The 109,729-nt window shown below is 73.0% G+C and carries 111 protein-coding genes, 1 pseudogene and 1 riboswitch (1 of these 113 cut by a window edge); of the genes and pseudogenes, 62 read left to right on the top strand and 50 right to left on the bottom strand.

The genetic code is table 11. The features are described from left to right. The 4 genes in view from melA to ACWEPL_RS26260 are tightly spaced (each overlapping or abutting the next) and all read left to right on the top strand, a layout consistent with a single transcriptional unit that may run on beyond the window. Positions 1 to 694, top strand: the 3' portion of a protein-coding gene (gene melA / locus ACWEPL_RS26275) for an alpha-galactosidase (RefSeq protein ID WP_452437729.1). 596 nt of this gene lie to the left of the window's left edge; only the last 694 of its 1,290 coding nucleotides appear in the window; the start codon falls outside the window, past its left edge; the stop codon is at positions 692 to 694. Then, positions 691 to 1,977: an ABC transporter substrate-binding protein gene (locus ACWEPL_RS26270; protein ID WP_452437728.1), complete on the top strand. Its 1,287-nt coding sequence runs from the start codon at positions 691 to 693 to the stop codon at positions 1,975 to 1,977. The genes melA and ACWEPL_RS26270 overlap by 4 nt, the downstream gene beginning before the upstream one ends. Then, positions 1,974 to 2,900: a carbohydrate ABC transporter permease gene (locus ACWEPL_RS26265; protein ID WP_452437727.1), complete on the top strand. Its 927-nt coding sequence runs from the start codon at positions 1,974 to 1,976 to the stop codon at positions 2,898 to 2,900. The genes ACWEPL_RS26270 and ACWEPL_RS26265 overlap by 4 nt, the downstream gene beginning before the upstream one ends. After that, entirely contained in the window at positions 2,897 to 3,706 is an 810-nt protein-coding gene (locus ACWEPL_RS26260) for a carbohydrate ABC transporter permease (RefSeq protein WP_452437726.1), read from the top strand. Before ACWEPL_RS26265 ends, ACWEPL_RS26260 begins: the two co-directional genes overlap by 4 nt. Positions 3,707 to 3,769: 63 nt before the next feature. On the opposite strand, the gene ACWEPL_RS26255 is transcribed toward ACWEPL_RS26260, so the two are convergent. The 3 genes from ACWEPL_RS26255 to ACWEPL_RS26245 are packed head-to-tail and all read right to left on the bottom strand — an operon-like array spanning position 3,770 to position 5,811. Then, complete coding sequence (locus ACWEPL_RS26255) at positions 3,770 to 4,555, bottom strand: IclR family transcriptional regulator (RefSeq protein ID WP_363971492.1); 786 nt, start codon at positions 4,553 to 4,555, stop codon at positions 3,770 to 3,772. A gap of 33 nt (positions 4,556 to 4,588) precedes the next feature. Further along, on the bottom strand, positions 4,589 to 5,398 hold the full coding sequence (locus tag ACWEPL_RS26250; RefSeq protein WP_452437725.1) for an NAD-dependent epimerase/dehydratase family protein: 810 nt from the start codon (positions 5,396 to 5,398) through the stop codon (positions 4,589 to 4,591). A 5-nt stretch (positions 5,399 to 5,403) separates the two neighbouring features. Further along, positions 5,404 to 5,811, bottom strand: coding sequence for a MerR family transcriptional regulator (locus ACWEPL_RS26245; protein ID WP_364262351.1), 408 nt, complete (start codon positions 5,809 to 5,811; stop codon positions 5,404 to 5,406). 27 nt (positions 5,812 to 5,838) lie between these two features. On the opposite strand from ACWEPL_RS26245, the gene ACWEPL_RS26240 reads away from it, so the two are divergent. Then, positions 5,839 to 6,585: an MBL fold metallo-hydrolase gene (locus tag ACWEPL_RS26240; RefSeq protein WP_363971486.1), complete on the top strand. Its 747-nt coding sequence runs from the start codon at positions 5,839 to 5,841 to the stop codon at positions 6,583 to 6,585. A gap of 58 nt (positions 6,586 to 6,643) precedes the next feature. On the opposite strand, the gene ACWEPL_RS26235 is transcribed toward ACWEPL_RS26240, so the two are convergent. Genes ACWEPL_RS26235 through ACWEPL_RS26225 form a run of 3 tightly spaced genes read right to left on the bottom strand, consistent with a single transcriptional unit; the run spans position 6,644 to position 8,106 of the window. Then, the gene (locus ACWEPL_RS26235) at positions 6,644 to 7,357 is read right to left on the bottom strand and encodes a phosphatase PAP2 family protein (RefSeq protein WP_452437724.1); all 714 of its coding nucleotides are present in this window, start codon (positions 7,355 to 7,357) and stop codon (positions 6,644 to 6,646) included. Between the two features lie 35 nt (positions 7,358 to 7,392). After that, positions 7,393 to 7,635 (bottom strand): hypothetical protein, encoded by a 243-nt coding sequence (locus ACWEPL_RS26230; protein WP_452437723.1) that lies wholly within the window; start codon positions 7,633 to 7,635, stop codon positions 7,393 to 7,395. Positions 7,636 to 7,641: 6 nt separating this feature from the next. After that, complete coding sequence (locus tag ACWEPL_RS26225; RefSeq protein ID WP_452437722.1) at positions 7,642 to 8,106, bottom strand: hypothetical protein; 465 nt, start codon at positions 8,104 to 8,106, stop codon at positions 7,642 to 7,644. Positions 8,107 to 8,313: 207 nt separating this feature from the next. Between ACWEPL_RS26225 and ACWEPL_RS26220 the strand changes: the two genes are divergently transcribed. Genes ACWEPL_RS26220 through ACWEPL_RS26210 form a run of 3 tightly spaced genes read left to right on the top strand, consistent with a single transcriptional unit; the run spans position 8,314 to position 12,812 of the window. Continuing rightward, positions 8,314 to 9,084 carry an IclR family transcriptional regulator gene (locus ACWEPL_RS26220; RefSeq protein WP_452437721.1) on the top strand — a complete coding sequence of 257 codons (771 nt, stop codon included), beginning with the start codon at positions 8,314 to 8,316 and terminating at the stop codon, positions 9,082 to 9,084. Positions 9,085 to 9,139: 55 nt separating this feature from the next. Then, entirely contained in the window at positions 9,140 to 9,979 is an 840-nt protein-coding gene (locus ACWEPL_RS26215) for a fumarylacetoacetate hydrolase family protein (protein ID WP_452437736.1), read from the top strand. A 22-nt stretch (positions 9,980 to 10,001) separates the two neighbouring features. Continuing rightward, a complete protein-coding gene (locus ACWEPL_RS26210) occupies positions 10,002 to 12,812 on the top strand; it encodes an FAD-binding and (Fe-S)-binding domain-containing protein (protein WP_452437720.1) in 2,811 nt (936 codons plus the stop codon). Here the strand turns inward: ACWEPL_RS26210 and ACWEPL_RS26205 are convergent. From ACWEPL_RS26205 to ACWEPL_RS26190, 4 genes are all read right to left on the bottom strand, one after another. Beyond that, positions 12,802 to 15,369, bottom strand: a complete 2,568-nt coding sequence (locus tag ACWEPL_RS26205; RefSeq protein ID WP_452437719.1) for a M14 family zinc carboxypeptidase — start codon at positions 15,367 to 15,369, stop codon at positions 12,802 to 12,804. The genes ACWEPL_RS26210 and ACWEPL_RS26205 overlap by 11 nt on opposite strands. A 23-nt stretch (positions 15,370 to 15,392) precedes the next feature. Then, complete coding sequence (locus ACWEPL_RS26200) at positions 15,393 to 17,405, bottom strand: M14 family metallopeptidase (RefSeq protein WP_452437718.1); 2,013 nt, start codon at positions 17,403 to 17,405, stop codon at positions 15,393 to 15,395. A gap of 118 nt (positions 17,406 to 17,523) precedes the next feature. Continuing rightward, positions 17,524 to 18,324, bottom strand: a complete 801-nt coding sequence (locus ACWEPL_RS26195; RefSeq protein WP_350727347.1) for an IclR family transcriptional regulator domain-containing protein — start codon at positions 18,322 to 18,324, stop codon at positions 17,524 to 17,526. A gap of 70 nt (positions 18,325 to 18,394) precedes the next feature. After that, the gene (locus ACWEPL_RS26190) at positions 18,395 to 19,837 is read right to left on the bottom strand and encodes an amidohydrolase family protein (RefSeq protein WP_363971469.1); all 1,443 of its coding nucleotides are present in this window, start codon (positions 19,835 to 19,837) and stop codon (positions 18,395 to 18,397) included. A gap of 160 nt (positions 19,838 to 19,997) precedes the next feature. Here ACWEPL_RS26190 and ACWEPL_RS26185 point away from each other — a divergent pair, with 160 nt between their 5' ends. Genes ACWEPL_RS26185 through ACWEPL_RS26165 form a run of 5 tightly spaced genes read left to right on the top strand, consistent with a single transcriptional unit; the run spans position 19,998 to position 24,249 of the window. Next, positions 19,998 to 21,176: a CaiB/BaiF CoA transferase family protein gene (locus ACWEPL_RS26185; protein ID WP_452437717.1), complete on the top strand. Its 1,179-nt coding sequence runs from the start codon at positions 19,998 to 20,000 to the stop codon at positions 21,174 to 21,176. Next, positions 21,173 to 22,060 carry a citryl-CoA lyase gene (locus ACWEPL_RS26180; protein ID WP_452437716.1) on the top strand — a complete coding sequence of 296 codons (888 nt, stop codon included), beginning with the start codon at positions 21,173 to 21,175 and terminating at the stop codon, positions 22,058 to 22,060. The genes ACWEPL_RS26185 and ACWEPL_RS26180 overlap by 4 nt, the downstream gene beginning before the upstream one ends. Further along, positions 22,053 to 22,916: a DODA-type extradiol aromatic ring-opening family dioxygenase gene (locus tag ACWEPL_RS26175; protein ID WP_363971463.1), complete on the top strand. Its 864-nt coding sequence runs from the start codon at positions 22,053 to 22,055 to the stop codon at positions 22,914 to 22,916. The genes ACWEPL_RS26180 and ACWEPL_RS26175 overlap by 8 nt, the downstream gene beginning before the upstream one ends. Beyond that, positions 22,913 to 23,272 (top strand): hypothetical protein, encoded by a 360-nt coding sequence (locus ACWEPL_RS26170; protein ID WP_387569378.1) that lies wholly within the window; start codon positions 22,913 to 22,915, stop codon positions 23,270 to 23,272. Before ACWEPL_RS26175 ends, ACWEPL_RS26170 begins: the two co-directional genes overlap by 4 nt. Next, complete coding sequence (locus ACWEPL_RS26165) at positions 23,272 to 24,249, top strand: zinc-binding dehydrogenase (protein WP_452437715.1); 978 nt, start codon at positions 23,272 to 23,274, stop codon at positions 24,247 to 24,249. The genes ACWEPL_RS26170 and ACWEPL_RS26165 overlap by 1 nt, the downstream gene beginning before the upstream one ends. Before the next feature lie 12 nt (positions 24,250 to 24,261). Here ACWEPL_RS26165 and ACWEPL_RS26160 read toward each other — a convergent pair whose 3' ends face one another. Together ACWEPL_RS26160 and fusA are read right to left on the bottom strand one after the other, a co-directional pair. After that, positions 24,262 to 25,668 (bottom strand): FGGY-family carbohydrate kinase, encoded by a 1,407-nt coding sequence (locus ACWEPL_RS26160; protein WP_452437714.1) that lies wholly within the window; start codon positions 25,666 to 25,668, stop codon positions 24,262 to 24,264. Between the two features lie 72 nt (positions 25,669 to 25,740). After that, complete coding sequence (gene fusA / locus ACWEPL_RS26155) at positions 25,741 to 27,795, bottom strand: elongation factor G (RefSeq protein ID WP_452437713.1); 2,055 nt, start codon at positions 27,793 to 27,795, stop codon at positions 25,741 to 25,743. Positions 27,796 to 28,170: 375 nt separating this feature from the next. Here fusA and ACWEPL_RS26150 point away from each other — a divergent pair, with 375 nt between their 5' ends. The 4 genes from ACWEPL_RS26150 to ACWEPL_RS26135 all read left to right on the top strand — a co-directional run bounded on the left by ACWEPL_RS26150 (position 28,171) and on the right by ACWEPL_RS26135 (position 31,005). Beyond that, positions 28,171 to 28,887 carry a GNAT family N-acetyltransferase gene (locus ACWEPL_RS26150; RefSeq protein ID WP_350727356.1) on the top strand — a complete coding sequence of 239 codons (717 nt, stop codon included), beginning with the start codon at positions 28,171 to 28,173 and terminating at the stop codon, positions 28,885 to 28,887. Next, on the top strand, positions 28,884 to 29,804 hold the full coding sequence (locus ACWEPL_RS26145; RefSeq protein WP_452437712.1) for a lysophospholipid acyltransferase family protein: 921 nt from the start codon (positions 28,884 to 28,886) through the stop codon (positions 29,802 to 29,804). The genes ACWEPL_RS26150 and ACWEPL_RS26145 overlap by 4 nt, the downstream gene beginning before the upstream one ends. Positions 29,805 to 30,046: 242 nt before the next feature. Further along, positions 30,047 to 30,637 (top strand): SRPBCC domain-containing protein, encoded by a 591-nt coding sequence (locus ACWEPL_RS26140; RefSeq protein ID WP_452437711.1) that lies wholly within the window; start codon positions 30,047 to 30,049, stop codon positions 30,635 to 30,637. Next, positions 30,634 to 31,005, top strand: a complete 372-nt coding sequence (locus tag ACWEPL_RS26135) for a hypothetical protein (protein ID WP_452437710.1) — start codon at positions 30,634 to 30,636, stop codon at positions 31,003 to 31,005. Before ACWEPL_RS26140 ends, ACWEPL_RS26135 begins: the two co-directional genes overlap by 4 nt. On the opposite strand, the gene ACWEPL_RS26130 is transcribed toward ACWEPL_RS26135, so the two are convergent. From ACWEPL_RS26130 to ACWEPL_RS26120, 3 genes are all read right to left on the bottom strand, one after another. Next, complete coding sequence (locus ACWEPL_RS26130; RefSeq protein ID WP_452437709.1) at positions 30,956 to 31,357, bottom strand: hypothetical protein; 402 nt, start codon at positions 31,355 to 31,357, stop codon at positions 30,956 to 30,958. The two genes, ACWEPL_RS26135 and ACWEPL_RS26130, sit on opposite strands and share 50 nt — an antisense overlap. A gap of 101 nt (positions 31,358 to 31,458) precedes the next feature. Continuing rightward, a complete protein-coding gene (locus ACWEPL_RS26125) occupies positions 31,459 to 32,304 on the bottom strand; it encodes a hypothetical protein (RefSeq protein ID WP_452437708.1) in 846 nt (281 codons plus the stop codon). Positions 32,305 to 32,307: 3 nt separating this feature from the next. Beyond that, the gene (locus ACWEPL_RS26120; protein ID WP_452437707.1) at positions 32,308 to 33,234 is read right to left on the bottom strand and encodes a hypothetical protein; all 927 of its coding nucleotides are present in this window, start codon (positions 33,232 to 33,234) and stop codon (positions 32,308 to 32,310) included. Positions 33,235 to 33,317: 83 nt separating this feature from the next. On the opposite strand from ACWEPL_RS26120, the gene ACWEPL_RS26115 reads away from it, so the two are divergent. Then, on the top strand, positions 33,318 to 34,541 hold the full coding sequence (locus tag ACWEPL_RS26115) for a hypothetical protein (protein ID WP_452437706.1): 1,224 nt from the start codon (positions 33,318 to 33,320) through the stop codon (positions 34,539 to 34,541). Here the strand turns inward: ACWEPL_RS26115 and ACWEPL_RS26110 are convergent. After that, the gene (locus ACWEPL_RS26110; protein WP_452437705.1) at positions 34,522 to 35,271 is read right to left on the bottom strand and encodes an AMP-binding enzyme; all 750 of its coding nucleotides are present in this window, start codon (positions 35,269 to 35,271) and stop codon (positions 34,522 to 34,524) included. The genes ACWEPL_RS26115 and ACWEPL_RS26110 overlap by 20 nt on opposite strands. 94 nt (positions 35,272 to 35,365) lie before the next feature. Between ACWEPL_RS26110 and ACWEPL_RS26105 the strand changes: the two genes are divergently transcribed. The 3 genes from ACWEPL_RS26105 to ACWEPL_RS26095 all read left to right on the top strand — a co-directional run bounded on the left by ACWEPL_RS26105 (position 35,366) and on the right by ACWEPL_RS26095 (position 38,348). Then, a complete protein-coding gene (locus ACWEPL_RS26105; protein WP_363971437.1) occupies positions 35,366 to 35,908 on the top strand; it encodes a DUF3592 domain-containing protein in 543 nt (180 codons plus the stop codon). Positions 35,909 to 36,003: 95 nt separating this feature from the next. Next, positions 36,004 to 36,795 (top strand): DUF1206 domain-containing protein, encoded by a 792-nt coding sequence (locus ACWEPL_RS26100; protein WP_363971435.1) that lies wholly within the window; start codon positions 36,004 to 36,006, stop codon positions 36,793 to 36,795. Beyond that, positions 36,792 to 38,348 (top strand): phospholipase D family protein, encoded by a 1,557-nt coding sequence (locus tag ACWEPL_RS26095; protein ID WP_452437704.1) that lies wholly within the window; start codon positions 36,792 to 36,794, stop codon positions 38,346 to 38,348. The genes ACWEPL_RS26100 and ACWEPL_RS26095 overlap by 4 nt, the downstream gene beginning before the upstream one ends. Here ACWEPL_RS26095 and ACWEPL_RS26090 read toward each other — a convergent pair. Together ACWEPL_RS26090 and ACWEPL_RS26085 are read right to left on the bottom strand one after the other, a co-directional pair. Continuing rightward, a complete protein-coding gene (locus tag ACWEPL_RS26090; RefSeq protein WP_363971431.1) occupies positions 38,325 to 38,975 on the bottom strand; it encodes a phosphatase PAP2 family protein in 651 nt (216 codons plus the stop codon). The genes ACWEPL_RS26095 and ACWEPL_RS26090 overlap by 24 nt on opposite strands. Continuing rightward, positions 38,972 to 39,703: a phosphatase PAP2 family protein gene (locus ACWEPL_RS26085; RefSeq protein ID WP_452437703.1), complete on the bottom strand. Its 732-nt coding sequence runs from the start codon at positions 39,701 to 39,703 to the stop codon at positions 38,972 to 38,974. Before ACWEPL_RS26085 ends, ACWEPL_RS26090 begins: the two co-directional genes overlap by 4 nt. A 74-nt stretch (positions 39,704 to 39,777) precedes the next feature. On the opposite strand from ACWEPL_RS26085, the gene ACWEPL_RS26080 reads away from it, so the two are divergent. Together ACWEPL_RS26080 and ACWEPL_RS26075 are read left to right on the top strand one after the other, a co-directional pair. Then, complete coding sequence (locus ACWEPL_RS26080) at positions 39,778 to 40,662, top strand: diacylglycerol/lipid kinase family protein (RefSeq protein WP_452437702.1); 885 nt, start codon at positions 39,778 to 39,780, stop codon at positions 40,660 to 40,662. A 76-nt stretch (positions 40,663 to 40,738) separates the two neighbouring features. Next, positions 40,739 to 42,460, top strand: coding sequence for an FAD/NAD(P)-binding protein (locus ACWEPL_RS26075; RefSeq protein WP_452437701.1), 1,722 nt, complete (start codon positions 40,739 to 40,741; stop codon positions 42,458 to 42,460). A gap of 18 nt (positions 42,461 to 42,478) precedes the next feature. On the opposite strand, the gene ACWEPL_RS26070 is transcribed toward ACWEPL_RS26075, so the two are convergent. Continuing rightward, the gene (locus ACWEPL_RS26070; protein WP_363971423.1) at positions 42,479 to 43,387 is read right to left on the bottom strand and encodes a LysR family transcriptional regulator; all 909 of its coding nucleotides are present in this window, start codon (positions 43,385 to 43,387) and stop codon (positions 42,479 to 42,481) included. Positions 43,388 to 43,493: 106 nt separating this feature from the next. Here ACWEPL_RS26070 and ACWEPL_RS26065 point away from each other — a divergent pair, with 106 nt between their 5' ends. After that, the gene (locus tag ACWEPL_RS26065; RefSeq protein ID WP_452437700.1) at positions 43,494 to 44,378 is read left to right on the top strand and encodes an NAD(P)H-binding protein; all 885 of its coding nucleotides are present in this window, start codon (positions 43,494 to 43,496) and stop codon (positions 44,376 to 44,378) included. 9 nt (positions 44,379 to 44,387) lie between these two features. Here ACWEPL_RS26065 and lexA read toward each other — a convergent pair whose 3' ends face one another. Together lexA and ACWEPL_RS26055 are read right to left on the bottom strand one after the other, a co-directional pair. Next, a complete protein-coding gene (gene lexA, locus ACWEPL_RS26060) occupies positions 44,388 to 44,996 on the bottom strand; it encodes a transcriptional repressor LexA (RefSeq protein WP_452437735.1) in 609 nt (202 codons plus the stop codon). A gap of 77 nt (positions 44,997 to 45,073) precedes the next feature. Continuing rightward, positions 45,074 to 46,039, bottom strand: coding sequence for an NADP-dependent oxidoreductase (locus ACWEPL_RS26055; protein ID WP_452437699.1), 966 nt, complete (start codon positions 46,037 to 46,039; stop codon positions 45,074 to 45,076). Positions 46,040 to 46,134: 95 nt separating this feature from the next. Between ACWEPL_RS26055 and ACWEPL_RS26050 the strand changes: the two genes are divergently transcribed. Continuing rightward, complete coding sequence (locus ACWEPL_RS26050) at positions 46,135 to 46,734, top strand: TetR/AcrR family transcriptional regulator (RefSeq protein ID WP_452437698.1); 600 nt, start codon at positions 46,135 to 46,137, stop codon at positions 46,732 to 46,734. A 10-nt stretch (positions 46,735 to 46,744) separates the two neighbouring features. Here ACWEPL_RS26050 and ACWEPL_RS26045 read toward each other — a convergent pair whose 3' ends face one another. After that, on the bottom strand, positions 46,745 to 48,046 hold the full coding sequence (locus tag ACWEPL_RS26045; protein WP_452437697.1) for an FAD-binding oxidoreductase: 1,302 nt from the start codon (positions 48,044 to 48,046) through the stop codon (positions 46,745 to 46,747). Positions 48,047 to 48,282: 236 nt separating this feature from the next. After that, positions 48,283 to 48,765 carry a metallophosphoesterase family protein gene (locus ACWEPL_RS26040; protein WP_363971412.1) on the bottom strand — a complete coding sequence of 161 codons (483 nt, stop codon included), beginning with the start codon at positions 48,763 to 48,765 and terminating at the stop codon, positions 48,283 to 48,285. Between the two features lie 57 nt (positions 48,766 to 48,822). Here ACWEPL_RS26040 and ACWEPL_RS26035 point away from each other — a divergent pair, with 57 nt between their 5' ends. Together ACWEPL_RS26035 and ACWEPL_RS26030 are read left to right on the top strand one after the other, a co-directional pair. Further along, positions 48,823 to 49,641: a nucleotidyltransferase domain-containing protein gene (locus tag ACWEPL_RS26035; protein ID WP_452437696.1), complete on the top strand. Its 819-nt coding sequence runs from the start codon at positions 48,823 to 48,825 to the stop codon at positions 49,639 to 49,641. A gap of 41 nt (positions 49,642 to 49,682) precedes the next feature. Continuing rightward, positions 49,683 to 50,501: an LLM class flavin-dependent oxidoreductase gene (locus ACWEPL_RS26030; protein WP_452437695.1), complete on the top strand. Its 819-nt coding sequence runs from the start codon at positions 49,683 to 49,685 to the stop codon at positions 50,499 to 50,501. A 22-nt stretch (positions 50,502 to 50,523) separates the two neighbouring features. Here the strand turns inward: ACWEPL_RS26030 and ACWEPL_RS26025 are convergent, their stop codons facing one another. Genes ACWEPL_RS26025 through ACWEPL_RS26015 form a run of 3 tightly spaced genes read right to left on the bottom strand, consistent with a single transcriptional unit; the run spans position 50,524 to position 52,143 of the window. After that, on the bottom strand, positions 50,524 to 50,892 hold the full coding sequence (locus ACWEPL_RS26025) for a DUF4180 domain-containing protein (protein ID WP_452437694.1): 369 nt from the start codon (positions 50,890 to 50,892) through the stop codon (positions 50,524 to 50,526). Further along, positions 50,885 to 51,745: an alpha/beta fold hydrolase gene (locus ACWEPL_RS26020; RefSeq protein WP_452437693.1), complete on the bottom strand. Its 861-nt coding sequence runs from the start codon at positions 51,743 to 51,745 to the stop codon at positions 50,885 to 50,887. The genes ACWEPL_RS26025 and ACWEPL_RS26020 overlap by 8 nt, the downstream gene beginning before the upstream one ends. A 5-nt stretch (positions 51,746 to 51,750) precedes the next feature. After that, positions 51,751 to 52,143, bottom strand: coding sequence for a helix-turn-helix domain-containing protein (locus tag ACWEPL_RS26015; protein WP_452437692.1), 393 nt, complete (start codon positions 52,141 to 52,143; stop codon positions 51,751 to 51,753). A gap of 105 nt (positions 52,144 to 52,248) precedes the next feature. Here ACWEPL_RS26015 and ACWEPL_RS26010 point away from each other — a divergent pair, with 105 nt between their 5' ends. The 4 genes from ACWEPL_RS26010 to ACWEPL_RS25995 are packed head-to-tail and all read left to right on the top strand — an operon-like array spanning position 52,249 to position 56,238. After that, positions 52,249 to 53,793 carry a phenylacetate--CoA ligase family protein gene (locus tag ACWEPL_RS26010; protein ID WP_452437691.1) on the top strand — a complete coding sequence of 515 codons (1,545 nt, stop codon included), beginning with the start codon at positions 52,249 to 52,251 and terminating at the stop codon, positions 53,791 to 53,793. Continuing rightward, positions 53,790 to 54,248 carry a DUF4188 domain-containing protein gene (locus tag ACWEPL_RS26005; protein ID WP_363971398.1) on the top strand — a complete coding sequence of 153 codons (459 nt, stop codon included), beginning with the start codon at positions 53,790 to 53,792 and terminating at the stop codon, positions 54,246 to 54,248. The genes ACWEPL_RS26010 and ACWEPL_RS26005 overlap by 4 nt, the downstream gene beginning before the upstream one ends. Next, positions 54,245 to 55,321: a hypothetical protein gene (locus ACWEPL_RS26000; protein ID WP_355200344.1), complete on the top strand. Its 1,077-nt coding sequence runs from the start codon at positions 54,245 to 54,247 to the stop codon at positions 55,319 to 55,321. Before ACWEPL_RS26005 ends, ACWEPL_RS26000 begins: the two co-directional genes overlap by 4 nt. Further along, complete coding sequence (locus tag ACWEPL_RS25995) at positions 55,318 to 56,238, top strand: hypothetical protein (protein ID WP_452437690.1); 921 nt, start codon at positions 55,318 to 55,320, stop codon at positions 56,236 to 56,238. Before ACWEPL_RS26000 ends, ACWEPL_RS25995 begins: the two co-directional genes overlap by 4 nt. Before the next feature lie 212 nt (positions 56,239 to 56,450). Here the strand turns inward: ACWEPL_RS25995 and ACWEPL_RS25990 are convergent, their stop codons facing one another. The 3 genes from ACWEPL_RS25990 to ACWEPL_RS25980 form a co-directional block, all read right to left on the bottom strand. Continuing rightward, a complete protein-coding gene (locus ACWEPL_RS25990; protein ID WP_452437689.1) occupies positions 56,451 to 57,284 on the bottom strand; it encodes an aminoglycoside phosphotransferase family protein in 834 nt (277 codons plus the stop codon). A gap of 194 nt (positions 57,285 to 57,478) precedes the next feature. Continuing rightward, positions 57,479 to 57,808, bottom strand: coding sequence for a hypothetical protein (locus tag ACWEPL_RS25985; RefSeq protein WP_452437688.1), 330 nt, complete (start codon positions 57,806 to 57,808; stop codon positions 57,479 to 57,481). A 154-nt stretch (positions 57,809 to 57,962) separates the two neighbouring features. Then, positions 57,963 to 58,328, bottom strand: coding sequence for a MerR family transcriptional regulator (locus tag ACWEPL_RS25980; protein ID WP_363971388.1), 366 nt, complete (start codon positions 58,326 to 58,328; stop codon positions 57,963 to 57,965). 55 nt (positions 58,329 to 58,383) lie between these two features. On the opposite strand from ACWEPL_RS25980, the gene ACWEPL_RS25975 reads away from it, so the two are divergent. Next, entirely contained in the window at positions 58,384 to 59,574 is a 1,191-nt protein-coding gene (locus ACWEPL_RS25975) for an MFS transporter (protein WP_452437687.1), read from the top strand. On the opposite strand, the gene ACWEPL_RS25970 is transcribed toward ACWEPL_RS25975, so the two are convergent. Further along, positions 59,571 to 61,067, bottom strand: a complete 1,497-nt coding sequence (locus ACWEPL_RS25970; RefSeq protein ID WP_452437686.1) for an LLM class flavin-dependent oxidoreductase — start codon at positions 61,065 to 61,067, stop codon at positions 59,571 to 59,573. The two genes, ACWEPL_RS25975 and ACWEPL_RS25970, sit on opposite strands and share 4 nt — an antisense overlap. A 114-nt stretch (positions 61,068 to 61,181) precedes the next feature. On the opposite strand from ACWEPL_RS25970, the gene ACWEPL_RS25965 reads away from it, so the two are divergent. Further along, complete coding sequence (locus ACWEPL_RS25965) at positions 61,182 to 61,646, top strand: MarR family winged helix-turn-helix transcriptional regulator (RefSeq protein ID WP_363971382.1); 465 nt, start codon at positions 61,182 to 61,184, stop codon at positions 61,644 to 61,646. A gap of 449 nt (positions 61,647 to 62,095) precedes the next feature. Here the strand turns inward: ACWEPL_RS25965 and ACWEPL_RS25960 are convergent, their stop codons facing one another. Next, the gene (locus tag ACWEPL_RS25960) at positions 62,096 to 62,959 is read right to left on the bottom strand and encodes an alpha/beta fold hydrolase (RefSeq protein ID WP_452437685.1); all 864 of its coding nucleotides are present in this window, start codon (positions 62,957 to 62,959) and stop codon (positions 62,096 to 62,098) included. Positions 62,960 to 63,147: 188 nt separating this feature from the next. On the opposite strand from ACWEPL_RS25960, the gene ACWEPL_RS25955 reads away from it, so the two are divergent. The 6 genes and pseudogenes from ACWEPL_RS25955 to ACWEPL_RS25930 all read left to right on the top strand — a co-directional run bounded on the left by ACWEPL_RS25955 (position 63,148) and on the right by ACWEPL_RS25930 (position 67,680). Next, complete coding sequence (locus ACWEPL_RS25955; protein ID WP_452437684.1) at positions 63,148 to 64,146, top strand: small ribosomal subunit Rsm22 family protein; 999 nt, start codon at positions 63,148 to 63,150, stop codon at positions 64,144 to 64,146. A gap of 40 nt (positions 64,147 to 64,186) precedes the next feature. Continuing rightward, on the top strand, positions 64,187 to 64,963 hold the full coding sequence (gene uppS, locus ACWEPL_RS25950; protein WP_350727398.1) for a polyprenyl diphosphate synthase: 777 nt from the start codon (positions 64,187 to 64,189) through the stop codon (positions 64,961 to 64,963). A gap of 1 nt (position 64,964) precedes the next feature. Continuing rightward, positions 64,965 to 65,717, top strand: a complete 753-nt coding sequence (locus tag ACWEPL_RS25945) for a GNAT family N-acetyltransferase (protein ID WP_397366457.1) — start codon at positions 64,965 to 64,967, stop codon at positions 65,715 to 65,717. 45 nt (positions 65,718 to 65,762) lie between these two features. Then, positions 65,763 to 66,758 (top strand): pentapeptide repeat-containing protein, encoded by a 996-nt coding sequence (locus ACWEPL_RS25940; protein ID WP_452437683.1) that lies wholly within the window; start codon positions 65,763 to 65,765, stop codon positions 66,756 to 66,758. Positions 66,759 to 66,808: 50 nt separating this feature from the next. Next, positions 66,809 to 66,931 (top strand): annotated as a pseudogene (locus ACWEPL_RS25935) (hypothetical protein); the annotation flags it as partial. Positions 66,932 to 66,963: 32 nt separating this feature from the next. Then, positions 66,964 to 67,680, top strand: a complete 717-nt coding sequence (locus ACWEPL_RS25930) for an isochorismatase family protein (RefSeq protein ID WP_452437682.1) — start codon at positions 66,964 to 66,966, stop codon at positions 67,678 to 67,680. A gap of 174 nt (positions 67,681 to 67,854) precedes the next feature. Here ACWEPL_RS25930 and ACWEPL_RS25925 read toward each other — a convergent pair whose 3' ends face one another. After that, the gene (locus ACWEPL_RS25925) at positions 67,855 to 68,433 is read right to left on the bottom strand and encodes a dihydrofolate reductase family protein (protein ID WP_452437681.1); all 579 of its coding nucleotides are present in this window, start codon (positions 68,431 to 68,433) and stop codon (positions 67,855 to 67,857) included. A 518-nt stretch (positions 68,434 to 68,951) separates the two neighbouring features. On the opposite strand from ACWEPL_RS25925, the gene ACWEPL_RS25920 reads away from it, so the two are divergent. The 3 genes from ACWEPL_RS25920 (at position 68,952) to ACWEPL_RS25910 (ending at position 71,963) form a co-directional block, all read left to right on the top strand. Then, positions 68,952 to 69,215 carry a hypothetical protein gene (locus tag ACWEPL_RS25920; RefSeq protein WP_452437680.1) on the top strand — a complete coding sequence of 88 codons (264 nt, stop codon included), beginning with the start codon at positions 68,952 to 68,954 and terminating at the stop codon, positions 69,213 to 69,215. Positions 69,216 to 69,251: 36 nt separating this feature from the next. After that, a complete protein-coding gene (locus ACWEPL_RS25915; RefSeq protein ID WP_452437679.1) occupies positions 69,252 to 70,754 on the top strand; it encodes a cytochrome P450 in 1,503 nt (500 codons plus the stop codon). A 120-nt stretch (positions 70,755 to 70,874) separates the two neighbouring features. After that, entirely contained in the window at positions 70,875 to 71,963 is a 1,089-nt protein-coding gene (locus tag ACWEPL_RS25910) for a terpene synthase family protein (RefSeq protein WP_452437678.1), read from the top strand. Between the two features lie 139 nt (positions 71,964 to 72,102). Here the strand turns inward: ACWEPL_RS25910 and ACWEPL_RS25905 are convergent, their stop codons facing one another. Both ACWEPL_RS25905 and ACWEPL_RS25900 read right to left on the bottom strand, forming a co-directional pair. Continuing rightward, complete coding sequence (locus ACWEPL_RS25905) at positions 72,103 to 72,639, bottom strand: GNAT family N-acetyltransferase (protein ID WP_452437677.1); 537 nt, start codon at positions 72,637 to 72,639, stop codon at positions 72,103 to 72,105. A 106-nt stretch (positions 72,640 to 72,745) separates the two neighbouring features. Further along, the gene (locus ACWEPL_RS25900; RefSeq protein WP_452437676.1) at positions 72,746 to 73,249 is read right to left on the bottom strand and encodes a MarR family winged helix-turn-helix transcriptional regulator; all 504 of its coding nucleotides are present in this window, start codon (positions 73,247 to 73,249) and stop codon (positions 72,746 to 72,748) included. Positions 73,250 to 73,326: 77 nt separating this feature from the next. Here ACWEPL_RS25900 and ACWEPL_RS25895 point away from each other — a divergent pair, with 77 nt between their 5' ends. Both ACWEPL_RS25895 and ACWEPL_RS25890 read left to right on the top strand, forming a co-directional pair. Further along, positions 73,327 to 74,226, top strand: coding sequence for an EamA family transporter (locus ACWEPL_RS25895; protein ID WP_452437675.1), 900 nt, complete (start codon positions 73,327 to 73,329; stop codon positions 74,224 to 74,226). 1 nt (position 74,227) lies between these two features. Next, entirely contained in the window at positions 74,228 to 74,866 is a 639-nt protein-coding gene (locus tag ACWEPL_RS25890) for an NAD(P)-dependent oxidoreductase (protein WP_452437674.1), read from the top strand. A gap of 9 nt (positions 74,867 to 74,875) precedes the next feature. Here the strand turns inward: ACWEPL_RS25890 and ACWEPL_RS25885 are convergent, their stop codons facing one another. Beyond that, positions 74,876 to 76,039 (bottom strand): cytochrome P450 family protein, encoded by a 1,164-nt coding sequence (locus ACWEPL_RS25885; RefSeq protein WP_452437673.1) that lies wholly within the window; start codon positions 76,037 to 76,039, stop codon positions 74,876 to 74,878. A gap of 139 nt (positions 76,040 to 76,178) precedes the next feature. Between ACWEPL_RS25885 and ACWEPL_RS25880 the strand changes: the two genes are divergently transcribed. Both ACWEPL_RS25880 and ACWEPL_RS25875 read left to right on the top strand, forming a co-directional pair. Continuing rightward, complete coding sequence (locus tag ACWEPL_RS25880; protein WP_350727413.1) at positions 76,179 to 76,661, top strand: GbsR/MarR family transcriptional regulator; 483 nt, start codon at positions 76,179 to 76,181, stop codon at positions 76,659 to 76,661. A 121-nt stretch (positions 76,662 to 76,782) separates the two neighbouring features. Continuing rightward, entirely contained in the window at positions 76,783 to 77,976 is a 1,194-nt protein-coding gene (locus tag ACWEPL_RS25875; RefSeq protein WP_452437672.1) for a cytochrome P450, read from the top strand. A gap of 42 nt (positions 77,977 to 78,018) precedes the next feature. On the opposite strand, the gene ACWEPL_RS25870 is transcribed toward ACWEPL_RS25875, so the two are convergent. The 6 genes from ACWEPL_RS25870 to ACWEPL_RS25845 all read right to left on the bottom strand — a co-directional run bounded on the left by ACWEPL_RS25870 (position 78,019) and on the right by ACWEPL_RS25845 (position 82,805). Then, on the bottom strand, positions 78,019 to 78,753 hold the full coding sequence (locus ACWEPL_RS25870) for a dienelactone hydrolase family protein (RefSeq protein WP_363971353.1): 735 nt from the start codon (positions 78,751 to 78,753) through the stop codon (positions 78,019 to 78,021). A gap of 46 nt (positions 78,754 to 78,799) precedes the next feature. Next, the gene (locus tag ACWEPL_RS25865; protein ID WP_452437671.1) at positions 78,800 to 79,504 is read right to left on the bottom strand and encodes a hypothetical protein; all 705 of its coding nucleotides are present in this window, start codon (positions 79,502 to 79,504) and stop codon (positions 78,800 to 78,802) included. Continuing rightward, positions 79,501 to 80,289, bottom strand: coding sequence for an ABC transporter permease (locus ACWEPL_RS25860; protein WP_452437670.1), 789 nt, complete (start codon positions 80,287 to 80,289; stop codon positions 79,501 to 79,503). The genes ACWEPL_RS25865 and ACWEPL_RS25860 overlap by 4 nt, the downstream gene beginning before the upstream one ends. Then, positions 80,286 to 80,999, bottom strand: a complete 714-nt coding sequence (locus ACWEPL_RS25855; protein ID WP_449970778.1) for an ABC transporter ATP-binding protein — start codon at positions 80,997 to 80,999, stop codon at positions 80,286 to 80,288. The genes ACWEPL_RS25860 and ACWEPL_RS25855 overlap by 4 nt, the downstream gene beginning before the upstream one ends. A 76-nt stretch (positions 81,000 to 81,075) precedes the next feature. Continuing rightward, positions 81,076 to 81,735, bottom strand: a complete 660-nt coding sequence (locus ACWEPL_RS25850) for a response regulator (protein WP_452437669.1) — start codon at positions 81,733 to 81,735, stop codon at positions 81,076 to 81,078. Beyond that, positions 81,732 to 82,805 (bottom strand): sensor histidine kinase, encoded by a 1,074-nt coding sequence (locus tag ACWEPL_RS25845; protein ID WP_452437668.1) that lies wholly within the window; start codon positions 82,803 to 82,805, stop codon positions 81,732 to 81,734. The genes ACWEPL_RS25850 and ACWEPL_RS25845 overlap by 4 nt, the downstream gene beginning before the upstream one ends. Positions 82,806 to 83,011: 206 nt before the next feature. Between ACWEPL_RS25845 and ACWEPL_RS25840 the strand changes: the two genes are divergently transcribed. The 6 genes from ACWEPL_RS25840 to ACWEPL_RS25815 are packed head-to-tail and all read left to right on the top strand — an operon-like array spanning position 83,012 to position 88,682. After that, a complete protein-coding gene (locus ACWEPL_RS25840; protein ID WP_192784851.1) occupies positions 83,012 to 83,200 on the top strand; it encodes a CbtB domain-containing protein in 189 nt (62 codons plus the stop codon). An 8-nt stretch (positions 83,201 to 83,208) separates the two neighbouring features. Beyond that, entirely contained in the window at positions 83,209 to 83,940 is a 732-nt protein-coding gene (locus ACWEPL_RS25835; RefSeq protein ID WP_350727422.1) for a CbtA family protein, read from the top strand. Further along, on the top strand, positions 83,886 to 84,593 hold the full coding sequence (locus ACWEPL_RS25830; protein ID WP_452437667.1) for a histidine phosphatase family protein: 708 nt from the start codon (positions 83,886 to 83,888) through the stop codon (positions 84,591 to 84,593). The genes ACWEPL_RS25835 and ACWEPL_RS25830 overlap by 55 nt, the downstream gene beginning before the upstream one ends. Further along, a complete protein-coding gene (locus tag ACWEPL_RS25825; protein WP_452437666.1) occupies positions 84,590 to 86,755 on the top strand; it encodes a VWA domain-containing protein in 2,166 nt (721 codons plus the stop codon). Before ACWEPL_RS25830 ends, ACWEPL_RS25825 begins: the two co-directional genes overlap by 4 nt. Positions 86,756 to 86,757: 2 nt before the next feature. After that, positions 86,758 to 87,360, top strand: a complete 603-nt coding sequence (gene cobO, locus ACWEPL_RS25820; protein ID WP_363971336.1) for a cob(I)yrinic acid a,c-diamide adenosyltransferase — start codon at positions 86,758 to 86,760, stop codon at positions 87,358 to 87,360. Further along, positions 87,354 to 88,682 (top strand): cobyrinate a,c-diamide synthase, encoded by a 1,329-nt coding sequence (locus tag ACWEPL_RS25815; protein WP_452437665.1) that lies wholly within the window; start codon positions 87,354 to 87,356, stop codon positions 88,680 to 88,682. Before cobO ends, ACWEPL_RS25815 begins: the two co-directional genes overlap by 7 nt. Here the strand turns inward: ACWEPL_RS25815 and cobN are convergent. Beyond that, positions 88,637 to 92,245, bottom strand: coding sequence for a cobaltochelatase subunit CobN (gene cobN, locus ACWEPL_RS25810; protein ID WP_452437664.1), 3,609 nt, complete (start codon positions 92,243 to 92,245; stop codon positions 88,637 to 88,639). The genes ACWEPL_RS25815 and cobN overlap by 46 nt on opposite strands. 37 nt (positions 92,246 to 92,282) lie before the next feature. Then, a riboswitch (cobalamin riboswitch) is annotated at positions 92,283 to 92,478 on the bottom strand. 17 nt (positions 92,479 to 92,495) lie between these two features. On the opposite strand from cobN, the gene ACWEPL_RS25805 reads away from it, so the two are divergent. From ACWEPL_RS25805 to cobJ, 3 genes are read left to right on the top strand one after another with little or no spacing between them, the layout of a single operon-like run. Continuing rightward, a complete protein-coding gene (locus ACWEPL_RS25805; RefSeq protein WP_452437663.1) occupies positions 92,496 to 93,932 on the top strand; it encodes a precorrin-3B synthase in 1,437 nt (478 codons plus the stop codon). Continuing rightward, on the top strand, positions 93,929 to 94,549 hold the full coding sequence (locus ACWEPL_RS25800; protein ID WP_452437662.1) for a precorrin-8X methylmutase: 621 nt from the start codon (positions 93,929 to 93,931) through the stop codon (positions 94,547 to 94,549). Before ACWEPL_RS25805 ends, ACWEPL_RS25800 begins: the two co-directional genes overlap by 4 nt. 5 nt (positions 94,550 to 94,554) lie before the next feature. After that, on the top strand, positions 94,555 to 96,033 hold the full coding sequence (gene cobJ, locus ACWEPL_RS25795; protein WP_452437661.1) for a precorrin-3B C(17)-methyltransferase: 1,479 nt from the start codon (positions 94,555 to 94,557) through the stop codon (positions 96,031 to 96,033). Here the strand turns inward: cobJ and ACWEPL_RS25790 are convergent. The 4 genes from ACWEPL_RS25790 to ACWEPL_RS25775 are packed head-to-tail and all read right to left on the bottom strand — an operon-like array spanning position 96,024 to position 99,224. Continuing rightward, positions 96,024 to 96,890, bottom strand: a complete 867-nt coding sequence (locus tag ACWEPL_RS25790) for a cobalt-precorrin-6A reductase (protein WP_452437660.1) — start codon at positions 96,888 to 96,890, stop codon at positions 96,024 to 96,026. The genes cobJ and ACWEPL_RS25790 overlap by 10 nt on opposite strands. Further along, positions 96,875 to 97,630, bottom strand: coding sequence for a precorrin-4 C(11)-methyltransferase (gene cobM / locus ACWEPL_RS25785; protein ID WP_363971323.1), 756 nt, complete (start codon positions 97,628 to 97,630; stop codon positions 96,875 to 96,877). Before cobM ends, ACWEPL_RS25790 begins: the two co-directional genes overlap by 16 nt. Beyond that, positions 97,627 to 98,841 carry a precorrin-6y C5,15-methyltransferase (decarboxylating) subunit CbiE gene (cbiE, locus tag ACWEPL_RS25780; RefSeq protein WP_452437659.1) on the bottom strand — a complete coding sequence of 405 codons (1,215 nt, stop codon included), beginning with the start codon at positions 98,839 to 98,841 and terminating at the stop codon, positions 97,627 to 97,629. Before cbiE ends, cobM begins: the two co-directional genes overlap by 4 nt. After that, on the bottom strand, positions 98,838 to 99,224 hold the full coding sequence (locus tag ACWEPL_RS25775) for a pyridoxamine 5'-phosphate oxidase family protein (protein ID WP_363971319.1): 387 nt from the start codon (positions 99,222 to 99,224) through the stop codon (positions 98,838 to 98,840). Before ACWEPL_RS25775 ends, cbiE begins: the two co-directional genes overlap by 4 nt. A 62-nt stretch (positions 99,225 to 99,286) precedes the next feature. Here ACWEPL_RS25775 and cobF point away from each other — a divergent pair, with 62 nt between their 5' ends. The 4 genes from cobF (at position 99,287) to ACWEPL_RS25755 (ending at position 102,413) form a co-directional block, all read left to right on the top strand. Beyond that, positions 99,287 to 100,036, top strand: coding sequence for a precorrin-6A synthase (deacetylating) (gene cobF, locus ACWEPL_RS25770; RefSeq protein WP_452437658.1), 750 nt, complete (start codon positions 99,287 to 99,289; stop codon positions 100,034 to 100,036). A 273-nt stretch (positions 100,037 to 100,309) separates the two neighbouring features. Next, positions 100,310 to 100,738: a Fur family transcriptional regulator gene (locus ACWEPL_RS25765; protein ID WP_452437657.1), complete on the top strand. Its 429-nt coding sequence runs from the start codon at positions 100,310 to 100,312 to the stop codon at positions 100,736 to 100,738. A gap of 53 nt (positions 100,739 to 100,791) precedes the next feature. Further along, the gene (locus ACWEPL_RS25760) at positions 100,792 to 101,394 is read left to right on the top strand and encodes a superoxide dismutase (protein WP_355200306.1); all 603 of its coding nucleotides are present in this window, start codon (positions 100,792 to 100,794) and stop codon (positions 101,392 to 101,394) included. Between the two features lie 152 nt (positions 101,395 to 101,546). Continuing rightward, positions 101,547 to 102,413 carry an SMP-30/gluconolactonase/LRE family protein gene (locus ACWEPL_RS25755; protein WP_452437656.1) on the top strand — a complete coding sequence of 289 codons (867 nt, stop codon included), beginning with the start codon at positions 101,547 to 101,549 and terminating at the stop codon, positions 102,411 to 102,413. A gap of 21 nt (positions 102,414 to 102,434) precedes the next feature. Here the strand turns inward: ACWEPL_RS25755 and ACWEPL_RS25750 are convergent, their stop codons facing one another. After that, the gene (locus tag ACWEPL_RS25750; RefSeq protein ID WP_452437655.1) at positions 102,435 to 103,496 is read right to left on the bottom strand and encodes a helix-turn-helix transcriptional regulator; all 1,062 of its coding nucleotides are present in this window, start codon (positions 103,494 to 103,496) and stop codon (positions 102,435 to 102,437) included. 320 nt (positions 103,497 to 103,816) lie between these two features. On the opposite strand from ACWEPL_RS25750, the gene ACWEPL_RS25745 reads away from it, so the two are divergent. Together ACWEPL_RS25745 and ACWEPL_RS25740 are read left to right on the top strand one after the other, a co-directional pair. Next, positions 103,817 to 105,175, top strand: a complete 1,359-nt coding sequence (locus tag ACWEPL_RS25745) for a hypothetical protein (RefSeq protein WP_452437654.1) — start codon at positions 103,817 to 103,819, stop codon at positions 105,173 to 105,175. A gap of 443 nt (positions 105,176 to 105,618) precedes the next feature. Further along, a complete protein-coding gene (locus ACWEPL_RS25740) occupies positions 105,619 to 106,188 on the top strand; it encodes a hypothetical protein (protein ID WP_452437653.1) in 570 nt (189 codons plus the stop codon). Positions 106,189 to 106,242: 54 nt separating this feature from the next. On the opposite strand, the gene ACWEPL_RS25735 is transcribed toward ACWEPL_RS25740, so the two are convergent. The 3 genes from ACWEPL_RS25735 to ACWEPL_RS25725 all read right to left on the bottom strand — a co-directional run bounded on the left by ACWEPL_RS25735 (position 106,243) and on the right by ACWEPL_RS25725 (position 108,899). Then, entirely contained in the window at positions 106,243 to 107,355 is a 1,113-nt protein-coding gene (locus ACWEPL_RS25735; protein ID WP_363971303.1) for a hypothetical protein, read from the bottom strand. A 134-nt stretch (positions 107,356 to 107,489) separates the two neighbouring features. Beyond that, entirely contained in the window at positions 107,490 to 107,957 is a 468-nt protein-coding gene (locus ACWEPL_RS25730) for a hypothetical protein (RefSeq protein WP_363971301.1), read from the bottom strand. Positions 107,958 to 108,002: 45 nt separating this feature from the next. Then, positions 108,003 to 108,899, bottom strand: coding sequence for a LysR family transcriptional regulator (locus tag ACWEPL_RS25725; protein WP_350727444.1), 897 nt, complete (start codon positions 108,897 to 108,899; stop codon positions 108,003 to 108,005). Between the two features lie 70 nt (positions 108,900 to 108,969). On the opposite strand from ACWEPL_RS25725, the gene ACWEPL_RS25720 reads away from it, so the two are divergent. Continuing rightward, on the top strand, positions 108,970 to 109,729 hold a 760-nt coding region (locus ACWEPL_RS25720; protein ID WP_452437652.1), incomplete at its 3' end, for a YeiH family protein.

The following is a 109,729-nucleotide window of genomic DNA, read 5'->3' as shown; positions in this document are numbered from 1 at the left end:
CCAGGCGTTCGTGCTGAAGTTCGAGCACAAGGGCAGGAACCTGTATCCGGTGCTGGACGAGGTCATCGCCCGTGACCCGGAGCTGCGCCGTACCGTGCGGGTGGAGATGTACCGCCGATTCGGTCACTTCCCCACCGAGAGCAGCGAGCACGGCTCGGAGTACCTGCCCTGGTTCCTGCACCACGACGACCAGGTGGAGCACTTCCGCATCCCCGTCGAGATCTACCTGCGGTGGTCGGCGGAGAACCTCGGCACGTACGAGGAGACCAGGCGGCGGCTGGCCGCCGGGGAGGGTGTCGAGATCGCCCCCGCCGGGGAGCTGGCCTCGGACGTCATCCACTCCATCGAGACCGGCACCCCCAGGGTCGTGCACGGCAACGTGCGCAACGGCGGCCTGATCTCCAACCTGCCCGACGACGCCTGCGTCGAGGTGCCGTGCCTGGTGGACCGGGCCGGGATGCGTCCCACCCGCATCGGCGCGCTGCCGCCCCAGCTCGCCGCGCTGAACCGGACGTTCCTCAACGTCGGCGAGCTGACCGTCCGCGCGGCGCTGGAGGGCCGCCGCGACCACGTCTACCACGCCGTCATGCTCGACCCGAACGCCTCGGCCACGCTGACGCTCCAGCAGATCCACGACCTCGTGGACGACATGATCGCCGCCCACGGCGACCTGCTCCCCGAGGGCGTCCGATGAGGCGCGCGCCCGTCGCCGCCGTGCTCCTCGCCCTGGCGGTCACCGGCTGCTCGGGCGGCGGCCAGGAGCAGGCGGCCGGCGGCCCCGTGGAGATCACGATCTGGCACGGCCAGGAGGACAACTCGGCCAAGTCGATCGAGAAGCTGGTCGCGCGGTTCAACCAGAGCCACCCCGACGTCAAGGTGAAGACCGAGTCCGGCGGGGCCACCGCCGACGGGATGCTGCCCAAGCTCACCGCCGCGCTGGCCTCCGACGCCTATCCCGACATCGCCTACCTGTACGGCTCCTGGGCCCCCAACATCGCCAGGAACCCCAAGACGGCCGACCTCACCCAGGTCGTCAAGGACCCGGCGATCAACTGGCAGGACTTCTGGGCCAGTGAGCGGGAGTCCGTCACCGTCAACGGCAAGGTCATCGCCTTCCCCGCCGTGGTCGACAACATGGTGGTCCTCTACAACAGGAAACTGCTGGCCAAGGCCGGCGTCGAAGCGCCGGGGCCGGACTGGACCTGGGACGACTTCCGGGCCAAGGCCAAGCAGGTCACCAGCGCCAAGGACGGCGTCTTCGGCGCCACCTGGCCGATCAGCGGCGGCGAGGAGGCGGTCTGGGGCCTGTGGCCGATGCTCTGGCAGGCCGGCGGGGACATCCTCACGCCCGACCACAAGAAGGCCGCCTTCAACTCCGCCGCCGGCCGGCAGGCGCTCGGCAGGCTGCGTGACATGGCCGTGGTCGACAAGTCGGTCTATCTCGACTCCAGTCCGGCGGAGAAGGGGCAGAAGCTGTTCGAGTCGGGGCGGCTCGGCATGTTCATGACCGGTCCGTGGGTGCTGCCTGACCTGCAGGCGGCCAAGGTCGACTACGGCGTCGCGCAGCTGCCCGGCACCGACGGCAACCACGAGACGATCTCGGGGCCGGACAACTGGGTGGTGTTCGAGCACGACGAGCGCCGGGTCAAGGCCGCGGCCACGTTCCTGGCCTGGCTGACGGCGGCCGAGCAGCAGCTGGAGTGGATGGGCGACACCGGCTCGCTGCCGATCCGCGAGTCGATCACCAAGCTGCCCGGCTATAAGGACTATGTCGCGAAATATCCGGGCATTGAGGTGATCTCGGCGAACCTGGCCAACGCCAAACGGGTCCGGCCGCCCACCACCCGATACCCCCGGGTCTCCGCCTTCGTGGCCGAGGCCATCGCCCAGGCGCTGCTCGGCAAGAGCGACGCCAAGACCGCCCTGGACCAGGCGGCCGGCAAGGCGGACGCCGCGCTGGCCGTACCGGGATCATGAGCAGCACCGCGCTCAGCGCCGCCCGCACCGGGCACCGGCAGCCCCGCGACCGGCGCAGGCTCGGCGACAGCGTCGCCGGCTGGTCGTTCGCGGGGCCCGCGTCGCTGGTCATCCTCGGCTTCTCGCTCGTGCCCATGGCCTGGGCGCTGGCGTTGTCGTTCACCGACTCCGACCTGATGACACCGGGCACGAACGTGGGGCTCGCCAACTACCGGGCGCTGCTCGACGACCCCGTGTTCCTCCAGGCGGTGGCCAACACCGGGCTGCTGCTGGTGCTCTACATCCCGGCCTCCCTGGTCACCGGGCTGGTCGTGGCCGTGCTGCTGAACCGGAAGGTCCGCGGGATCGGGTTCTACCGGACCTGTTTCCTGGTGCCGTACATCGTCTCGGCCACCGCCACCGGGCTGCTCATGGGTTACATCTTCGACCGCGACTTCGGGTTGATGAACGGCCTGCTCGTCAAGGTCGGGCTGCCGGTGCAGGGGCTGCTGAGCGACCCGTCGCAGGCCATGCCGGTGCTCACGCTGATCTTCTTCTGGACGCGGTTCGGATTCGCCGTGGTCATCTACCTGGCGGCCATCCAGGAGATCAGCAAGGAGGTGCTGGAGGCCGCCGCGATCGACGGAGCGGGGTCGTGGACCACCTTCAGGCACGTCATCGTCCCGTCGGTACGGCCGATGACGATCTTCCTGACGGTGTGGGGCATGATCGACGCGCTGCAGTTCTTCGACCTGGTCATGACCACCACCAAGGGCGGCCCGGCCAACGCGACCGTGACCATCGTCTACTACGTCTGGCAGCTCGCCTTCACCTTCAACACCGCCGGGTACGGCGCGGCCGTGGCGTACGTGCTGTTCGCCGGCACCCTGGTGCTGATCGTCACGGGCCTGCTGATCGCGCGGCGGAGGGGAGCGACCGGATGAGATGGCCCAGCAAGTGGCACCTGGTGCTGGTGCCGATGTCGGCGGTGGTCGTGCTGCCGTTCGTGTGGCTGCTGCTCAGCTCCGTCATGACCCAGGCCGAGCTCAACCGGTTCCCGCCGGCGATCTGGCCCGAGGCTGTGGACCTGGGCGGCTACCGCACGGTCGTCGAGCGCTCGAACTTCCCGCGCTGGTTCCTCAACAGCGTGATCGTCTCGGGCGCCATCGTGGCGGCCCAGCTCGTGCTGTGCAGCATGGCCGGGTACGCCTTCGCCAGGATCAGGTTCGCCGGCTCCAAGACGGTGCTGATCCTGGTCATCGCGACCGCGCTGATCCCGTTCCAGCTCACGGTCATCCCGACGTTCCTGATCTTCAGCGAGGCCGGGCTGACCGACACGCTCGGCGCGCTGACCGTGCCGTCGCTGGCCTCCGCCGTGGGCATCTACCTGATGACCTCGTTCTTCCAGTCGTTCCCCAAGGAGCTGGAGGAGGCCGCGCGGATCGACGGCTGCTCGCGCTTCGGCGTGTTCTTCCGGGTCGTGCTGCCGGTGGCCAGGCCGGCGATGGCGGCGCTGGCCGTGATCACGTTCATCACGGCCTGGAACGACCTGTTCTGGCCGCTGGTGGCGATCAACTCCGAGGCCAACTACACGGTGCAGGCGGGGCTGACGACCTTCCAGGGCCAGCACCGGGCCGACTGGCCGGCCATCATGGCGGGCACGGTGCTGACCACGCTGCCGGTGCTGGCCGTGTTCCTGTTCGGCCAGCGCCGTTTCGTCCAGGCGCTGACCGGCGCGGTCAAGGGCTGAGGCCGCGGCATGGGCCGGCGGGGAGCCCGGTGAAGGCTGTCGGGACCGCCGCGCCCGCGCGCGTCAGGCCTGCTCGGCGACCGCCTGCCGCAGCTTCTCGCCGATCTCCTCCATCCTGGCCGGCGACATCCGGTCCTTGAGCGCCGTCACGCTCACCGCCGCGACCGGCGCGGTCCTGCCCAGGAAGACGGGGACCGCCACGCAGCGCACGCCCGGCTCGTTCTCCTCCAGGTCGAGCGCGTAGCCGCGCGTGCGCACCTGGTCCAGGTGGGTGGCCAGCTTGGCGGGGTTGGTCATGGTGTTACGGGTCCTGGTGGCCAGCGGGCCGTACCGGGCGGCCCACGCCTTGACGGCCTCGTCCGTCGGGTACGTCCAGGCCAGCAGCGCCTTGCCGACGCCCGTGCAGTGGGCGGCGTTGCGGCCGCCCACCACGGACGTCATCGTGATCGTCCGCACCGCCTCCACCTTGTCCAGGTAGACGACCTCGCCGCCGTCCAGCATGGCCATGTGCACCGTCTCGGCGAACTCGTCGCTCAGCCGCAGGAGCAGCGGCCGCACCAGGCTGCGCAGGTCCATCGTCTCGTAGAACCTGAAGGCCGTGGCCAGCATCTCCGTGCCGAGGAAGTACGGCCCGCCGGGCTCCGGCTGCGCGGCGAACCTCCGGTGCTTCAGGGCCCCCAGCAGCCGGTGCAACGAGCTCTTGGGCAGGCCGAGCCTGGTGGCGAGCTCGTCGAGCGTAACGCCTCTGCTGTGTTTGCCGATCTCCTGCAAGATCAGCAGCGCGCGATCGACGCTTCCCACCGGGGACTGCCCGTCCGCCACTACCTTCGCCTCCCTGTTCCGCTTCATGGAAGGCTATCGCGTATCGCGGAACCGCTCCAGTCAGCGGGTGTCGCCGGGCGGGGTCGCCCATCCGCCGTACTCGTAGCGCGTGTACCGGCCTCCCTGATGGGGCTCGGTGTAGGCGCCCAGCTCGGCCGCGAAGTCCTCCGCGTCGTCCATCGGCCGGTATCCGAGGGCGCTCGCCGCCGCGTTCTGCGTCCACCACGACCGCGTGTTGCGCGAGACGCCGTAGACGACCACGTGTCCCGAGCCGGGCGGCGCGGTCAGGCAGGCGCCGTAGAGCCGCGCCGCGTCGTCGTGGCTCAGCCAGGTGTGCAGGTGGCGCGGTTCGGTGGGCCGCTCCTCGAAGGAGCCGACGCGTACGGAGATCACGTCGAGGCCGAAGCGGTCGGCGTACAGGCTGCCCAGCGCCTCCCCGAACGCCTTGGCCGCGCCGTACAGGCCGTCGGGCCGCACCGCCTCCTCCCCGTCGAGGGTCGCCCCCGCCGGGTGGAAGCCGGTGATGCGGTTGGAGCTGGTGTTGACGACGAGCCGGACGCCCTCCCTGCGGCACGCCTCGAAGACGTTGTAGACACCCTCCAGATTGGGGCCCTTGATCGCGTCGAAGCCGGCCTCGTCGGAGACGCCCCCGAGGTGGATCACCGCCTCGGTGCCCCGCACGGCCGCCCGCACCTGGTCGAGGTCCAGGAGGTCGGCCGGCGCGAACTCCTCGTGCGCGGCGAGCGGGCCGACGTCGCGGAGGTCGGACAGGCGCACCCGCGCGATCTTCGGCAGCAGGGTGCGCCGCAGCACCTGGCCGATGTTTCCGGCGGCTCCGGTCACGAGGACGTGCTCGGGGAGTCTGGTCATGTTGATCACTTATCCATGGTTTCCGGGATGCGGGTGGCGATCTGCTCGCGGGCGTGCTCGCACTCGGCGAAGCTGTGCGGGCAGGCGAGGGCGTGCTCGACGAGCTCCTTGGCGGCCCGGGCCCGCGAGATGCGCCGTTCCAGCTCCTGAACGTGGTGGCGCAGCAGATCACGGTGGTCCATCGGATCGGCGGCGGACAGCAGCACGCGCAACTCGCCCAGCGTGAAGCCGGCCTCCTTGCCCATCAGGATCAGCGCCACCCGCTCGAGATCGCGCCGCCCGTAGGCACGCTGACCACCCGCGCGCCGCGCGGGTGCCAGCAGGCCCATGCTCTCCCAATGGCGCAGGACATGCGTGTCCAGGCCGAACCGCTCCGCCAGCTCTCCGATGGCCATCCCCTCGCTTGACTTCATGTGTACATTAACCGGCACGGTTGCGGCATGATCAAGCCGACCGTTGCGATGACGCGGGTGGTCAACTCCTGCGTCCTGCTCGAACTCGACGGCCACGCCGTCCTCACCGACCCCTGGTTCACCGAACGGTGGTGGCTGCGCCGTGGCGAGCCGCTGGGCCTGCGCGTTCGCGACCTTCCCCCGCTCACCGCCGTCGTGGTCACCAACCTGGCCACCAACCACTGGGACCTGCGCGCGCTGCGCCGCTTCCCGGCCAAGGACACCACACCGCTGTACGTGCCCACGCGCGGCATGGCCCGCCGGGCCCGAGCCCTCGGATTCCGGCGGGCGGAGCGCCTGACGTGGGGGCGGACACTCGACCTCGCGCCCGGCCTGTCCATGACGGTCGTGCCGTCCGGGCGGACCCTCGTATGGCCCAACAACGCCTACGTCTTCACCACGGCGGGCGGCCGGGTCGTCTTCTTCGGAGGGGAGGCGGGGGAGGTCGCGCCGCTGGAGCGACACCGGGCCGATCTGGCCCTGCTGCCCGTGAACGGGCTGCGCCCCCTGTTCGGGCCCCGCCTGGTGATGGGGCCCGAACAGGCCGTCGCGGGGGCGTCCGCGCTCGGCGCCGAGGTCCTGGTCCCCGTGCACGACGCCCATGGCCACGACCCGCTGTCGCGGCTGTTCCGCACCGGCGGCACCGCCTCCGACGCCGTGGCACTGGCGGGTCCGGAGCTGCGCGTGGTGGACCTGCCGACAGGCAAACGGTGGGAACTCGGCACGAGTGCCTGATCCGTCCGGTGCTCCCGGGACGGGTGCGGCCGCACGCGGCGGCGCATCTGGGCGCCGGCTACCGGCTGGAGTTCGTGTCCGACGCCGGGGAGGCGGCGTCGCCACCGCCCTGCTCCGCCACCGCGGGGCGGGCCGGCCGGCGTCTCCACGGCGGATCGAGCAGACCCAGCCGGCGCGCGTTCAACGCCACGTGGATCGCGGCGGGGGCCACGACGATCGAGCCCAGCGTGTCGGTGGCGTAATGCGCTCCCAGGTAGACCCGCGCCAGCATCTGGACGGCCACGAGCACGAAGCCCGCCGCCAGCACCGGCCGGTGGAAGCGGGTGTGCCTGACCAGGGTCGCGACGGCGATCACGATCGACAGGGTCAGGCACACGTGGCCGCTGGGGAAGCTGCCGGAGCCGAGGCCGTACACCAGGGAGTCGGAGACCGGGGGCCGGGAACGGGCGACGACGGTCTTGAGCACCCAGCTGACGCCCCACCCGGCGGCGATCATCACCAGCACGCGCCCGGCGGCCCGCGGCCGGCCCGAGACGGCCACCCCCACGACGAGGGCGGCGGCGAGGAGCGGGCCCATGACCGTGCCGAAGCCCACGTTCAGGACCTGCGCCACCGCGGTCGGCCACGGGCTCCGGAGCGACTGGACCCCGTCGCTCACGGCGGCGTCCACGGCGGTCCACGCGGGCGTACGGGCGGCGAAGCCCATCACCGTGCCGAGAACGAGGAGCGCCACGGAGACCGGTACCGGGAACCCCGCTCTGTTCGACCTCATGGTGGAACGATAAAGAGGGCCGGATAAGGCCGAGTTCAGCGTCCGACGCGGGCGCGCGCGGTCCGCAGGACGAGCAGCCCGCCGATCCCCGGGACGAACGCGAGCAGGCGGGCGGCGGGCCGGACCGTCCAGGTGGCCGCGATCACGGCGAGGTAGGCGGTGCCGTGCAGCGGGCCGCAGAACGTCGTGATCACCTTGGCGTGTACGGTGAACAGGTTGCCGAGCAGGAGCACGAGGGAGGCGGCCTCGACGGCGGCCGCGATCCGGAGCAGGCGCATGGCGGGTCAGTCCCCCGCGCCGGGCCGTACGATCATCAGGACCACGACGACCGCCCAGGCCAGGTTGTAGAAGCCGGCCAGCATGGACATCACGCGCAGCGGCCGTTCGTCGCCGGGCTCGCTGAGCGCGGCGCGCTGGCGCGGGTAGATCTGCGTGGCCAGCAGGGCGCCCGCGACGGCCGTGAGGATCATGGAGACGGTGATCCAGATCTCGCCCATCCGGCCCTGCACGCTCGCCAGGATGGTCCCGGCCAAGGGGACGATGAGCCCGAAGGCGGCGTAGCCCCCGGTGATGCGGTGCAGCGCGACCGCGACACTCCGGTTGCGCTCGCCCGGATCCGGCGGCGGCTCGCCCTGCCCGCCGGTCGCGACCGGCACGTAGCGGGGGAACAGGCTCGTCGCCACGGCCGAGCCTCCCACGAACACGATGCCGGCCAGGACGTGCACCGACAGCAGGACATGCTCCAGCATTCCTCAACCTCCAACCTTCAGGGTGACTGAAGCCTAGCGCAAGCTTCAGCCGCCCTGAAGGTTGGGAGCTCTGGGTGTGGCGCCTGGCGGGGCAATGCGATTCGGGTGCGGCGCCTCGTCGTGGCGATGGGCAAACCGGCTGAGGTGAAGGGCCCGGGGAGGGGGGCCAACTTTCACTTTTCGGAACGATAGTCTAACGTTCGGAACATGTCCGAGATGGCTGCCGAGTCCAAGCTCGTCGGATCCGACCGCGTGCTCGCGGTCCTCGCCGAGCTGGCTCGCCACCCCGACGGTATCGGCTTGGAGGAGATGGCCCGAGCGGTGGCCAGCCCCAAGCCGACGGTCCACCGTGCCCTGGCGTCGCTGCGCCGCGCCGGATTCGCGGCGCAGCACGGCCACGGGCGGTACGTGCTCGGCGACGAGTTCCTGCGGATGGCCTTCGCCCACCACGAGGCCCGGCCGGACCACGTGCGGGTCACGCCGATCCTGCGGGCCCTGTGCGACCGCTACGGCGAGACCGTGCACTACGCGGTGCTGGAGGGGACCTCGGTCGTCTACCGCTCCAAGCTCGACCCGTCCGACGGGGCCGTCCGGCTGACCTCCGTCGTCGGGGGCCGGAACCCGGCACACTGCACCGCCGTCGGCAAGGCGCTGCTCGCCGACGGCCTGCGCACCGAGGACGCGGTGCGCGAGTGGGTGGGGGAGCGGCGGCTGGAGCTGCCGACCGCGCGCTCGATCGGCACGGTGGAGCAGCTGCACGCCGAGCTGGTGCGCATCCGCGAGCTGGGCTACGCCGTCGACGACCAGGAGAACGAGCCGGGCGTCAACTGCGTGGCGGTCCTGGCCTACCTGACCTCGCCCACCGTTCCCAGCGGCGCCGTCAGCGTCAGCGGGCTGGCCTACCGGACGCCGCTGAAGTCGCTCGTCGACGACCTGGCCGCCATCCGCCGCATCGTCGCCGGGCGGGAGATCTCGTGAACGTCACCGCCGCCCGTACCCTTCCGAGCCGAACACGGAGAAAGCGTTGTACCTGATGCGCATCGGCGCGCCCGGCGCCGAGAAGCCCGTCGTCCGCGTGGACGAGTCCCACTACATCGACGTCTCGGACGTCACGCCCGATTTCGACGAGCGTTTCTTCGCCGCGGGCGGCATCGCGTTGCTGGCCGACCGGGTCGCCGGGGGCGAGGTGCGGGCGTTCGCGGGTGAGCGGGTCGGCGCGCCGATCGCCCGGCCGCACCAGATCCTTTGTATCGGCCTGAACTACAGCGACCACGCCGCCGAGACCGGCCAGGCGGTGCCGGATGAGCCGATCCTGTTCACCAAGTCGCCCAACACCCTGATCGGCCCGTACGACGAGGTGCGCATCCCGCGCGGCTCCACCAAGCCCGACTGGGAGGTCGAGCTCGGCATCGTGATCGGCAGGCGCACCTCCTACCTGGACTCGGTCGAGGAGGCCGCCGCCGCCATCGCGGGGTACTGCGTGGTCAACGACGTCAGCGAGCGCGCCTTCCAGATGGAGCGCGGCGGCCAGTGGTCCAAGGGCAAGTCCGCCGAGACCTTCAACCCGGCCGGCCCGTGGCTGGTCACCCCGGACGAGATCCCCGACGTCAAGAACCTGGGCATGTGGCTCGACGTCAACGGCGTACGCCGGCAGACCGGCACCACCAAGACGATGATCTTCGACCCGTACGTCATCGTGCACCACCTGAGCCAGTTCATGGTGCTGGAGCCCGGCGACCTGATCAACACCGGCACCCCGCCCGGCGTCGGCATGGGCCACAACCCGCCCATCTGGCTCCAGCCCGGCGACGTCATCGAGCTGGGCATCGAGAGGCTCGGCAGCCAGCGCCAACAGGTCCTGGGCCCGCGCTAAGGACAGAGCGGTAAGGACAGATATGAGCGTCACCCATTCCGAGAAGCGGCGGCTGACCGCCCCGGACCCCGCCGTCCTGGCGGCGGTCGAGGCCGCCGTGCCCGGGATCACCCGTACGCGGGCCACCGACCGGCTCGGCATGGCCCATGACGCCTCCCACTACCTGCTCACCCCGCAGGCGGTCCTAGTTCCGGAGAGCGCCGAGCAGGTGGCGGCGCTCATGCGGACCGGGCTGCCGCTGACGTTCCGCTCCGGCGGCACCAGCCTGAGCGGGCAGGGCGTGAGCGAGCACCTGCTGGTCGACACCCGGCGGCACTTCCGCGGCATCGAGGTGCTCGACGGCGGCGACCGGGTCCGCGTGCAGCCGGGCGCCGTGCTGCGCCAGGTCAACGCCCGGCTGGCCGCCCACGGCCGCAAGCTCGGCCCGGACCCGGCCAGCGAGTCGGCCTGCACGATCGGCGGCGTCGTCGCCAACAACTCCAGCGGCATGACCTGCGGCACCCACGCCAACACGTACCAGACGCTGGAGTCGCTGGTCCTCGTGCTGCCCAGCGGCACCGTCGTCGACACCGCCGCCCCCGACGCCGACGCGCGGCTGCGCGCGCTGGAGCCCGAGCTGGCGCAGGGCCTGGAACGGCTGCGCGACCGGGTCCGCGGCAATCCCGAGTCGGTGCGGCGCGTCACCGCCCAGTTCTCCCTGAAGAACACCATGGGGTACGGGCTCAACAGCTTCCTCGACCACGACACGCCCGCGCAGATCCTCGCCCACCTCGCGATCGGCAGCGAAGGGACCCTGGGCTTCGTCGCGCAGGCGGTCCTGCGCACGGTCCCGGCGCACCGCCTGGCCGCGACCGGCCTGCTCGTCTTCCCCACGCTGCGCCGGGCGATGGCGGCGATGCCGCAGCTCGTCACCGCCGGCCCCGCCGCCGTCGAGCTGCTGGACGCCGAGTCCCTGCGGGTGGCCCAGCGGGACCCCAGGGCCGACGACGTCCTGCGCACGCTGACCGTACGGGACCACGCCGCGCTCCTGGTCGAGTGGCAGGAGTCGGACCCCGAACCGCTCGCCGAGCACGAGCGCACGGCCGAGCGGCTGTTCGCCACGCTCGACCTGGCCGCCCCGGCGCGGCTGAGCAGGGACGCGGGCGGCCGGGCCGCTCTGTGGCACATCCGCAAGGGCCTGTACGCCTCCGTCGCCGGCGCCCGCCCCAGCGGCACCACCGCGCTCCTGGAGGACGTCGCCGTCCCGGTGCCCGTCCTGGCCGACCTCTGCGACGACCTGGCCGGCCTGTTCGCCAAGCACAGGTACGAGCGCAGCGTGATCTTCGGCCACGCCAAGGACGGCAACCTGCACTTCATGCTCAACGAGCGCTTCGACACCGACCTGGAGCGCTATGCCGACTTCACCGAGGACATGGTCGCCGCCGTCCTCGACCGGGGCGGCACGCTCAAGGCCGAGCACGGCACCGGCCGCGTCATGGCCCCCTTCGTCCGCCGCCAGTACGGTGACGAGCTGTTCGAGGTGATGCGCGAGGTCAAGCGCCTGTGCGACCCCGCGGGCACGCTCAACCCCGGCGTCGTCCTCACCGACGACCCGCATGCCCACCTGCGCGACCTCAAGAACGTCGTCACCGTCGAGCCCGAGGTCGACCGGTGCGTGGAGTGCGGCTACTGCGAGCCCGTCTGCCCCAGCCGCGACCTCACCACCACGCCGCGCCAGCGCATCGTGCTCCGGCGGGAGCTGGCCGCCGCACAGGAGGCGGGCGACCACGCGCTGGCGAAACGGCTGGAGGAGGAGTACGGCTACGACGCCGTGGACACCTGCGCCGTGGACGGCATGTGCGCCACCGCCTGCCCCGTCCTCATCAACACCGGCGACCTGACCAAACGCCTGCGCGAAGAGCGCCACGGCCGCGCCGCCCGCGCGGGCTGGAAGTCCGCCGCCAAGCACTGGAACGGCGTCACCCGGGCCATGAACCTGGCCCTCGACGCCGCCGCCGCGACACCGGCCCCGCTCGCCGAGGGCGCGAGCAAGGCCGCCCGCGCCGTGGCGGGCCAGGACGCCGTCCCGCAGTGGAGCCGCGACCTGCCCCGGGGCGGGACGCCCCGCCGCCCGGCCCCGGCCGAGGACGCCGACGCCGTCTTCGTCCCGTCCTGCCTGAACACCCTGTTCGCCCCGGCCGAGGGCGGCCCCGGCGCGATGGCCGCCCTGCTCAGCCTGGCCGAGCGGGCGGGCGTGCGGCTGCGCGTGCCCGATGGGATCGGCAGCCTGTGCTGCGGCACGCCCTGGTCGTCCAAGGGCCTCGCGGACGGCTACGAGGTGATGCGCCACCGGGTCCGGGACGCGCTGGCGGCGGCCACGGACGGCGGCCGGATCCCGGTCGTCAGCGACGCCGCCTCCTGCACCGAGGGCTTCGAACGCCTCACCGCCGCGGCCTCGCCCGCCATCCGGGTGCTCGACGCGGTCGCCTTCACCGCCGAGCAGCTCCTGCCGCGCCTGCCCGCCGCCCGCCGGCTGCCCTCACTGGCCCTGCACCCGACCTGCTCCTCGACCCGGCTCGGCCTCGACGCCGCCATCACCCGCGTCGCCGAGACCGTCGCCGAACGGGTCGTCGTGCCGGACGGCTGGCAGTGCTGCGCCTTCGCCGGCGACCGCGGCCTGCTCCACCCCGAGCTGACCGCCTCCGCCACCCGGGCGGAGGCCGCCGCCGTGGCGCGGGAGGACTTCGCCGCCCACGCCTCGGTCAACCGCACGTGCGAGCTCGGCCTGACCCGCGCCACCGGCAAGCCGTACCACCACCTCCTGGAGCTCCTGGACCGGGTCACTACCCCTTGACGGCCGCGCCGGTGACCGAGGAGGCCCAGTACAGGGCCTTGGCCACCTGCGGGAACAGCCCCTTGGGGTGGTTGCGGAACATCGGCTCCGTGCCGAACAGCACCACGGCCGCGCCCCGCTCGTCCCTGCCGCTCACCACGGCCGCCTGGCCCCTGGCGGCGTCCTGACCGCCGGTGCCGTCGGCGTCGGGCCGCCAGTGGCCGGAGACCAGCGGGCCCTCGGCCGCGTACGACTGCTCGATCGTGACCTCCGGCCCGAGGCCGGTGAACCAGCGCGGCGAGTACACGAACGAGTGGTCCGGCGATCCGCCGCCCACCTGCCCGCTCGTGGAGAGCACGCGTACGACGCCGTTGGCGTCGCCGCGGCCCGCGACGGCGGTCGCGGTGAGCAGCCCGGCGGCGGCGTTGAAGGCCGCTCCGGTGCCGCCACGGGTGATCACGCCGCCGGTGGTCAGGAACGCGTCGAGCGCCGTCCTGGCCGCCGGGTTGAGCGCGGTGTAGCTCAGCCCGCTGGAGACGAACAGCACGTCGGTCCCGCTCCAGTCGTAGCCCGCGTTGAGGGCCGCCGTGGAGACGGGGGTGACGGCGAAGCCCAGCTCGCGCAGCGTGAACAGCTCGTCGGCCGAGGCGGCGGCGGCGATCCTGACCTGCGAGAGCGGCGCGCCGGACGCCGTCCCTGCGGGAGTGAAGGCGACGCCGTAGCGCTCGGAGACCGCGCGGGCGGCCTGTCGCGCCGAGGCGGGCACGATGGCCGCGCCGTCCGCCCAGGTCACCGCCGTGCCCTGGGCCAGGAGGTCGTTCAGGGCGAGGACGTCCTTGGGGTCGGTCACCTTGAGCGCGAGCGCCCCGGGCGTGCGCGGCACGGACCCGGTCGGCGCGGCGGCATTGACCGGGTCGGCCTGCACCCGCAGGGACGTGACGCCGTCCACGCCGGCGCCCCAGAGCAGGCCGTGGCTCCAGCCGGAGATGTCGTACATGGCGTCCACCCTGGGCGAGATGTCCGCTCCCGCCTCCAGCATGACGTTGGCCAGCCCGCGCTTCGGCTGGCGCATGTCCACCACGTACGAGCCGGCCGGATACGTCCTGCCGTCCGCCCGGAACGCGTGCCTGGCCCGTTCGACCCGCACGTCGTTCGCGATCAGGTGGTCCACCAGGCGCGCGGCGGCCGCCTCCGAGCGCCGGCCGGTGATGACGTACGCCCGGGGGAAGGTGGTGGTGTAGACGTCCTCCGGCCCGAACCCGGGCACGATGCCGAGCGGGACCGTCTTCGACGGCTCCCCGGCCGCGCCGCGCCGGAACACCTCGATCTGGTCGGCGATCAGCCGGTCGTGCCGGTCGCGCACGAAGGCGTAGGTGGACCGGATGGCGGCGGCGGCCACGTCGGTGTTGATCGCGGAGCGGCGGCGCAGCTCCTCGACCGGCAGCTGGGTGTAGTCGGAGCCGTTGACCCGCAGCGGGATCTCGACGGTGTGCGCGGCCACCGCGCCGTGGAAGGGCGCGTACTGCGGGGTGAAGATCGGCGGCCAGTCGTCCCAGCCCTCCGCGGAGTCGCGGAACGGGATCTGCGCCGGGTACACGCCGTCCTTGTCGACGGTGTAGCCCAGCCCGTTCACGGCGGCCTCCATGCCGAGGCCGTTGGCGTAGGTGTTCTGGATGAACAGGTCGTACTCGTAGTTGGCGCCGTGCGGCGGCGTGGTCGGCTCGATGAGCGTGCCGTTGACGTAGCCGTGCAGGTCGATCATGGTGACCGGCTGGGCGTCGATCATGATCTGGCGCATCGCCCGCACCTCGGGCTGGGAGGCGGTGACGAAGTCGCGGTTCAGGTCGAAGCCGGCGCCGTTCTGGCGTACGCCGGTGACGCGGCCGTCGGGGTTGGCGGTGATGTTGAAGTACAGGCGGGTGCGCGCCAGCAGGTCGGCGACCTTGGGATCCTTGCTGGTGGCGAGCTCCTCGATGACGCGCAGGGCGGCGTCGGTGCCCTCCCACTCGTTGCCGTGGATGTTGGCGTTGACGAACACCGGCGCCTTGTACCTCTTGACCAGCTTCCGGTCGCGGGCGGCGGCGGCCGGGTCGTTCTCGATGCGGTCGCGGATGCGCTCCTGCTCGCGCGTCTCGGCGGCGCTCTCCGGCGCGGTGACGGTCACCAGGTAGAGGTCACGGCCCCCGTACGAGCGGCCGATGACCTGCGCGCTGACCCGGTCGCCGCGCTGCTGCAGGTCGTTCAGCCGGGGCGCGATGCCGTGGTGGGGCACCAGGCCCAGCTTGATCGAGGCGTCGGCCGGGTTCTCGGGGGGCAGCGGCAGCCGGGTCCGGCGAGGGTAGCCCCGGTCGTGCGACAGGATGCCGGGCTGCTCGGCCTGCTCGGACTGTGCGGCCGCGCGCGCCTCGGCCCGCTCGGGCACGACGGCGGCGACCTCGTTCCGCTCCGGGCCGTTGCCGAAGTCGCGCACGGCCGGGGTAGGCGGCGCGACCGGGTCGGCCGACACCGCGTGCGGGACGAGCGGGATCACGAGGAGCCCAGTGAGCAGAGCCGGGAGCAGGGCAGGGGGCAGGCGCAAGGGAGTCCTCCAGAGGGTGCGGATCAGGGTTCCCGGTAGTCGGCGGCGACCCCCACCAGGGAGATCAGCCCGGACGCGAACTCCAGCGCCTCCGCGTGCCCCTCCGCGAACGGCGGCTGGAAGCCCACGGCCTGCCACGTCCGCGTGCCGGGGTCCCACAGGTCGGCGCCCACCTCGAAGTCCCACCCGTAGACGCCGTGGTCGTACCAGAGCTCGTCGGCGGAGTTGCCGGCCGCTGAGTAGAGCACGTCCGTCACGGGCCCGGTCTGCTGGGGCCAGATGACGGTGCCGCGCTCGGCGGCGATGGCCTGCTCGATCGTGCGGGCCGAGCGCAGGAAGTACGCCTCCTGCTGCGCCGTGGGTCTGGGCAGGGTGACGCGGCCGTCGAGCCGGTACGCGCCGGGCGGCCACATGAAGTAGCCGCCGTAGCTGTGCACGTTCATGGCGAACCTGATGTTGCGGTGCTTCTCGGCCAGCCACATGACGTTGCGGCTCTCGGGCTCGGAGTGCTCGGCGGGGCCCGCGTATGTGCCGCTCTGGCAGTTGGCCGAGGCGCCGAAGTACCCGTCGGACAGCGAGCCGACGGCGTAGTTGCGGTTGACGTCCACACCCCAGGTGTTGCGCAGCGCCGGGTCGGACTGCTGTGCCGGGCAGTGGTTCGTCATGTTCTTCCGCTGGCCGTTGAAGTCGTAGAAGCTGTAGTTGGCGCCGTCCGGGTTGACGGTCGGCACGATGAAGACGTCGGTGCGCTCCAGCAGCCTGCGGGTGGCCTTGTCGCGGGCGTAGTTGCGCAGCATCCGCTCGGCCGCCTCGACCACGACGAGCGGCGCCACCCACTCGCGGGCGTGCTCCTGGGCGTAGGCCAGCACTCCGGTGCGGCTGCCGTCGCGGTGCGCGCCGATCCGCAGGGCCAGCACCCGGGCGGGCGCGCGGGAGACGCTCGCGGGCGCGTTGAGGAAGTCGCTGAGCTGGGTGAGCGGCGCGGTTGCCATGACGCCGTCGCCCGCGTTGCCGCGGTAGGTCGTGGCCTTGACGCCGGTGCCGCCAGTGGAGTTCGGCGCGGTGGCGTTGATCGCGGCGGTGACCTGGGCGGCGGTGCTGGTGGGCGCGCCTGAGCCGTCGGTGGCCAGGCTGACGGTGATGAGCTTGCCGTTCACGGTGACCTGCAGCGGGCGGCCGGGCGCGCCGGGGTTCACCAGCTCGGCGGCCAGGTCGTTGCCGCCTTCGGAGCCGTACGCGTCCGAGGTGATCACGACGGCGGCGGCGGGCGGCGTGCCGATCAGCGCCTGGGCGTGCCGCCGGTAGCCGTTGGTCGGGTACGGCAGCGTGATCAGCTCGGTGAGCTTGGGGTAGCGCTGGTGCAGCGCCTTGATCCGCTCGTTGAGCTGCGCGGGCGGCATGTACTGGGTGACGAAGTCCTTCTGGTAGCCGGGGCCGGCGCGGTCCGGCTGGTCGCCGTCGGGCCACTCCTTGACCCTCGCCTCGGCCGTGCCGCCGCCGGCGGAGGTCACGGTGACCCACTGCGGCCGGGCGTCGGCGGGCATCGGGGTGCTGAACTGGTGGCCCAGGTACGCGCCCGCGTCCACGTACGCGACCATCGGCGCCTGCCCGGTCGAGCCGCCCTTGCCCTTCCACGTCACGGTGAGCGTGGCCGCCTCGCCCGCGCTGCTGGACGCCTCCACCGACAGGAAGTAGCCGTCGCGGGACTTCATCCAGACGGCCCGTTCGATGACGAGCTGGTCCTGGGCGGTGGTGGCCCTGGCCTTCGCCTGGGGCGGCGTGCCCGGCGCCAGGGTCGCGCCGAGCGCGGCGTAGGAGGTGAGCTGGCTGGGCGTGGCCACCGCGTCCACCTGGACGCTGCCGTCCGCCTGCGGGCGCACCCGCTCGGTGAGGTCGGCTCCCGAGGCCACCAGCCGCTCCATCGCGGCGCGGTCGGGCACGGAGAGCGTGACCAGCGAGGCCGGCTCCGGGTCACCCGGCCCGGCGACCGCCGGGACGGATGGCTCCGCGGCCACGAACGTCGTGAGAACGATCAACAGAACGACTGCGGACGCCCGTAAACCACGCATCGGCCCCTCCTGGATCACCCGTATGGGGCACATTCAAGGCGGAGTTGCCCCAACCGGCAAGACCCAGGCGGCGCGGGGATGGATCTCAGGAGGCCGTGACGTGCGGGACCGCCTGGTAGAGCGCCCAGTCGGCGCTGATCGCGCCGGCCGTCGTCAGCAGCAGCGGCAGGTATTCCTCGGTCAGCTTCTCCATGGACGTCTCGGCGGCGTGGGCGTTGACGTTGACGGCCGCGATGACGTTGCCGAGCCCGTCCCTGAGTGGCGCCGCCACCGACCGGATCCCCAGCGCGAGCTGCTCGTCCGTGGCGGCCCACCCCTTGGCGCGGACCGCGCGCAGCGCCGCCTCGCGCTCCTTGGCGTCCGGGCGCCAGCGCGGCTCGATGCCCGAGCGGCCCGGCTCGGCCAGCACCCGCTCCACCTCGGCCGGCGGCAGCGCGGCCAGCAGCACCTTGCCCAGCGACGTCTGGAGCGCGGGGAAGCGGGTGCCGATCTGCACCTGGAGCGACACGATCTTCGGCACCGCGACCCGGGCGACGTAGACGATGTCGGAGCCGTCGAGCTGGGCGATCGAGGACGACTCGTTGGTCTGGGTGACGAGCCGCTCCAGGTGCGGCCTGGCCACCTCCCACAGCCCCATCGAGCGGACGTAGGTGACGCCCAGCTCCAGCACCCTCGGCGTGAGCGCGAACCCGCCCTGCTCCGACCTGGCGTACCCCAGCTCCTGGAGGGTGAGCAGGATGCGGCGGGCCGTCGGCCGGGCCAGGCCGGCGGCCGTCGCCACCTCCGTCAGGGACATGACCGGGCGCCCCGGCTGGAATGCCCGGATGACATCGAGGCCGCGGGCCAGCGCCTCGATGAAGTCAGGTCCGGTGTCACCACGTGCCATCTACGCCCTCGCCTCGCTCGGAATCCGTTCGATCCGACTCTAGACGGTCGCCCGTCCGCAGAGCGGCCGATCAGAGGCGGTGCGTGGCATCACTGCGGTAGTCGGTGTACGTGTACGGGTTGTCGAGGACCTTCGCCGAGGGGATGTCCGGGTTCATGCCCTTCTCCCAGGCCTCGTCGCCCATCGTCGAGCGCAGGTGCTCGACCGTGCGCTCGACCTGCGCACGGGCCCCGGCGAGGTCGACGCCGAGCAGGCGGTGCTCGTGCTTGACCACGCGCCCGTTGACCATCACGGTGTGCACGTCGCCGCGCTGGGCCTGGAACGCGACGTGCCCGAACGGGTTGAGGATCGGGAACGACACCGGCGAGTGCTCGTTCTTGACGAGCACGAGGTCGGCCTTCTTACCGGGCTCGATGACGCCCAGGTCGTCGCGGCCCAGCGCCCGGGCGCCGCCCCGGGTCGCCCACTCCACGACCTGGTCGGCGCGCAGGCCGCAGTGCGTGACCGTCTCGCCCTTGGCGTGCGCCTCCAGGTGCTCGCGCGAGCGGTCGGCGCCGAGCGTGGTGCGCATGGCCGAGAACAGGTCGCCGCTCCACCACACGCTGGTGTCCATGGACAGCGACACCGGGATGCCGTGGGCGCGGACGGCCCAGGTGGGCGGGTAACCCTGGCCGGCGCTCTGCTCGCTCTCCGTGGAGACCGAGATCGAGCCGCCGGTGGCCGCGATGCGGTGGTAGGAGTCGGCCGACAGCGAGGCGGCGTGCACGTAGATCGTCTCCGGCGTCATGAAGCCGTGCTCGTGCATCAGGCGGATGCCGTCGTCGCTGGTGGCGCCCCACACACCGGCGTGCGTGGTGACGGCGGCGCCGAGCTCGCGGGCGACCTCGAACGCGGGCCTCTCCGGGAAGGAGGGGTCGCCGAGCACGTCGAAGGCGATCTGGAAGCCGAGCATGCCGCCGCCGGAGACACGCCGGCGCACGAAGTCGCGGAACTCGGGCGCGGCCGTCCACTCGGCGGGCGGCTGCTGGATGTTGCCGTAGGCGAGCACGTACCGGCCGGGCACGGACTCCAGCGCGTCGGCCGCGGCGTCGGCGTGGTCGACGGTCCGCAGGCCGTGCGACCAGTCCACGACGGTGGTGACGCCGGCGTCCAGCGCCTCGATCGCGGCCAGGGTGTTGCCCGCGTGGATGTCCTCGGGCCGGAACAGCTTGCCGTGCTCCAGGTAGAACCAGACGAAGTACTGGGTGAGCGTCCAGTCGGCGCCGTAGCCGCGCAGCGCCGTCTGCCACATGTGCCGGTGGGTGTCGATCATGCCCGGCATGACCAGGCCGCCGGACGCGTCGATCACGACCGCGTCCTCGGGCGCCTCCAGCTCGGGGCCGACGGCGGCGATCCTGTCCCCGGTCACGAGGACGTCCGTACGGGGCAGAACCCGCCTGCTCCCACTGGGTGACATGGGCAGCACGGTGCCGCCGCGCAGCACCACGGGCCGTCCGGCCTCGAACTCGTTCATGGCACACGCTCCTTGCGAACGATTGTCCGCTATACGGTCACAGCCACTGTGATGAGCGCTCACCTACGTGTCAAGACGGTTGACGCGGGCTCGCGTCGGTGATGAGATCGGGCTCAGCGGACACATGTCCGTTGAACGGACGCGGGAAGGGGAGTCCATCGTGCCTGAGGGGCCGCTGTCCGGCCTGCTGGTGGCCGACTTCTCCAGGGTCCTGGCGGGGCCGTACGCCACGATGCTCCTGGCCGACCTGGGGGCCGACGTCGTCAAGGTCGAGTCTCCCGGCGGGGACGACACCCGGTCGTGGACGCCGCCCGCGCGGGGCGAGGTGTCCACGTACTACCTCGGGGTCAACCGGGGGAAGCGGTCGGTCGCCCTCGACCTGCGCGACCCGGCCGACGCGGAGGCGGCCAGGGAGCTGGCCCGGCGCGCGGACGTGCTGGTGGAGAACTTCCGGCCGGGCGGGCTCGCCAAGTACGGGCTGGACTTCCCGGCCGTGCGGGCCCTGAACCCCGGCGTCGTGTACGCCTCCATCAGCGGGTTCGGTGCCGGGGCGGGCGCGCGGGTGCCGGGGTACGACCTGATGGTGCAGGCCATGTCGGGGCTGATGAGCCTGACCGGCGATCCCGGCGGGCCGCCGTACCGGGCCGGGATCTCGGTGTTCGACGTGATGGCGGGCAACCACGCCGTCATCGGCATCCTCGCCGCGCTGCGGCACCGGGAGGCCACCGGGCAGGGGCAGCACGTCGAGGTCAACCTGCTGTCGTCGGCGCTGACGGGGCTGGTCAACCAGAGCTCGGCGTACGTGGCCGGGGGTGTGGTGCCGTACCGGATGGGCAACGCGCATCCGAGCGTGTTCCCGTACGAGCCGTTGCCGACGGCGGACCACGAGCTGATCGTCGCGGCCGCCAACGACGGGCAGTTCCGCAAGCTGTGCGAGGTGCTGGGCATCCCCGAGGTGGCCGACGACCCGCGCTTCGCCCGCAACGCCGACCGGACCGCGCGGCGGGAGGAGCTGAGGCCGATCCTCGTGGAGCGGCTCGTGACCCGGCGGGCGGAGGAGTGGTTCGACCTGCTGGTGGAGGCGGGGGTGCCGAGCGGGCCGATCAACACGATCGACGGCGGGTTCGCGGTGGCCGAGCGGCTCGGGCTCGAACCGGTGGTCGTGGTGGGGGAGGGAGAGCGGGCCGTGCCGACGACGCGGCATCCGATCCGGTTCTCGGAGACGCCCGCGGGCTACCGGCTGCCGCCGCCGGAGCTCGACGAGCACGGCACGGAGCTGCGCAAGTGGCTCACCCCCACCGAGCCGGCCTCGGGATCCTCCGAAGAGGCGCGGTCGTGAGCGGCGGCGACGGGGTCGGCACCGGCGGGAACGCGGAGGAGGCGGTCGTCGGGATCGGCGGTCGTGGCGGGGAGCCGAAGGAGTATCCGACCGCGCTCGGGGCGTCCTCGCTGAAGACGATCACCCTGCTCGGCCATGACCTGGCCGCCGACGTCATGGGCGAGGTGGGCTTCGGGGAGCTGGCGTTCTGGCTGGCCACGCAGCGCCGCCCGGCCCGCGGCGAGGTGCGCGTGTTCGAGGCCGTGCTGGCCGCGCTGGCCGACCACGGGTTCACGCCCACCGCGATCGTGACGCGGCTGACGTACCTGTCGGCGCCCGACTCCGTCCAGGGAGCGCTGGCGGCCGGGCTGCTCGGCGGCGGCTCCCGCTTCCTCGGCGTCACCGAGGACTGCGGCCGCTTCCTCAACGACGTGCTGCGGGACCAGGACCCCCTCCCGGCCGACGACGCAGGCTGGGACGCTCTGGCGCTGGAGACCGTACGGGCCCGGCGCGAGGCGGGCGGGCGCATTCCCGGCCTCGGCCACCACGTGCACAAGGACGGCGACCCGCGCACGGCCCGGCTGTTCGAGATCGCGGCCGAGGAGGGCCTGTTCGGGCCGCACCTGTCGCTCTTCGCCGCCGTCGGCCGCGTGCACCCCCAGATCCTGGGCCGGACGCTGCCGCTCAACGGGGCGGGCGCGTGCGGCGCGGCGCTGGCCGACCTGGGGCTGCCGCTGGAGCTGCTGCGCGGCTTCGCGCTGCTGGCCAGGACGGCCGGGCTGATCGGGCAGCTCGCCGAGGAGCTGCGCCGTCCCGTGGCCAACGACATCTTCCTCTCGGTGGACCTCAACAACCGTCCCGTCCCGCCCGAGCCGTATGCCGCCAACGGAGGTACGCATGGCTGAACTCGTCGCGGTCATCGCATCCACCCACCACCCCTTCTACTACCGCGCCAGCACCTCCACCGGCGAGGACCGCCCGCCGTTCGCCGACGAGTGGGTGCGCAAGGTGGAGGCGTTCAGGGAGACCCTCACGAAGGCGCGGCCCGACGTGCTGGTGATGGTCGGCTCCGACCACTTCCACCAGCTGTGGCTGGACAACATGCCGCAGTTCCTGGTCGGCAAGGCGCCCTTCTACGACGCGAACTTCTACAACGAGGAACGCGAGTTCGGGTTGCCGCGGATGGTGCTGAAGGGCCAGGAGGACCTGTCGGCGTACATCCTGCGCGAGGGCCTGGACGCCGGCTTCGACCTCGCCTTCAGCAACGAGCTGCGCATCGACCACTCGATCACGTGCCCGATCATCACCCTGCGCCCCGAGGCCGACCTGCCGATCGTGCCCGTCTACACCAACATCTTCGCCCCGCCGCTGCCGCGTCCCCAGCGGTTCGTGCAGCTCGGGCGGACGATCAGGCAGCTCGTGGAGTCCTGGCCGGCGGACCGGCGGGTGGCGGTCATCGGCACCGGGCACCTGTCGCTGGAGCTCGGCGGGCCGCGCCAGTTCGGGCCGCACGGGCCCGACCCGGAGTTCGACCGCAAGGCCGTCGAGTGGATCTCCACCGGGGACATCGAGGGCTGCCTGTCGGAGGTCACCCTGGACAGCCTCCACCAGCCGGGGAACGCCACGCACGGGTTCATGGACTTCATGCTGATGATGGGGGTGGCGGGGGAGGGCCGCAAGGCCGACTACGTGGACACGTACGACCTGTTCCACACGATGGAGGCGTACTTCACCTGGTATCCGAGTGGGGGTTCTTCGTGAGCAAGTACCTGCTGAACAAGTTCCTCTTCACCGTCGACCGCGACCCCGAGCTGGTCGAGCGTTACCGCGAGGAGCCGCGCGCCACCGTCGAGTGGTGGGAGTCCGAGTACGCCAACCGCATCCTCGGCTGCCACACCGGCGAGTCCTCCACCTGGTTGCGCCTCGACGACGCCGAGCGCGAGGCGCTGGCCGCGCACGACTACCCGAAGCTGTTCGAGCTGGGGGCGCACCCGTTCCTCACGCTGACCCTGTTCATCGCGATGTTCGAGCGCGACCACCCGCCGCTGGGCTTCCAGACGGAGTACGCGCGGCGGCTGGCGGGTTTTCGGCTTCCGTACCCGGACATCGCGACCTGATGACCGGCGAGCACGGCCGGATGCGCGCGGCCCGGGTCGAGACGTGCGGCCGGCCTCCCGTGGTCGGCGACGTCCCCGTGCCGGTGGCCGGGCCGGGGGAGAGCCTGGTGCGCGTACGTGCCGCCCCGGTCACGCCGCTGGACCTGCTGTGCGCGGGCGGCGCCTCCTACTTCGGCACGCCCGCCGTCCCCTACGTGCCCGGCGTCCAGGGCGTGGGGGCCGTCGGGGAGACGGCCGTGTGGTTCCCGACCTCGGCGGGGATGGCGCCCGGCGACGGGAGCATGGCCGGGCTGGCGGTGGTGCGTTCGGAGGACCTGGTGGAGCTGCCCGCCGGCGCCGACGCGTACGCCGTCGCCGCGCTCGGACTGTCGGCCGTGGCCGCCCACATGGCCCTGACCTGGCGCGGCGAGCTCGCGGCGGGGGAGCAGGTGGTGGTGCTGGGCGCCGGGGGCGTGGTGGGCCAGGCGGCCGTCCAGCTCGCCCGCCTCGCCGGAGCGCGCCGGGTCGTCGCGGCCGCCCGCTCTCCCGAGGGCCGGGAACGGGCGAAGCGGGCGGGCGCGGACGCGGTGGTGGAGCTCGGCACTCAGGACGTGGCCGGCCTCGCCGCCCGCCTCTCGGCCGCCTGCGACGGGCCGGTGGACCTGGTGCTCGACCCGCTCTTCGGCGCCCCGGCCGCCGCGGCGGCCCGCACCCTCCGGCCGGGCGGCCGGCTCGTCAACCTCGGCGGCTCGGCCTCCGAGACGTGCCCGCTCGACTCCTCCACCCTGCGCGGCCGGTCGCTGCGGGTGCTCGGCTACACCAACAACGAGCTGACCCGGGAGCAACGCGCCCAGGCCATCACGCTGATCGCGGAACACGCGGCGCGGGGGCGGCTGTCGGTGGCCCACGAGGTGGTGCCGCTGGAGGAGGCGGGAGCGGCCTGGCGGCGCCAGGCGGCGGGCGCGGCCGGCGGCCGGATCGTCCTGCGCGTCACCTGAGGCGCCGGTCCGTCATCGGGGTGTGCGGGCCGAGGCCAGGAAGCGCTCGTAGAGGGGGACGTAGGCGGCGGCGAGCTCGGGTTCGGGCGGCAGGCGATCGCGGGGGAGCACGGGTACGTCGTCGAGCGACCCGCCCGCCTGCCCGGCGATGAGCGCCGCTCCCGCGCAGACCGCGTCATCGGATCGCACCACCTCGACCGGGACAGGCGAGACCGCGGCCTTGACCCGCATCCACAGCGGGATCCTGACCTGCCCGCCGAGGACCACGAGGCGCTCGGGGGCGGTGCCGGTGACGGCGGCGAGCTCGTCGAGCATCCAGCGGGCGTGCAGGCAGGTGCCCTCGACGGCCGCCGCCAGCAGGTCGCCCGGGGTGTGCTCGGGCCCGAGCCCCGACACCGTCACGCGCCGGGCCGGGTCGGGCGCGGGCGCGACGCGGCCCCGCAGGTACGGCTCCACCACGATCCCCGTCGGCAACCGCACCCCACTCAGCAGCCCGGGCAGCGCCGCGTACCCGCTCTCGCCGTTCCCCGTGAGGGAGAGCAGCCAGTCGAGCATGGCCCCGCTGGTGGGCAGGCCGCCGACCACCACCTTGCGGGCCCCGTCCAGCGACGGGTCGGTCGTGATGCCGAGGGCCAGTCCCGTACGCGCGTCCGGGCGGGAGTCCGACAGCACCATCACCGCCTCCGCCGTGCCGAGGGAGTCGGCCACGTCGCCGGGCCGCCGCACCCCCGCCGCCCACGACCCCACCGCGTGGTCGTGGCCCGCGATCACCACGGGGACCCCGGCCGTCACCCCGCTCACCTCCGCGGTCAGCGGCCCGACCGGCTCCACGGACCCGGCCGGAGCCGGCAGCTGCCCGCCGCGCAGCCCGGCCCGCGCGAGCAGCTCCGGGTCGTAGTCTCCGGCCTCCAGGTCGTAGGCCAGGGTGCGGGCGGCCAGCGTCCCGTGCGTCCGCAGGCGCCCCGTGAGCGCGTACGCCACGGCGTCCGGCACGTGCGCCCACCACCGCATCGACTCCAGCACCTCGGGCGAGTGGGCACGCAGCCACAGCCACTTGGCCAGCGGCGATTTGGGGTCGGCGCGGCGGCCGGTCAGCGCGTACAACCGCACGGCGTCCCGGGCCAGCTCGGCGGCCTCGTGCGCGGCCCGGGGGTCGTTCCACCACAGCAGCGGGGTGAGCGGCCGCCCCGCGCGGTCGAGGGGCACGCCGGTCTCGGCCATGCCCGTGACCCCGATCGCCTCCGGCCCCCGCCCGGCCCGCGCGGCGCACTCGCCGAGCGCCCCCGTCACCGCGGCGACGAGGGCGGGCAACTCGCGCGGGGTCGGCTGCCGCACGGCCGCGACGCAGCCGCCCCCTTCGTCGAAGAAGCCCACCTTGACATGCGTGGTCCCCACGTCGACCCCGGCCAGCACCCTCATGGTCACACTATGGCCGATCCGATCGCCCTGCCCGGCGCGTGGCCCCGCCCCGCGTTGGGGCGGGGCCACCTCTTACCTGGCGGGGGCGTAACCGGCGGGCCGGGTGGTGAACGTGCCACGGCCCTGCGTACGGCTGCGCAGCCGGGTCGCGTACCCGAACACCTCGGCCAGCGGCACCACGGCGCTGATCACCACGGTCCCGGCCCGTGCCGACGAGCCCGAGATCCGGCCGCGCCTGGCGGCCAGGTCGCCGAGCACGGCGCCGGCCGCGTCGTCGGGCACGGTGACCGTGACCTCCACCACCGGCTCCAGCAGCTCCATGGCGCTCGCCCGCAGCGCCTCGCGCAGCGCGAGCCGCCCGGCCGTGCGGAACGCCAGGTCCGAGGAGTCCTTCGGATGGGTGGCCCCGTCGGTCAGCGTGACCCGCAGGCCGGTCACCGGGTGGCCGCCGAGCGGGCCGTCGGCCAGGGCGTCCCGGCAACCGGCCTCCACCGCGCGCACGTACTCGCGCGGCACCCGGCCGCCGACGACGGTCGAGGCGAACGCGAAACCGCCTCCGTCCAAGGCACCGTCCAAGGCGCCGTCCAGCGGCTCCACGTCCAGCACGACGTGGGCGAACTGCCCGGCGCCGCCGTCCTGCTTGACATGCCGGTACAGCAGCCCGGACACGCCGCGCACGACCGTCTCCCGGTGGGCCACCTGCGGCCGGCCCACGGCGACGTCCAGGACATGCTCGCGCCGGAGCTTGTCCACCGCGACCTCCAGGTGCAGCTCGCCCATCCCGGACAGCAGCGTCTGCCCGGTCTCGGCGTCCGTACGGACCGCCAGCGACGGATCCTCCTCGGCCATCCGCGCCAGCCCGGAGACCAGCCGCTCGGCGTCGGTGCTCCTGCGGGCCTCGACCGCCACGGACACCACCGGCTCGGCCGTGCTCGGCGGTTCGAGCACCAGCGGCGCGCCGGGCGCGCACAGCGTGGTCCCGAGGCGGGCCGACTTGAGGCCGACGACCGCGACGATGTCCCCGGCCGCCGCCAGGTCCACCTCGGTGTGCCGGTCGGCCTGCACGCGCAGGATGCGGCTGACGCGCTCGGTGCGCCCCGCGCCGGTGGCCGGCCCAGTGACCTGTACCGTGTCCCCCTTCCGCATCGTTCCCGAGTAGATCCGCACGTAGGTCAGCCGCCCGGTGGCGGTGGCGTTCACCTTGAACGCCAGCGCCGCCAGCGGCGCCTCCGGGTCGGCGGCCCGTTCCGCGCCGTCCTCGCCGCGCACCGGCGGCACGTCCAGCGGCGACGGCAGGTACGCCACCACGGCGTCGAGCAGCGGCTCGATCCCGCGGTCGCGGTAGGCCGACCCGCAGAGCACCACCAGGCCCGCGCCGCTGCGCGTGAGGTCGCGCAGCGCGCCGGCCAGCGTCTCGTCGGAGATCGACGGCCGCACGCAGAACTCCTCCAGCGCGCCGGCGTGCAGCTCGGCCACCGACTCCTCGAGCAGCCGGCGTCGCCGCCGCGCCTCCGCCAGCAGGTCCTCCGGCACCGGCCCGGCGGAGCAGCCCCCGCCCGCCCACACCAGCGAACGCATCCGCACCAGGTCGACGACCCCGGTGAACCGGCCCTCCTGCCCGATCGGCAGCTGGACCACCAGCGGGGCCTTGTGCAGCCGGCGGCGGATCGACTCGACGGCCGTGTCCAGGTCGGCGCCGGCCCGGTCGAGCTTGTTGACGAACGCGATGCGCGGCACGCCGTACCGGTCGGCCAGCCGCCACACAGACTCGCTCTGCGGCTCGACGCCCGCGACGGCGTCGAACACCGCGATCGCCCCGTCCAGCACCCGCAGCGAGCGCTCCACCTCGTCGGAGAAGTCGACGTGGCCGGGGGTGTCGATCAGGTTGACGCGGTGCCCGTCCCAGGCGAAGCTCACCGCGGCGGCGAAGATCGTGATGCCGCGGTCGCGCTCCAGGGGGTCGAAGTCGGTGACGGTCGTGCCGTCGTGCACCTCACCGCGCTTGTACGTGGCGCCGCCCAGGAACAGCATGCGCTCGGTGACGGTGGTCTTGCCGGCATCGACGTGGGCGAGGATGCCGAGGTTGCGGACGATGGCAAGGGAATTGTCAGGTATTCGGGGACGCACGGCCCAAGACCCTTTCGGGAGGATTCTTCAGCGGGACAGCGCGATTCCCCTGACGAAAGGCCAGGAGGCGGGTGTCGTCAGGGCGTCGTCCAGTGGCGGCCGCGCAGCCGGCACCGGGACGACGGAGACACCAGGATCACCTCGTAGCGCGACGGGGGAATGACGGCAGCGGTGCTGTTGCGCACGGCCGTACTCCTCTCCCTCGTCGATGATCAGTGGCGAGTGTAGTGAACCGGCGGCGGGTGGAGAAAGCGATCTATCGCGTGCGTGCGAGGTTCACCACGCGGTCGCCTCGCTGACCCCGATGTGCGGCTCAGCCGTCATTTCCGCATGTCGACATAGGCGTGAGACGCTTTCAGGGAAGGACCCGCGCCCATGACGATCTCTCTTGACACCGGTCGCTACACGATCGGCATGGCCACCGGCCCCGCCGACGTCCAGGCCGCGCAGCGGCTGCGGCACGAGGTCTTCGCCGAGGAGATGGGGGCGCGGCTCGACAGCCCGGTCTCCGGCCTCGACGTGGACAGGTTCGACGCGTACTGCGACCACCTCCTCGTGCGCGACGGCCGCGAGGTCGTCGGCACCTACCGGCTGCTTCCACCGGGGCGCACGGAGCGGCTCTACTCCGACGGCGAGTTCGACCTGGCCAACCTCGCGCCCATCAGGAAGGGGCTGGTCGAGGCGGGTCGCACGTGCGTGCACCCCGACCACCGCGGCGGCGCGGTCGTCGCGCTGATGTGGGCGGGCATCGCGCGCTACATGGTCTCCGGCGGTCACCAGTGGCTGGCGGGCTGCTGCTCGGTGCCGCTCGACGACGGGGGCGCGGTGGCCGCCGCCGTGGTGGAGCGGGTGCCGCTCGGGCCGGAGGAGTACCGGGTCACGCCGCGCGTGCCGTGGCGTCCCCGGGGCGCGGTGCGCTCCGACCGGTTCGTGCCGCCCGCCCTCCTGCGCGGCTACCTGCGGCTGGGGTCGTGGGTGTGCGGGGCGCCCGCGCACGACCGGGACTTCGGCACCGCCGACTTCTTCGTCCTGCTCTCGATGGCCAACGTGAACACCCGCTACCTGCGCCACTTCCTGGGAGAGCCGCTGTGAACACGGCCGTCGACATCCTGGCCCCGGCCCCCGCTTCGGCCCCCGCTTCGGCACCGGCTCCGGCGGCCGCCCCCGGCCCCTGGCACCCGTTCGCCCCGTGCACCGCGCAGGCCTGCCTCGCGCCCGCCGCCCGCGCGAGCAGGCCCTTCCTCCTGGTCGCCCGCCTGTGCGCCGCGCTCCTCGTGGTGCTCGCCGGGGTGCCGGTGTCCCTCGTGGGGCGGGTACGGACGGCGTGGCGGGCGAAGCTGACCATGGCCTGGGCGCGGCTGCTCCTGCGCGCGCTCGGGATCCGGCTCGAGGTCACCGGCGCCCTGGCCGTCTCGGACGGGGGAGCCCTGGTCGTGGCCAACCACGTGTCCTGGCTCGACCCGCTGGTCGTCGCGGCCACGCTGCCGTCCAGGCCGCTGGCCAAGCGCGAGATCGGCGAGTGGCCGGTCATCCGCACGCTGGCGAGGGGCTCGGGGGCGCTGTTCATCGACAGGGAACGGCTCTCCGCGCTGCCCGCGGCCGTCGCGGCCGTCGCGGACGCGCTCAGGGAAGGCGACACCGTCGTCGCCTTCCCTGAGGGCACCACGTGGTGCGGGCGGGGGATGGGCCGGTTCCGGCCCGCGGTGTTCCAGGCGGCCGTCGACACGGGCGCCGCGGTCCGCCCGGCCACGCTGCGCTACCGCGAAGGAACGGCGACCTCGACCCGCGCCTGTTACGTCGGTGACGACTCGCTGCTCGCCTCCATGGTCCGGGTGGCCGGGACCCGCGACCTGGTCGTCGAGGTGACGCTGTCCGCCCCCGTACCGCCCGTGCGGCCGGAAGGCAGGCGGTCCGAGGCCCGCGCGGCACTGGCCAGGATGGCCGAGGCCCTCGTCCGCACCGGGGTTGAGGATCTTGTCCACGCCGCTGCCACCAGGCATCAGCGCTGAGCGGGACCTCGTACGGGCCGAGCTCGGGAGACGAGGCTCAGAGGGCAGGCAGGGGCACGCCGGCGCTGATCGAGCTGGGGATCATCGACGAGTAGCCCTCCTCGTCGGGGGACCGGTGGCTCCGTGCTCTTTCCGCGGTGGATCCGTACCTCCTCCGTGGGGATCAGGGGGTCCCCACGGATGTCCCGGCCGGTCGCGGCAGGCCAGAGTCGCAGGCAGCGAACCGACGACGAGAGGCTCCCATGATCAGGCACGCCACCTTCGTGGCCGAGCACGTGTACGCCGTCCCGCCGGTCGAGGTCTTCTCCGCCTGGGCCGACCCGGCCGTCAAGGCCCGCTGGGCCGGCGGTCCCCCCGGCTGGAACCCGCGCCTCGACCTGGACTTCCGCGTCGACGGAGTGGAGCGGTACCACGGCACCCGGGCCGGCGGTCCCGCGCACACGGTCCAGGCCCGCTACCTCGACATCGTGCCGAGCAAACGCATCGTCTACAGCTACGACGTGCTGCTCGACCAGGTACGCGTCCTGGTCTCGCTGGCCACGATCGAGTTCGCCCGGCACGGGCCGGGCACCAGGCTCGTCCACACCGAGCAGGCCGCCTTCCTCACCGAGGACGACACCTCCCAGCTCGAGCAGCACATGCGCGAGGCGCTGAAGTCGCTGGAGGCGGAGCTGGGCGGGCAGGCACCATCGGCCACCGGGCGGGACGCCGCCAAGCCGCCGGCGCCACCGGTCGCCCGGCAGGACGCCGCCAGCCTGCTTGGCGGGCCGGCGCCATCGGCCGCCCGGCGGGACGCCGCCGGGCCCCTCCCCGGCGGGGAGCGGCGGCCGTGATCGCCGGCACCCGCGCGGCGGCGCGGACGCCGATCGTCACCGGGGCGCTGCCGGCGCGGATGGCCACCGTGGTGGCCTCGTCGATCGGGTTCCTCCTGCCGTTCGCCGTCGTCCCCGAGTACGCCGAGCGGTCGGCGGGCGCCACCGTCGCCGGCGCCGCGAACGCCGCGCTGCCGGTGACCACCGTGGCCGTCGAACTTGCCGCACCGGCCCTGGTGGGCCTGGTCAGCGGGGTCAGCGCGCTCCTGGCGCTGCCCGCCGGCACGTGGCTCGCGCAGGTCGCGGGCCGGGACGTGCTGGTCCTGGTGCTCGTTCTCGTCAGGCGGGGACCGGACGGCTGGCCCGCTGGAGCGACGGCTCCGTGGTGAGGGCCGCCTCGGTGCTCCGGCAACCCACGCAGTAGCGATAGAGGTCCACCCGGGTGAGCGTGCCGGCCGGGTTGTACCGCCGTTTGCAGTAGGCGCGCCAGATACCTGTCGCCTCGAGTCTGGCGCCCGCCTCCTGGCACTTGGCGCACGCGTTGGGGTTGTTGTGCGAGGAGTCGAAGTACCAGTCGGCCGACAGCGAGCCGTCTCCGCAGGTGACCGCGAGCGCCACGCCCGATGACGCCTGGTCGGCGCGCGCCGTCCCGCCCGCGAGCAGCGCGATGGCCGTGCTCAGCATTGCCGCCGTGCTCAGGACGATGGTCGGCTTCTTCGATCGCGATCCGGTCTGTGCCATGTCCGCCTCCTCAGGTTTCCCGCACTGATTCTCGGCACGGGGAACATGGCCGACCAGGGCAGCGGCAGGGCATTCAACGGACTTTCTGCCGGGCCGGCGGCTCAGCTCCGGGGAACGATCTTGAGGGACTTCACCAGCGTGTCGACGTCCGGCCACAGGCGCCGGTGCGTGTCGGGAATGGTGATCCACAGGATCGCGGGCCGGGGGCGTCCCGTGTCGACCGCGATGACGACCGACAGCTCCTGCCTGGCCTTGCGGCCGTCCGGGCTCGGCGGCATCCGGATCATCCGGGCGAGCAGCCAGCCACGCCGTACCGGCTGCGAGGCGATGTCACGGCCCGTCGTCCCGGAGGGGAAGGCGCTGCCCTGCTTGTAGTCCAGCATCGCCCGGGTGGCGTCGTAGAGGCTGTCGCCGGCGTCGAGGTCGGACCACAGGTGCTGGGAGTCGATGTCGGCCCACCACTCGCGATCGCCGTCCGTTCCGTAGGTCTCGGTCAGCAGCGTCTGGCGGATGTTGTAGCGGCCGTCCTGGATGGGGCCGTCGCCGATCGGGCGGCTCGGCCGCCACGGGGAGCCCAGCTCGGCGAACGACAGGCCGGTCTTGGGGTCGGTCACCCTGCCGATGACGGGCGAGCCCTGGCCCGGCCGGCGGGGGAGCTTGACGACGCTCCCCTCGGGGATCCGCGTGACCGCGAGCCCGCTCGGCGAAGGGGTGGCCGTCGCGAGGGTGGGGGTGGGCGCCGGCTCGGCGGACGCGGGACTCGGCGGAACGGCCGTCACGCTCGGGGGAGGGCTCGGCGTCGAACGGGGCTCCCGGGCGGATCCGCCGCCGACGGCCATGGGGAGGCCGATGACGAGCTCGGCGAGGAGGACCGCGGAGCCGAGGAGCGGGACCCACCTCGGGAACGGCGCCAGGAGCCGCTTCATGCGGTCGGAGGTGCGCGGCATGGGTCAGCCCTCCCGGGGGATCAGGGTGAGGCCGGCGAGCCGGGCCTGCTCGACGCTCTCGCGCAGGGACGCCTCGAGGCGCTCGGCGCGCTCGGCCAGCTCGCCGACCTCGCCGGCCGCCAGGTCGTCGCGTACGGTCCTGGAGAGCAGCTCGCGGTAGGCGTCGCCGTCATCCGCCAGGTCCCGCAGGGTCCGCCACTCCGCGTAGACCTCCTCGGCCTCCTCGGTACGCCGCGCGTACTCCTCCAGGGAGGAGATCCGCCGGGCCAGCGCGCGGGTCGCCACGTCGAGCGCCTCCTCCTGGGATTCGAGCATGGCGGAGATGCGCTCGGTGACACGTCCCGACCGCGCGCCCGCCTGCTCGCGCCGCAGCCGGGTCAGCTCGGTCAGCGTCTCGGCGATCTCCCACTCCTGGCGGGGCAGGATCACCCGGTTGGCGATGCCGTCGAGCAGGCCGTCCCGATCGAGCCTGGACCGCAGGACCGTCGCGGTGGCGGCCACCGTCCGCTCCAGCAGCGCGGCGTCCAGCGGCTCCAGCATCGTGGTGGTCACGTACCTGCCGCGGTGGCGGCGGCCGTACCCCGCCACCGGCGACTCGCCCGCCAGCGCCAGGAGCGCGAGGAAGGCCAATGCCTGCACGGCCGATCCGGCGAGGAAGAAGGTCGTGAAGCCGTACCGGATCCAGACGCCGAGCATGGCCCCCTGCAGCAGCAGCCCGGTGAGGAGCACGATCCGGCCACGGTGGGCCAGGCCGACGACGAGGGGGAGGAAACCCCACAGCGCCGACTGAGGCAGGACGGCCAGGACGTCACCGAGCGTCCGCCCGCCCCAGGCGGGCCGCTCGGGAGCAGGCGGCAGGAGCTCCGGCCGGGTGGCCATCAGCCGGCGGTGCCCCTCAGGGAGGCCGGGGTCGAGGACGATCGCGCTCACGAACCGTGACTATCCCCACAAGCCGTTTCCGCGCGCTTGCGGGTCACTTGCACGTCGGGTGATGCATGGGATTTCCTGACCGGATGAGTGCCGAGCCGTCGTGGGTGAAGGCCTGGACGCGTGGGCTGCCCGCCGTTCATGTCGGCAACGCCGCCGAGTTCAACGCCGCCTTCGGCGGGATGCCGGCCGGGCCTGACCACTACTCGTGCCTGGCGGCCTTCGCCAGTCCGCGGCCCGCCCTCGTCGTGCTGCCGCTGCCCGTGCCGGAGTGGTGGGTCCGGCACCTGGCCGAGACGCTGGGCTGGGGAGGGGTGCGGGTACGCGGCGGGATCGCGGCGGACGGGCAGGTGTCGGCGGCTCTGGCGGGCCTGCCCGAGCTCGTCCCGCCCGGGATGGCGGTGCTGTCCTGGGGCCGTACGCCCGCGTTCGACCGGATCCGGCCCGCTCCCGCCGGGGTGCTGGAGTGCGTCCGCCGCTTCGAGTCCAAACGCGGCTCCCACGAGCTCTTCCGCGAGCTGGCTCCAGGCCATCGCGGGATCCGGATCGCGGCACAGCGCCGGATCGCCGCACGCCGGGAGCTGCGAGGGGCGGCCATGCCGTACGTGCTCAAAACCGAGTACGGAGTGGGCGGCACGGGCACCCAGGTCGTGACGACGTCCCCGCCGCCCCGCAGGGTGCGCGGCCTGCTGCTGGAGGAGTACATCGCGGGCGTCGCCAACCCCACGTTCGACGCCGTCGTCGCCGCCGACGGGCGGGTGCACCCGGTCGGTACGGGCGCGATGGCGATCGACGGCACCCGCTACCAGGGCGTCACCGTCGGACCCGGCACGCTGCCCGCCGAGCAGGCGCGGACCGCGGCCGCGTTCGGCGCCGACGTGGGCGCGGCACTGGCCCGCCACGGCTACCGCGGCTGGTACGACGTGGACTTCGTGGCCGACCGGGCGGGCCTGCTGGCGCCCACCGAGATCAATCTGCGGCTCACCGGACCCTGCGCGGCGTTCACCATTCAGACGGCGCTGGACGGCCTGCACGGCGCCGGGCACCTGGTGCGCACCCTGGACTGCCTGCCGCTGGGCGCCCGGCTGCCGTCGACCGCGCTGCGCGAGCACGTCACGCGGCTGGCCGCGCACTGCCGGGAGCTCGGCGCGATCCTCCTGGTCACCATCCCGACCGCCGCGTTCGACCCCTTTCCCTACCTGGGGATCGCGCTCGCCGCCCGGACGATCCGGGAGCTCGACGCGGCGGAGCGGGCCGTGCGGGCCGCCAACGAGGCGCTCGGCGCCATGTTCAGCGCCGTCCGTTGGTGACGAAGGCGACGAGCACCGCCGCGGCGATCATCAGGGTGACGTTGAACCCGTAGACCAGGGCGGCCTGCTGCGGCCAGTCGGTCTTGGCGGCCAGGCGGTAGAAGTTGTCCTGCGGCCACCACGCCAGCAGCAGCCAGGCGAGCGCCAGCCAGGCCGCCGTGGTCAGCGGTGCGGAGCGGCCCCGTCGGGCCAGCGCCGAGCGGCCCCGCAGCAGGACCATCACGCCCAGCCCGAACGAGGCGCACTCGAAAAGGTAGAGCCCGAAGAACAGTGCCGCCCACGGCAGCGGCACACCGGACAGGTCGGTGGAATAGGGCCAGAAGACGTTGGTGGTCGAAAAAGCCAGGAAGCCGAACAGGAGCGTGCCCCCGACCACCATCGACCCGCTCCCGGCCGTCGCACCGCCGCCCTTGCCGCCCGCGGGCCGCTGCCCCTCCACCACCGGCAGGGGCAGCGCCGCGACGTCGATCTCGCCCTCAGGCGTGCGCGGCAACGCGGGTACCACCGCGACCACCTCGGGCAGTCGCCGCCTCGGCACCAGCTCCGTCAGGAACTCGGTGACCCGTTCCCGGTCCTTCTCGTCGGCCACGACGTAGGCGATCAGCTGCTCGCCCTCGACCACGACACACTCGGTCACCGCCGGATGCCCGCGTAAGCGCTGTTCGAGCTCGCCTTCGGTCAAAGCCGCCCCCGTCAGTCCCGCCGCCAGGCCACTCGGCCCGTCGATCAACCGTACTCCGCGCCGCCCCCACCGAGATCTCTTGCCGGGAACCTGTGGCCCGCCCGGACGTTCTAAAGTGCAGGCCGACCCAAGGAGATCCGCGGTGGAAAATCTGTTCCAGTACTTCCCGCTGCTGTTCGTGGCGGTGGGCGTAGTGATCGTTCTGGGCTCGATCAAGGGGACCGTCGACAGCAGGCAGTTCGTCCGGCGGGCGCAGCGGGTGCCGGGCGTGGTCAGCGACGTCCGGACCACGTTCACGGGGCAAGGGGAGCACCTGAGGGCGAGGCAGCGGCCGGTCCTGACCTTCACGACCCTGGAGGGGCAGGAGATCACCACCGAAGCGGCGACCACCTCCGGCCTCGGCGTCGGCAACGAGACCGAGGTGCTCTACGACCCGCAGAACCCGACCAGGGCCGTGCCCGCGGCCGACCCCGGCGGAGGCTACGGCGGGATCATCGTCGGATGCGTCGCCGTCGTCATCGGCCTGGCCTTCTTCGCGGCCTTCTCCAGCTTCTCCGCCTCCTCCGGCCCCGGCTTCGGAGAGAGCGAGCGACTGGGCGACCGGCAGACCCAGTGCGAGATGCAGCAGGCCGATGGCTCCTACGAGCCCATCGACTGCCCGGCCGATCTCGACCTCGGCGAGTGATCCCGACGCTCAAATCCGCCGGTCGCGCCGGGTGAAGGTCTAGGACGCGCGATTCAGGGCAGTTCGCCGGTTTTGACGAGCTCTTGGGAGAAGTCATGACCGAAGCCGAAGCCAAGGCGAGACAGGCGGCCGACAGCCCTGCCATGGACAAGCTGGCGCGGGTCGGGCTGGTCTGCCGCGGCGTGCTGTACGGCCTGATCGGGGTACTGGCGGTGCAGATCGCGTTCGGGGACGGCGGGCGGGAGGCCGACAAGAGCGGGGCGATCAGCACGGTCGCGTCGCTGCCGTTCGGGGCCGTGATCTTGTGGATCATGGTCGTGGGGTTCGCCGCCCTGGCACTGTGGCAGGCGTCGGAGGCGATCTTCGGCGCCCATCAGCTCAAGGACCGGGTGGAGCCGGCCGGCCGGGTCGCGGTCTACGTGTTCGTGTGCTCCGCGCTGCTGACCATGGTGCTGACGCACAAGACCGCCTCCGACGACCAGCGGACCCAGGACCTCACGGGAAAGCTGCTCGAGTTGCCCGCGGGGCAGGTCCTCGTGGGCGCGATCGGGCTCGGTCTCGTCGCGCTCGGCGTCTATTGGCTGCGGTTCGGCGTCAAGAAGGAGTTCCGCAAGGAGCTCAGGCCGATGCCGAGGCGGGCCGGCGCGGTGATGGACCGGCTCGGGCTCGCCGGCTACCTCGCGCGCGGGCTGATCGCCGGGCTGGCCGGCGTCTTCGTGATCCAGGCGGCCGTCACCTTCGACCCGGACAAGGCCGGGGGCATCGACGCCACGCTCAGGGCGTTCGCCGACACTCCGGCCGGGCCCTGGCTGCTGGCGGTGGTGGCCCTCGGGCTGCTGCTGTTCGCCGGATACTGCTTCGGAGAGGCCCGCTGGCGGCGTACATGAGGCTGGACGACTGGTTCCTCACCGGCCCCGAACGCGGGAACGACGCGACCAAGCTCGCGCCCTGGACGGAGGGCAACCTGGTGCGCCCGCTCGTCCACGGCGCCACCTACTTCGCCGAGCTCGCCGCGCGGCTGTCCGGCCTCGGCGAGGACGACCTGCTGCTGTTCTCCGACTGGCGCGGCGACCCCGACGAGCGGCTCACGCCGGACGGCCCCGAGGTGGCGGCCGCGATGGCGCGGGCGGCCGAGAGGGGAGCCCTGGTCCGAGGGCTGATCTGGCGCTCGCACCTGGACTTCCTGCGCTTCAGCTCCGCCGAGAACCGGCACCTCGGCGAGGACATCGAGGCGGCCGGCGGGCAGGCGCTGCTCGACACCCGGGTGCGGCGTGGGGGCTCGCACCACCAGAAGTTCGTCGTCCTGCGCCATGACCGGGGACCGGGCCGGGACGTGGCGTTCGTCGGCGGCATCGACCTGTGCCACAGCCGCCGCGACGACGCCGAGCACCTGGGCGACCCGCAGGCGGCGCCGATGCCGGGCGCGTACGGCGATCGCCCGCCGTGGCACGACGTCCAGGTGGCGATCAGCGGCCCGGCGGTGGCCGAGGTGGAGAAGGTCTTCTGCGAGCGCTGGGAGGACCCGGCGCCGGAGACCCGACAGCCGTTCAGGCGGCTGCGTGACCGCATGACCCGGATGGCCGACGTGCCGCCGCTGCCGGCGGCCGGCCCCGCGCCGCCGGCGGCCGGGACGCATGCCGTGCAGCTCCTGAGGACCTATCCCCACCTGCGCCACGCCTATCCGTTCGCGCCGGAGGGGGAGCGCAGCGTGGCCAGGGCGTACCGCAAGGTTCTGACGCGGGCGAGCTCGCTGGTCTACCTGGAGGACCAGTACCTGTGGTCCACGGAGGTGATCGAGCCGTTCGCCGAGGCGCTGGAGCGGGAGCCCGGCCTGCGCATGATCATCGTGGTGCCCCGCCATCCTGACCAGGACGGCTGGCTGGCCGGCCCTGCCAGCCTGATCGGCAGGTCGGAAGCGCTGGCCCGGCTGATGCGCGCGGGCGACGGCCGGGTCGCGATCTACGATCTGGAGAACCACCGGGGCACGCCGGTGTACGTGCACGCCAAGGTCTGCGTGGTCGACGACGTGTGGGCGAGCGTCGGCTCCGACAACGTGAACCTGCGCTCGTGGACGTTCGACTCCGAGCTGAGCTGCGCGGTCCTCGACGCGCAGCCCGACCCGCGTCCGCCCTCGGGAGCCCGCAGGTTCGCCAGGGAGCTGCGGCTCACGCTCGCCGCCGAGCACCTGGACCGCGACCCCGGCGACCTGGAGGATCTGCTCGACCCGGAAAGCGCGTACGAGGCGTTCGCCGAGTCCGCCGCGCGGCTCGAGGCCTGGCACCGGGACGGCTGCCGGGGTCCCCGCCCGCCGGGCCGGCTGCGCCCGCATCCGCGGCCCGGGCTCGACCGCGTCCGCCGGGCGCTGGCCATGCCGCTGTACCGGATCGTCGTGGACCCCGACGGGCGGCCCTCGCGTTTACGCAGGTCGAACGAGTTCTGAGCGCCGCCGCCTCCGTGCGTGCAGGATCGCCCGGGCGGCCATGACGACGCAGCCCACGCCGAGCAGCGCGCCGCAGACCACGTCGGTGAGGAAGTGCATGCCGCGGTACAGGCGCGACAGGCCGACGGCGAGCGGAGCGGCGATTCCGAGCACCCAGATCAGCACCTGGAGCGCTCTGTTGCGGACGTGCGTGGTCAGGACGAGCGCCATCCCGCAGTAGAACGCGACGGCGGCGCTGACGTGCCCCGACGGGAAGCTGGAGGTGGGCGGGGCCGGGTCGATGTGCCGCACGGGCGGCCGGTGCCGGCCGACGGCCTCGGTGGTGGCCAGGAAGATGAGGGACTGGCTCCAGACGGCCGCGACGATGAAGATCGATTCGCGCCAGCGCCGGTAGACCAGTCTGAAGACGATCGCGGCGATCACGGTGAGCGCCACGATGTACGGGGTGTCCGACAGGCTGCTGCCGAAGTCGGTGAGCGTGTTCCACAGCGAGGTGCGGCCGGCGGCCAGGCTCCGGCTCACCGACGCCTCACCGGTGGGCCAGGCGAGGATCGCCCTGCCCACGCCGTACGTCACCGCGGCCATCAGGACCATCGGCAGCACGATCGATAACGCGTAGCGCTTCACTTCTTCTCATCGCCCGCTTTCACGAACTCGGGTTCCACTCCCTCGACCGGCGGCGAGACGGGCCTGCGTCCCTGCTCGCGCCGCCACGTCTCGAACGCCGCCGCCGTCGCGGCGATCACGGCCACGCCCAGCACGATCCCGGCGACCACATCGCTCACCCAGTGCACGCCGAGCGCGATCCTCGTGTAGCCGACGGACAACACCAGGAAGCAGGCGACGGCCCACGCCACCACCCGTCCCCACCGAGGCAGCATGGGCAGGACGAGCAGGACGAGCACTCCCGCGCCGAGCGTCACGTTCACCGCGTGGCCCGAGGGGAAGGAGTCGCCCGGCGCCAGTGCGACGGGGTCCGGAAGGTGTGGCCTGGCCCGGGCCACGACGATCTTGAGTGCCAGGCCGAGCAGCCCGCCCACGGTGATGGTGGTGACCGCCCAGACGGCCAGCCTCGGCGCGCCCTTGTAGAGCAGCCAGACGGCGTACGCGATGACCGCGACGCGCCACGGCCACGGCCCGAACAGATCCGTCCACACGATGAGGAACCTCGTCACCTCGGGATGGGTGAGCGCATACGCGTGCAGATATCGCGCGGCTCCCGCGTCCAGTCCGTCGACGGGCATCTTGGCCACGACGAGCAGCAGGGTGAACGGGACCATGATGAGCGCCACCGCCAGGCCGGCCAGCGTCAGTCGCAGTCCCAGTCCCAGTGCGCGGTCGCCGTGGATACTCATTCGCGCACGGCTACCCCGGCACGCGGGATTGATTCCTCCGCCTGAAATCCGGCGCCCGGGGTAGTCCGGAACGCATGTCCCCCATCGTGGCCGTTGTCGCGCACCGCAAGAAGACCCTCGGCGCGGGTCTGGACAGACTACGCGTGCTCATCACCGAGGAGGGCGTCGCCGAGCTCCTCTGGTACGAGGTGCCCAAGAGCAAGAAGGCCCCCAAGAAGGTCCGGCAAGCCCTCGATCAGGGCGCCGAGCTGGTGTTCGTCTGGGGCGGCGACGGCATGGTGCAGCGCTGTGCCGACGCGATGGCCGGCTCCGGCGTGCCGATGGCCGTGCTCCCCGCGGGGACGGCGAACCTGTTCGCCGCCAACCTCGGCATCCCCGCCGACCTCGACGAGGCGGTGCGGATCGGCTTCCACGGCCGGCGGGAGAAGCTGGACCTGGGGGTGCTCAACGGCGAGCACTTCGCGGTGATGGCGGGGGCCGGGTTCGAGGCCGAGATGGTCGCCGACGCCGGCGGGCGGGCCAAGAAGCGGCTCGGCAAGCTGAGCTATGTCAAGGCGGCCGTCCGGCACGTCGGCGAGCCGCTCGTGCCGATGAAGATCAAGATCGACGGGACGACCTGGTTCGAGGGCCGGGCGAGCTGCCTGCTGCTGGGCAACGTGAGCACGATCGCCGGCGGCGTCCAGGCGTTCGACGACGCGCGGCCGGACGACGGCTGGCTGGAGGTCGGCGTCTCGACCGCCCAGGGGCCGCTCGAATGGGCTCGGGTGATCGGCAGGATGGCCGCGGGGCGCTCCGACGACTCGCCGCTCGTCCGGATCACGCGGGCCAGGAAGGTGTCGGCCCGGTTCGGGGTGCCGCTGACGTACGAGCTCGACGGCGGGGAACGCGAGCCCACCCGCCGGCTCAAGGCCGAGGCCGCCGCGGGTGCGCTCACGGTCTGCCTGCCTCTGGACGAGTAGTCGCCGGGTTGACGATCTTTCCCGTAATCCCTACTGTTAATGTAGGTATTATCACGGGAGAGCGGGGCGGGTCGGGGTGAGCGCTGTCGCGGTGATCGGGGCCGGTCCCACGGGGACGTCCGTCGTGGAGCGGATCTGTGCCAACGCTCCCGAGCTGCTCGGAGACCACGTGCTGGACGTGCACGTGGTGGACCCGTACCCGCACGGCGCGGGCCGGGTCTGGCGCGCGGGCCAGCCGGACCTGCTGTGGGCCAACTCGGCGGCGGCCGACATCACGGTCTTCACCGACGGGTCGGTGCGCTGCGAGGGCCCGCTCCGTCCCGGGCCGTCGCTGGCCGAGTGGCTCGGGAGCGAGCCCGGGTACTTCGCGCCGCGCCCGGTCCTCAGCCGCTATCTCTCCTTCGCCTTCGGTCAGGTGGTGCGGACCGCGCCGCCCAACGTACGGGTGCGCCTGCACCGGGCCACCGCCGTCGGCCTGGCCGACGTGCGCGGGGGCCAGCGGGTGGAGCTGTCCGGCGGGGGAGCGCTGGAGGTGGACGCGGTGGTGCTCGCGCAGGGCCACCAGGGCGCGCTGCCCTCGCCGCCGGAGGCGGAGGAGCTCGCCTTCGCCGCCCGGCACGGCCTGTCCTACCTCCCCGCCGGGTACGCCGCCGACCTCGACCCGGGCGTGATCCCGGCCGGGGAGCCGGTGCTCGTACGGGGTGCCGGGCTGGCGTTCGCCGACCTGCTGGCGCTGCTCACGTCCGGACGCGGGGGGCGCTTCACCGAACACGGCGGCGAACTGCACTACGTGCCCGGCGGGTCCGAGCCGCGGCTGTACGTGGGGTCGCGCAGGGGAGTGCCGTACCACGCCAAGGCCGGCTACCGGCTCGCCGCGCCGCCGCCCGGCCTGCCCGGGTTCGTCACCCCGGGCACGCCTGCCGGGGAGCTGCGGCGGGCGGTGGCCAAGGAGCTGGCGTACGCGTACTACTTCGAGCTGTTCAACGGGCACCCGTCGCGGACCCGGATCGGCTGGGACGCGTTCGAGCCCGCCTTCGCGCAGGCCGAGTGGGGCGGGAAGGAGATGCGCGCGCTCGTCACCAGGTCGGTGCCGCGCTTCGCCGACCGGCTGCGGCTGGACCGGCTGGAACGGCCGCTGCACGGGATGCGCTTCGGCGACCTGGCCGGGCTGGGGCGCTGGATGGGCGGCTACCTGACGGCCGACCTGGAGCGCCGGGCCGACCCGGCGCACAGCGCGGACCTGGCCCTGATCCACGGCCTGAACGCGCTGCGCGGGGTGGTGCCGGCGGATCCCTGGTTCCAGGGCCTGTACAACTACCTCGCCAGCGGCCCGCCCGCGTCCCGGCTGGCCGAGCTGCGGGCGCTGGCGCGGGCCGGGGTGGTCACGTTCCTGGGCGAGGGCATCCGGGTCGGGCGGGACGAGCGGGCGGGGGTCTGGCGGGCGGTCAGCACGAGCGTGCCCGGCGCGGTGGACGCGCGGGCGCTGGTGGAGGCCCGGTTACCGGAGCCGACCGTGGCCCGCAGCACCGACCCGCTCCTCGGCGCGCTCTTCGCCCGGGGCGAGTGCCGCGAGGAGTCCGGCCTCCTGGACGTCCGCCTCCCGGACCGCCGCCTCGTCGCCCGCACCGGCGCCGTCCATCCCCGCCGCTTCGCGCTCGGCCCGTGGACGGCGGGCGGCCCCGGCACGGCCGGATTCGCTCGCCCGGGCGTCGACGCCCCGCTGTTCCGCCAGACGGACGCCCTGGCCCGCACCCTCCTGAGCGTCACGACCGCCGCCCGCCTCCGCCCGGCGGCGTAGCGGAGCGGCGGGCGTTGTTCAGCTCGGGGCGGGCTGGGGCTCCGGTGCGTCCGCCGAGTGAGTGGCAGTGGCGGTGGCCGTGCGGACGAAGGCGGCGACGGCCGGTGAGCGGCTGTGGTGCGGCCAGGCCAGGGTGAGAGTGAGCGGCGCCAGGTCGCTGACGATCCGGTACGCGATGCCGGGCCGGGGGTGGCGCGGCGCGACCGAGGCCGGGGGGAACCAGACGATGCTGCCCACCTCGACCAGGTTGAAGATCTCTGCCAGGTCCAGGCGTCTCGGCCGGGTCCCTGCCGTCGCCGGGCAGGCTTCCTGACCGTCGGCGGGTGTCCCGTCGGGGAGGACCCTGCCGGTCAGGTCGGCCAGGCGCAGGCGCGAGCGGGCGGCCAGCGGATCGGAGGCGGCCAGCGCGACCAGCCGGGGCTCGGTCAGCAGCAGTTCGACGTCCAGGCCACGTGCGTCAAGGGGTTCGTCAAGGGGAGCGGGCACCAGGGCGACGTCCGCGCGACCGTCGTGCAGCGCCGACAGTTGCTCCCCCTTCCCGCCCAGTACGAGCTCCACCGGGAGGGCGGCCGCCTCGCTCCGGTACGCGGCGAGGATCCGCGGCAGCAGCCCGCCGTCGTAGTCGGCCTTCAGCGCCAGGCGCAGCCCCGGGTCGGACCGGCCGGCGTGCCGGGCCCGCCGGGCTGCCGCGGTCACCGCGTCGAGCGCGATCCGGGCGTCGCGCAGCAGGGTCTCGCCGGCGGGGGTGAGCGCGACGTGGCGCGTGGTGCGCTCCAGCAGCGGCACGCCCAGCTGCCGCTCCAGGGCCCGGATCGCGCGGGACAGCGGCGGCTGCGCCATGCCGAGCCGCTCGGCCGCGCGCCCGAAGTGCAGCTCCTCGGCGACGGCCACGAAGTAGCGGAGTTGCCGGACCTCCAGGTCATTCATACCTCGACAGTATCAATGGTGATCGAATCGGTCCTTCAGGTCTGCCGCCGCGCCGGGTTGACTGGGCTCTCGTCCTTCCCGTCCATACTTCCCTCCAGGGGTTTTCATGATCGTCGTCACTACGCCCACCGGTAAGATCGGCCGCCAGGTCCTCGACCGCCTCATGGCCGCCGGCGCACCCACGCGGGTGATCGCGCGCGAGCCAGACCGGCTGCCCGCCGCGGTGCGCGCGTACGCCGAGGTCGTCGAGGGCTCGCACCGCGAGCTCGACGTGGTCACCAAGGCGTTCGCCGGCGCCCGCACCGTCTTCTGGCTGGTGCCGTCCGACCCTCGCTCCGCGAGTGTCGATGCCGCCTACGCCGGCTTCAGCCGCCCCGCGTGCGAGGCCATCACGGCCCAGGGGGTCGAGCGGGTGGTCGGAGTCTCGGCCCTGGGCCGCGGGACGGCGGTGGCCGGGAACGCCGGGTACGTGACGGCGTCCCTCGCCATGGACGACCTGATCGCGAGCACGGGCGTGAGCTACCGGGCGCTGGCGATGCCCTCGTTCATGGACAACCTGCTGCGCCAGGCCGAGCTGATCAGGAACCGGTCCATGTTCACCTCGCCGATCTCCGGCGACCACAAGGCCCCGAGCTGCGCCACGCGCGACATCGCCGCGGTCGCCGCCGGCCTGCTGCTCGACGACACCTGGAGCGGTGTCGAGGAGGTCCCGGTGCTCGGCCCCGAGGACCTTTCCTTCGAGGACATGGCGCGGATCATGTCCGAGGTGCTGGGCCGCCCGATCCGCTTCGAGCAGTTGTCGGGCGAAGCGTTCAAGGCCGGGCTGGTGGGGTCGGGGATGTCCGAAGTCATGGCCCAGGGGATGCTCGACATGGCGCTGGCCAAGGACGCCGGCCTCGACAACGGCGCCGTCCGCACCCCTCGGACGAGCACCCCCACCAGCTTCCGCCAGTGGTGCGAGGAGGTGCTCAAGCCGGTCGTCCTCGCCTGACGGGGGTGCTCACACGCTGCGCAGGACCGAGACCACGATGCCCAGCACCACGGCGCCGTCGCCGTCGATGACGTCGTAGGCGGGGTTGCGCGGTTCGAGGAGCACGTGCCCGCCGCGCCGGCGGAACACCTTGACCGTGGCCTCGCCGTCGATCATCGCGGCGACGATCTGGCCCGAGTGGGCCTCGGGCTGCTGCCGCACCACGACCATGTCGCCGTCGCAGATCGCGGCGTCGATCATCGAATCGCCCCGCACGCGCAGGGCGAACACGGTGCCGCGCCCGGTCAGGTCGCGGGGCAGGGTCAGCGTGTCGTCCACGTGCTCGTCGGCCAGGATGGGGGTGCCCGCGGCGATGTCGCCGACCACGGGCACGCTCACCACGTCGCCGGCGGGCTCCGGCGCCGAGGCCCGCAGGAACAGACGTACGTCGATCGGCCGGGTCATGGTCGCGCCCCGGCGCAGGAACCCCTTCTCCTCCAGGCTCTTCAGGTGCTTCGACACCGAGGAGGACGACCGCAGCCCGACCGCGTGGCCGATCTCGCGCGTGCCCGGGGGATAGCCGTACCTGACCACCCAGTCGCGGATCATGGCCAGGATCCGCTGCTGGCGCGGCGGCAGGGCCGAGAAGTCCAGATACTCGAACGCGTCAGGATCGTCGAAGGTGGTCACCTGCGAAATGCTAGAGGCAGGCCCGGCTAGGCGGTCACCTGCAACACGATCTTGCCCTGGATGTGACCCTGTTCGGCCCGTTCGTGCGCCTTGGCCGCGTCCCGGAGCGGGAAGACGGAGTCGACGCCGACCCGGAGGCGGCCCTCGTCCATCAGCCGGGCCAGCTCCGCCATCTGGGTCCCGTCCGAGCGCACCTGGCCCCCGCGCTTCTCGATGCCCCGCCGGGCCATCTCCTCCTCGCCGTACTCCCCGAGGAAGACGGGGCTGTAGACGCCGCCGTCCCTGATCGCGGGCAGCAGCCGGTACGCCTGGGGCCCGCCGACGGCGTCGAGCACGTAGTCCACGTCCCGGACCACCTCCCCGACGACGGCCCGCGTGTAGTCGACGAACTCGGCGACCCCCAGATCCTTCAGGAACGCCTCATGGCGCCCGGAGGCGACTGCGATCACGTGGCAGCCGGCGTCGACGGCGAGCTGCGCGGCGAAGTGCCCCACGCCGCCGGCCGCGCCGTTCACGAGCACCCGGCTGCCCGGCTCGAGCTTGATGTAGTCGAACAGGAACTGGTACGCCGTGAGCCCCGCCATCGGCACGCCCGCCGCCCGCAGGTGATCGACGGACTCGGGCTTCCTGGCGAGGTCCCCGGCGGGCGAGGTGGTGTACTCGGCGTACGCCCGGGCGCCCAGGCTCGGGAAGCGGAGCAGGCCGAACACCTCGTCCCCCACCTGCCATTCGGTGACGCCGGGCCCGAGCGCGGCCACGACGCCCGACACGTCGGTCCCCGGCGTGTACGGCAGGGGCAGCTCCGGCCGCATGCCCTCGGGGATGTTGGCGAAGCCCTTCCGGGCGTACCAGTCCGGCGGGTTCAGCCCGGCGGCGTGGACGCGGACCAGGACCTCGCCGGGCCCCGGCTCGGGCCGGGCGATCTCCTCGTACACGAGCACCTCCGGGCCACCCGGAGCGTGGAGGCGCACGGCATGCATGGTCGTGGGCATGGCTTCTCCCAACGGAATCGGCCCCACTATGATGTGGAGCAGTGCTCCGGATCATAACTGGAGCACTGCTCCACTTGTCAATGGAAGGACCGTGCATGCCGGGCGAATCACCGGATACCGCCGCGCCGAAAACCTCCCCCGAGCTGCGCGCCGACGCGCGGCGCAATCGGGAGCGCATCCTCGCCGTGGCGCGGGTCGTCGTCGAGGAGCAGGGGACCGAGGCGTCCCTGCGCGACATCGCCCGGCGCGCGCAGGTCGGGCTCGGGACGCTCTACCGGCACTTCCCCACCCGGGAGGCGCTGCTGGAGGCGCTGCTGCGGCAGAGCTTCGACCGGCTCGCCGCGCGGGCGCAGGCCCTGGGCGAGAGCGAGGCGCCGTACGAGGCGCTGGTGGCGTTCCTGGAGGACCTCATCGGGGGCGCGGCGGCCTACCGGGGGCTGGCCGCGTCCATGATGGCCACGATCAACGACGAGGAGTCCCCGCTGCACGCCTCGTGCGCGGCGATGCGCTCGGCGGCCGGCCACCTCCTGGAACGCGCCCAGGCGGCCGGGCGCATCCGGGCCGACGTCGACGGGACGGACGTTTTCGCGCTGGCCAACGCGCTCAGCTGGATCACCGACCAGGCGCCGTCCCTCGCCTCGCGCCGCGACCACCTCTTCTCGCTCGTCATGTCCGGCCTCACCGCGCGGTCATGAATCCGCTCGATCAACGGGTGACGTGACCGACGCGGAAGAAGCCGTCCGGGTCGTAGGCCCGCTTGACCTCGCGCAGCCGCCGGAAGTCGCCGGTCGTGTACGCCGCCGCCGTCCTTGCCGGGTCGGCCAGGAAGTTGAGGAACGTGCCGCCGTTGGCGTACGGGCGCAGCTCCTCCGCCAGCCCCGGCACGACGGTGTCCACGATGACCGACAGCTTCGTGCCGCGGTGGCTGACCGGGCCGGCGTCCTGACCCGGGCGGGCCATCGCGCCGCCCCAGTGGCGGATCTCCACGGTCTGCGCGTGCTCCGCGGCCCGCACCAGCGTGCCGATCACCTCGTCGGGCACCGACTCGAACATGTCCATGTGCCGGTTGGGCGTGCCGCCCATGGAGGTGGCCGCGTACGTGCTGGAGCGCGTCTCGTCCAGCAGTGCCCCGCCCGCCGCCCTGCCGGCCGCCCGCCACAGCGGCGCGAGCAGCCGCCTGGCCTCCTCGGCCTCGCCGGCGTGCACCACCTTGACCATGACGACGTGCCTGCCGCGCACCGCCGCCGGCGCGTCCTCGGGCATCCGCCTGAGCACCACAGCCGTGCTGATCTCGTCGGGGGCGTCCTCGATCCAGCTCCGGTACGCGGTCAGCGTCTCGGCCGCCGCCTCGATCGGGAAGTACGCGAACCCCGAGAACACCCGCTCGACCGGGTGGAGGCGGAACTCCAGCGAGGTGACGACGCCGAACCCGCCACCGCCGCCGCGCAGCGCCCAGAACAGCTCGGGGTGGCTGTCCGCGCTCGCCACGACGTGCCGGCCGTCGGCCAGCAGCACCTCGGCGCGCACCACGCTGTCGGCCGCGAACCCGTGCTTGCGTGCCAGCCACCCGAGCCCGCCGCCGAGCGTGTAGCCGGTGACGCCGACCGACGGCGACGACCCCGACAGCGGCGCCAGCCCGAACGGCGCGGCGGCCGCGACCACCTCGCCCCAGAGCGCCCCCGGCCCCACCCGGGCGATCCGCCGGTCCGGGTCCACCAGGACCGAGGCCATGGGGGAGGTCCTGACCAGGACGCCGCCGTCGCACGCCTCGTGCGTGCCGTGCCCGGTCGCCTGCACCGCGAACGGCACCCCGTGCTGCCGCGCCGCCAGCAGCGCGCCGCGCAGGTCGGCCACGCCGTACGCCTCGGCCACCAGGGCCGGGTGGGCGTCCACGCGCGGGTTGAGCGAGCGGCGCAGCTCCTCGTACCCGGCCTCGCCCGGCAGGTGGACGGCCCCGGCGAACCCGGGGAGCGTGATCTCGTCCTGGATGGTGTACGGCTGGCTCATCTCTCGGCCCTTCTCTCCTGTGATCTGAGATCACTGTGCTGGAGGGCGCTTACGGCTTCATTCCCGTCGACTTACCGCGGCCCTTAAGTCCCGAGGATCCTCGCAAGCGGCGGTGACAAAATCCGCCGGCCGTCTCCGTCTCCGGTACGCCGCGGGACGTAGGGTCTCGCGCGTCGCCGCCCCTCGTACTACACCGACGGTCGTACGGCCGGACTGATCCGCCATCCTTGGAGCGGTCAGGTGACGGGTACGATCTCGGCGCCGGTCAGGACGCCGTCCTCGATGGTGAGCAGGCCCAGCGTGCCGTGCGGCTGACGGCGGCGGTCGGTGGGGGAGCCGGGGTTGAAGATGCGCAGGCCGTCGCCCGACTCGTCCAGCGGGATGTGCGAGTGGCCGAAGACGACCAGGTCCGCCTGGGGGAAGCGGCGCCGCAGGCGGTCGAGGCGCCCCTTGGCCGGACCGCTGTCGTGGATCATGCCGATCCGCAGCCCGTCCAGGGTCAGCTCCAGCGTCTCCGGCGCCACCACGTCCGGGCCGTCGTTGTTGCCCTTCACGACGTGGACGGGGGCGTACGCGGCCAGTTCGTCCAGCACGGAGGCCACGCAGACGTCGCCCGCGTGCAGGATGACGTCCGCGCCGCGCAGGTGCGCGGCGACGCGGGGCGGGCACGAACGCCAGCGCCTGGGCGCGTGCGTGTCCGACAACGCGACGACTCTCACGACCCTTCCCTGCCCGCTCCACGCTCGCGGTACCTCGCCCCGCTCTAAGATCGACCCGTGCAGGAGCCGGACATTCACGCCATAGCCGCCCGACTGGTCGAAGTGCGCGGGGTGGTGGCCGTCGTCCTGGGTGGGAGCCGGGCACGCGGGACGCACCGGCCGGACTCCGACATCGACCTCGGCCTCTACTACCGGGGCCCGCTCGACGTGGCCGGCCTGCGCGCCCTGGCGCGGGAGGTGACGGGCGAGCCGACCGAGGTGACCGAGCCGGGCGGCTGGGGGCCGTGGGTGGACGGCGGCGGCTGGCTCACCGTGGACGGCCTGCGGGTCGACTGGATCTACCGCGACCTCGACCGCGTCCACCGCGTCTGGGACGACTGCCGCCAGGGCCGTTACGAGATCGGCTTCCAGCCCGGACACCCTCTCGGCTTCTACTCCCACGCCTACGCCGGCGAGGTCGCCCTGTGCCAGGTTCTCGCCGGCCCCACCGGCGAGCTCGCCGCCCTGCGGCGGGAGGTCGCGGACGGATACCCGCCCGCGCTGCGCCAGGCGCTGATCAGCGGGTTGTGGGAGGCCGACTTCGCCCTGACGATCGGCGGTTACGGCGCCAAGGGCCAGGACCCGGCGTACGCGGCCGGTGCGCTCTTCCGCGCCGTCGGCGTCGCCTGCCACGCCCTGCACGCCGCCGACGGAGCCTGGCTGATCAACGAGAAGGGCATGGTCGCCGCGGCCGCCCGGCTCCCCTCCGCCCCGCCCGGATTCGGCGAGCGGACCCAGGCGCTGCTGGCGGAGGTGGGGCGCACCCCGGAGGAGATCGCCCGGACGATCGACGCCGCGGCGGGCCTCATGTCGGACGTGCGTGCCGCCTGCGGCTGACGCGATGATCGCTGGGATAACCTGACCCGGTGCGAATAGGCGTGAATGTTCCCAATTTCGGCCCCGGCACCAACCCCGACGTGCTGCGCAGCTGGGCGCAGACCGTCGAGGGGCTCGGATACGACCTGCTCATGATCTCCGACCACGTGGCCATCACCTCGGACGTCGCCAAGCAGTATCCCGCGCCGTTCTACGAGCCGTTCACGACTCTGGCCTGGCTCGCCGGCTCCACCACCCGGATCGGGCTCGGCACCACGGTGCTCATCGTGCCGTACCGCCACCCGCTGCTCACCGCCCGCATGGCGGCCAACCTCAACGACCTCAGCGGCGGGCGGCTGGTGCTGGGCGTGGGGATCGGGTGGGCTCGGCAGGAGTTCGAGGCGCTCGGAGCGGTGTACGAGCGGCGCGGCAAGGTGACCGACGAATACCTCGCCGCCATCCGCACCGCCTGGGCCGACGAGGGCGACTACCGTTCCGGCGGCGTGCCGATCTGGGTCGGCGGCGGCAGCGAGGCGGGGCTGCGCAGGGCGGTGCGCTACGGCGATGGGTGGCACCCGCTCAGGAACACCCTGCCCTCCCTGCGCGAGAACTGGTCGCGCCTGAAGGAGATCGCCGCCGAGGAGGGCCGGCCGGTGCCCGCCCTGACGCCCAGGATCCTGCTGCGCGTCACCGACGCGCCGCCGGCGGAGCGGCGCGCGGGCGAGGGCACGATCGAGCAGGTCATGGCCGACCTGGAGGAGCTGCGGCTGCTGGGCGCGGAGACGGTCGTCCTCGACCCGTTCCACTCGGACCCGGACGAGACGCTGCACCCCGAGGCGGCCTGGGAGATGCTCGCCGCCGTGGCCGCCCGCCGCACCTGAGGCGCCTCAGAGCAGGCTCGCCTCAGGGCCGGCTCGCGGGATCCTCGCGGGCCGGCAGCCGGGCCGCCAGCTCCTCCAGGTCGCCGACGAACCAGATGTGCTCGCCCCGGTTCGACTCGAACACCCAGTCGCGCAGCGCCGAACTGGCGGCGGTGAAACGGGAGATGTCCCCCACGACGGCCAGGCCGACGCGGTAGTTGACGAACTTCTGCGCGATCTCGCCCGCCACGCCCGTGCGCAGCGCGAAGAAGTCGTCGTGCAGCCGCCCGGCGGGGACGGCCACCCAGCTCGCGCTCCTGCCGAAGGCCTCGCCGAGCAGGTCGAGCGCGTCGCGGGTCTCGCGCAGCGGCTCGCCGTGCGGCTCGCAGACGTATACGCGGTCGTCAAGCATGTGCGGTCTCCAGGAAGTCCATGATCTCTTGGGTGTGGGCGGGGAGCAGGTGGCCGGTGCCGGGCAGGAGCCGTACGTCCGCGTCCGGCGCGGCACGCAGCAGGCGGCGGCGGGTGCCGTACGAGTCGAGCATCCGGTCGCGGCCTCCGGCGATGACCAGCAGCGGCATCGTGAGGCGGCTCAGGGCCGCGTCGGAGAAGATCGGCAGCTTGCCGCGGCGGGGCCGGAAGCTCCGGTGGATCAGCAGCGCGAACTCGGTGAAGTCGTCGTCCGGGGGCGCGGGACCGGTGGCGGGGCCGAGGACGAGGTGCATCGCCCGGCGGCGGCCCCGTTCCCCGCCGAACGCCAGCAGCGGCAGCGCCCCGAGCAGCGGCAGCCACCGCTGCCGGCCGATGCCGCTCGGGCACATCAGCGCGAGCCGTTCGACCCGGTCAGGCCGGCAGGTGGCGTAGTCGAGCGCCATCCACCCGCCCAGCGACACCGCGGCGATCGAGACCCGTTCGACGCCCAGCCCGGCCAGCACCTCCGCCAGCCAGCCGGCGTAGACGCCGGGCTCCAGCGGCGGCCGTGACGGCGCGCTCAGCCCCGGCTCGCCGATGAGGTCGACCGCGTGGACCCGGAACCGCCGTGCCCACGTGGCGACATCCGCCAGCCACATGGCGCTGTTGGTGCCCGACCCGTGCAGGAGCAGCAGCGGCGGCGCGCCGGCGGGCCCGCACGTCACCACGAACGTCTCCCCGTGCCCGGTCGGCACCCGCACATGCTCGTACGGCACCGGCCAGCGTTCGAGGAGCTCCCGGTAGCGCCGCTCGACGGCCCCCGCGCCCTCCGGCGAGGCGTAGATCGCGACCACGGGCCTCACTCCCTCACCAGCGCGTCGATGATCCTCAGGACCTGGGCGCTCTCCTCCAACGCGCCCAGCACGATGACCTTCAGGTGCTCGCGTTCCTCGTCGTAGACGAACTCCACGCGCAGGCCATGGGGGCGGCTCGCCAGCGACCCCAGGACCATCGTGCTGACCCGGTCCATGTCGCTCCTGGCGATGCCGTCGACCTGCACGATGCTCGACGCCTCCGCGCGGCGGGGCGTGACGAGCGGCGTGCCGGTGAAGGCCGCCAGGTCCTCCTTGGCGATCCGGTACTGCTTGCCGATGCGCACGGCAGGCAGTCGCCCGTCGCGTACGTAGTTGCGGACGGTCTTGACGTGCAACCCCAGCAGGGCCGCCACCTGTTCGACGGTGTAATGCTCCATATCGCTCCCTATGATGGCACACAATAGGGAAGAATAGGGAGTGGATAAAACCGATGAAAGTGGGCGTAAAGCGATCTTCTATTCGGCCCACTAGTCTCACCGTTCATGACCCGCCTCAGCCCGGCTCTCGGGCCGCTCACCCCCCGCCAGCGCTGGCGGAGGGTCCGCCTCCAGGCCTACTCCTGGTCCCTGACCGGCGCGTACCGGCTGGGCGCGATGCACCCCGCCATCTGGCGGCTCGTCGCCCGGAGCTACCACCCGGCCTTCGACTGGCTGGCGGCCCGGCACGCCAGGCTGGCCTGCCAGTTCGCCGCCGTGGACGTGCCCGCCTACCGGCACTTCCTGGGGGCGAACGGCGCCGGGCACGCCAGGAGGCTGGCGGACTTCCCCGAGACCGGGAAGCAGAACTACGCCGCCGTGTACGACGAGGAGAGCCGCTGCCAGGAAGGCAGGCTGCACCGGCCCGGCGTGATCGTGGACGAGTCGTCGGGGTCCAGCGGCAAGCCGTACAACTGGGTACGCGGGCCGCGCGAGCTCAAGGGCATCTACCGCAACGCGGCCGGCTACATCGAGCTGGTCTTCCCCGGCAAGAGGCTGTTCGTGATCAACGCGTACTCGATGGGCGCCTGGGCCACCGGCACCACCACGGGCACCGCCATGGCGCGCGTGGCGATGGTCAAGAACACCGGCCCCGACCTGGAGAAGATCGCCGACACGCTGGAGCACTTCGGGCCCGGCTACGACTACGTGGTGGCCGCGTACCCGCCGTTCCTCAAGCATCTGCGCGACCGCCTGGACGAGAGCGGTTTCCCGTGGCGGGACTACCGCATCCGCGGCATGGTCGGCGGCGAGGGCATGACCGAGGCGCTGCGCGACTACCTGGAGGAGCGCTTCGAGGAGGTCCGCTCCGGTTACGGCGCCAGCGACCTGACGATCGGGATGGGCGCGGAGAGCGGGTTCAGCGTGTGGCTGCGCAAGCGCCTGGCCACCGACCAGCGGCTGCGCGAGCTGTTACTCGGACCGGGGGAGCAGCGGCTGCCGATGATCTTCCACTACAACCCGCTGGAGACGTTCCTGGAGGTCAACGGCGAGGGCGAGCTGCTGTGCACCATCAACACCAAGAGCTGCCTGCAGCCCAAGCTGCGTTACAACGTCGGCGACGAGGCCAGGCTGCACACCCTCGCCGACGTCAGGCGGGCGCTCGGCGCCGCCGAATACGAGCGCGCGTGGACCGACGAGCGGATGAACCTGCCGCTGCTGTTCCTGTTCGGCCGCAAGGACTCGACGATCTCCTACATGGGGGCCAACCTGTATCCGCAGGACGTCGAATACGGCCTCTACCAGGGCAATCCGTACGCGGCCGCGATCAACCGGTTCTGCCTGTCGCTGGAGGAGCTGCCGGGCCTGGAGTACCGCCCGGTGATCAATATTGAGCTGCGCGGCCCTGACGCCGCCGACCGCGACGAACTCGCCGAGATCTGCCGCAAGGGCGTGGTCGCCCACCTGAGCGCCGTCTCGCGTGACTTCGCCGAGTCGCTCAAGGAGGACCCGACGGCCGCCGACCTGCGGGTCAAGGTCTTCGACCCGGGCGAGGGGCCGTTCGCCGGACTCACGAAGATGAAGAACGTCTACCTGGTGAAGGACGCATGAGGACCACGGACTTCAGCAAGGCCCCGGCGCAGGGGCGGGCGACGGCGATGTTCGTCGGCGCGACCCGCTACCGGGGGCCGCTGTCGATAGTCACGCTCACCCTGACCTGGTTCCGCATGGTGCGGGACATGAAGCGGATGCGCGGCTACTGCTGGCACAAGGTCTACTGGGAGTTCCCGTTCACGCTGGGCACGCTCGCGTTCTTCGAGGACCGCGACGCGCTGCTGCGCTTCGCCCGCAGCCGCCACCACCGCAAGCTCATGCAGTGGGTGACGGACGGCACCAGGAACGCCACCGGCGGCTACATCCGGCTCTACAACGCCGAGCCGGAGGGCTACAGCAACGGGGTCTGGCGCGCGGAGGGCGGGCCGATGGCGCACATCGAGACGTTCACCCCGCTGTCCACGGAGCTGTCCACGGGGGATGGCGAGGGTCCCCGGGTGAGGCGCGGGTGACGCTGCATCCCGTCGAGAGCCGCCGCGACCTGCGCGACTTCCTCGCGCTGACCGACCGCGTCTACGCGGGCGAGCCGCGCTTCATCCCGCCGCTGCACGCGCAGGTACGCACGTGGCACCGGCAGGGGGTACGCCTGTTCCTGCTCAGGCGGCGCGGGCGGGTGGTCGCCCGGACCACCCTGCACACCGACGCCGCGCTGGACGCCAAGCTGGGCCGGGCCACCCAGTTGTTCGGGCTGACCGAGTTCGCGGAGGAGGCGGCGGAGGAGCTGTTCGACGGCATCCTCGCGGCCGGGCGCGACGCCGGGAAGGAGGCGGTGTTCGGGCCGGTGTCGCTGCTGCCCAACCAGGCGGGCGGGGTCATCACCTCCGGTTTCGACGAGCGCGGCTTCATCGACAGCGCCTGGAATCATCCGTACTATCCGGTCGCGTACGAGGCGTGCGGCTTCGCCCGCCGCTTCGAGTCCGACACCTGGATCTGCCCGGTGCCGGAGGAGCCGGTGTTCGCGTTCGACGACGGGCGGATCGCGGCCGAGGGGCTGCGCGTGCACCGGGGCGACCGGCGGCGCGTGGCGGAGCAGCTGCCGATCCTGCGGGAGATGCTGAACGCCAGTTTCGCGCAGCTCGGCTACTACACGGAGATCTCGGCGGAGCAGCTCGCGGCGCAGACGGACGGGCTGGCGTACCTGCTGGACGAGTCGTTGCTGCTGTACCTGACGAAGGAGGAGCGGCCGATCGCGTTCGTGCTGTGCTTGCCCGACATTTCGCGATTTATCGCGAAAATTCGTGGCAATCTCCACCTCCTGAACCAGCTCCGCCTGCTGGCCACCCGGTCCCGCTACCGCAGCGAGGCCGTGCTCATCATCAAGGGCACGGTCCCCGGCGAGCAGGGCCACGGCTACATGCGGTTGCTGGCCAGGGAGTTGCACGAAGGGCTGCGCCGGGGCGGCTACCGGGCACTGCGCAGCACGTACGTCGAGCGCACGAACCCCGGCTCCGCCGCCCAGTACACCGCGATGGGCGGCCGACCCCTGCACGGCTACACGTTCTACGAGAAGGGCCTGACGGCGTGAAAGACCGGCTGCTGCCGCTGGAGCCGGACTTCTGGCGTGCCCCCAGCGCCCACAACACCCAGCCCTGGACCCTCACCTACACGGCCGACGGGGCCGAGGTCGGCTGGGACCCGTCACGCGCCCTGCCCATCAGCGACCCCACGGGCCGCGACCTGCGCCTGAGCCTGGGCGCGTTCGTGGAGTGCTGCCTGATCGTCTGCGCCGACGCCGGCCTGCCGGTCGGCTTCCGTCCCGATCCGGGTCCGCATCGGGTGGGCGTCCTGTACGCCGCCGCGCAGCCGTACCGGACGCCCTTCACGACGGCGGACGTCCGGGCGCGCGGCGCCAACCGCGGCGAGTACCACCCGGGACGCCTGCCGGACCCGCTGGTCGCCGAGCTCACCGGGATGCGGCGGCTGGCCTGCCGCGACCTCGCGGACCTGCTGCACGCGGCCGACCTGCACCAGTTCGGCGACCAGGGGGTGACGCGGGAGCTGCGCGCCTGGCTGCGTCTCACCCGCCGCCACCGCCGCTACCTGCTCGACGGCCTCACCGACCGGGCCCTGTCCCTCAGCAGGGCGGAGGCCATCGGCCTGCGCGCCTCGCTGGCCCTCTACCCGGCCCTGCGTCCCCTGGGCCTCCCGAGGGTTCTGGCCGGGGCCTCGCGGGACCTGCTCGACTACGACGGGGACGTCCTGGTGCTGGTGGGGGCGGTCCAGGACGAGCTGGAGCTGGGGCGCGTGCTGATGCGGCACTGGCTCACCCTGTCCGCCCACGGCTATGCCACGCACCCGCTGAGCCAGATCATCGACTGCGGGCCGACCAGGCAGGTCCTCGCGGACCGGCTGGGCGTCACGGACCCCCGGACCCTCCTCCACGTGGCCCGAGTCGGCCGCCCGACCTCCGCGGCCACCCCCTCCTCCCGCCTCAGACCCTGACCTCCCCTCCCACCCCTCCGGCCTTCCGCGCCTCTGCCTTCCCCGCCCCTCCGGTCTCCCGGCCCTCCGGCTCTCAGCTGCCTCCTCGGCTGCCTCGGCCGTCTGCGGTTTGCCGCCTGCCCGGCTGTGGTGCGCGAGAGCGGCGGCCAGCCCGCGGGCGGGGCGAGCGGTGGGTCGGGTAGCGGCCCCTCGGATGGACCGTGCGGTGCTGCTCAGCGGTAGGCGGTCAGGCCGTCCGCCAGTTGTTCCGCGTCGCCGTCCCGGTGGGCGGCGAGGGCCTGTTGCAGGGCGAACGTGCCGCGGATGGCGGCGATGCGGGCCGCCGTCTCGTCGCCGGCCCAGCCGCCCAGCGCGAGCACCCGGCCCAGGAACGTGTCGCCGTGGCCGGCGCCGATGGCGGCGAGATCCTCGGCGGGGTCGCCGATGGTGGCCTCGTCCCAGTCGATCACGCCGCTGAGCCGGGGCAGCCCGCCGTCGATCTCCCACAGCACGTTCTCGGCGCCGAGGTCGCCGTGCGCCACCGCCGTGGCGACGTGGGGGAGACCCGCGGCCGCGGCGAGCTCCCGCTCGGCCCGCCGGCGTCCGCCGTCCGACATGAGCCCGAACAACTCGGCGCGGACATCCGCCTCGAACCGCCGCCACCGATCCTCCGGCGTCCACGGCAACCCCGCCCGCGCCCGCTCGTCGGCCCCCGCCCGGGCCAGCGCGGCCAGCAGCTCGGCGTACTGCTCCGCGGCCGCCCCGGCCACCGCCGGGTCGTCGAGCGCTCCGTCCTCCAGCGGCGCGCCGGGGACGCGGCTGAGCACCAGGTACGGCGCCTCGCCCGCGCCTTCGGACAGCGGCCGGGGGATGCGGAAGCCGAGACCGAGCCCGGCGAGCACGCGCAGCATGGCCGCCCGCTGCGGCAGCCGGGCAGCCGCCGCCTCGGTGCGGGGCAGGCACACGACTCGGTCCGAGCCCATCACGACCCGATGGAACTGCCCCTCGCGGACGGGGAGAGGCCCTGATGCGGCGTCCTGGGCCAACCAGCTCAGTGGATCATCCATCGCCCCAGCATGGCGGCAACGTCCCCGGAACACCGAACCGGCCGGGGAAGGCACGGCGGCGAGCGCCTGAACGCGCCCGTTCCGGCGGTGATGTCTGAACGGCGCCGGGGGTCTGGACGGCGGCGGGCCCTGAACGCGCTCGTCCCGGTGCCTGCGTGGCGGGCACCGGGACGAGCGCGTGATGCGGGGCTTGATCAGTCGTCGTGGTGGAAGCCGTGGTCGGGCCAGGAGCCGGCCCAGTTGCCGTTGCCGCTGGTGGGCCAGTTGCGGTGATGCCAGTGGGGGTCCCACGACCAGTCCCAGCCGGCGCCGCCGTCGTCCTTGCAGGCCTTGGTCTTGCGGGTCCCGGCGAACACGCCGTGGTCGGTGACGTGGTGATAGGTAATGTCGTCGCCCACCCCGAGGCCGCAGTGCTTCGACTTGTGGTGCTTGCCGTCGTCGTCGGCCGTGGCGGGCGTGGCGCTTCCGTACAGTGCGGTCGCGGCGAGTAGCGCACTGCCGACGGCGATGAGGCTATTCCTCATGATCTCCCCCTGTAATCACGAAGTGACATCGGAGATCACTATACGTAGCGATCTTGGAGGGCAGGTGCAGCGCCACACCCCGTTTTCGATCAACAGGCCGCCGTTGATCAGTAACCCGGATGCACAAGTGATCTACATTGTAAAGGCGCCGGGCTCAGGAAGATCGCACGGCCGCCAGGTACGCGTGGATCGCGTCGCGGTTACGGGAGAGGCACTCGATGCGCTGCTGGATGCGGTCGGCCTCGGCCTCCAGGAGGTCGGCCAGCTCCGGGGTGAGGCACTGCGGGTGCAGGTGGATCACGTCGGGCTTGTTCAGGAACGGCAGGATACGGCGGATGATCTCCGTGGTGAGTCCGGAGTCGAGCAGGCCGCGGATCTGCTGAACCCGGTAGACGGCCGGCTCCGGATAATGGCGGTAGCCGTTGTCGGCGCGCTCCGGGTGGAGGAGATCCTGCTCCTCGTAGTAGCGGAGCATGCGGGTCGGCACGCCCGTCAGTCGCGACAGTTCACCGATTCTCACGGCGGGGCCTCCCGGCTTGCCTTCACATTGATGTGAACGTTTCAGCATATTCGACATGTCTGGTGCGACGATCGCCGACGCCGTACGCGTCGGGAGAATGCCCTGGTCGGGGCTGCTGGCGCTGTTCTCGGCGGCGTTCACGGCGGTGATGACGGAGCTGCTTCCTGCGGGGCTGCTGCCGCAGCTCGGCGCGGCGCTGGGGGTGCCGGAGGGGCGGGCCGGGTTCCTGGTGACGGCGTACGCGGTGGCCTCGACCCTGTCAGCGATCCCGCTGACGGCGTTGCTGCGAGGGCTGCCGCGGCGGCCCGTACTGGTGGGGACGCTGGCGGGGTTCGCCCTGTTCAACACGGTGACCGCGCTCTCGTCGTCCTATGCGGTGACCTTCGGGGCGCGGGTCCTGGCCGGCGTCATGGGCGGGATCCTGTGGGCGATGCTGGTCGGGTACGCGGCCCGGATGGTGCCGGTCGAGCGGCGGGGGCGGGCCATCGCGATCGTCTCGGCGGGGATCACGGTGGCGCTGTGCGCGGGGATTCCGGCCGGCGCGGCGCTGGCCTCGGCGTTCGGGTGGCGGACCGCTTTTCTGGGGCTGGCGGTCGTGGCGGTCGCGCTGGTGGGGTGGGTGCTGTGGAAGGTGCCGGACTTTCCCGGTGAGGCGGCCTCGGTGCGGGTCCCGTTGCGGCGGGTGGCGGCGCTGCCCGGTGTCCGGACGATCCTGGGGGTGACCGTGCTGGTGCTGGTCGGGCATCAGGCGATGTACACGTACCTGGCGCCGTTCGTGGCCTTCGCCGGGTTGGGGCGGACGAGTGTCGTGCTGCTCGTGTTCGGGGTCGGGACGGTGGCGGGGATCTGGGTGACCGGGGTGGTGATCGACAGGTTCCCGCGGGTGACGCTCGTGGTGGTGCTGGCCGTGGTGGCGGGGGCCATGGCGGTGCTGGCCGTCGACGGTGGGCCGGGCTGGGCGCCGCTGGGCGCGGTCGCGCTGTGGGGGGCGGCCTTCGGCGGGGTGCCGACGTTGCTGCAGTCGGCGCTGGTGGACGCCTCCGGAGCCGGGAACGCGGACGCGGCCACGTCCATGCAGACGACCGTGTACAACGCGGGGATCGCCGCGGGGTCGCTGGCCGGCGGGCTGGTGCTGGAGGGCGCCGGGGCGGGTGCGCTGCCGTGGACCTCGTTGCCGCTGGTGGCGGTGGCCCTGGCGGTCGTGGTCGCGGCGCGCCGTCGCGCGTTCCCCGCCCGCCGGGCCTAGAGGCCGTTCCTGGCCAGGGGTTCGACGAGTTCGCGCTCCTCGTACGACAGGTGGGACAGCAGGCTGTCGGTGAGCAGGTCCACGGTCTCGCGCAGGTGGCCGAGGCCGTCCGGGTCGCCGACGAACGAGACGAGGGCGCGGTCGACGCGTTCGATGATCTTGTGGATGGCGTGGTGCTCTTCCTGGAGGCGGTCGAGCACGGGCGCCAGGGCGGGCTCCGTGCGGCGGAGATGCGGGAAGACCATGGCGTCCTCGGCGGTGTGGTGCATGGTGACGAGGCGGCAGTAGGACTCGCAGTAGGCGCCGAGGGTCCAGTTGTTCTGGCGCATGGTCATGGTGTTGATGTGCGAGCGGGCGGCGCCTGCGTCGATCGCTCCGGAGGCTACCTGGTCGATGAGGTCGCGGAGCTGGGCGAGTTCGGCGCGCAGGTGGTCGTGCACGTCGATGAGGTGCCGGCCGTTGGCCTGTTCGGCGGGGGTGTAGCGCCTGGTGGGGTCGGGGGCGGGGCCGGTGGGGCGGGTGGTCTCGTCCCAGACGCGTACGTCGGTGAGCCGTACACCGTCGTCGGGGGTCGGGGTGGCGCCCAAGGCGGCCGTCGTCGGGCTTGCGGCTTTTGTCGCCGCGGTGGGTGGCGGCGGGGCGGCCTGGGTGCGTTCCGCGGCGACGAGTTCGCGTACGGCCGGGGCGGTCTCCTGGGCGAAGCGCTGGAGACGGCCGGGGTCGTCGGCCGCGAGGATGAAGACGCTGACGCCGTACGTGAGGGCGATCTCGGCGAGCTGGGCGGCCGGCAGTTCCTCGCCGAGGTTGAGCAGGCGGCGGATGTCGCGGGGCGAGCGGCCCGCCTCGGCGGCGGCCTCGTCGATGACGGCGTTGCCTTCGCCGATCTTGCCGATGTCGTGGAGGTAGGGGAGGGAGGGGAGCCATCCGTCCGCGAGGCGGCCGGTCACGCGGAGCATGCGCGGCTTGTACGCGCCGAGCCAGATGCCGATGTCGTGGGCCGGGCGCGGGCCTCGCGGGGCGGTGACCTGGTAGTGCTCGCCGTGGTGGTCGATGGCGCCGGGGGCGTCGGTGTCCCAGGCGGCGCGGATGATCGGGATGGCCTCCTCGAGCGCGGCCACGGCCTGGCCGGGGGACAGGCGCGGGGCGCCCATGGAGGCGATGGCGTCCCGGTATCCGCCGGTGCCCAGGGCGAGCTCGAAGCGGCCGTGGCTGAGGATGTCGAGGCTGGCGGCGGCCTGCGCGAGCATGGCGGGCGGCCGGAGCGGCAGCGGATGCACGTTGCCGGCCAGCCGGATGCTCTCGGTGGCGGCCGCGACGTAGCCGAGCAGGGTCCAGGTGTCGAGGAAGGTGGGCTGGTACGGGTGGTCCGAGAAGGTGACGAGGTCGAGTCCGGCGCGCTCGGCGAGCTGGGAGAGGGCGACGACGGTGTCGGCCTGGTGGGCGGAGGGCGCGAAGCTGACGCTGAAGAGCAGCTCGTGGCCGTAGTCGGGCATGGGGGCTCCTTGGATGTGCCGTTCGCCGCCGGACTTTGGTTGGTAGTGCGAACAGTTGGTAACAAGAACTAAATTAGTTCGTATTATGAACCATTGTCAACTAGACTCGATGCCGTGGTCGCGACGTTCACTACCGCCCTCGTACGTCTGGGGCACCTGGTGCAGCAGGTGTTCGGGGACGTCGGCAGGGACCAGGACCTTACGCCGCAGCAGGCGCAGCTGCTGTGCCTGCTGGTCGGCGGGCCGGTGGGGATGACGGAGCTGACGCGTACGCTGCACCTGGAGAAGTCGAGCCTGACGGGGCTCGTCGACCGGGCGGAGAAGCGGGGGCTCGTGGCCCGCACGCGTGATTCCCGGGATCGGCGTGCCTGGCTCGTCGAGCTGACCCCCGAAGGGGAGCGCGTTGGGGCGCTGGCGCACGACGGGGTCGAGGCGCGGCTGGAGGCGTTGACGGGGGAATTGCCGGCGGAGCACCGGGAGTTGCTGGCGTCCGCCATCGACGGGATCCTCGCCGAGTACGCCTCCACGACCGGCCGCCCCCGCCCCCAGCCCGATCGCACCCCGGCTACACCGACCTGACCCTCATCCCCGCCATCCCCGGCCTGACCCTCGCCGTCACCGCCCTGACCTGCCTCGCCGTCACTGGCCTGGCCCCGCCCCCGCCATCCCCGGCCTGGCCCTCGCCGTCACCGCCCTGACCTGCCTCGCCGTCACTGGCCTGGCCCCGCCCCCGCCATCCCCGGCCTGACCCCCGCCGTCACCGCCCTGACCTGCCCCGCCGTCACTGGCCTGGCCCCTTCCCCCCGTCGTGACTGGCTGGACCTCCGCCTCCACCGTCACCGGCCTGGCGCCCCGGCTTCGCCCACCTGACATGCCCGCCGGTCGCCGAGCCGGTGACGCCCGCGCTCGCCATGCCGCGGTGGTCGAGGGGCCCGTTGAAGTGCGGTGGCGTCGATCGGGGCAGGGGAAGTGGCGCCCTGGAAGGCCGGGACGAGCTGGAAGCGGGGGCGTCGGGCCCGGGGCGTGGGTCAGGAGGTGAAGACGGTCGCGAGGAATGCCGTCAGGGCCTCGGTCACCTCCGCGGGGCGTTCGAGCGGCGGCAGGTGGCCCGTCTCGGGGAGGTCGATGCGGCGGGCGGCGGGGATGCCGGCGCTGAGCAGGTCGGACATCTGCTGGATGCCGGGCACGTCCGACAGGCCGTTGATCACCAGGGTGGGGGCGGTGATCTCGGGCAGGCGCGTCACGGCGGGCGGGACCAGGTGGCGTTCCGTGGATCGGGAGCCGCTCCAGGAGCGCTCGAACACCAGGCGGCACATCTCCACCGCCGACTCCCACACCTCGTCGGAGAGCGCGTCGCGGCCACGGTCGGGCCCGGCGGTCTGCCAGAGCGTGTGGGCCTCCGCCATCGCGCGTACGTCGGCGGGATCCACGTGGTCGGCGGTGCCGGCGCGGTAGCGGGCCAGGCGGTCGGCGGGCACCGAGCCGTGGACGCGCTCGCGCGCCTGGTCCAGCATCTCCTGCGGCCATGGGTGGCCGGCCAGACCCGAGCTGATCAGGGCGAGCGCGGCCACCCGGGAGGGGGCGGCCAGGGCGACCTCGGTCGCGTACGCGCCGCCCATCGAGTTGCCGACCAGCGCCGCCCGCTCGACTCCCAGCGCGTCCATGACGGCGAGCAGGTCCTCGTGATGGCACACCTCACCTTCGGCGTCGCCGGACCGGCCGCGGCCGCGCCAGTCGTAGCGGATCACGCGGTAGCGCTCCGAGAGGGCGCGGAACTGGTGCTCCCAGAGGCGCATGTCGGTCGTCCCGCCGTGCACGAGCACGACGGTGCCCACGGGGGTCGCGGGGCCGGCCTCCTCGTACGCGATCTTGACGTCGTCGATGATCAGCATGCTCGGCACGCTACCGCCGCGCGGGGCCGGGAATCGGCCTGTTCGCCAGCGGCGCAGCCGTGCGGGCCGGAGGATCGGCCTGTTCGCCAGGGGCGCAGCCGCACGGGCCGCATGAGTTCCGAGCACCGTCGAATCGCGAGCATCATTGACGCAGGCAAGCCACGTACGGACCACAGGTGAACCCATCCATGCTTCCAGAAGAACTCAGAGCCGCCCTGGACAAGGCCCTGTCCGGCTACGCGCCGCAGGAGCTGTCCGACTCCGTGGCGCGGCTCACCGAGCGTTACCGTACGAACGCCGCCACCGGCGGAGGCACCCACATCAGGTCCCAGGCCGACGTGGCGGCCTATGCCGCGTACCGGATGCCCGCCACCTACGCCGCCGCGGCCACGGCCATGCGCCAGGCGGCCGCCATGACCCCGGGCTTCCGGCCGGGGAGCCACCTCGACGTCGGCGGCGGCACGGGGGCGGCGATCTGGGCGGCGGGCGAGACCTGGTCGTCCATCGAGCGGGTCACGGTCATCGAGCACGACCCGCAGATCATCGACCTGGGCAAACGCCTCGCCCGTACGTCCGAGTCCCTGCGCGGGGCCACCTGGCGGCAGGCGTCGGTGCGTCCCGGCCTCGACCGGCCCGCGGCCGACCTGGTGACCATGTCGTACGCCCTGGGCGAGCTCCCCCAGGACAAGCGCCGGGAGATCGTCCGCTGGCTGGCCGCGGACGCGGCCATGGTGATCGTCATCGAGCCCGGCACCCCGGCGGGTTACGCCACCGTCGCCGAGGCCAGAGAGGTCCTGGTCGACCAGGGGCTGAGCGTCGCCGCCCCCTGCCCCCACGACGGGCGCTGCCCGATCGAGCAGGGACGCGACTGGTGCCACTTCTCCGTCAGGCTGCCCAGGACGTCCCTGCACCGCCGGATCAAGGCGGGCACGCTCAGCTTCGAGGACGAGAAGTTCTCCTACGTGGCCGCCACGACGGTCCCGGGGGAGCGGGCCGACACCCGGATCCTGCGCCACCCGGTCAAACGCAAGGGCGTGGTGTCCCTGCGCCTGTGCGCCGGGGAGGAGGGGATCCGCGACGTGATCGTGTCCAAGCGGCAGGGCGACCTCTACCGCGCGGCCAGGGACGCCGACTGGGGGGACGGCTGGGGCGACGACGGCTTGCGGCTCGGTCACGGAAATGGGTAAGGGGGCGGTGCCGGTTCGGCGGGTGGGCCATCCTTGGAGGATGTGGACGACTGATCTTCTTCATTCCCTCTATGCCCGGCGGCTGCGCCGTCAGGCCACGGCGGGTCCGCTGCCCCGCCACGTCGGTTTGATCATGGACGGAAACCGGCGCTGGGCCAGGCAGCAGGGTCTGGCCAGCCCGAGCATCGGCCACAAGTACGGCGCCGAGCACATCGACCACGTGCTGTCGTGGTGTGAGGGGCTGGGGATCGAGCACGTGACGGTGTTCCTGTGCTCGACGGAGAACCTTCAGCGCCGCGGTGACGAGGAGGTCGCCTACCTGTTGCGGGTGATCGAGGAGATGGTCGCCGAGCGGCTGGACCGGCCGGACGCGCGCTGGCGCGTCCACGTGGCGGGCCTGCTCGACATGTTGCCCGACACCACGGCCCGCGCGCTCAAGAGCGCCGTCGAGGCCACCCGTACGTGTGCCACCGGCTTCCACCTCACGCTGGCCATCGGGTACGGCGGCCGCCAGGAGGTGATCGACGCCCTGCGCGAGCTGCTGTACGAGCGGGCCGAGACCGGGCAGTCCATGGTGGAGCTGGCCTCGACGTTGAGCGTGGACGACATCGCGCCCCACCTCTACACGGCCGGTCAGCCCGACCCCGACCTGGTGATCCGCACCAGCGGCGAGCAGCGCCTGTCGAACTTCCTGCTCTGGCAGTCCGCCTACTCCGAGCTGTACTTCTGCGAGGCCTACTGGCCGGCCTTCCGTGAGATCGACTTCCTGCGGGCGCTGCGCAGCTTCGCCGCCCGGCAGCGACGGTTCGGGGGCTGAGATGCTGGAACTCTTCGACCGGCAGCTGCGCCAGGAGGCCCGCGCCGACGGGCCGGACGCCAAAGTGGAGCGGGTCGGCAACGTGGTGCGGCAGGTCGCTCCCGAGCACGGCTGGAACGGCGTGCTCTGGTCCGGCCTCGACGAGCGGAACGCGGACGCGGAGATCGCCGAGCAGGTGCGCTACTTCGGGGAGCTGGGGCGGCCGTTCGAGTGGAAGCTGTATGGCTACGACCGGCCCGGCGACCTCGACCGGCGCCTCCTGGCCGCCGGATTCACCCCGGAGCCCGCCGAGACGCTGATGATCGCCGAGATCCCGCGCCTGCCCCTCGGAGGGGAACCGCCCGAGGGGGTGCGGCTGGTGCCGGTGACCGGTTCCGACGGTGTGGAGCTGATGGCCGACGTTCACGAGAGCGCCTTCGGCACCCCTGACGCGCACTTCCGGGAACGGCTGCTCGACCAGCTCGCCGGGGGCGAGGTCGTCGCCCTCCTCGCGATGGCCGGTGACGTGCCGGTGAGCGCGGCCCGCATGGACCTGCACCCGGGCACCCGGTTCGCGAGCCTGTGGGGCGGCGGCACCGTGCCGGAGTGGCGCGGGCGCGGCATCTACCGGGCGTTGGTCGCCTACCGGGCCCGCGAGGCGGTCGCCCGCGGCTACGACCATCTGCAGGTGGACGCCTCCAGCCAGAGCCGTCCGATCCTGCTGCGGCTGGGGTTCGAGGCGATCACCACGACGACGCCGTACGTCCACGAGTGAGTACCCTTGATGGCCTGACCGTATCCGCCGGAGGAGGCCCGCACGTTGCCTGGAACGAACCCGCGCGAGCTCGGCCTGCTGGCCGACTGCGAGAGCTGCTTCGGGCTCTGCTGCGTCGCGCTGCCGTTCGCGGCGTCGGCCGACTTCGCGGTGGACAAGAAGGCCGGGGAGCCCTGCCGCAACCTGCGTGACGACTTCCGTTGCTCCATTCACGCGGAGCTCAGGGAGCGCGGCTTTCCCGGCTGCACCGTGTACGACTGCTTCGGGGCGGGCCAGAAGGTCTCGCAGGTCACCTTCCAGGGCACGAGCTGGCGGCAGGCGCCGGGCACGGCCGGGGAGATGTACGCGATCTTCCCCGTCGTGCGGCAGCTGCACGAGCTGCTGTGGTACCTGGCGGAGGCGCTGACGCTGGAGGCCGCCAGGCCCGTCCACGCCGAGCTGCAGGGCGCGTTCGACGCGACGGAGCGGCTCACCCGGGAAAGTCCGGACGCGCTGAAGGAACTGGACGTGCCGGCGCACCGGGCCGAGGTCAACGTGCTGCTGCTGCGGACGAGTGAGCTGGTCCGGGCCGGGCGCAAAGGCAAGGAGCGCAGGGGAGCGGATCTGATCGGGGCCAAGCTGTCGGGCGCCGACCTGCGGGGTGCCAACCTTCGCGGGGCGTACCTGATCGGCGCCGATCTGCGGGGTGCGGACCTCCGGGAGTCGGATCTGATCGGGGCTGACCTGCGGGGGGCCGACCTGGCGGGCGCGGACCTGTCGGGTGCGCTCTTCCTCACCCAGCCCCAGCTCAACGCCGCCACCGGCGACGCCGCCACCCGCCTCCCGGCCGCGCTCACCCGTCCCGCCCACTGGCCCGCCACCCGCTACGAACGGCCGTCCCGCGGCACGGGCTCCCGCCGCGACCCCGGCTCCGCACGCGGCACGGCCTCCGCACGAGGGACCGGCTCCGATTCCAACCGCGCTTCCGGCTCGGGGCGCGGCTCCGATTCCGGCTCGGGGCGGCGTTCGGGCCGCGGCTCCGGCCGCCGGCGCCGCGGCTGAACCCCGCGCCCGCCTGAACACCAGGAGCCGCTCCCGCGCTCGGCCACCCCGAGCCCTTCGATCTGCGCTACCTCGGGGTCGGCAACGAGGACGAGATCACCGACGAGTCGGCTGAAAGCACGTATACGTGTCGTCTACGGCTTCTGGATGCCTGCGCATTACCTTCTACTTAAAGATTCAATCTTCCCCAAGTGAAGGATTCGGCATGAGCAATCCAACCCGCAGGCAGGCACTCACCGCAGGCGCTGTCGGTGCTGTCGGGGCCGCCGCGGCGATCGCCCCCGCCCTGGCCGGCACCGCGTCCGCCGAGAGCGGCACGAGCGAGTCCAACCCGCTGTTCAGCCAGGAGAACTCCATGCTGGTGCTGATCGACTACCAGCCCGAGATGGTCAACGGCGTCACCTCGATGAACAAGGACCTGCTCCAGCTCAACGTCAAGGCGCTGGCCCGGATCGCCCGGTTGCTCAAGATCCCCACCGTGCTCACCACCGTGGGTGTCAAAGCGGGGGTCAACCACCCCACCATCCCCTCGCTGCGTGAGGAGGTGCCCGCCCTGACCGAGTACGACCGCATGACCATGAACGCCTGGGAGGACGAACCCGTACGCCGTGCCATCAAGGCGACCGGGCGCCGCAACGTCGTCTTCGCCGCGTTATGGACCGAGATCTGCCTCGCCTTCCCCGTCGTGCACGCCCAGCGCGACGGCTATCGGACCATGGTCGTCACCGACGCGGTCGGCGGCACCAGCCCGGCCGCGCACGAAGCCGGCATCCAGCGCGTGATCCAGGCGGGCAGCATCCCCAACTCCTTCCTCGGCATCCTCGGCGAATGGATCCGAGACTGGTCCGACCCCCGCTCCGACGCCGGGCGCGAGGTCGTGCCCTGGTACTGGGCGGAACTGGCCAAACTCGATCTGGGCTGAACCGGTCACGCGGCACCCGGACCTGGCCCGGCCGCCGCCTGCCAGGTCCTCGTCGTCGGCTCCGGACGATCTGGACGCGCAGGAGACCGATGCGCCGGCCGGGTCCGTCCTCGCCCGCGCTCAGCCGCCGTGGACACCTCACCTCCTCGTCACGCCGCGAGGGCGTCAAGGGCGTCAGGGCTTCAGTACGCGGTAGCGCAGGTGGGTCACGGACCCGGTTCCCGCGACGGGCTCCCCCTCCGGGATCAGCTCGGCCCGCTCCCCGGCGAACAGCGGCGTGCCCGCCCCCATCAGCAGGGGGACGAGGTGGAGCCACACCTCGTCGAGCAGCCCCGCCGTGAGCAACTGCCGGGCGACGTCCGCACCCAGCACCAGGACGTCCTTGTCCCCGGCGGCATCCTTGGCACGTCGGACTGCGGCCTCCAGCCCGTCGAAGGCGAACGTCCCGCCGTTGTCGCCGAGGAGATCCTCCCTGGTCCGGTGGGTGACCACGAAGCTCGGGACGCCGGGCCACGGCGTGCCACCCCACGGGACCACGCCGAGGTCGAAGGTGCGCCGTCCGATGACGACGGCTCCCACCGCCGCGTCCACCTGCCGGCGGATGCCGAGGTCGACCCCGGCGTCCGGCCCTTCCCCGGCCATCCATTCGTGCAGCCGTTCACCGCCGTCCCCCATGGGCTCCTCCTTCCGGACGTTCGGTCCCGCCGTGAACCCGTCCAGGGACATCGACACATCCAGCACTACCTTGCTCATCGCGCGCCTTCCTCCGATCCGGCGGCGCCGCCACCCGGTGCCGTCACGAGAAGGTCGGAGCCGATCCGGCCGTCTCGACATCACGACGGAAAGATCAGTGGGAAACGTGGACGACCAGGGTGGCTCTCGACCGGCAATGGTCATCGTGGCCGACGACATCATCCAGCCGCCGAACTCCAGCTGACCGTCGCCCTTGTCCTGTCCCGCCTCGGTCAGCGACACCTGGGCGAGGCGGAACGGTCGCCCTCACTGAGCGGATCGGCGTTACGCCGCAACAGGCGAGAACGGCAGCACTGCCAGCGATGATTACCTGTCACGCAGGGGAGATTACAGTACGTAGGGATTGGTAGAGAAAAGATGTGATTTCTCCGGGGGAATGCTCACCCGCCAGCATCGCCTGTCCGAGTTCTTCGCGGCCCACAGCCGGGTGCGGCAGCACCGGCTGCGGATGCTCCACACGAGCCGCCGTCGGAATTTGGGGGGATCTGCCGGCCCAGCAAGACCTTCTCGAACGGAAGATGACCGCACCGATGATCGCGGCCCCGTCCACACCCGGACCGCTCGGCCGCCGACTGGCCCACCTGTACGCCGACCCGTACCCCCTGAACGCCACCCAGGCGCGGCACGCCGCCGAACTGGTCGAGGCCGGCGGAGCCCGGGAACACACCCGCCTGCACGCCGCGCTGGAGTCGCCGCGCCAAGCCGTCGACGTGCCCCACCGCGCGGACCTCCGCGCCGACCTCCGCGCCCTGGCCCAGATCACCGTCCACCGCCGGCACTGACCACTTCACCTGTCATCGCGCACGCGGGAGCATCCCTTGGCCGCACCCATCGACGACCCACCGCCCAACTCGTCCGCCGTACCCGCCGACCCCGGCACGGGCCACGCACCGCACGGCGAGATCCGGCCGAGCGGCCCGGCGGCGGCGGTTGACGAGGTCGCTCCTCTTCCCCGCGCGCCGGGAGCCTGGCCACTGCTGGGACATGCCCCGGCCCTGCTTCGTGATCCGCTGAGGTTCCTCAGCTCGCTGCCCGCCCACGGAGACCTGGTGCGGATCACGCTCGGCCCCGTCGATGCGGTCGTGGTCTGCCGGCTGGATCTGGCCCGGCAGATGATCGGCGACGAACGCGTCTTCGACAAGGACGGAGCCCTGTGGCGGCGCGTACGAGAGGTCGAAGGCGACGGTGGGCTCGTGTGCGCACGCCGCGCCGAACACCGCCCCCTGCGCCGATTGGCCCAGCCCGCCTTTCAACGCACCCGACTGCCCGGCTACGCCACCATCTTCGGGCGGTATCTGGCCCACGTCGCCGACTCCTGGCGCGACGGCCAGATCCTCGATGTCCCCACGGCAGCCCTTCGGATCAGCTGTGAGGCCATGACGCGAACCTTGTTCCCCGCCTCCACGAGCCGTCGATCCCTTGCTGAGATCCGCCAGGCGCTTCCGGCGATGGTGCGCGGCATCTTCCGCCGCATGATCACCCCGCCCCCGCTGGATCGGCTGCCCACCCCGGCCAACCGCGCCTATCACCGCACTGAGCGGCGACTGCACGACATCACCACCCAAGCCGTACGTGACTACCGCAGCGCCGGCCACAACCACGGCGACATGCTCTCGGTGCTGCTGGCCAACAGCCCCACCGCCGACTCGCCCACCCCGTCGGGCACGGGCCGGCCACGCACCGACAGGGAGCTGGGCGAACTCGTCGCCAGCCTGTTCCTCGCCGGCGCCGAGACCACCAGCGCCGCCCTGAGCTGGGCCCTGCACCTGCTGGCCGAGCACCTCGACGTACAGGACCGGGTGGCCGACGAGAGCCGGCGCGTCCTCGGCGGGCGCGCCGCCACCGGCGAGGATCTGCTGCAGCTGCGCTACGCCAGTGCCGTGGTCAGCGAAACCCTGCGGCTGTATCCACCGGCCTGGTTGCTCACCCGCCACACCACCGCCGACACCCACCTCGGCGGCCACCACCTGGCCGCAGGCACCACCATCATCTACAGCCCCTACCTGATCCACCGGCTGCCGGCCCACTATCCCGACCCCGACACCTTCCGCCCGGAACGCTTTCTCACCCCTTCCGGCGCCCCCAAGCCTCCATCGCCGAAGAACTTCCTCGCCTTCGGCGACGGCGCCCGCCGATGTATCGGCGACCAGTTCGCCACCATCGAGCTCATCCTCGCCCTGGCCACCATCACCGGCCGCTGGCACCTGCACCCGGTCCCGGGACAGCAGGTCAGGCCGCTGGCGCGCACCGCCTTGCATCCCCGCGACCTGAGCCTGCGGCTGAGCCGCCGCGACGCCCCGCCTTGCATCCCCGCCACCTGAGCCTGCCGCTGAGCCGCCGCGACGCCGCGCCTCCCGCCCGCCCCTGACGCCCACCATCCGCCGCGACGACCCACCTCCCGCCCACTCTTGACGCTCACCATCCACCGCGAGGGACCCGCAATGGCCAACGCCGCCGATCCGGCCATCACCGTGCACTTGCCCCCGATGTACTTCCCGGCTCCCCTGCGCCGGCACCCGCAGATCGAGGTGATGCAGCGGCGCGGCCTGGACTGGATGGCAAGCCATGGCTTGTGCGACGACCCGACCCTGGCCCGCCGCATCACCGGCACCCGCACCGCGCACTTCTTCGGCTACCTGTGTCCCCAGGCCGACCCCGACCGCCTCCAGATCGCCGTCGACTGGGGCTATCTCATGTTCGTCTTCGACGACGTCCCCTGGGACGCCACCGCCGGGGCCGACTCTGGCTTCCTTGACATGGCCGTACGCATCATCCGCACCCTGGAAACCCCCGACGCGGGCCTGCTGCCGCCCGGGCACCCCATGACGGCACCCGTCATCGACCTCGCCCGCCGCATCCACCAGGCAGCCGGCCCCGAACAGGTGCGCCGCCTCGCCGACAGTCACCTCAAATGGCTGCTCGGCGCCGCCTGCGAGCTCTGCGCCGCCGCCCGCGCCGCCCCGCTGAACGCGAACGAGTACCTCGCCCTACGGCTGATGTACTCCGCCGCCGAACCCACCCTGCAGTTCTTCCAACTGGCCGAGCCGGACACGATCAGCGAAGGCGAGATCACCAGCGCACGCGTACGGGCACTGACCGAGATGGCCGGCATGGCCGCCGCCCTCGACAACGACCTCTACTCGCACGGCAAGGAGCGATGGCTCGCCCAGCAGCGGACTCTCTCAAGCCGGCCCGTGATCAGCAACCTCATCGACCTCTACATGCGCGACCACACCCTGCCCCGCGACCGGGCGCTGCATGCCGCCGCCGTCCTCCGAGACCGGATCGTCGCCCGCTTCGTCGAGGTGCGAGACCAGGTCATGCCGTCCGCCTCACCCGCGCTGTTCCGGTACCTGGACAACCTCACCTGCCTGTTACGCGGCAACTTCGAATGGGGCCTGATCGCCGAGCGGTACACCGATCCCGACGGCGACCACCCTGGCGCCGTCCGCACCGTGGCCACCGTCTCGGCCATCCCCGCCGCGACGGGCGCTCCCAGCGTTCCAGCGATCGACTGGTGGTGGCGGTGAGCACGCCGGCCCGCACAGGCTGATGATCTTCGTAAGGGAAGGAAGGCCGGGTGCCTCATGGCGCGTGTGCTGGACGAGAACGATCCGATCGGGAACCAGACGCCATCAAGGCGCACCGGGTGGAACCGCCGGCCCGAGTTCACAGAGCCTCGCCCTTGAGCAGGGAGCCGACCCATGCGTCCACCCGGATTCCTCGGTGCAGAAGTCGCTTCCGGAGCGTGGCCTCCACGGTGAAGCCCGCCTTCTCCGCAACTCGGCGGGAAGCCCAGTTGCCTACCTCGGCGCGCCACTCGATCAGTTCCAGACCATGAACGCGGAAGGCCCACCGACACACAGCTCGCACCGCATCGGTCGCAACGCCACGTCCGCGGGCTTTCGGATCAACCCAGTATCCGATCTCGGCCGTACCCGGTGCGCCCAACCACAGACCCACGCGGCCAAGGCGTTCTCTCGTGGACGCCTCCTCGGCGAGGAACTCCAGACGCTGTCCACTCTGCGCGCCGGCGATGGCCAGCTGCTCCACGAAGAACGCCGCATCTTCCATGCGGTAGGGCGCCGGCAACTCCACGAAGTGCTGCAAGGCCGGATCCAGGGACACCTCATAGACCCACGGGATGTCCGCCGGTTTGAACGGCCGCAGGGCAAGCCAGCCTGCATTGATCCCATTTCGCTCCATGGCGCGATCTTCGTCGGCCGGCCCACAGGCGCGCAATGCGATAACAGCCGAGCCCCGGGACAGGTGGGCGAGGCGCCTCGCAGGCCGGTTCTGATGACGCCCCTGGTCAGGTGAGCGTGGTGGTGTCCCCGAGGGACTCCAGCAGGTCGCGCAGCGTGTGGGCGAGTTCGTCACGGCGCTCCTTCGGCAGGGCCGAGAGCACGCGGTCCTCCGTCGCGACATGGTCCGGCAGGGCCCGGTCGATCAGGGCGTACCCCTCGTCGGTGAGCGTCACGTAGACCACCCGCCCGTCGGCCTCGCTGGGCGTGCGGGTCACCAGCCCCCTGGACTCCAGGCGGTCGAGCCGCTGCGTGATCGCCCCCGACGTGACCATGGAGGCCCGCATCAGCTCGGCCGGCGTCAGCCGGTGCGGCGGGTCGCTGCGGCGCAAGGTGGCCAGCACGTCGAAGGAGGCCCGGTCGAGCCCGTGCGCGGCGAACGTACGGCCCAGCTCCACGTCGATCAGCCGGATCAGCCGCGACAGCCGGCCGATCACCGCCATCGGCGAGACGTCCAGGTCAGGGCGCTGGGCGTCCCATTGCTTGAGTATCAGGTCGACGTGATCAGCCACCACTCCAGCCTAACGATGCCTTAGCGGTGAGGTAAATCACCTCGCCAAGTAACTTAGCGCTGAGATACTTTGTCTTAGTGCTAAGAAATCAATCGGGAACCGTCCTGCTGACCGCGCTGACCCCCGCCATCTGGGGGACCACGTACCTCGTCACGACCGAACTGCTGCCGCCCGGCCGCCCCCTGCTGGCCGCCGTGATCCGCGCGCTGCCCGCCGGTCTCCTCCTGGTCGCCATCACCCGCCGCCTGCCCACGGGCATCTGGTGGTGGCGCGCGCTGGTGCTCGGCGCGCTGAACATCGGGGTGTTCTTCGCGCTGCTGTTCGTGGGGGCGTACCGGCTGCCCGGAGGGGTGGCCGCCACCGTGGGCGCCATCCAGCCCCTGCTGGTCGCGTTGCTGTCGGCCGGGCTCCTGGGTGAACGCCTGTCCTTGCGTACGACGCTGGCCGCCGTGGCGGGCGTGGCCGGGGTGAGCCTGCTCGTGCTGCGGGCCGACGCCCGGCTGGACGCGCTCGGCGTGGCCGCGGCGCTCGGCGGCGCCGTCGTGATGGCCTTGGGCGTGGTGCTGAGCAAGCGGTGGCAGTCGCCCGCGCCGCTGCTGGCCACCACCGGCTGGCAGCTCGTGGCCGGCGGCCTGCTGCTGCTCCCGGTGGCGTTCCTCGTCGAGGGTGCGCCGCCGGCCACCCTGACCAGCGCGAACCTCGTCGGGTACGCCTACCTCACGATCATCGGATCCGCGCTCGCCTACGTCCTGTGGTTCCGGGGCCTGCGGATGCTGTCGGCGACCAAGGTCACGTTCCTGGGCCTGCTCAGCCCCGTGGTCGCCACCGCGCTCGGCTGGCTCGTCCTCGGCCAGGAGCTCACCGCGGCCCAGGCGCTCGGCGCGCTCGTCGTCCTGGCCGCCCTGGTCGCGGCCCAGCGCCAGCCCGCCCGCAAGCCGGCCGAGACGCCCCGCGTCCTTGCTGGAAAGGAGTCCTGACATGCGCATCACCGTCTTCGGAGCCGCCGGAGCCGTGGGCGGCAGGGTGGTGGCCGAGGCGCTGGCCCGCGGCCACGAGGTCACCGCCGTCGTCCGCGACCCCGCCCGCTTCCCCCTGCTGCCTCCCGCCGCGCACGCCCGCGCCGGCGACGCCTCGGACGTCAGGGACGTGGCCGCGCTCAGCGCCGGGCAGGACCTCGTCGTCAGCGCCACCCGGCCCGCGCCCGGCCACGAGGCCGACCTGGTCACGACCGCCAAGGCGCTGCTGGCCGGGGTGGCGAGGACCGGCGTGCGGCTGCTGCTCGTCGGCGGCGCGGCCGGGCTGACCGTGCCGGGCACCGGCGGCCTCACCGTCGTCGAGACCCCGGACTTCCCGCCCTCGTGGCGGCCCATCGCGCTGGCCTGCAACGCCCAGCTTGAGGTCTGCCGGGCCGAGCCGGGCGTCGACTGGGCTTACGTGAGCCCGCCCGCGCTGCTGGAGCCGGGGGAGCGTACCGGTCGCTACCGGCTCGGCGGCGACGAGCTGCTGGTGGACGCCGAGGGGAGGTCGGCGATCTCCATGGAGGACTTCGCCGTCGCGCTGCTCGACGAGGCCGAGCGCCCCCGGCATCACCGCGCCAGGTTCACGGTCGGCTACTGAACCGCCGTCTCACAGGGTCACGGGCAGCGACGTCAGGCGCCAGGTGCCGGGGTCGGGCATGTGCCGCACCTCGCCGGCGAGCGCCAGGCCGGGGAAGCGGCGCAGCAGGGCCCCGATCGCGATCCCGGCCTGTACGCGGGCCAGCGAGGCCCCGACGCAGAAGTGCGGCCCGTGCGCGAACCCGAGATGCCCCGACTCCTCGCGCCGCAGGTCGAACCGGTCCGGCTCGTCGAAGGCGCGCGGGTCGCGGTTCGCCGAGGCGATCGAGGCCGTGACCGGCACGCCCTTGGGAACGGTCACGCCGCCGATCTCGACGTCCTCCGCCGTGAAGCGGGGGATGGTCAGCAGCTGCGGCCCGCACCAGCGCATCAGCTCCTCCACCGCCCGCGGCATGAGGGCGGGGTCGGCGCGCAGCGCGGCGAGCTGGCCGGGGTGGGACAGCAGGGTTGCGACGGAGTTGGCGATGAGGTTCGTGGGCGTCTGGCCGGCCATGACGAGCGTCCAGACCATGGTGATCAGCTCGGTCTCGGAGAGCCGGTCGCCGTCCTCCTCCATGACGCGGGCCAGGTCGGAGATCAGGTCCTCGCCCGGCTCCGCCCGGCCCCTGGCGACCGCGGCGGTGGCGCCCTCGAGGATGCGCGGGATGGCGTCACGGAAGCTCTCGCCGTGCCCGGCCACGATGGCGGCGCCGTACTCGCGCCACCGGGGACGGTCGGCGACGGGGATGCCGACCAGCTCGCAGATCACCTCGATCGGCAGCGGGCCCGCGAAGTGCGCCAGCAGATCCGGCTCCGCGGGCAGCTCATCGAGCAGCCGCTCCACGATCGCCTCGATGCGCGGCCCGAACTCGGCGGCCCTGCGCCGCGTGAACGCGGGCGCGACCAGCCGGCGCAGCCGGGCGTGCTCGGCGCCGTTCATCTCCGACATGGTCCGCAGGTACGGCAGGCAGTGCTCCGGCACGTCGGGCCGCTGGTAGCTGTGCTCGTTGGTCGTCAGCCTGGGGTCGCTCAGCATGGCCCTGGCCTCCTCGTGCCGGGTCACCGCCCAGAACGGGCCGAACCCGGGCGCCATCAGCCGCGCCACGGGCGACCGCTCCCTGGCGCTCGTGTACGCGGTGAACGGGTCCGCCAGGACGGCGGGATCGGTCAGGTCGACCTCGGGCACATCGGTCATATCCGCTCCTGAATTGAATGATGACATCATCTGGATGTTCACGGTATCTCGATCTGCGAGCGCCCGGCAACGCGAGGGACGAGTCAGCGACGTAGACTTCATCAAGTACGTGCTTTACGACGCTCACGGAGTTGGCAAGGTGGATCAGAAGGAGACCGAGTTCGTCGACCGGATGGGGCTCGTCATGGAGCGCATCGCCGGGGGCCGGACGATGGGCCGCCTGTACGCGTGGCTGCTGATCTGCGACCCGCCGGACCAGTCGCTCACCGATCTGGCCGCCGAGCTCGGCGTCAGCAAGACCATGGTCAGCACGGTCGCCAGGCAGCTGGAGGCCGGCGGGATGGTCGAGCGCGTCCCCACGTCGGCTCGTGAGCACCGCTACCAGGTCGTTCGCGGAGGATGGGCCCAGATCATGCGGGGCCGGCTGGCCGGCGTCGAGCCGATCGCGGAGGCGCTGAGCCTCGGACTGTCGATCATCGGTGACGACCGCGCCGAGCAGCGGGCGCTGTTGCAGGACACCAGGGACTTCTTCGAGTTCCTCATGCGCGACGCGGACGAGTCGCTCCAGCGCTGGGAGGAGTATCGCAAACGGCTGAAAGACGACGATCAGGGCTCCGGGTGAACATGATCGTCGAGGAGCACGTGCCGTTCACCGCAGGACCCCGGCACGACGCCACCGCGTCCCCTGCCGGGTCGTGCGATCCGCTCAACCGAACAATCATCCAACGATCAAGGGAGTGACGATGTCTGACATCGTCGAGCGGTACAACATCCCCGAACAGCACTTCTGGCTGCACGGCCCGCGGCCGGGCGGGCCGGTCGAGCACAACGCCGCCGCCGGAATGTGGAACGTCTACGGTTACCCCGAGACGCACGAGATCTTCGGCGACCCCGCGACGTACTCCTCCGACACCCTTCGCCTGGCCCCCGAGGACCAGAAGCCGGAAGGGCTGTCACTGGAGGGCTTCATCACCCAGATCGACCCGCCGGAGCACGGCAAGCTGCGCAAGCTGGTCAGCAGCGCCTTCACCCGCAAGGTCGTCGCGGACCTCGAGCCGAGGATCGCCGCCGTCACCAACGAACTGCTCGACGCGGCGCGCGAGCGCGGCGGGTTCGAGCTGGTGCGCGACCTGGCCTACCCGCTCCCGGTCATCGTCATCGCCGAGCTGCTGGGCGTGCCCAGCAGCGATCGCGAGCTGTTCAAGCAGTGGGCCGACACGCTGTTCCGGCAGGACACCAAGGTCTCGTTCGACGACCTCTTCGAACGGCGGGAGCAGGACACGGAGACCACGATGAAGTCGTGGTGGGAGATGTCCGCCTACCTCGCCGGCCACGCCGCCGAACGCCGGCGCCGGCCGCGCGCCGACCTGCTCACGAAGCTGGTCGAGGCCGAGGTGGACGGCGAGCACCTGCCCGACGAGCAGGTGGTCAACTTCGCGATCGTCCTGCTGCTGGCCGGGCACGTCACCACGACGATGCTGCTCGGTAACACGGTGCTGGCCCTGGACGCCTTCCCCGAGCACCAGGACAGGGCGCGGGCAGACCGCGCGGCGATCCCGGCGATCATCGAGGAGTCCCTGCGCTTCTTCACCCCGTTCGCCCTGATCGCCCGCGGCACCACTTGCGAGACCGAGCTCGGCGGCGTGACGATACCGGCCGATCAGACGGTCCTGCTCTGGCTCGGGGCGGCCAACCGGGATGCCCGGCAGTTCGCCGACCCCGACGTCTTCGACCCCGACCGCGACCCCAACCCGCATCTCGCCTTCGGCCGCGGCATCCACTTCTGCCTGGGCGCCCCCCTGGCCCGGCTGGAGGGCCGGGTCGCCCTCAACATCCTGCTCGACCGGTTCGACCACCTGCGCACCGATCCGGAGGACCCCGTGGTGTTCATGCCCATGCCGACCATGACCGGCGTGCGGCGCCTGCCGCTGGTCTGACCCCACATGCGGGAGGCCGTGCGGCCTCCCGCATGTCATGCGCTACGCGCCGCCTGCCACGTACCTGTCGAAGAAGGCGAACGTGCGCCGCCACGCGTCGTCCGCCGCCGCCCGGACGAGGCCGTGACGCAGCGGGAACAGCGCGAGCTTGGCGACGGGGTGATGGCCGTCGGTCATGAAGGAGTGCCCGGCGTCCGGATAGATCTCGACGTCGTGCTCGAGGCCGAGCGCCCGCATGTGCTCGCGCAGCCGCGTGCCGTGCCGCCCGAAGCCCTGGTCGCGGCCGCCGTAGGAGCCCACGACCGGGCACACCGACCGCAGCCGCTCCTGGTCGCGGGGGACCGCGCCGTAGTTGACCGACGCGGCCCGTACGCCGGGCGGCGCGCTCGCCGCGTACGCGAGGGCGAACCCGCCGCCCATGCAGAAGCCGATCACGCCGAGCCGGCCGCCGTCGACGTCATCGCGGCCGGCCAGCCACTGCCGGGTGGCGTCGATGTCGGCGGCCGGCTGACCCGGCTTCTCGGTCACGAACTGGTGCATGGCCCGCGTCAGGCACCCGACCCTGGTGCCGTGGCTGTACAGGTCCGGTAAGACGGCCGCGTACCCGTGCTCGGCGAACAGGTCCACCACGTCCAGCATGTCCGGTTCGATGCCGTAGATCTCGTGCAGGACCACCACGCCCGGCCACCCGGCCGCGGGCGCCGTCCCCTGCGGCAGCGCCACCGTCGCCTCCAGCGAACCGCCGTCCGGCAGCGGTACGCGCACGTCCTGTCTCATCAGCAGTCCTCAACCGATCAAAGAGCAAGGAACGTAACGTAACACCTCAGGCGTCCCGCCTGACGAGGGCCGCCCAGCCGGCGCCGACGGACAGGCCGGCCCAGGCGATCAGCGTCAGCAGCCCGCCCGTGCGGTCCAGGGCGGTGGCCGGGTCCGCGGGCAGGCCGAGGAGGCTGAGGGCCGCCTCATGGGGGAGAAGCCGCACCGCGTCCGGCATGCTGCCGCGCAGCGCCGGCGAGATGAGGACCGGCGTGACGAACAGCACGGAGAGCGGCGCCACGACGCCCCTCGCGACGACGGCGAAGCCGTATCCGATGAGGCTGAGCAGGAGATACACCGTCAGGAGGGCGGCCGGATCGGCGACCGGCTGGACGAGGTGGCCGGGCAGGACCGCGGGGCCCGCCGCGAGCAGGCAGGCCGCCGTGACCGCGGCGAGTTTGGCGGCGGCCAGCCGGTGCCGGCCGGGGACGGCGGCCAGGGTGACGCGCAGCTGTCCGGCGCGGTACTCGCTGCCCGCCGCGAAGACGGCGATCGCGGCGAAGACGTAGACCGGCGCGACCATGAGGGTGCCCAGCTGCCCGATCGCGACCGGCCCGTCCGGCCCGGCGAGCCGTACGGAGTCCGTCGCCGCCAGGAGGCCGAGCACGGTGTTCGCGGCGGAGGCGACGCCCAGGGCGACCCAGGTCGCCGGGAGCGTGCGGGTCTTGGTGAGCTCCGCGCGCAGCAGATCCGCGAGCCGGATGGCGCTCATCGCGCATCCCTCCTGCCGAGCGTGATCCCGGCGGCCGCCGTCGTGACCCCCGCCCACGCGACCAGCACGAGGAGGGCGGGCACGGGGCCGGCGGTGAGCCGGTTGATCCCGGGGTCGAGCAGCAGGTTCCGGGCGGCGCTGACAGGGAGGAGCGCGTCCAGGGCGGGAGCGGCCCCGGCCAGTGCCTGTGTCATGGTGACGGCGATCTGGGCGATGGTGACGATGACGCCGACGAGCGTGCTGCGCGCGATGACGGTGATCCCGAAGCCGGTCAGCCCGGACAGGACCGCGAAGGCCACGAACCTCCCGTGGCCGAGGAACGCGGCGCCCGTCACGAGCAGGCCCGGGTTCCAGTCCTCGACGGCGGCGTACATGAAGGCGGTGCTGATCCCCGCGATCAGGACCGCCACGAGGAGCAGGTACGTGGCGGTCGCCAGGGCCTTGGCCGCGATCAGCCGCCCGCGCCGCGGCATGGCGAGCACGGTCACCCCGAGCTGGTTCGAGCGGAACTCCTGCCCGGCGATCATCGCGGCGAGGACCGGTACGAGCAGGCCCATCTGCAGCGAGGACGCGGCGAGGAGACCGAGGATCGCCTCGGTGGCCGGTTGCGGCGTCCCGATGAAGATCTCGATGACGCCGTCGGGGGTGATGTCCGCGACCGCCTCGGCGTTCAGCCGGACCGACTGGATCAGGACCAGCGCGTGGAGGCCGAGGACGACGCCGGTGGCGATCCACACGCGCGGCAGGGTGAGGATCTTGGTCAGCTCGGCCCGCACGGCGCTCACCACCCCGGCCTCGCGGGGTCGCCGGTCAGCGCGAAGAACGCCTCCTCCAGCGAGCGGTGCCCGGCGGTGACCTGGGCGAGCGAGCCGTGGGTGACGACGCGCCCGCGGTTGATGACGACCACGTCATCCGCGGTGCCGGACATTTCCGTCATCAGGTGGCTGGAGAGCAGCACCGTACGCCCGGCCGCCGCGTAATCCCGCAGGAAGCGCCGGATCCAGCGGATGCCCTCCGGGTCCAGCCCGTTCACCGGCTCGTCGAGCACCAGGATCTCGGGCTCGCCGAGCAGCGCCGCGGCCAGGCCGAGCCGCTGCCCCATCCCCAGCGAGTACGTCCTCACCCGCCGCCGCGCCGCCTCGCCCAGCCCCACGAGTTCGAGCACCTCCCGGACCCTGCGCCGCGGGATCCGGTTGGACTGCGCGATCCAGGTGAGGTGATCGACGCCGCGGCGCTCGGGCACCGGGCCGGCTCCGTCCAGCAGCGCCCCCACCGTGCGCAGGGGATGCCTCAGGTCGCGGTACCGCATCCCGTTGACCAGCGCGGTGCCCGCGCTCGCCGCGTCCAGGCCCAGCAGGACGCGCAGCGTGCTGGACTTGCCGGCGCCGTTCGGGCCCAGGAAGCCGGTGACCCGGCCGGGACGCGCGGTGAAGCTGACCTCCTCCACGGCCGCCTTGGCCCCGTAACGCTTGCTGAGTTGTGAGATTTCGATCATCGCCTGCCTCGCCTCGGATGGACGTCGCCAGCCTGGGGCGGGAGGGCACCTGCTCGCGTCCCCCGAAAGGAGACACCTACCGGGGTTCGTACAGCAGTCCCGCCTCGTGGGCGAGCACGGCCAGGTGCGTGCGGTCGTTCACGCCGAGCTTGGCGAACATGCGCCGCAGATACGTGCGGACCGTCTCCACGCTCAGGAACAGCTCGTCGGCGATCTGCTGGTTGGAGTGCCCGCGTGCGACGAGCCGCACGACCTGCACCTCGCGCTCGGACAGCACCTGCCCGGCGAACGCGTGCCGCCGCGCGGGCGGCTGCGGCGCGAAGCGGCGGATCAGCCGTGCGGTGACCTCCGGCGCCAGCATGGCGTGGCCGGCGTGGACCGTGCGGACGGCCTGGAGCACCTCCTGCGGGGACGCGTTCTTCAGCAGGAACCCCGACGCGCCGAGGGTCAGCGCCTCATAGACGTACTCGTCCAGGTCGAAGGTCGTCAGCATGATCACCCGGGTGGCCGCGTCCGGGAGGATGCGGCGCGCCGCCTCCAGGCCGCTCAGGCCCGGCATCTGAACGTCGAGCAGCGCCACCGCGGGCTTGAGCGCGCCGACGAGCCGCGCGGCCGTCTCCCCGTCGCCCGCCTCCCCGGCGACCCGGAATCCCTCGGTCCGGTCGAACAACTTCCGGTACGCGGCCCGGAAACGGTCGTCGTCATCGGCCAGGAAGACGCTGACGGCCCCGCTCAAGACGCGCTCCGGACCGGCAGCCTGGCGCGCACCTCGAATCCGCCCTCCGGATGGTTTCCCCAGGTCACCGTGCCGCCCACCAGCCGGGCCCGCTCACGCATCCCCCGCAGCCCCGACCCGTCCCCGCCGCGCGCCGGTCGGGCGCCGGGGCCGTGGTCGCGCACCCGCACGACGATCTCCCCGCCGACTTGCCGAAGGTCCACCGAGCAGGCCGCGCCCGCCGCGTACCGCACCACGTTGCCCAGGGACTCCTGGACGATCCGGTACGCCACCGTCCCGGCCACGTCGTCGACCGGGCCGTTCACCTCGATCCTCGCCTCGACGCCCACGCCCGCCGCGCGGGTCGCCGCCACGAGTCCGTCCAGCCGCGCGATCCCCGCGACACCCTCCGGCGCGCCGGGCTCGGACCGCAGCCCGCGTACGAGTGCCTGCATCTCCTCCAGCGCCCCCCTCGCGTGCGACTCGACACCGGCCAGCGTGTCGCGTAACTCCTGCTCGCTCGCGTCGGCCAGGCTCCGCGTCACCCCCGCCTCCGCGCTGATCACGCCGAGCGCGTGGCCGACGACGTCGTGCACGTCACGCGCCACCGCCAGTTGCACCCGGGCCCGCTCCGCCTCCTGAGCGGCCGCGATCTGCCTGCCGACCGCCGTGCCGAGCAGCCAGGACACGCTCAACGCGGCCACGGCCAGCGTCAGCCGCTGCCCGGCGCCGCTCGCGTCCTCGCCCGGGACCGCCGCCACCGCCGCCAGCGCCGTGAGGAGGCCGGCGAGGACGAGGACGATCGTACGGGTGCGGCCGGCGCGCGCGACCGCGAGCGGATACAGGCACCACGCCGCGGCCAGCATCGGGTCCTGGCACACCCCCAGGACGCTCCCGGCGATGGTCGCGCCCGCGGCGAGCAGCGGCGACACGGTCGGCAGTCGCCGCCGCAGGGCCATCACCGCGCCTGTGACGCAGGCCAGCACCAGCCCGGCCACCAGCCGTGACCGGTCCGCGGAGGCGAACGTCGGCGGCAACCAGAACATCCCGACCACGATCGCCGCGGCCGGCCCATCCAGGAGCCGCCTCATCCCCCGTACCTTACGCGGCGCTCGCGTCATTGACTCGAACGGGAGTAAGGGATACATTCCGGTAGATTTCACGATTGTCCAAGGGAAATCCGGTGAGATGCCGGTGCGGACGCGCCACTGTATCCGGGACGTAGATCCCGGGAGCCAGGTCGCTTGGACTTCCGTGACCTCGTTGGTCGGGACGCGTCATCCCTGAGGAGGCATGTATGAGTGGTCTGTCCACTCCTTCGGCAATCCCCTTCCCCCGTCTGCGGCTGTGGCTGCTCGCCGTTCCGGTGCTGCTGCTGGTCGCCTACCTGGTGCTGATGGACAACGGGGCCATCTCGCAAACCGGTGCCTACCTGCACGAACTCATGCACGACGGACGCCACCTGCTCGGCGTTCCCTGCCACTAGGCACGCGCATGGTACGCACCCTGCTGGTCAGGGGCCTGCTTCTGGGCCTGCTGGCCGGATTGATCGCGGGCGGCTTCGCCTTCGCCTTCGGGGAACCGGGGGTGGACAGCGCCATCGCGCTGGAGGAGGCCCATGCCGCCCAGGAAGCGCCCGGCCATGACCACGGCGAGGAGGCACTCGTCGGCAGGCCGGGACAGAAGGCCGGGCTCTTCCTGGCCACGGGCCTGTACGGGCTGGCCGTGGGAGGGATCTTCGCCCTCGTGTACGCGGGCCTGCGCGGACGGGTCGGCCCCCGGTCGGACGGCGGGCTGGCCCTCGCCGCCGCCGGGACGGCGTTCGTGGCGGTGATCCTTGTGCCGTTCGTGAAGTATCCGGCCAACCCACCGGCCGTGGGCGACCCGGAGACGATCAACAGCCGCACCCTGCTCTACGTGGTCACGATCCTCGTCGGGCTGGCCGCGACGGCGATCGCGGTGGCCACGGCGCGCCGGGTCACCGCCGGGCCGTGGGCGCGGTGGGGCGCGGCGGTGGCGGCGTTCCTGGTTCCGGTGATCGCCGCGTGGACCCTGCTGCCGACCGTGAACGAGGTGCCCGACGGTTTCCCCGCCACGCTGTTGTGGCAGTTCAGGCTCGCGTCGCTGGGGACGCAGCTCGTCTTCTGGGCGGCCTTCGGCGTGCTGTTCGGGTGGGCCTGCGACCGGGCGTCCCGCCGCCCGGTGACCGCCGCGTCGCCGGGCTGAGCGGGGTGCTGTTCGTACGGCACGCGAGCACGCCGAGGATGCGGGCCGCCTGCTTCCCCGCGTCCGACGCGCACGCCGACGCGGCGAGCCTGGCCAGGGCCACCGCCCTGACCCAGACGGTGGCCGGGGCGGCGGCCGGGTCAGCGGTGGGGGCGGCGCCGGGGTCGGCGGCCGTGGCTGGGCCTGTGGTCGAGTCGGCGGTCGTGGCTGCGCTCGGGGTGGTGGCGTGGGCGGCTCCCAGCGTTGCCGCCTGCCAGACCGTCGCCGTGCTCGGCCTGGAGGCGCGGGCGGTCCCGGCGCTGGCGGAGGTGGATTGCGGCCGGTGGCGGGGCCTGCCGTACGAGCGGGTCGCGCGGGAGGAGCCGGACGCGCTGGCGAGCTGGCTGACCGACCCGCACGCGGCCCCGCACGGCGGTGAGAGCCTGGCGGCGCACGCCGAGCGGGTCGCCGCCTGGCTCGAGTCCGTACGCGCGGAGCCAGGCGTCGTCGCCGTCTGCGACGCGGGCGCCATCCGGGCGGCGCTCGGCCACGCGCTCGGGCTGGACCCGCTGAGCGCCGCCCGTTTCGATCTCGCGCCGCTGTCCGTCACCGAGCTGACCGTCACGCGCGCCGGCTGGCGGGTCGCCCATGTCAACCGGAAGGTTCTGATTTGATCGTCACATATCCGTTCAGCGCGGTCGTCGGGCTCGACGACCTGAAGCTGGCGCTGGTGCTCAACGCGGTCTCCGCGCGGGCGGGCGGCGTGCTCGTACGCGGGGAGAAGGGCACCGCCAAGTCGACCATCGTGCGCGCGCTGGCCGCCCAGCTGCCCGCCGTGAACGTGGTGCCCGGATGCCGGTTCGCCTGCGACCCGGCCGCGCCCGACGCCGGATGCCCGGACGGGCCGCACGAACCCGGGGGCCAGGGGCTGGAGCGCCCGGCCGCGCTGGTGGAGCTGCCGGTCGGCGCCTCGGAGGACCGGCTGGTCGGCTCGCTGGACGTGGAGCGGGCGCTCACGGAAGGGGTGAAGGCGTTCGAGCCGGGCCTGCTGGCCGCCGCCCACCGCGGCGTCCTCTACGTGGACGAGGTGAACCTCCTCCACGACCACCTCGTCGACCTGCTGCTCGACGCGGCGGCCCTGGGCACGTGCTACGTGGAGCGCGAGTCGGTGTCGGTACGGCACGCCGCCAGGTTCCTGCTGGTCGGGACCATGAACCCGGAGGAGGGAGAGCTCCGGCCGCAGTTGCTGGACAGGTTCGGGCTGACCGTCGAGGTCAAGGCGTCCAGGAACCCGGAGGAGCGCGCCGAGGTGGTGCGCAGGCGGCTCGCCTTCGACGCGGACCCCGGTGCGTTCGCGGCCCGGTGGGCGGCCGAGGAAATGGCGCTGGCGAGCCGGATCGCGCGGGCCCGCGCCCGGGTGCCGGGTGTGCGGCTGCCCGACGCGCGGCTGCGGCAGATCGCGACCGTGTGCGCGGCGTTCGAGGTGGACGGCCTGCGGGCCGACCTGGTGACGGCGAGCACCGCCATCGCCCACGCCGCCTGGCAGGGCAGGGACGTGGTGACCACCGAGGACGTGCGCGCCGCGGCCCGGCTGTCGCTGCCGCACCGGCGGCGGCGCGATCCGTTCGACGCGCCCGGGCTGGACGAGGCCCTGCTGGACGAGCTGCTGGAGAGGACGTCGGGGGATGAGGAGGATCCGGACGATCCCGACGGTGGAGGTCCTGATATTTCCGGACCTGGTGGGCCGGAGGGCTCGCCGACGACGGCCGGAGAGGGCACCCCGCCATCCGGCGGCTCGGAAGGCGGTCCCGAAGGCGGCCCTGACGGTGGCGGACCCGAGGGCGGCGGTCCCCAAAGCAGGCCCGGGCTGAGTGGCGGGCACCGGCAGGACCGTGCGTTCGACGAGAGCTACCCGACGACGGCCGACGATGCCGCCCAGGCGGCCGGGAGCAGGGAAATGCCGCCGGGCGTCGAGGGCACAGCCCCCGATGGTGCGGTGCCGGAGCACAGCGGAGGGCCGGGGAAGGAAGCGGCCGGGCGGGTGGCCGGGGTGGCGGCGCCGTACCGGGTGCCGCTGCTGGAGGTGCCCGGGGTCGGCGAGGGCGCGGCGGGGCGGCGGTCGCGCTCGCGCACCCCGCACGGCCGGGCCACCGGCTCGCGCCGCCCCGCCGGACGCGTGCGCGACCTGCACGTGACGGCGACGGTCCTGGCCGCCGCCCCCCACCAGCTGCGGCGCGGGCGCCGCGGCCCCGGGCTGGTGCTGCGCGAGGACGACCTGCGCGAGGTGGTGCGCGAGGGCAGAGAGGGCAACCTCGTGCTGTTCGTGGTGGACGCGAGCGGCTCGATGGCGGCGCGCAAGCGGATGACCGCGGTCAAGACGGCGGTCCTCAGCCTGCTGCTCGACGCCTACCAGCGGCGCGACAAGGTCGGCCTGGTCACCTTCCGCGGCCGGGGCGCGGCGGTGGCGCTGCCGCCGACCTCGTCGGTGGAGGCGGGCGCGGCGCGGTTGCGTTCGCTGCCGACCGGCGGGCGCACCCCGCTGGCGGCCGGTCTGGCGCGGGCCGCCGAGGTGCTGCGCGTGGAACGGCTGCGCGACCCCGCGCGGCGGCCCCTGCTGGTGCTGGTGACGGACGGGCGCGCCACGGCGGGCGGCGACGTGGACCGGGCGGCGGCGCTGCTGGAGGGTACGGCGGCGGTGGTCGTGGACTGCGAGAGCGGCCCGGTACGGCTGGGCCTGGCGGTCCGGCTGGCGGCCCGGTTGCGGGCCCGTCTCGTCTCCCTCGACTCCCTGGCCGATCTCGGCTCGGTGGTGCGCGATCACAGGAAGGCGGTCTGAGCATGCCGCAGGGAAAGCCCGCCGTCGTCCCCGACGACGGCCTCACCACCCGGCAGCGCCGCAACCGGCCGCTGCTGATCGTGCACACCGGTCCCGGCAAGGGCAAGTCGACCGCGGCGTTCGGGATGGCGTTGCGGGCCTGGAACCAGGGTTGGCCGGTCGGGGTGTTCCAGTTCGTGAAGTCGGCCAAGTGGCGCATCGGCGAGGAGCGGGCGCTGAAGGTGCTCGGGGAGACGGGCGAGGGCGGCTCGGTGACCTGGCACAAGATGGGCGAGGGCTGGTCGTGGATCCAGCGGCCGGGCGCCGAGGAGGATCACGCGGCCGACGCCCGTGAAGGGTGGGAGCAGATCAAGCGGGATCTGGCGGCCGAGACGTACCGGTTCTACGTGCTGGACGAGTTCACGTACCCGCTGAAGTGGGGCTGGCTGGAGCTGGACGACGTGGTGGCCGCGCTCGCCGGACGGCCCGGCAACCAGCACGTGGTGATCACCGGCAGGGACGCGCCCGAGCGGCTGATCGAGGTGGCGGACCTGGTGACGGAGATGGGCAAGGTCCGCCACCCCATGGATTCTGGGCAGAAGGGGCAGAAGGGCATCGAGTGGTAGTTCCCCGGCTCGTCATCGCCGCGCCGTCGTCGGGCAGCGGCAAGACGACGGTGGCCACGGGGCTGATGGCGGCGCTGCGGGCGCGCGGGCTGCGCGTCTCGCCGCACAAGGTGGGCCCCGACTACATCGACCCGGGCTATCACGCGCTGGCCACCGGGCGTCCCGGCCGCAACCTGGATCCGTGGCTGGTGGGTGAGGAGCGCGTACGGCCGCTGTTCCGGCACGGGGCGGCGGGATGCGACGTGGCGGTGGTCGAGGGCGTGATGGGGCTGTTCGACGGTAAGGGGGACACCGACTTCGCCTCGACCGCTCACGTGGCCAGGCTGCTGGACGCTCCCGTCGTGCTGGTGGTGGACGCGGCGCGGCAGAGCAGGTCGGTGGCGGCGGTGGTGCACGGGTTCGCCACGTTCGACCCCCGGGTGCGGGTGGGCGGGGTGGTGCTGAACCGGGTGGGCTCGGACCGGCACGAGGAGCTGTGCCGGTCCGCGCTGGCCGCGGCGGGGATGCCGGTGCTGGGCGCGATCCGCCGCGACGACGCCGTCTCCACGCCGTCGCGGCATCTGGGGCTGGTGCCCGCCGCCGAACGGGAGGCCGAGGCGCTGGCCGCGGTGGACCGGCTGGCCGCGCTGGTGACCCGCTCGTGCGACCTCGACGCGCTGCTCCGGCTGGCGGCGTCGGCCCCGCCGCTGGACGCCGTCCCCTGGGAGCCCGCGCGGGGGGAGCGGACGGACCGGCCGGTGGTGGCGGTGGCGGGCGGGGCTGCGTTCACGTTCGGCTACGCCGAGCACGTCGAGCTGCTGCGGGCGGCCGGGGCGGACGTCGCGGTGTTCGACCCGCTGCGGGACGAGCGGCTGCCGGACGGGACCGCGGCGCTCGTCATCGGCGGCGGCTTCCCCGAGGTGTACGCCGCCGAGCTGGCCGCCAACGAGCCGCTGCGCGCGCAGGTGGCGGCCTTCCGCGGCCCGATCGCCGCCGAGTGCGCCGGGCTGCTCTACCTGTGCGAGGAGCTGGACGGGCAGCGGATGTGCGGGCGGGTGCCGGGCCGGGCACGGATGACGCCGAGGCTGACGCTCGGCTACCGGGACGCGGTCGCGCTCAGGCGTTCGCCGCTGACGGAGCCGGGCGAACGCTTTCGCGGGCACGAGTTCCACCGCACCGCCGTCGAGTACGCCGGCGAGCCGTTGTTCCGCTGGGAAGGTGGCGCCGACGGATTCGGCGACGCCCAGGTGACCGCGTCCTACCTGCACCTGCACTGGGCCGGGCAGCCGATGACGGCTCAGCGGCTGGTGTCGTCCTCCAGGTCGCCCTCGGTCTTGAGGTAGACCTCCTGCAGGCCACGTAGGACCTCCGGGTCGGGGTGCTGCCACATGCCCCGCTCGGCGGCCTCCAGCAGGCGTTCGGCGATGCCGTGCAGGGCCCAGGGGTTGGACTGCGCCATGAACGCCTGGTTCTCCGGGTCGAGCACGTACGTCTCGGTGAGCTTGTCGTACATCCAGTCGGCGACCACCCCGGTCGTGGCGTCGTAGCCGAACAGGTAGTCGACCGTGGCGGCCAGCTCGAAGGCCCCCTTGTAGCCGTGGCGGCGCATCGCGGCCAGCCAGCGCGGGTTGACGACCCTGGCCCGGAAGATGCGCGAGGTCTCCTCCGACAGGGTGCGGGTGCGGACGGCGTCGGGGCGGGTGCTGTCGCCGACGTACGCGGCCGGGGCCCTGCCGGTCAGCGCGCGGACGGTGGCGACCATCCCGCCGTGGTACTGGAAGTAGTCGTCGGAGTCGGCGATGTCGTGCTCGCGGGTGTCGACGTTCTTGGCGGCCACCGCGATCCTGCGGTAGGCGTCCTCCATCTGCGGGCGGGCCGCCACGCCGTCGAGGTCGCGGCCGTAGGCGAAGCCGCCCCACACCGCGTACACCTCGGCCAGGTCGGCGTCGTCGCGCCAGTTGCGGCTGTCGATCAGGGGCAGCAGCCCGGCCCCGTACGCGCCCGGCGCCGACCCGAAGACGCGCATGGTCGCCTGGCGCCCGTCGCCCCCGGTCGCGGCGACGTGGGCGCGCACGTAGTTGTCCTCGTACGGCTCGTCCAGCCCGGCGGCCAGCCGTACGGCGTCGTCGAGCATGGCCACCACGTGCGGGAACGCGTCGCGGAAGAAACCGCTGATCCGGACCGTCACGTCGATCCTGGGACGGCCCAGCTCGGCGAGCGGGATCGGCTCCAGGGACGTGACCCGGCGTGAGGCCTCGTCCCATTCGGGGCGGATGCCGAGCAGGGCCAGCACCTCGGCCACGTCGTCGCCCGCCGTGCGCATGGCGCTGGTGCCCCAGACCGACAGCCCCACCGAACGCGGCCACTCGCCGGTGTCCGACCGGTAGCGCTCCAGCAGCGACTCGGCCATGGCCTGGCCGGTCTCCCAGGCGAGCCGGCTCGGGACCGCGCGGGGATCGACGGAGTAGAAGTTGCGGCCGGTCGGCAGCACGTTGACCAGGCCGCGCAGCGGGGAGCCGCTCGGCCCGGCGGGAACGTAGCCGCCGTCCAGGGCGTGCAGGACGTGGTCGAGCTCGTCGGTGGTGCGGGCCAGGCGTGGCACCACCTCGGTGGCGGCGAACTCGAGGACCCGCGTCACCAGGTCGCGCCGCTCGCCGGGCAGCTCGCGCGTGACCTCCCGCGTGACCTCCTCCGCCGCCTCCGTCGCCCAGCCGCGTTCCTCCATGGCCTCCACCAGCGCCCGGGCGGTCGCCTCGGCCCGGTCCACGCTGGCGAGCCTCGCCGTGCCGTCCTCGGCCAGGCCCAGCGCCTCGCGCAGGCCGGGCAGCGTCTCGCGGCCCGACCACATCTGCCGGGCGCGCAGCATCGCCAGGACCAGGTCCACGCGCACCTGCCCGGCCGGAGCCTGCCCGAGCACGTGCAGGCCGTCGCGGATCTGCGCGTCCTTGACCTCGCACAGCCAGCCGTCCACGTGCAGGATGAAGTCGTCGAACTCGCTGTCGTGCGGCCGGTCCGCCAGCCCCAGGTCGTGGTCGAGCCGGGCGGCCTGGATGAGCGTCCAGATCTGCGCCCGGATGGCGGGCAGCTTGGCCGGGTCCATGGCCGCGATCGTGGCGTGCTCGTCCAGGAGCTGCTCCAGCCGGGCGATGTCGCCGTACGTCTCCGCCCGCGCCATCGGCGGCACCAGGTGGTCCACCAGCACGGCGTGCGCCCGCCGCTTGGCCTGCGTGCCCTCGCCGGGGTCGTTCACCAGGAACGGGTAGACCAGCGGCAGGTCGCCGATGGCCGCGTCGGTGCCGCACGCGGCGGACATGCCGGCCGACTTGCCGGGTAGCCACTCCAGGTTGCCGTGCTTGCCCACGTGCACCATCGCGTGCGCGCCGGAGCCCGCGAACTCGGCCGACAGCCAGCGGTAGGCGGCCAGGTAGTGGTGGCTGGGCGGCAGGTCGGGGTCGTGGTAGATGGCGATCGGGTTCTCGCCGAAGCCGCGCGGCGGCTGCACCATCACCACCAGGTTCCCCGCCCGCAGCGCCGCGAGGACGATGTCACCCTCGTGCACGAACAGCTCGCCCGGCGGCGGCCCCCAGTGCCGCTCCATCTCCGTCCGCAGCTCCTCGGGCAGGGTGCGGTACCAGCGCTCGTAGGACGCGGCGGAGATGCGTACCGGATTGCCCGCCAGGTGCTCCTCGGTCAGCCAGTCCTGGTCCTGGCCGCCGGCGGCGATCAGCGCGTGGATGAGCGCGTCGCCGTCCTGCTCGGCCACGCCCGGGAAGCCCTCGCCGAGGTCGTAGCCGGCCTCGGCGAGCCTGGCCAGCAGCCTGACCGTGCTGGCCGGGGTGTCCAGGCCGACCGCGTTGCCCACCCGGGAGTGCTTGGTCGGGTACGCCGACAACATCACGACCAGGCGGCGCTCGGCGGGCGGGGTGTGCCGGAGCAGCCCGTGCCGTACCGCGATGCCCGCCACCCGGGCGGCCCGCTCGGGGTCGGCGACGTAGACGGTCAGCCCCTCGGGGTCGATCTCCTTGAACGAGAACGGCACCGTGATGATCCGCCCGTCGAACTCCGGGATGGCCACCTGCGAGGCGGCGTCCAGCGGCGACAGCCCGTCGTCGTTCTCCTCCCACGCCTGCCTGCCGGTGGTCAGGCAGAGCCCCTGCAGGATCGGCACGTCGAGCGCGGCCAGCGCGCCCACGTCCCACGCCTCGTCGTCGCCGCCCGCGCCCGCCGTCGCGGGGCGCGAGCCGCCCGCCGCCAGCACGGTCACCACCAGCGCGTCGGCGGCGCGCAGCGTGTCGAGCAGCTCGGGTTCGGCGGTGCGCAGCGAGGAGCAGAACACCGGCAGCGCCCGCCCGCCCGCCTCCTCCACGGCCGCGCAGAGCGTCTCCACGAACGCGGTGTTGCCCGCCAGGTGGTGCGCCCGGTAGTAGAGCACCCCGATCACGGGTCCCGGCCCGGGCCGCGCGTCGCGTTCCAGCAGCCCCCAGGAGGGCGTGGCCTCCGGCGGCGCGAACCCGTGCCCGGTCAGCAGCACCGTGTCCGACAGGAACGCGTGCAGCTCGGCCAGGTTCGGCGGCCCGCCGTGGGCCAGGTACGCGTGGGCCTCGGCGCAGACGCCGCCGCTGACCGTGGACAGCTCCATCAGCTCAGCGTCCGGCGCCTGCTCGCCGCCCAGCACCACCACCGGCAGAGGGCCGGCCAGCAGTGCGTCCAGGCCCTCCTCCCAGGCGCGCCGCCCGCCGAGCAGGCGCACCACGACCACGTCGGCGCCTTCCAGCAGGGCGGGCAGCTCCTCGGCCGCCAGCCGGGCCGGGTTGCCCAACCGGTAGGCGGCACCGCTCGCGCGAGCGCTGAGCAGGTCGGTGTCGGAGGTCGAGAGCAGCAGGACGGTACGGCTGTCGCCAGGCACGGCGCAATCCTCCCTCGGGGTCCTCGCCCCGGGTCGCGGGTGTCGCGGCGGCCGGAGTCTCCTGGCTCCCGGATCAGCGCTCACCCCGGCCTTCCCACCCGTCGCCGGGCAGTGGCCTGCGGTGGGGTTCGCTCCCCGGTCACAGTGGCGGGACCGCGCCGGATTCGCACCGGCTTCCTCCCTAGCCATCGCCTACAGGGAGCCTACGACAAGAGCGACCCCCGCCAGAAGTGGCGTTACCATCCTGATCGTGTCCATAGCCGACTTTTCCGGACGTATGCGCCCCGACGCCTGTCCGGGGGCGCTACAGGTGCACGAGGCCGCCGACGGCCCGCTGGCCCGCGTCCGCCTGCCCGGCGGCGCGATCTCACCCGCCCGGCTGCGCGAGCTGGCCGCCTGCGCGGCCGACCTCGGCTCGGACGTGATCGAGCTGACCTCCCGGGCGAACGTCCAGGTGCGCGGCCTGCGCTCACCCGCCGCCTTCGCCGAGCGGATCGCCGCCGCCGGACTGCTGCCGTCGCAGGCGCACGAGCGCGTACGCAACATCGTGGCCTCGCCGCTCGGCGGTCGCACGGGCCCCGGCCTGCTGGACCCGCAGCCCCTGGTGGCGGCGCTGGACCGGGCGCTGTGCTCGCGGCCCCGGCTGGCCGGGCTGCCGGGGCGGTTCCTGTTCGCGGTGGACGAGGGCAGCGGCGACATGCTCGCGCTGGGGGCCGACGTCACGTTCTTCGACGGGCGGCTGCTGCTAGCGGGCGTGGACGCCGGGCTCGCCGTGGGGGCGGACGTGGCCGCCGAACTCATGATCGCCGCCGCCGAGGCGTTCCTCGACGAACGGCCGGAAGGGGATCGGGGCGCGTGGCGGATCGCGGAGCTGGACAACGGCCCCGCCCGCATCGCCACCCGCCTCCGCACCACCACCGCCCCCCACGACCGCATCGCCCCCCACGACCGCACCACCACCGCCCCCCACGACCGCACCGCCTCCCATGACCGCACCGGCACAGCCCCCCGCGATCGCACCGGCACTGCCGACCGCGCCGCCGATGCCCGCACCGGGCACCAGTCGCACGCCGGGCCGGCCCCGGACGCCGAGATGTGGGCACCGCCCGCTCCGGTCGTCCGGGATACGGTCTCGGCGCCGCGTGCCGGGCGGGTCGAGCAGCGGGACGGGCGGGTGGCGCTGGAGGTCGTGGTGCCGCTCGGACGGCTGTCCGCCGCCCAGGCAAGCGCCATCGCCGCAGCGGCCGAGGCGAACGGCCCGGCCGGCACCACCGGCGCGCCTGGTCCGGGAGGCGCCACCGGCGTGCCCGATCCGGGAGACGCCACCGCGTCCGACCCGGGAGACGCCACCGGCGTGCCGGTCCGGCTGACGCCGTGGCGGACCGTCGTACTCCTCGACCTCCCGCCCGCCGCCGCCGGCCGGGCGGCGCGAATGCTGGAGGCGGCCGGGCTGGTGACGGACCCGGCGTCGCCGTGGGCCGGGGTGAGCGCCTGCACCGGCCGTCCGGGCTGCGCCAAGTCCCTGGCCGACGTCCAGGAGGACGCGCGGCGCTGGGTGGCGACCCTGGACGGCCCCCCGGCGATGCCCGTGCATTGGGCCGGTTGCGAACGGCGCTGCGGGCTGCCGCGCGGCCGGGTCGTCCAGATGGTCGCCACCGGCGACGGATACCAGGAAAGGCATCAGTGAGCGACTACATCCGCGACGGGGCCGAGATCTACCGGCGCTCGTTCGCGACCATCCGTGCCGAGGCCGACCTCACCGGGATGCCGCCCGAGGTCGCGCAGGTGGCGGTGCGGATGATCCACGCCTGCGGCATGACCGACCTCGTGACCGACCTGGACTGGTCGCCTGCCGTGGTCGTCCGGGCGCGCGCGGCGCTGCGAAGGGGCGCGCCCGTGCTGTGCGACGCGCAGATGGTCGCCTCCGGCGTGACCAGGCGCCGGCTGCCCGCGGACAACGCGGTGGTGTGCACGCTGGGCGACCCCGGCGTCCCGGAGCTGGCCGAACGGCTCGGCACCACGCGCAGCGCCGCCGCGCTGGAGCTGTGGCGCGACCGCCTCGACGGCGCGGTGGTGGCGATCGGCAACGCGCCGACCGCGCTGTTCCGGCTGCTCGAACTGGTCGCCGAGGGCGCGGGCAGGCCCGCCGCCGTGCTCGGCATCCCGGTGGGGTTCATCGGCGCGGCCGAGTCCAAGCGGGCACTGGCGGACAGCGACCTGGAATATCTGGTGGTGCACGGCCGCCGCGGCGGCAGTGCGATGACGGCGGCGGCGGTCAACGCCATCGCGAACGAGACGGAGTGATGGCGATGACGGGACGGCTGTACGGGGTCGGGCTCGGTCCCGGGGATCCCGAGCTGGTCACGGTCAAGACGGCCCGGCTGATCGGCGAGGCCGACGTGATCGCCTACCACGCCGCCAGGCACGGCCGCAGCATCGCCCGCTCGATCGCGCTGCCGTACATGACGGAAGGCCAGATCGAGGAGCTGCTGCTCTACCCGCTGACCACGGAGACCACCGACCACCCCGGCGGCTACCAGGGCGCGCTCGACGACTTCTACGCCGACTGCGCCGAGCGGCTGGCCGCCCACCTGGACGCGGGCCGGACCGTGGTCGTGCTGTCCGAGGGAGACCCGCTGTTCTACGGCTCGTACATGCACATGCACAAGCGGCTCGCCCACCGCTATCCGACCGAGGTGGTGCCCGGCGTCACCTCCGTCAGCGCCGCCTCGGCCGTGCTGGGCCGGCCGCTGGTGGAGCGGGACGAGGTGCTGACCGTGCTGCCCGGCACGCTGCCCGCCGAGGTGCTGGCGGACAGGCTCCGCGGCACCGACTCGGCGGCGGTGCTCAAGCTGGGCCGGACGTTCGAGAAGGTCCGCGACGCGCTGGCCGAGGCCGGGCGGCTGGACGACGCCTGGTACGTCGAGCGCGCCACCATGGGAGCCGAACGCGTCGCGCCGCTCAAGGACGTGGACGCCGACGGCGTTCCGTACTTCTCGCTGGCCCTGCTCGCCAGCCCCGCCGAGCGGACCTTCGTCCCCGAACCGCCCCCGACCGAGACCCGGGGCGAGGTGGTCGTGGTGGGCCTCGGGCCCGCCGGGCGACCGTGGCTCACGCCCGAGGCCCAGGAGGCGCTGGCGGCCGCGACCGACCTCGTCGGGTACGGCCCGTACGTGGACCGCGTCGCCCCGAACCCGCGCCAGCGCCGCCACCGCACCGACAACCGGGTGGAGGCCGAGCGCGCCCGGCACGCGCTGGAGCTGGCCCGCGACGGCGCGCGGGTGGCCGTGGTGTCCTCCGGCGACCCGGGCGTGTTCGCGATGGCCAGCGCCGTGCTGGAGGCCGCGGCCGGCTTCCCGGACGTGCCGGTGCGGATCGTCCCCGGGCTGACCGCCGCCCAGGCCGTGGCCAGCCGGGTCGGCGCGCCGCTGGGCCACGACTACTGCGTGCTGTCGCTGTCGGACCTGCTCAAGCCGTGGGAGGTGGTGGCCGGCCGGCTGAGCGCCGCCGCGAAGGCGGACCTGGTGCTGGCGATCTACAACCCGGCCTCGCGCAGCCGTACGTGGCAGGTCGCCGCCGCCCGTGACCTGCTGCTGGAGCACCGCGACGCCGCCACCCCGGTGGTGATCGGGCGTAATGTCGGCGGCGAGCGGGAGAGCGTCACCGTCACCACGCTCGGGGAGCTCGATCCCGCGCAGGTGGACATGCGCTGCCTGCTGATCGTCGGCTCCTCGACGACCCGGGTCACCGAGCGCGGCGTCGTCTACACGCCGCGCCGCTATCCCTGAGCCCAGGCGGCCGCCTCCGCGGCGGTCTCCACCAGCCGGACGCCGGGGGGCAGTGGCGGCCGGTCCACCATGATCACCGGCAGTCCGAGCTCGCGGGCCGCGACCAGCTTGGCGGTGGTCATCGGCCCGCCGCTGTCCTTGGTGACCAGCACGTCCAACCGGTGCTCGCGGATGAGGGCGCGTTCGCCATCGACCGTGTACGGCCCCCGGTCCAGCAGGACGTGCACGTGGTCCGGGATCGGCGGTTCGGGCGGATCGACGGACCTGGCCAGCAGCCACATCCCGGCCAGACCGGTGAAGACCGGCAGGCTCCGGCGGCCGGTGGTCAGGAACACCCGCAGCGGGCCGCCGCCCGGCGGTGCGGCGGCCTCGGGAAGGAACGCGCCTGCCGGGTCGTCGCTGAGCCGTGCGGCGGCCTCGGACCGTCGTGCGGCCGCCTCGGACAGTTGTGTGGCCGTCCCGGACAGTCGTGCGGCGGCCGCGGGCAGGGAGGGCACGCGCTGCCAGGTGTCGCCCGGTCCCTCCCGCCAGCCCGGGCGGCGCAGGACGAGCAGCGGCACGCCCGTCCGCGCCGACGCCTCGGCCGCCGAGGCCGTCATCCGCGCGGCGAACGGGTGCGTGGCGTCCACCAGGGCGTCGATCCGCTCGGCCGCCAGCCAGGCGGCCAGCCCGTCCGGCCCGCCGAACCCGCCCTCGCGCACCTCCCCGACCGGCAAGCGCGGGTTGCTCACCCGCCCGGCCAGCGACGACACCACGTGAACGCCCCGGCCGGACAGCTCGGCGGGCAGCCCGCCGGACAGCTCGGCGGCCAGCGCCCGCGCCTCGGCCGTGCCGCCCAGGATCAGGACCCGTCGCACGGCCGTTCCCGCTCCGCGCTGTAGAGGTGGCTGTCGGGGAACTGCGTGGCCGACAGCACCCGGCCGACGACGATCACCGCCGTACGCCGGATCCCGGCCGCCTGGACCTGCCCGGCGATGTCCGCCAGCGTGCCGCGCAGGATCACCTCGTCCGGCCTGCTGGCCCGGGCCACCACCGCCACCGGGCAGTCCGGCCCGTACGAGGGCAGCAACTCCTCCACCACCGCCTCGATCCGCTGCACGGCCAGGTGCAGCACGATCGTGGCGCCGCTCGCGCCCAGGGTCTTCAGGTCCTCCCCTTCGGGCATCGGCGTGGCCCGCGCCGAGGTGCGGGTCAGGATGACGGTCTGCCCGACGCCGGGCACGGTCAGCTCCCTGCCCAGCGCGGCCGCCGCCGCCGCGAACGCCGGCACGCCGGGGACCACCTCGTACGGCACGCCGAGCTCGTCCAGCCTGCGCATCTGCTCGGCCACCGCGCTGAACACCGACGGGTCGCCGGAGTGCAGCCGCGCCACGTCCAGGCCCGCGCGGTGGGCGGCCAGCAGCTCCACCACGATCTCGTCGAGGGTGAGGTTCGCGGTGTCGACGAGCCTGGTTCCCACGACGCAGGCGTCCAGGAGCTCGCGGGGCACGAGCGAACCCGCATACAGGCAGACCGGCGACGACTGCAGCCGCCGCAGGCCGCGCAGCGTGATCAGATCGGCGGCGCCGGGGCCCGCCCCGATGAAGTACACGGTCACGGCACGTCCTTCCTGGTGACCGACCACACGGTCACCGGCATCGCGGCCCGCCAGCCCGTGAAGGAGCCGACGGGTGAGGCCCGCTGTACGGCCAGGCGGACCAGATCGCCGCCGAGCCGGGCGTACCACTGGGCCATGACGGACTCGGACTCCAGGGTGACGGCGTTCGCCACCAGCCTGCCGCCGGGCCGCAGCGCCGCCCAGCAGGTCTCCAGCACCCCGGGCACGGTCAGGCCGCCGCCGACGAACACCGCGTCCGGCGCCGGCAGGCCCTTCAGCGCGGCCGGCGCCCGGCCTTCGACGATCCGCAGCGCCGGCACGCCGAGCCGGTCGGCGTTGCGCGCGATGGCGGCGGCGCGGTCGGCCCTGCTCTCGATCGCCACGGCCAGGCACGCCGGATGGCTGCGCATCCACTCGACGGCGATGCTGCCCGCGCCCGCGCCCACGTCCCACAGCGTCTGCCCGGGCAGCGGGGCGAGCCGCGACAGGCTGACGGCGCGGACCTCCCGCTTGGTGAGCTGCCCGTCGTGCTCGAACGCGGCATCGGGCAGGCCGGGCACGCGGGGGAGGGGTTCGGCGCCGGGGGCGGGGACGCACTCGAGGGCGATCACGTTCAGCGCGGAGGGGGCGGCTTCCCGCGATTCCCAGGTCTCCGCCGTTCCCGTCAGTACGCTCTCTGAGCCCGCGCCCAGGTCCGACAGGACGGTCATGGGGCTGGGGCCGTACCCGAGCCCGGTCGCGAGCCCGGCCACCAGGGACGGGGAGTCGCGGCCGGCGCCGAGCACGAGGAGCCGCCGCCCCGGCAGGATCGCGGCGTTCAGCGCGGCAGGGGGGCGGCCCACGAGGCTGACCACGTCCACCTGCTCCACCGGCCAGCCGAGCCGGGCGCACGCCAGCGACAGCGACGAGACGTGCGGCACCACGCGGATGTTCGCCGAGCCCAGCAAGCGCACCAGCGTGGCGCCGATGCCGTAGAACATGGGATCGCCGCTGGCCAGCACGCACACCTCGCGCCCGGCGTACGTCTCCATGAGGGAGGGCAGCGCGGGCAGCAGCGGGGAGGGCCAGGCCACGCGCTCGGCGGTCGGGACGGGCACGAGGTCGAGCTGCCTGCGCCCGCCCATGAGCACCTCGGCGGCCTCCAGCGAGCGCCGCGCGTCCGGGGACAACCCGTCCCAGCCGTCCGCGCCGACGCCGACGATCGTGATCACACGTTGCCCAGGACGCGCGTCACGTGGATCTCCACGACCACCCGCGCCGGGTTGGGGCGCGGCGGCTTGTAGCGGGCGGCGTAGCGGTGCTCGGCGTCGGCCACCTGTTCAGGCTCGGTACGCAGCACCGCCCGGCCCTCCAGCGTCGACCAGCGGCGGCCGTCCACCTGGCAGAGCGCCACCGGCGCGCCGTCGGTCCCGATGAGCCCGGCCTTGACCGAGGTGCCCGAGGTGATGACCCGGGCGATGCCGGTGGCCAGGTCCAGCGTCGCGCCCACCGGCACCACGTGCGGCGGGCCGTCGGGGCGCGTGGTGGAGAGCGTGCACAGGTGCCGCTCCTGCCAGAACGCGGCGAAGGCGTCGCCCTGTTCGACGAGATTCACGGCCCTCCTTGGGTGATTTGCGAGGCATATCGTATATCTGCCGTTCTGGCAGAATCTTGCGGGTGAAGCGGCTACTCGTCATCGGTATCGGCGCCGGCGATCCCGACCATCTCACCCTGCAGGCGGTCAAGGCCATCGGCGCCACGGACGTGTTCCTCATCGTGGACAAGGGTGAGGTCAAGCATGAACTGGTCCAGCTCCGGCTGGATCTCGTCGCCGAGCACGGCCGCGCGCCGTACCGGATCGCCGAGGCCCGCGACCCCGAGCGCGACCGGACCACCCCGGCGTACACCGCCGCAGTGGAGGACTGGCGCTCGCGCCGCGCGCTCGCCTGCGAGGCGCTCATCCGCGACGAGCTGCGCGACGGCCAGACCGGGGCGTTCCTGGTGTGGGGCGACCCCGGCGTGTACGACAGCACGCTTGCCATCGTCGAGGAGATCCTCCTGCGAGGCAACGTGACATTCGAGTACGAGGTCATCCCCGGGATCAGCAGCGTGGCCGCGCTCACCGCCCGCCACCGCACCGGCCTCACCCAGGTCGGGCGGCCCGTGCACCTCACCACCGGGCGGCGCCTGGCCGAGCACGGCCCCACCGCCGACGACGTGGTGGTCATGCTCGACGCCCACTGCTCGTTCGCCGGGCTCGACGACTTCCACATCCACTGGGGCGCCTACCTGGGCACACCCGACGAGATCCTGGTCTCCGGGCCGGTGGCGGAGGTCGGCGACCGCATCCGCGAACTGCGCGCCGAGGCGCGGGCCCGCAAGGGCTGGATCATGGACACGTACCTGCTGCGTCGCCTGGAGGACTGACGGGCCCGTCCCGGTCGCTTAATCGCCCGTTGTTCGCAAGAGCATATTCAATGCAGACTGATCATCTGACGGCGAAGCGGGGAGGGGGTCGCGCATCGAGGTGCCCGCGTTCGGAGGTTCGGGGGTTGCGCCGGTGCCCGCGCGGGCTTCGTCGGGCGCGCCCCCGGGTGCGCCGTCGGGCGTGCTGCCGGGCGCGCTGCCGGGCGGGCCGCTGGGCGCATCGGGGCGAGAGGCGCCGGGGCGAGGCGGGTTCGGGACCGTGGCCGGGTGCGCATGAGCGAGGAAGCGGACCTGGGGGAGGCGTTGACCCGCCTCGGCCTGCGCAAGACGGTGCCGAGGTTGACGATCCTGACCGCTTTGCGCGACGCGGCGACCCATCTCAGCGTGCCGCGCCTGCACCGGCTGGTGACCTCCGCGTACGAGATGATCAGCGTGTCCACCGTCTACCGCAACGTGACGGTGATGACCGCCCACGGCGTCCTGCACAGCGTCGATCACGCCGGTGAGACGCTCTTCGGCCTCTCGACGACGCCTCACCACCACCTGATCTGCCGCCGCTGCGACGTGCTCGTCGAGCTCCCCGCGGACCACCTCGCCACGGCGGAGGCGACGGTCATGGAGAGCACCGGCTTCGCGATGGACCCCGTCGGCCAGGTGCTGCGCGGCCACTGCCGCCGATGTCGACGTGCGCTACTTGCATGATTATTGTTCTTGCAAGATATTTGCAAGTAGCACCTTTCGAGGAGAGAACGCCGATGGGCGAATACACCCTTCCGGACATGCCGTACGACTACGCGGCCCTGGAGCCCGCGATCACCGGGGAGATCCTGGAGCTGCACCACGCCAAGCACCACGCCGCCTACGTCAAGGGCGCCAACGACACCCTGGAGCGGCTGGCCGAGGCGCGCGACAAGGGAGAGTTCGGCGGCCTGGTCGGGCTGGAGAAGACGTTCGCGTTCAACCTGTCCGGGCACGTCCTGCACACGATCTTCTGGCAGAACCTGTCCCCGGACGGCGGCGACCGCCCCGACGGCGAGCTGGGCGACGCGATCACCGAGCACTTCGGCTCCTTCGACGCGTTCAGGAAGCAGCTCACCGCCGCCACCGCCACCGTGCAGGGCTCCGGCTGGGGCGTGCTGGCCTGGGAGCCGCTCGGCCGCCGCCTGGTGGTCGAGCAGGTCTACGACCATCACGGCAACGTCGGCATGAACACCGCCCCGCTGCTGGTGTTCGACGCCTGGGAGCACGCGTACTACCTGCAGTACCGCAACGTGCGCCCGGACTACGTCGAGAAGCTCTGGGGCCTGATCAACTGGAACGACGTCATCGCCCGCTACGACGCCGCCCGCGGCGCCTGACGTCCCAACATCGGCGGCGCCCACCCACTGGTCCGAGCTTGGTCCGCAGGGCCGGTGGGCGGGCGCCGCTCATCTCGACCTCCGCCACGATCGGAGGGATCTGTCGATCTGATCGGCGGCCGTTCGTATGGAAGACGACAGGACGACGTCTCATGACGACGAAGGACGCGGTGATGATGAGCGGGACAAGGACGCTGCTGGCAGGCCGAGGGCTGGTCGAGTCGCCACGGTGGCACGGTGACAGGTTGTACTTCTCCGACTGGTCCGCGGGCGAGGTCGTCGCCGTCGATCTGGGCGGTCACAGCGAGGTCGTGGCACGGGTCGCGTCGTTGCCGCTGTGCACCGCGTGGTCGCCGGAAGGCAGCCTCCTGATCGTCTCGTCCCCGGACGGCCGGCTGCTGCGCTTGGAGCCCGATGGGTCGCCGGTCACCCACGCGGATCTCGGCCGGACCGGGTGGAACGACATCGTGGTGGACGGCCGCGGCAACGCCTACGTCAACCGCTGCGGTTTCGACCCGATGGCGGGGGAGCCGTTCAAGCCCGGCTACGTCTACCAGGTCACGCCCGACGGGGCGGTGCGGCAGGTGGCCGACGACATCGCGTTCCCGAACGGGATGGCGGTGCTCGCCGACAACTCCACCCTCATCGTCGCCGACTCCTACCGCCACCAGTTGGTGGGCTTCGACATCGCGGAGGACGGCTCGCTGTCCGGCCGCCGGGTCTGGGCCGAGCTCGGCGAGGGCACCCCGGACGGCATCTGCGTCGATGAGGAGAAGGCGGTCTGGTACGCCGACGTGCCCAACCGGCGCTGCGTACGCGTGGCCGAAGGCGGCGAGGCGCTGCAGACCGTCGAGCTCGACCGGGGCGGCTTCGCCTGCGCCCTGGGCGGGCCGGACGGGAGGACGCTGTTCGTCGTGGCGGCGGAGTGGCAGGGCATGACGTCGTCCGACCTGGTCGTGCCCGGCTCCGGCCAGGTGCTCACGGTCGAGGTCGAGGTGCCTGGAGCCGGGTGGCCGTGATGTGCGTCCCGGAACGGGCGGTCAGCCGGCGATCGCCGCGATGAGTTCGTCCCGGCTCTGTGCCCGGGTCTTGCGGTACACCGATTTCAAGTGGTCGTTGATGGTGTACGTGGACAGGTCCAGAATTCGGGCGATCTGTTTCGCCGACGCCCCGGCGTACAGGTATTCGATGACGCGGCGTTCGCCGGTGGTGATGCCGTACCAATCGCAGAATGACGGCAGCAGCAGTTTGCCGCCTGCCGCCTGGATGAGAACGGCCACGTCGCTGTCGCCGTTCTCGTCCAGCGGCTGGCCATGGATCAATATCCAGCGCCCGAAATTCGCCGCCGGCGCGCAGACCAGCGGCGTCCAGGCGCGCGGATCGCGAGTATGCGCCCGTACGTGCAGCGACAGGCCGACCCAGAACGCGTCGGCGATCCAGTCCGGCACCCCGCTCCCGGCAGCGGGCCACATCTGCCGCACCCATGCCCCTGCCTGGGGCGAGATGGATCGGACCGTGTGGTCAGGGCTGATCGTGATGACCCCCGTCGGCAGCGCCGGGACGGTGGGTGTCAGCGGGCCGGCCGTCACATACCCGCGCAACGCCGCCGGCAGGGCAGGGGCGAGTCGCTGGATCCGGTGGAAGTCCCGCTCGCCGAAGGGCCTGGCGCCCTCGGCGCGAAGCAGGCCGAGCAGGCCCCACACCCCGTGGCGGTCCCGTATCACCAGGCGCAGTTCGCTGCCGGCTCCGTGGGCGGCCAGGACCTGCCGGATCAGAGTGTTGCGCCGGCCGTCGCCGGCGCCCGCTCCGACGACGCACACCGGCATGCTCTGCCGGGCGAGGGCCGGCAGCGGGCACGGGTCGCCGTGCAGATATCCGTTGAGCACCAGGGCGCTGATCAGCGCGGGCTGGTATTCGTGCCAGAAGCTGAACGCGCCCAGGCCCATGCCGATCGCCGGGTTCAGGGCGACCAGTCGGAGCGCGTCGTGCGGCACCTGGCGTCCGACGATCTGCGAGATCGCCGCGCCCACGTCGGCCGGAGTGGCGGGCGGACCGAGCGCCGCGCATAGTTCACGGGCGATTCGCCCCTCGCCGTCCGTCACCTGATGCTGCGAGTGTCGACCATCGCGTTTCGGGCCTTTCCTGTGTTTTTGTTCGGCTGCTGTATTTGACCAAATTGTCACTAATTAGGGATCGGCGCGGCTCGCTTACTGTGTGCCGGGCTCTTTATTTTATATTTCTCTTGTCGATGTGTTTGTTATGTCCCCCAGGGTGTCCGGCCGTATCGACTTACGCGCCATCACCGCGACGCTGCCGCGCCCTCCCTGTGGCCGGCCCCTGTACGGTCTTGTACGGATAATTCGGAGCGCGTTCCCAACGGCAAGGCCATCTCCGATCGTCGATCTGACGAAAGGAGCGCAACGTGCCGGCACTTGGCCGTACAACAAGGTGTGCCGCGGGGATCGCCGCGGCACTGGCATTGATCGTGGGGTTGCCCACCAGCGCGCAGGCAGCGGTGGGCGACCTCGTCTTCGTCCGGACGATCGCGCAGAACGTTCCCGGTGCCGTGGACATCGGCCCGGTCAATCCGCTGGACTGGGCGTCGGCGGCGACGCTGTCGGGCAACGGAAGCACCGTCTACGTCGTGGCCGGCGGCGATGGCGGGTCGGGCACGGCGCAGCCGGCGATTTCCACGTTCCGCCGGGCCGCGAACGACACGCTGTCCCTCACCGGCTGCATGGGTGGGCTTGCGGGGTGCCGCCCGACGAAGGTGGACAATGTGGAGACCCCGGGCCGCCTGTACGCCGCCGGCTCTGTGGTGACCGCGGGCGTCCACGCGTACGTGTCCACTCCCGCCGCCGTGGTCGGCTTCAGCACGGCGGCCAACGGCGACCTCGTGACGGATTTCTGCGTTTGGGACCCGTCATGCGGCAGCGTGGCGGCCCTGCCCGGGCTCGCTCCCTGGGCGACGTCGCAGAACGCGCTGACGGCGACCGCGGACGGCCGCGACCTGTACCTGTACGCGGCAGGTGGCGGCAAAGGCGCGGTTTACCACCTGCGGCGCGACGGTGTCACCGGTCGCCTCGCTTACAGCGGCTGCATCGGGGAGGCGATGCCGGGCTGCACCTCGATCGGCCGTACCGGCGTCATGACCTCCTCGGGCGACGTCGTCGTGAGCGCCGACGGGCGCAGCCTCTACGTCGTGGCCCAGCGGCCCGGCTCGGTGACGCACTTCCGGCGCGACCTCACCACGGGCTCGCTCACGGAGGCGGGCTGTGTGGGTGAGTCCGGGGTCGGTGGCTGCGCGATCCCCGTCACCGACGGCCTGCTCGGCATCACCCAGGGCGCGATCACCCAGGCCGGCGACAGCCTCTATGTGTCGGGACCGAGTGGCGTCACTCATCTGCACCGCGACACCGCCACCGGCGATATCGCCTATTGGGGCTGTATCGGTTACGTCGCAGGGTGCCGTGCCGCCGGTCCCCAGGGCCAGTACGTCGACGTGGCGGTCAGCGCCGACGGCACGAGCGTCTACGGGAGCGTCCAAGGCCAGGCCTTCGCGTGGGGAGCAGTCACCCACCTGCGCCGTTCCCCCCAAGGGGACTTGACGTACGCCGGGTGCATCGGGGAGGGCCTGCCGCAATGGTGCCGCCCGATCGGGCCGACAGGGGTGATGAACCACGCCGGCCCGGTGCTCGCTCCCGCCAGTTCGCAGGTCGTCTACAGCTTGGGTGTTCACGCGCGTGGGGCGATCAGCCAGTTCACCCGGATGACGTCATAGGAGGGGGCCGGCAGGGCGGGCCGGGGAAGCGCATCCTCGGCCCGCGCCCGTACGCGCTCGCGCTCGGCTCCCTCCTGGGCGAGGTCGCCCGCCTCTCACCCGCGCGCCCCCGCCGCCCGCTACCCTGACGACCCCGAGGCGGCGCGGAACGGCGTCCGGCCCCTGCCCGCCGACCTGGGGCAGGCGCTGCTGAGACTGCCGCGCGAGGCGGACTCCGGCGTGGTGGCCCGCGCCGGCCGGGTGACCTCCGAGGCGGGTGCCACGCTGGTGCGCTGGCTCAAGGCACGGCCGGAACCCGTGACGAGCGTCGAATGGCCCACCGCGCCCGGCGGCCGTCCGCGCCCGCGCATCCGGCAGGAGCCGACGGGGGTGGCGTTCGTGGACGCGCTGTTCTGTGACCCGCCCCTCCACAGGCCGAGCCACCACGGCTCCTACGAGTTGTCGTGGTGGCTCGTGCTGCCCTCGGACCGGTCGTGGCCATGCACCTCATCCCGCACCTGTACGACGGCTGGGAGGGGCCAGGCCACCTGCGCCCGCCCGCGACCCGGCTCTGCCACCAGGACGGGCCCGCGGGCGAAGGGATGGCGCTGCTTGCGGGCATCATGCTGGGCGAGCGCGGCTGGAACGCCGAGCACTGCCGGGAGCTGCTGCTGCGGGCGGTCGCCACCGAGGCCCTGCCCGCCGCGGAGTGCGGACGGCAGCTGGGGCACTGCCTGCGCCCGCTCGACGTCAAGTTCGGCCCGGTGCTGCAGGCGCTCGACGAGTGCGCGCGGCAGGGCGCGCACCGGGAGGTCTGGCAGATCGTGAGCGGCCTGCTGCCCGTCTTCCTGCCGCGGCCCGGGGAGCGGGCCAACGCCGCTCACACCCGGGCGCTGGAGTTCGCCGCCGAAGTGGCCGGCTGGGCCGGGGCGCGCGGCACGATCCCCGAGGTCGCCGGCATCGCCGCGCGTGACGGGTCGAGCGGGCTCATCCACGCGGCCCGCCGGTTGGACGAGCACCTCGGCCGGGCGTGAAGGAGGCCCCACGACTCGATGGGCCGGCCGGGCCTCGCTGAGGGCGCAGGCGCGTCAGAGCAGGTGTTGGTGGCGGGTGGCCGCTTCTTGCCGGACCTCGGTGAGGAACAGCTCGGTTTGGCGTTCCCGCCGCCGGTCGTCGTCCGGATCGTGCCAGGAGGAGGCGTCCTGCGTGCGCGCATGGCCGGCGTAGTGCAGCCAGCAGCCGTGGATGCCGGCCATGAGGTTGTCGAGCAGGTCGAGGGCCGGCCGGGCGGGGTCGAGCGAGGTGATGGGCAGGCAGACGGAGTCGGAGCCGGAGTGGGGGTGGTCGATCCGGGTCCTGGCCACGAGGCGTTCGGCGGCGGCGATGCGCCGCTTGGCGTCGGTCACGCCGCAGAGGTGGCCCTCGGCGACGTGCAGGGTGTGGCGGATGAGCGGCATGACCGTCTGGCGCGGTGTGGCGCCGAAGCTGATGGCGCTCACGATCTCGACGAGGCTTTCGACGGCGAGGGGCCTGAGGTGGTCGCCCTCGGCCACGACCTGCACCGGATGCTGCCGGACGCGGCGGCCCGTCGCGGCGGCCGCCGCGTGCAGCCAGTGCGCGGCGGCGATGGCGGCCGCGGCGGGGTCGATCTGCGTGATCAGCTCCTCGCAGCCGAAGGGCTGGCGGTTGAGGAAGGCGTCCGCCTGGGCGACCTGCAGGGGTGAGGCGTCCTCGCGGCTGAGGGTGACGGCCTGCTGGGCGCGTCCGGACAGGTCGCCGCGTTCGGCCTGTTCGACGGCCGACAGCTCGGCGGCGACGTCGGCGACGACCTGAACGGTGAGCTCCGGGCTGTCGAGGGCTCGCAGGGCGCGGCCGGTGCGCTGGGCTATCTCCCCGATCTTGGCGGGTACGGGGACGTGCGTGGCGGCGGTCAGGATCGGGACGACGCCGGTGAAGGCGTCGCGTTCGCGCTGCCGGTGCCAGCCGAGGCTGCCCGGTCCATGCTGGTCGGAGATGCTCGCCGGGTGGGTGTAGCAGCGCCAGCAGGCCTGCGACAGCTCGGTCAGGCGGGCGGCCAGACGCAGGGCGTCCGAGGCGCGGGCCGGGGGAAGAGTGGCCACGGTGACCGCGACGTCCCCGATGCCGGTGCTCCAGTGGGCGACGAGCGCGTTTCGGGCGTGATCGACGGCATACCGGGTCACGGCAGCTCCTTGAAGGGGGGAAACGCGAATGCATGCCCAGGATGCAGGATGCATCGCTGATCTGGGGGCTGTTTACGGCTGTTGCAGGTCGCTGATCAGCGCTTTTGTGGCGAGATGAGGGGGTAATTTCCTGGTTACGTCCCTGCGTCGAGTCGCATGAAGGTGGCGCCTTGCATGGCCGCGCGAGCGCCGAGGACGTGCCCGTCGCACATCAGCGACTCCGTCCCCACCCGGTCGGTCACCTTCCACGTCACCGGCTCGCCGCACTTCTGGCCGCGCCGGTTGTAGTCCCACGTACGGCGGCACACCCGGCAGGTGGACACGTTGGCCATGGAGGAGAGCGTGTTGCCGTGCTCGGGACAGACGCCCCACGGGAAGGCGCACGTCGACTCGGCCAGGGCCCGATACTGGGCCAGGTCTCCGGCCGCGCGCAGCAGGTCCTCGCCCGCTCGCTTCAGCCATTCGGCGGCGTGGTGCGCCGCCTGGAGATGGGCGCGTTCGGGTGAATCGGCGGGCAGACCGGCGTACAGGGCACGTGCCTCGGCCTGGAGTGCGTCGGCGCGGCCGGCCAGGTCGCGCAACTGGGCGGGAGTAATGTTCATCGCTGAGGATTCTCCCCTGTTTGTTCGGTAAGCGCGCAGACCCCGTCAGGGGCGGCTGGCGATGGTCAGGAGGGTCGCGGCGGGGCCCGTGAGGGAGCGGCCCCGGCGCCAGACCGCGCGCAGGTTCCTGACGAGGTTGAGGCCCGCCAGCGGCACCTCGACGAGGCGGCCGGTGGCCAGCTCGGCCTCGACCGCGTACCCGCTGAGCACCGCCGGGGCCGCGCCCGCCTGGGCGGCGCCCTTGACGGCCGAGTTCGACCCGAGCTCCAGGCGCGGGCTGGCCTGGTGGAGCCCGGTGAAGGCGACGTCCAGGGTCTCGCGGGTGCCCGAGCCGCGCTCGCGTACGACCAGCGGGGTAGCGGCCAGCTCGGCGCCCCTGAGCACCGTGCGGCGGCGCGCCCACGGGTGGCCCGGGGCGACCACGACGACCAGCCTGTCGGTGCCGACCACCCGGCTGGCCAGCCCGTCCGGCACGGTCGGCCCCTCCACGAACCCCAGCTCCACGCCCCCGGCCCCCGACAGCACCAGCGCCGCCACGTCGGCGGAGTTCAGCACGTCCAGGCCGATCTGGACCCCGGCCTCCCGGCTCTGGAACTCCCCGAGCCAGCGCGGCACCAGGTATTCGGCGACCGTCATGCTGGAGGCCACCCGCAGGTGCGCCGCCTCGCCGTGCCGGACGGCCTCGGCGGCCCGCATGAGCTCCTGCGCCGCCGCGAGCACCTGCGCGGCCCAGCCCGCCACCATCTTGCCCTCGGCGGTGAGCGTGGAGCCGCGCGGCGTCCGCTCCAGCAGCGGCAGGCCGAGCCGCCGTTCTAGCTGGGCGATGCGCTTGCTCGCCGACGGCTGCGCGATGCCCGCCAGCTTGGCCGCCTGCCCGAGGCTGCCGAGCTCGCCCACGTCCACGAGGAGCTTGAGGGAGTCGAGATCGGGCAGCGCAGTCATAGCCACAGGCTATGACCTCCCAGGCAATGCGCGGCTACCGGGCCTGTCGAAGGCCCCGAAGACTGGGATCATGCTTCCCACCCCCTCCAAGACGTCCTGCCTGCCGGGCATCGTGGCGTGCGCGCTGGCGACGGTGGCCGCCCTGGCCGTCAACCGGTTCGTGCCGGGGCTCAGCCCCGCCACCGCCGCGGTGGTCCTGGGGGCGGCGCTGGCCACCGCCGGGGTGATCCGCGCGCCGCTGCGTGCCGGGCTGATGTTCGTCTCCAGGCGGGTGCTGCGCGCGGCGATCGTGCTGCTCGGGCTGCAGATCGCGGTGCCGCAGGTGCTCGCGCTCGGGTGGCAGGCGCTCGCGGTCGTGGCCGCCGCCACGGGGCTCACGTTCGTGCTCACGCCACTGGCCGGCCGCCGCCTCGGCCTTTCCCCCGGTACGTCGCTGCTGGTCGCCACCGGCGTGTCGATCTGCGGGGCGGCGGCGATCGCGGCCATGCACGACAGTGCCGACAGCTCGGACGAGGACGCCGCGGGCGCGCTGAGCGTGGTGGTCCTCTACGGCAGCGCGGCCATCGTGGTGCTGCCGCTGCTGGCGTCCTGGCTGGGGCTGTCGTACGAGCAGCTCGGGGTGTGGGCGGGAGCGGCCGTGCACGAGGTCGCCCAGGTGGCGGCGATCGGCGCGGCCACGGGCGTGCTGGCGACGGCGGTGACGGTCAAGCTGGCCCGGGTCGTGCTGCTCGCCCCCATCGTCGCGGTCACCACGTCCCTGCGCCGCCCGCGCAGCGCCTCCGCCCAGCCGACGGTGGCCGTGCCTGCTCAGCCGGCGGCGGCGACCATGC

This window comes from Nonomuraea sp. NPDC004186 (assembly GCF_053603495.1).
Note: the sequence above shows the minus strand (reverse complement) of the source record. Positions and strands in the feature narration are given on the sequence as shown.

Bases quoted from the DNA above. Each gene is read 5' to 3' on its own strand.
- ACWEPL_RS26270 (WP_452437728.1), top strand. From the start codon at position 691: ATGAGGCGCGCGCCCGTCGCCGCCGTGCTCCTCGCCCTGGCGGTCACC.
- ACWEPL_RS26265 (WP_452437727.1), top strand. From the start codon at position 1,974: ATGAGCAGCACCGCGCTCAGCGCCGCCCGCACCGGGCACCGGCAGCCC.
- ACWEPL_RS26260 (WP_452437726.1), top strand. From the start codon at position 2,897: ATGAGATGGCCCAGCAAGTGGCACCTGGTGCTGGTGCCGATGTCGGCG.
- ACWEPL_RS26255 (WP_363971492.1), bottom strand. From the start codon at position 4,555: ATGAAGCGGAACAGGGAGGCGAAGGTAGTGGCGGACGGGCAGTCCCCG.
- ACWEPL_RS26250 (WP_452437725.1), bottom strand. From the start codon at position 5,398: ATGACCAGACTCCCCGAGCACGTCCTCGTGACCGGAGCCGCCGGAAAC.
- ACWEPL_RS26245 (WP_364262351.1), bottom strand. From the start codon at position 5,811: ATGAAGTCAAGCGAGGGGATGGCCATCGGAGAGCTGGCGGAGCGGTTC.
- ACWEPL_RS26240 (WP_363971486.1), top strand. From the start codon at position 5,839: ATGATCAAGCCGACCGTTGCGATGACGCGGGTGGTCAACTCCTGCGTC.
- ACWEPL_RS26235 (WP_452437724.1), bottom strand. From the start codon at position 7,357: ATGAGGTCGAACAGAGCGGGGTTCCCGGTACCGGTCTCCGTGGCGCTC.
- ACWEPL_RS26230 (WP_452437723.1), bottom strand. From the start codon at position 7,635: ATGCGCCTGCTCCGGATCGCGGCCGCCGTCGAGGCCGCCTCCCTCGTG.
- ACWEPL_RS26225 (WP_452437722.1), bottom strand. From the start codon at position 8,106: ATGCTGGAGCATGTCCTGCTGTCGGTGCACGTCCTGGCCGGCATCGTG.
- ACWEPL_RS26220 (WP_452437721.1), top strand. From the start codon at position 8,314: ATGTCCGAGATGGCTGCCGAGTCCAAGCTCGTCGGATCCGACCGCGTG.
- ACWEPL_RS26215 (WP_452437736.1), top strand. From the start codon at position 9,140: ATGCGCATCGGCGCGCCCGGCGCCGAGAAGCCCGTCGTCCGCGTGGAC.
- ACWEPL_RS26210 (WP_452437720.1), top strand. From the start codon at position 10,002: ATGAGCGTCACCCATTCCGAGAAGCGGCGGCTGACCGCCCCGGACCCC.
- ACWEPL_RS26195 (WP_350727347.1), bottom strand. From the start codon at position 18,324: ATGGCACGTGGTGACACCGGACCTGACTTCATCGAGGCGCTGGCCCGC.
- ACWEPL_RS26190 (WP_363971469.1), bottom strand. From the start codon at position 19,837: ATGAACGAGTTCGAGGCCGGACGGCCCGTGGTGCTGCGCGGCGGCACC.
- ACWEPL_RS26175 (WP_363971463.1), top strand. From the start codon at position 22,053: ATGGCTGAACTCGTCGCGGTCATCGCATCCACCCACCACCCCTTCTAC.
- ACWEPL_RS26165 (WP_452437715.1), top strand. From the start codon at position 23,272: ATGACCGGCGAGCACGGCCGGATGCGCGCGGCCCGGGTCGAGACGTGC.
- ACWEPL_RS26160 (WP_452437714.1), bottom strand. From the start codon at position 25,668: ATGAGGGTGCTGGCCGGGGTCGACGTGGGGACCACGCATGTCAAGGTG.
- ACWEPL_RS26150 (WP_350727356.1), top strand. From the start codon at position 28,171: ATGACGATCTCTCTTGACACCGGTCGCTACACGATCGGCATGGCCACC.
- ACWEPL_RS26140 (WP_452437711.1), top strand. From the start codon at position 30,047: ATGATCAGGCACGCCACCTTCGTGGCCGAGCACGTGTACGCCGTCCCG.
- ACWEPL_RS26130 (WP_452437709.1), bottom strand. From the start codon at position 31,357: ATGGCACAGACCGGATCGCGATCGAAGAAGCCGACCATCGTCCTGAGC.
- ACWEPL_RS26125 (WP_452437708.1), bottom strand. From the start codon at position 32,304: ATGCCGCGCACCTCCGACCGCATGAAGCGGCTCCTGGCGCCGTTCCCG.
- ACWEPL_RS26115 (WP_452437706.1), top strand. From the start codon at position 33,318: ATGAGTGCCGAGCCGTCGTGGGTGAAGGCCTGGACGCGTGGGCTGCCC.
- ACWEPL_RS26100 (WP_363971435.1), top strand. From the start codon at position 36,004: ATGACCGAAGCCGAAGCCAAGGCGAGACAGGCGGCCGACAGCCCTGCC.
- ACWEPL_RS26095 (WP_452437704.1), top strand. From the start codon at position 36,792: ATGAGGCTGGACGACTGGTTCCTCACCGGCCCCGAACGCGGGAACGAC.
- ACWEPL_RS26085 (WP_452437703.1), bottom strand. From the start codon at position 39,703: ATGAGTATCCACGGCGACCGCGCACTGGGACTGGGACTGCGACTGACG.
- ACWEPL_RS26080 (WP_452437702.1), top strand. From the start codon at position 39,778: ATGTCCCCCATCGTGGCCGTTGTCGCGCACCGCAAGAAGACCCTCGGC.
- ACWEPL_RS26070 (WP_363971423.1), bottom strand. From the start codon at position 43,387: ATGAATGACCTGGAGGTCCGGCAACTCCGCTACTTCGTGGCCGTCGCC.
- ACWEPL_RS26065 (WP_452437700.1), top strand. From the start codon at position 43,494: ATGATCGTCGTCACTACGCCCACCGGTAAGATCGGCCGCCAGGTCCTC.
- ACWEPL_RS26055 (WP_452437699.1), bottom strand. From the start codon at position 46,039: ATGCCCACGACCATGCATGCCGTGCGCCTCCACGCTCCGGGTGGCCCG.
- ACWEPL_RS26050 (WP_452437698.1), top strand. From the start codon at position 46,135: ATGCCGGGCGAATCACCGGATACCGCCGCGCCGAAAACCTCCCCCGAG.
- ACWEPL_RS26045 (WP_452437697.1), bottom strand. From the start codon at position 48,046: ATGAGCCAGCCGTACACCATCCAGGACGAGATCACGCTCCCCGGGTTC.
- ACWEPL_RS26025 (WP_452437694.1), bottom strand. From the start codon at position 50,892: ATGCTTGACGACCGCGTATACGTCTGCGAGCCGCACGGCGAGCCGCTG.
- ACWEPL_RS26015 (WP_452437692.1), bottom strand. From the start codon at position 52,143: ATGGAGCATTACACCGTCGAACAGGTGGCGGCCCTGCTGGGGTTGCAC.
- ACWEPL_RS26010 (WP_452437691.1), top strand. From the start codon at position 52,249: ATGACCCGCCTCAGCCCGGCTCTCGGGCCGCTCACCCCCCGCCAGCGC.
- ACWEPL_RS26005 (WP_363971398.1), top strand. From the start codon at position 53,790: ATGAGGACCACGGACTTCAGCAAGGCCCCGGCGCAGGGGCGGGCGACG.
- ACWEPL_RS25990 (WP_452437689.1), bottom strand. From the start codon at position 57,284: ATGGATGATCCACTGAGCTGGTTGGCCCAGGACGCCGCATCAGGGCCT.
- ACWEPL_RS25985 (WP_452437688.1), bottom strand. From the start codon at position 57,808: ATGAGGAATAGCCTCATCGCCGTCGGCAGTGCGCTACTCGCCGCGACC.
- ACWEPL_RS25975 (WP_452437687.1), top strand. From the start codon at position 58,384: ATGTCTGGTGCGACGATCGCCGACGCCGTACGCGTCGGGAGAATGCCC.
- ACWEPL_RS25970 (WP_452437686.1), bottom strand. From the start codon at position 61,067: ATGCCCGACTACGGCCACGAGCTGCTCTTCAGCGTCAGCTTCGCGCCC.
- ACWEPL_RS25960 (WP_452437685.1), bottom strand. From the start codon at position 62,959: ATGCTGATCATCGACGACGTCAAGATCGCGTACGAGGAGGCCGGCCCC.
- ACWEPL_RS25955 (WP_452437684.1), top strand. From the start codon at position 63,148: ATGCTTCCAGAAGAACTCAGAGCCGCCCTGGACAAGGCCCTGTCCGGC.
- uppS (WP_350727398.1), top strand. From the start codon at position 64,187: ATGTGGACGACTGATCTTCTTCATTCCCTCTATGCCCGGCGGCTGCGC.
- ACWEPL_RS25945 (WP_397366457.1), top strand. From the start codon at position 64,965: ATGCTGGAACTCTTCGACCGGCAGCTGCGCCAGGAGGCCCGCGCCGAC.
- ACWEPL_RS25930 (WP_452437682.1), top strand. From the start codon at position 66,964: ATGAGCAATCCAACCCGCAGGCAGGCACTCACCGCAGGCGCTGTCGGT.
- ACWEPL_RS25925 (WP_452437681.1), bottom strand. From the start codon at position 68,433: ATGAGCAAGGTAGTGCTGGATGTGTCGATGTCCCTGGACGGGTTCACG.
- ACWEPL_RS25920 (WP_452437680.1), top strand. From the start codon at position 68,952: ATGACCGCACCGATGATCGCGGCCCCGTCCACACCCGGACCGCTCGGC.
- ACWEPL_RS25910 (WP_452437678.1), top strand. From the start codon at position 70,875: ATGGCCAACGCCGCCGATCCGGCCATCACCGTGCACTTGCCCCCGATG.
- ACWEPL_RS25905 (WP_452437677.1), bottom strand. From the start codon at position 72,639: ATGGAGCGAAATGGGATCAATGCAGGCTGGCTTGCCCTGCGGCCGTTC.
- ACWEPL_RS25890 (WP_452437674.1), top strand. From the start codon at position 74,228: ATGCGCATCACCGTCTTCGGAGCCGCCGGAGCCGTGGGCGGCAGGGTG.
- ACWEPL_RS25885 (WP_452437673.1), bottom strand. From the start codon at position 76,039: ATGACCGATGTGCCCGAGGTCGACCTGACCGATCCCGCCGTCCTGGCG.
- ACWEPL_RS25875 (WP_452437672.1), top strand. From the start codon at position 76,783: ATGTCTGACATCGTCGAGCGGTACAACATCCCCGAACAGCACTTCTGG.
- ACWEPL_RS25870 (WP_363971353.1), bottom strand. From the start codon at position 78,753: ATGAGACAGGACGTGCGCGTACCGCTGCCGGACGGCGGTTCGCTGGAG.
- ACWEPL_RS25865 (WP_452437671.1), bottom strand. From the start codon at position 79,504: ATGAGCGCCATCCGGCTCGCGGATCTGCTGCGCGCGGAGCTCACCAAG.
- ACWEPL_RS25855 (WP_449970778.1), bottom strand. From the start codon at position 80,999: ATGATCGAAATCTCACAACTCAGCAAGCGTTACGGGGCCAAGGCGGCC.
- ACWEPL_RS25845 (WP_452437668.1), bottom strand. From the start codon at position 82,805: ATGAGGCGGCTCCTGGATGGGCCGGCCGCGGCGATCGTGGTCGGGATG.
- ACWEPL_RS25840 (WP_192784851.1), top strand. From the start codon at position 83,012: ATGAGTGGTCTGTCCACTCCTTCGGCAATCCCCTTCCCCCGTCTGCGG.
- ACWEPL_RS25835 (WP_350727422.1), top strand. From the start codon at position 83,209: ATGGTACGCACCCTGCTGGTCAGGGGCCTGCTTCTGGGCCTGCTGGCC.
- cobO (WP_363971336.1), top strand. From the start codon at position 86,758: ATGCCGCAGGGAAAGCCCGCCGTCGTCCCCGACGACGGCCTCACCACC.
- cobJ (WP_452437661.1), top strand. From the start codon at position 94,555: ATGACGGGACGGCTGTACGGGGTCGGGCTCGGTCCCGGGGATCCCGAG.
- ACWEPL_RS25765 (WP_452437657.1), top strand. From the start codon at position 100,310: ATGAGCGAGGAAGCGGACCTGGGGGAGGCGTTGACCCGCCTCGGCCTG.
- ACWEPL_RS25760 (WP_355200306.1), top strand. From the start codon at position 100,792: ATGGGCGAATACACCCTTCCGGACATGCCGTACGACTACGCGGCCCTG.
- ACWEPL_RS25755 (WP_452437656.1), top strand. From the start codon at position 101,547: ATGACGACGAAGGACGCGGTGATGATGAGCGGGACAAGGACGCTGCTG.
- ACWEPL_RS25730 (WP_363971301.1), bottom strand. From the start codon at position 107,957: ATGAACATTACTCCCGCCCAGTTGCGCGACCTGGCCGGCCGCGCCGAC.
- ACWEPL_RS25725 (WP_350727444.1), bottom strand. From the start codon at position 108,899: ATGACTGCGCTGCCCGATCTCGACTCCCTCAAGCTCCTCGTGGACGTG.